The 109,545-nt window shown below is 70.8% G+C and carries 115 protein-coding genes, 1 tRNA gene and 1 pseudogene (2 of these 117 cut by a window edge); 59 read left to right on the top strand and 58 right to left on the bottom strand.

Translation table 11 applies throughout. From position 1 onward, the window contains the following. The 3 genes from nhaA to J2Y42_RS10030 all read left to right on the top strand — a co-directional run. On the top strand, window positions 1-1,494 hold the 3' portion of the coding sequence (nhaA, locus tag J2Y42_RS10020; protein WP_309857602.1) for a Na+/H+ antiporter NhaA. The gene continues 399 nt to the left of window position 1, outside the view; the window shows 1,494 of its 1,893 coding nt (coding positions 400-1,893); the start codon falls outside the window, past its left edge; it ends in the stop codon at window positions 1,492-1,494. A gap of 225 nt (window positions 1,495-1,719) precedes the next feature. Beyond that, entirely contained in the window at window positions 1,720-2,325 is a 606-nt protein-coding gene (locus tag J2Y42_RS10025; protein ID WP_309857603.1) for a YdeI/OmpD-associated family protein, read from the top strand. 73 nt (window positions 2,326-2,398) lie between these two features. After that, the gene (locus J2Y42_RS10030) at window positions 2,399-3,439 is read left to right on the top strand and encodes a cupin domain-containing protein (protein ID WP_309857604.1); all 1,041 of its coding nucleotides are present in this window, start codon (window positions 2,399-2,401) and stop codon (window positions 3,437-3,439) included. 27 nt (window positions 3,440-3,466) lie between these two features. On the opposite strand, the gene J2Y42_RS10035 is transcribed toward J2Y42_RS10030, so the two are convergent. From J2Y42_RS10035 to J2Y42_RS10050, 4 genes are all read right to left on the bottom strand, one after another. Further along, on the bottom strand, window positions 3,467-4,183 hold the full coding sequence (locus J2Y42_RS10035) for a hypothetical protein (RefSeq protein ID WP_309857605.1): 717 nt from the start codon (window positions 4,181-4,183) through the stop codon (window positions 3,467-3,469). 1 nt (window position 4,184) lies between these two features. Next, window positions 4,185-4,703, bottom strand: coding sequence for a hypothetical protein (locus J2Y42_RS10040; protein ID WP_309857606.1), 519 nt, complete (start codon window positions 4,701-4,703; stop codon window positions 4,185-4,187). A 127-nt stretch (window positions 4,704-4,830) separates the two neighbouring features. Then, the gene (locus J2Y42_RS10045; RefSeq protein WP_309857607.1) at window positions 4,831-6,345 is read right to left on the bottom strand and encodes an MFS transporter; all 1,515 of its coding nucleotides are present in this window, start codon (window positions 6,343-6,345) and stop codon (window positions 4,831-4,833) included. A 20-nt stretch (window positions 6,346-6,365) separates the two neighbouring features. Then, window positions 6,366-7,031 carry a TetR family transcriptional regulator gene (locus J2Y42_RS10050; RefSeq protein WP_309857608.1) on the bottom strand — a complete coding sequence of 222 codons (666 nt, stop codon included), beginning with the start codon at window positions 7,029-7,031 and terminating at the stop codon, window positions 6,366-6,368. Window positions 7,032-7,090: 59 nt separating this feature from the next. Here J2Y42_RS10050 and J2Y42_RS10055 point away from each other — a divergent pair, with 59 nt between their 5' ends. The 4 genes from J2Y42_RS10055 (at window position 7,091) to J2Y42_RS10070 (ending at window position 10,550) form a co-directional block, all read left to right on the top strand. Next, window positions 7,091-7,954, top strand: a complete 864-nt coding sequence (locus J2Y42_RS10055) for an SDR family NAD(P)-dependent oxidoreductase (protein ID WP_309857609.1) — start codon at window positions 7,091-7,093, stop codon at window positions 7,952-7,954. A 116-nt stretch (window positions 7,955-8,070) separates the two neighbouring features. Beyond that, on the top strand, window positions 8,071-9,414 hold the full coding sequence (locus tag J2Y42_RS10060; protein ID WP_309857610.1) for an MFS transporter: 1,344 nt from the start codon (window positions 8,071-8,073) through the stop codon (window positions 9,412-9,414). 87 nt (window positions 9,415-9,501) lie between these two features. Continuing rightward, window positions 9,502-9,705 carry a hypothetical protein gene (locus J2Y42_RS10065; RefSeq protein WP_018190249.1) on the top strand — a complete coding sequence of 68 codons (204 nt, stop codon included), beginning with the start codon at window positions 9,502-9,504 and terminating at the stop codon, window positions 9,703-9,705. Between the two features lie 83 nt (window positions 9,706-9,788). Beyond that, a complete protein-coding gene (locus tag J2Y42_RS10070; protein ID WP_309857613.1) occupies window positions 9,789-10,550 on the top strand; it encodes an EAL domain-containing protein in 762 nt (253 codons plus the stop codon). An 87-nt stretch (window positions 10,551-10,637) separates the two neighbouring features. Here J2Y42_RS10070 and J2Y42_RS10075 read toward each other — a convergent pair whose 3' ends face one another. Next, window positions 10,638-10,895, bottom strand: coding sequence for a hypothetical protein (locus J2Y42_RS10075; protein WP_018190251.1), 258 nt, complete (start codon window positions 10,893-10,895; stop codon window positions 10,638-10,640). 125 nt (window positions 10,896-11,020) lie between these two features. On the opposite strand from J2Y42_RS10075, the gene J2Y42_RS10080 reads away from it, so the two are divergent. Both J2Y42_RS10080 and J2Y42_RS10085 read left to right on the top strand, forming a co-directional pair. Further along, complete coding sequence (locus J2Y42_RS10080; RefSeq protein WP_089875077.1) at window positions 11,021-11,335, top strand: hypothetical protein; 315 nt, start codon at window positions 11,021-11,023, stop codon at window positions 11,333-11,335. Window positions 11,336-11,473: 138 nt separating this feature from the next. Next, window positions 11,474-11,737 (top strand): hypothetical protein, encoded by a 264-nt coding sequence (locus J2Y42_RS10085; RefSeq protein WP_309857618.1) that lies wholly within the window; start codon window positions 11,474-11,476, stop codon window positions 11,735-11,737. A gap of 104 nt (window positions 11,738-11,841) precedes the next feature. Here J2Y42_RS10085 and J2Y42_RS10090 read toward each other — a convergent pair whose 3' ends face one another. After that, the gene (locus tag J2Y42_RS10090) at window positions 11,842-14,403 is read right to left on the bottom strand and encodes a DUF4062 domain-containing protein (protein WP_309857620.1); all 2,562 of its coding nucleotides are present in this window, start codon (window positions 14,401-14,403) and stop codon (window positions 11,842-11,844) included. A gap of 126 nt (window positions 14,404-14,529) precedes the next feature. Here J2Y42_RS10090 and J2Y42_RS10095 point away from each other — a divergent pair, with 126 nt between their 5' ends. Beyond that, window positions 14,530-14,805 carry a hypothetical protein gene (locus J2Y42_RS10095; RefSeq protein WP_309857622.1) on the top strand — a complete coding sequence of 92 codons (276 nt, stop codon included), beginning with the start codon at window positions 14,530-14,532 and terminating at the stop codon, window positions 14,803-14,805. Window positions 14,806-14,858: 53 nt separating this feature from the next. On the opposite strand, the pseudogene J2Y42_RS10100 reads toward J2Y42_RS10095, so the two are convergent. The 8 genes and pseudogenes from J2Y42_RS10100 to J2Y42_RS10135 all read right to left on the bottom strand — a co-directional run. Beyond that, window positions 14,859-15,515: pseudogene (locus tag J2Y42_RS10100) on the bottom strand (NADPH-dependent F420 reductase); the annotation flags it as partial. Between the two features lie 58 nt (window positions 15,516-15,573). Further along, the gene (locus J2Y42_RS10105; protein WP_309857638.1) at window positions 15,574-16,716 is read right to left on the bottom strand and encodes an OmpA family protein; all 1,143 of its coding nucleotides are present in this window, start codon (window positions 16,714-16,716) and stop codon (window positions 15,574-15,576) included. A 137-nt stretch (window positions 16,717-16,853) separates the two neighbouring features. Next, complete coding sequence (locus tag J2Y42_RS10110) at window positions 16,854-17,759, bottom strand: hypothetical protein (protein ID WP_309857640.1); 906 nt, start codon at window positions 17,757-17,759, stop codon at window positions 16,854-16,856. 10 nt (window positions 17,760-17,769) lie between these two features. Beyond that, window positions 17,770-18,123, bottom strand: a complete 354-nt coding sequence (locus J2Y42_RS10115) for a hypothetical protein (RefSeq protein WP_309857642.1) — start codon at window positions 18,121-18,123, stop codon at window positions 17,770-17,772. Next, window positions 18,110-18,781: a hypothetical protein gene (locus J2Y42_RS10120; protein WP_309857653.1), complete on the bottom strand. Its 672-nt coding sequence runs from the start codon at window positions 18,779-18,781 to the stop codon at window positions 18,110-18,112. Before J2Y42_RS10120 ends, J2Y42_RS10115 begins: the two co-directional genes overlap by 14 nt. 84 nt (window positions 18,782-18,865) lie before the next feature. Continuing rightward, window positions 18,866-19,552 carry a glycosyltransferase gene (locus tag J2Y42_RS10125; RefSeq protein WP_309857656.1) on the bottom strand — a complete coding sequence of 229 codons (687 nt, stop codon included), beginning with the start codon at window positions 19,550-19,552 and terminating at the stop codon, window positions 18,866-18,868. Then, window positions 19,549-20,796 carry a PIG-L family deacetylase gene (locus tag J2Y42_RS10130; protein ID WP_309857659.1) on the bottom strand — a complete coding sequence of 416 codons (1,248 nt, stop codon included), beginning with the start codon at window positions 20,794-20,796 and terminating at the stop codon, window positions 19,549-19,551. Before J2Y42_RS10130 ends, J2Y42_RS10125 begins: the two co-directional genes overlap by 4 nt. A 20-nt stretch (window positions 20,797-20,816) precedes the next feature. Further along, entirely contained in the window at window positions 20,817-21,827 is a 1,011-nt protein-coding gene (locus J2Y42_RS10135; protein WP_309857663.1) for an acyl-CoA dehydrogenase family protein, read from the bottom strand. Between the two features lie 110 nt (window positions 21,828-21,937). Between J2Y42_RS10135 and J2Y42_RS10140 the strand changes: the two genes are divergently transcribed. Continuing rightward, a complete protein-coding gene (locus J2Y42_RS10140; protein ID WP_309857665.1) occupies window positions 21,938-22,753 on the top strand; it encodes an ATP-binding cassette domain-containing protein in 816 nt (271 codons plus the stop codon). After that, on the top strand, window positions 22,750-23,589 hold the full coding sequence (locus J2Y42_RS10145) for an alpha/beta fold hydrolase (RefSeq protein ID WP_309857668.1): 840 nt from the start codon (window positions 22,750-22,752) through the stop codon (window positions 23,587-23,589). Before J2Y42_RS10140 ends, J2Y42_RS10145 begins: the two co-directional genes overlap by 4 nt. Here the strand turns inward: J2Y42_RS10145 and J2Y42_RS10150 are convergent. Then, complete coding sequence (locus J2Y42_RS10150) at window positions 23,538-24,932, bottom strand: DUF2252 domain-containing protein (RefSeq protein ID WP_309857670.1); 1,395 nt, start codon at window positions 24,930-24,932, stop codon at window positions 23,538-23,540. The two genes, J2Y42_RS10145 and J2Y42_RS10150, sit on opposite strands and share 52 nt — an antisense overlap. A 100-nt stretch (window positions 24,933-25,032) precedes the next feature. On the opposite strand from J2Y42_RS10150, the gene J2Y42_RS10155 reads away from it, so the two are divergent. Together J2Y42_RS10155 and J2Y42_RS10160 are read left to right on the top strand one after the other, a co-directional pair. Continuing rightward, window positions 25,033-25,386 carry a hypothetical protein gene (locus tag J2Y42_RS10155; protein ID WP_309857673.1) on the top strand — a complete coding sequence of 118 codons (354 nt, stop codon included), beginning with the start codon at window positions 25,033-25,035 and terminating at the stop codon, window positions 25,384-25,386. A gap of 164 nt (window positions 25,387-25,550) precedes the next feature. Continuing rightward, complete coding sequence (locus J2Y42_RS10160; protein WP_309857675.1) at window positions 25,551-25,892, top strand: hypothetical protein; 342 nt, start codon at window positions 25,551-25,553, stop codon at window positions 25,890-25,892. Between the two features lie 2 nt (window positions 25,893-25,894). On the opposite strand, the gene J2Y42_RS10165 is transcribed toward J2Y42_RS10160, so the two are convergent. From J2Y42_RS10165 to J2Y42_RS10175, 3 genes are all read right to left on the bottom strand, one after another. Next, window positions 25,895-26,155, bottom strand: coding sequence for a hypothetical protein (locus J2Y42_RS10165; protein ID WP_309857680.1), 261 nt, complete (start codon window positions 26,153-26,155; stop codon window positions 25,895-25,897). A gap of 72 nt (window positions 26,156-26,227) precedes the next feature. Further along, entirely contained in the window at window positions 26,228-26,476 is a 249-nt protein-coding gene (locus J2Y42_RS10170) for a hypothetical protein (protein WP_309857681.1), read from the bottom strand. After that, the gene (locus J2Y42_RS10175; protein WP_309857683.1) at window positions 26,466-26,729 is read right to left on the bottom strand and encodes a hypothetical protein; all 264 of its coding nucleotides are present in this window, start codon (window positions 26,727-26,729) and stop codon (window positions 26,466-26,468) included. The genes J2Y42_RS10170 and J2Y42_RS10175 overlap by 11 nt, the downstream gene beginning before the upstream one ends. A 737-nt stretch (window positions 26,730-27,466) precedes the next feature. Between J2Y42_RS10175 and J2Y42_RS10180 the strand changes: the two genes are divergently transcribed. Beyond that, window positions 27,467-28,555 (top strand): ATP-binding protein, encoded by a 1,089-nt coding sequence (locus J2Y42_RS10180; protein WP_309857685.1) that lies wholly within the window; start codon window positions 27,467-27,469, stop codon window positions 28,553-28,555. 135 nt (window positions 28,556-28,690) lie between these two features. Here J2Y42_RS10180 and J2Y42_RS10185 read toward each other — a convergent pair whose 3' ends face one another. From J2Y42_RS10185 to J2Y42_RS10210, 6 genes are all read right to left on the bottom strand, one after another. Then, the gene (locus J2Y42_RS10185) at window positions 28,691-29,944 is read right to left on the bottom strand and encodes an AI-2E family transporter (protein WP_309857686.1); all 1,254 of its coding nucleotides are present in this window, start codon (window positions 29,942-29,944) and stop codon (window positions 28,691-28,693) included. A 154-nt stretch (window positions 29,945-30,098) separates the two neighbouring features. Then, window positions 30,099-30,590, bottom strand: a complete 492-nt coding sequence (locus J2Y42_RS10190; RefSeq protein WP_309857689.1) for an SHOCT domain-containing protein — start codon at window positions 30,588-30,590, stop codon at window positions 30,099-30,101. Between the two features lie 117 nt (window positions 30,591-30,707). Further along, the gene (locus J2Y42_RS10195; protein WP_309857692.1) at window positions 30,708-31,580 is read right to left on the bottom strand and encodes an NAD(P)H-hydrate dehydratase; all 873 of its coding nucleotides are present in this window, start codon (window positions 31,578-31,580) and stop codon (window positions 30,708-30,710) included. Next, window positions 31,573-32,280, bottom strand: coding sequence for a histidine phosphatase family protein (locus J2Y42_RS10200; protein WP_309857695.1), 708 nt, complete (start codon window positions 32,278-32,280; stop codon window positions 31,573-31,575). Before J2Y42_RS10200 ends, J2Y42_RS10195 begins: the two co-directional genes overlap by 8 nt. Beyond that, window positions 32,277-33,227 carry a hypothetical protein gene (locus J2Y42_RS10205; RefSeq protein ID WP_309857698.1) on the bottom strand — a complete coding sequence of 317 codons (951 nt, stop codon included), beginning with the start codon at window positions 33,225-33,227 and terminating at the stop codon, window positions 32,277-32,279. The genes J2Y42_RS10200 and J2Y42_RS10205 overlap by 4 nt, the downstream gene beginning before the upstream one ends. Window positions 33,228-33,236: 9 nt before the next feature. After that, window positions 33,237-34,094: a helix-turn-helix transcriptional regulator gene (locus J2Y42_RS10210; RefSeq protein ID WP_309857700.1), complete on the bottom strand. Its 858-nt coding sequence runs from the start codon at window positions 34,092-34,094 to the stop codon at window positions 33,237-33,239. A gap of 101 nt (window positions 34,095-34,195) precedes the next feature. Here J2Y42_RS10210 and J2Y42_RS10215 point away from each other — a divergent pair, with 101 nt between their 5' ends. Next, on the top strand, window positions 34,196-34,972 hold the full coding sequence (locus J2Y42_RS10215; RefSeq protein WP_309857703.1) for an SDR family NAD(P)-dependent oxidoreductase: 777 nt from the start codon (window positions 34,196-34,198) through the stop codon (window positions 34,970-34,972). A 31-nt stretch (window positions 34,973-35,003) separates the two neighbouring features. Here J2Y42_RS10215 and J2Y42_RS10220 read toward each other — a convergent pair whose 3' ends face one another. The 3 genes from J2Y42_RS10220 to J2Y42_RS10230 form a co-directional block, all read right to left on the bottom strand. Continuing rightward, window positions 35,004-36,089, bottom strand: a complete 1,086-nt coding sequence (locus tag J2Y42_RS10220) for a DNA glycosylase AlkZ-like family protein (protein ID WP_309857706.1) — start codon at window positions 36,087-36,089, stop codon at window positions 35,004-35,006. A 20-nt stretch (window positions 36,090-36,109) separates the two neighbouring features. Then, window positions 36,110-36,820 (bottom strand): alpha/beta fold hydrolase, encoded by a 711-nt coding sequence (locus J2Y42_RS10225; protein ID WP_309857709.1) that lies wholly within the window; start codon window positions 36,818-36,820, stop codon window positions 36,110-36,112. 70 nt (window positions 36,821-36,890) lie between these two features. Beyond that, on the bottom strand, window positions 36,891-37,355 hold the full coding sequence (locus J2Y42_RS10230; protein WP_309857711.1) for a DUF2000 domain-containing protein: 465 nt from the start codon (window positions 37,353-37,355) through the stop codon (window positions 36,891-36,893). Window positions 37,356-37,458: 103 nt separating this feature from the next. Here J2Y42_RS10230 and J2Y42_RS10235 point away from each other — a divergent pair, with 103 nt between their 5' ends. From J2Y42_RS10235 to J2Y42_RS10255, 5 genes are all read left to right on the top strand, one after another. Continuing rightward, a complete protein-coding gene (locus tag J2Y42_RS10235) occupies window positions 37,459-37,914 on the top strand; it encodes an Lrp/AsnC family transcriptional regulator (protein WP_309857714.1) in 456 nt (151 codons plus the stop codon). 56 nt (window positions 37,915-37,970) lie between these two features. Beyond that, entirely contained in the window at window positions 37,971-38,789 is an 819-nt protein-coding gene (locus tag J2Y42_RS10240; RefSeq protein ID WP_309857719.1) for an aldo/keto reductase, read from the top strand. A 110-nt stretch (window positions 38,790-38,899) separates the two neighbouring features. After that, complete coding sequence (locus J2Y42_RS10245; protein ID WP_309857722.1) at window positions 38,900-41,446, top strand: ATP-dependent Clp protease ATP-binding subunit; 2,547 nt, start codon at window positions 38,900-38,902, stop codon at window positions 41,444-41,446. Between the two features lie 146 nt (window positions 41,447-41,592). Then, a complete protein-coding gene (locus J2Y42_RS10250; protein WP_309857725.1) occupies window positions 41,593-42,306 on the top strand; it encodes a hypothetical protein in 714 nt (237 codons plus the stop codon). A gap of 167 nt (window positions 42,307-42,473) precedes the next feature. Beyond that, the gene (locus J2Y42_RS10255) at window positions 42,474-44,951 is read left to right on the top strand and encodes a transglycosylase domain-containing protein (RefSeq protein WP_309857727.1); all 2,478 of its coding nucleotides are present in this window, start codon (window positions 42,474-42,476) and stop codon (window positions 44,949-44,951) included. A gap of 20 nt (window positions 44,952-44,971) precedes the next feature. Here J2Y42_RS10255 and J2Y42_RS10260 read toward each other — a convergent pair whose 3' ends face one another. Next, complete coding sequence (locus J2Y42_RS10260) at window positions 44,972-45,877, bottom strand: 3-methyladenine DNA glycosylase (RefSeq protein ID WP_309857731.1); 906 nt, start codon at window positions 45,875-45,877, stop codon at window positions 44,972-44,974. Beyond that, entirely contained in the window at window positions 45,874-46,482 is a 609-nt protein-coding gene (locus tag J2Y42_RS10265) for an HD domain-containing protein (RefSeq protein WP_309857734.1), read from the bottom strand. Before J2Y42_RS10265 ends, J2Y42_RS10260 begins: the two co-directional genes overlap by 4 nt. A gap of 137 nt (window positions 46,483-46,619) precedes the next feature. Here J2Y42_RS10265 and J2Y42_RS10270 point away from each other — a divergent pair, with 137 nt between their 5' ends. Further along, entirely contained in the window at window positions 46,620-47,489 is an 870-nt protein-coding gene (locus J2Y42_RS10270; RefSeq protein WP_309857738.1) for a hypothetical protein, read from the top strand. A 199-nt stretch (window positions 47,490-47,688) separates the two neighbouring features. On the opposite strand, the gene J2Y42_RS10275 is transcribed toward J2Y42_RS10270, so the two are convergent. Further along, a complete protein-coding gene (locus J2Y42_RS10275; RefSeq protein WP_309857741.1) occupies window positions 47,689-48,720 on the bottom strand; it encodes a zinc-dependent alcohol dehydrogenase family protein in 1,032 nt (343 codons plus the stop codon). Further along, window positions 48,717-49,115 carry a (deoxy)nucleoside triphosphate pyrophosphohydrolase gene (locus J2Y42_RS10280; RefSeq protein ID WP_309857743.1) on the bottom strand — a complete coding sequence of 133 codons (399 nt, stop codon included), beginning with the start codon at window positions 49,113-49,115 and terminating at the stop codon, window positions 48,717-48,719. Before J2Y42_RS10280 ends, J2Y42_RS10275 begins: the two co-directional genes overlap by 4 nt. 53 nt (window positions 49,116-49,168) lie before the next feature. Between J2Y42_RS10280 and J2Y42_RS10285 the strand changes: the two genes are divergently transcribed. After that, entirely contained in the window at window positions 49,169-49,861 is a 693-nt protein-coding gene (locus J2Y42_RS10285; RefSeq protein WP_309857745.1) for a DUF1345 domain-containing protein, read from the top strand. Between the two features lie 2 nt (window positions 49,862-49,863). On the opposite strand, the gene J2Y42_RS10290 is transcribed toward J2Y42_RS10285, so the two are convergent. Further along, on the bottom strand, window positions 49,864-50,163 hold the full coding sequence (locus tag J2Y42_RS10290) for a DUF1905 domain-containing protein (RefSeq protein WP_018190290.1): 300 nt from the start codon (window positions 50,161-50,163) through the stop codon (window positions 49,864-49,866). 65 nt (window positions 50,164-50,228) lie between these two features. Here J2Y42_RS10290 and J2Y42_RS10295 point away from each other — a divergent pair, with 65 nt between their 5' ends. Together J2Y42_RS10295 and J2Y42_RS10300 are read left to right on the top strand one after the other, a co-directional pair. Next, entirely contained in the window at window positions 50,229-50,612 is a 384-nt protein-coding gene (locus J2Y42_RS10295) for a hypothetical protein (protein WP_309857748.1), read from the top strand. A gap of 66 nt (window positions 50,613-50,678) precedes the next feature. Continuing rightward, a complete protein-coding gene (locus J2Y42_RS10300; protein ID WP_309857751.1) occupies window positions 50,679-51,305 on the top strand; it encodes a hypothetical protein in 627 nt (208 codons plus the stop codon). On the opposite strand, the gene J2Y42_RS10305 is transcribed toward J2Y42_RS10300, so the two are convergent. The 3 genes from J2Y42_RS10305 to J2Y42_RS10315 all read right to left on the bottom strand — a co-directional run bounded on the left by J2Y42_RS10305 (window position 51,299) and on the right by J2Y42_RS10315 (window position 54,086). Beyond that, complete coding sequence (locus J2Y42_RS10305; protein WP_309857754.1) at window positions 51,299-52,756, bottom strand: lipase maturation factor family protein; 1,458 nt, start codon at window positions 52,754-52,756, stop codon at window positions 51,299-51,301. The genes J2Y42_RS10300 and J2Y42_RS10305 overlap by 7 nt on opposite strands. An 82-nt stretch (window positions 52,757-52,838) precedes the next feature. After that, the gene (locus J2Y42_RS10310) at window positions 52,839-53,381 is read right to left on the bottom strand and encodes a cysteine hydrolase family protein (protein WP_309857757.1); all 543 of its coding nucleotides are present in this window, start codon (window positions 53,379-53,381) and stop codon (window positions 52,839-52,841) included. A gap of 27 nt (window positions 53,382-53,408) precedes the next feature. Further along, window positions 53,409-54,086 carry an endonuclease/exonuclease/phosphatase family protein gene (locus tag J2Y42_RS10315; protein ID WP_309857760.1) on the bottom strand — a complete coding sequence of 226 codons (678 nt, stop codon included), beginning with the start codon at window positions 54,084-54,086 and terminating at the stop codon, window positions 53,409-53,411. 154 nt (window positions 54,087-54,240) lie between these two features. On the opposite strand from J2Y42_RS10315, the gene ligD reads away from it, so the two are divergent. After that, on the top strand, window positions 54,241-55,260 hold the full coding sequence (ligD, locus tag J2Y42_RS10320) for a non-homologous end-joining DNA ligase (RefSeq protein WP_309857763.1): 1,020 nt from the start codon (window positions 54,241-54,243) through the stop codon (window positions 55,258-55,260). 4 nt (window positions 55,261-55,264) lie between these two features. On the opposite strand, the gene J2Y42_RS10325 is transcribed toward ligD, so the two are convergent. Together J2Y42_RS10325 and J2Y42_RS10330 are read right to left on the bottom strand one after the other, a co-directional pair. Further along, window positions 55,265-55,912 (bottom strand): UdgX family uracil-DNA binding protein, encoded by a 648-nt coding sequence (locus J2Y42_RS10325; protein ID WP_309858109.1) that lies wholly within the window; start codon window positions 55,910-55,912, stop codon window positions 55,265-55,267. Window positions 55,913-55,976: 64 nt separating this feature from the next. Beyond that, the gene (locus tag J2Y42_RS10330) at window positions 55,977-57,041 is read right to left on the bottom strand and encodes an ATP-dependent DNA ligase (RefSeq protein ID WP_309857766.1); all 1,065 of its coding nucleotides are present in this window, start codon (window positions 57,039-57,041) and stop codon (window positions 55,977-55,979) included. A gap of 120 nt (window positions 57,042-57,161) precedes the next feature. On the opposite strand from J2Y42_RS10330, the gene J2Y42_RS10335 reads away from it, so the two are divergent. Then, on the top strand, window positions 57,162-57,608 hold the full coding sequence (locus J2Y42_RS10335; RefSeq protein ID WP_309857770.1) for an SIP domain-containing protein: 447 nt from the start codon (window positions 57,162-57,164) through the stop codon (window positions 57,606-57,608). A gap of 82 nt (window positions 57,609-57,690) precedes the next feature. On the opposite strand, the gene J2Y42_RS10340 is transcribed toward J2Y42_RS10335, so the two are convergent. From J2Y42_RS10340 to J2Y42_RS10370, 7 genes are all read right to left on the bottom strand, one after another. Continuing rightward, complete coding sequence (locus J2Y42_RS10340) at window positions 57,691-58,536, bottom strand: SDR family NAD(P)-dependent oxidoreductase (RefSeq protein ID WP_309857773.1); 846 nt, start codon at window positions 58,534-58,536, stop codon at window positions 57,691-57,693. Beyond that, the gene (locus J2Y42_RS10345) at window positions 58,533-58,913 is read right to left on the bottom strand and encodes a hypothetical protein (RefSeq protein ID WP_018190300.1); all 381 of its coding nucleotides are present in this window, start codon (window positions 58,911-58,913) and stop codon (window positions 58,533-58,535) included. Before J2Y42_RS10345 ends, J2Y42_RS10340 begins: the two co-directional genes overlap by 4 nt. Then, complete coding sequence (locus tag J2Y42_RS10350; protein WP_309857775.1) at window positions 58,910-60,361, bottom strand: NAD(P)/FAD-dependent oxidoreductase; 1,452 nt, start codon at window positions 60,359-60,361, stop codon at window positions 58,910-58,912. The genes J2Y42_RS10345 and J2Y42_RS10350 overlap by 4 nt, the downstream gene beginning before the upstream one ends. Before the next feature lie 99 nt (window positions 60,362-60,460). Next, the gene (locus J2Y42_RS10355) at window positions 60,461-61,246 is read right to left on the bottom strand and encodes a crotonase/enoyl-CoA hydratase family protein (protein ID WP_309857778.1); all 786 of its coding nucleotides are present in this window, start codon (window positions 61,244-61,246) and stop codon (window positions 60,461-60,463) included. Between the two features lie 10 nt (window positions 61,247-61,256). Next, entirely contained in the window at window positions 61,257-62,138 is an 882-nt protein-coding gene (locus tag J2Y42_RS10360; protein ID WP_309857781.1) for an arginase family protein, read from the bottom strand. Continuing rightward, window positions 62,135-62,884, bottom strand: coding sequence for a PspA/IM30 family protein (locus J2Y42_RS10365; protein WP_309857785.1), 750 nt, complete (start codon window positions 62,882-62,884; stop codon window positions 62,135-62,137). The genes J2Y42_RS10360 and J2Y42_RS10365 overlap by 4 nt, the downstream gene beginning before the upstream one ends. 56 nt (window positions 62,885-62,940) lie before the next feature. Further along, entirely contained in the window at window positions 62,941-65,034 is a 2,094-nt protein-coding gene (locus tag J2Y42_RS10370) for a TPM domain-containing protein (RefSeq protein ID WP_309857788.1), read from the bottom strand. A gap of 124 nt (window positions 65,035-65,158) precedes the next feature. Between J2Y42_RS10370 and J2Y42_RS10375 the strand changes: the two genes are divergently transcribed. Beyond that, the gene (locus J2Y42_RS10375; protein ID WP_309857791.1) at window positions 65,159-65,905 is read left to right on the top strand and encodes a gamma-glutamyl-gamma-aminobutyrate hydrolase family protein; all 747 of its coding nucleotides are present in this window, start codon (window positions 65,159-65,161) and stop codon (window positions 65,903-65,905) included. A gap of 7 nt (window positions 65,906-65,912) precedes the next feature. Here J2Y42_RS10375 and J2Y42_RS10380 read toward each other — a convergent pair whose 3' ends face one another. The 7 genes from J2Y42_RS10380 to J2Y42_RS10410 all read right to left on the bottom strand — a co-directional run bounded on the left by J2Y42_RS10380 (window position 65,913) and on the right by J2Y42_RS10410 (window position 73,346). Further along, entirely contained in the window at window positions 65,913-66,545 is a 633-nt protein-coding gene (locus tag J2Y42_RS10380) for a protein-L-isoaspartate(D-aspartate) O-methyltransferase (protein ID WP_309857794.1), read from the bottom strand. A 37-nt stretch (window positions 66,546-66,582) separates the two neighbouring features. Next, a complete protein-coding gene (locus tag J2Y42_RS10385; protein ID WP_309857797.1) occupies window positions 66,583-67,587 on the bottom strand; it encodes a BadF/BadG/BcrA/BcrD ATPase family protein in 1,005 nt (334 codons plus the stop codon). Continuing rightward, window positions 67,584-68,855: a 6-phospho-beta-glucosidase gene (locus J2Y42_RS10390; RefSeq protein ID WP_309857800.1), complete on the bottom strand. Its 1,272-nt coding sequence runs from the start codon at window positions 68,853-68,855 to the stop codon at window positions 67,584-67,586. Before J2Y42_RS10390 ends, J2Y42_RS10385 begins: the two co-directional genes overlap by 4 nt. A 3-nt stretch (window positions 68,856-68,858) precedes the next feature. After that, the gene (locus J2Y42_RS10395) at window positions 68,859-69,770 is read right to left on the bottom strand and encodes a carbohydrate ABC transporter permease (protein WP_309857803.1); all 912 of its coding nucleotides are present in this window, start codon (window positions 69,768-69,770) and stop codon (window positions 68,859-68,861) included. Next, window positions 69,767-70,765, bottom strand: coding sequence for a sugar ABC transporter permease (locus J2Y42_RS10400; RefSeq protein WP_309857806.1), 999 nt, complete (start codon window positions 70,763-70,765; stop codon window positions 69,767-69,769). The genes J2Y42_RS10395 and J2Y42_RS10400 overlap by 4 nt, the downstream gene beginning before the upstream one ends. A 10-nt stretch (window positions 70,766-70,775) precedes the next feature. Then, complete coding sequence (locus J2Y42_RS10405; protein WP_309857810.1) at window positions 70,776-72,107, bottom strand: ABC transporter substrate-binding protein; 1,332 nt, start codon at window positions 72,105-72,107, stop codon at window positions 70,776-70,778. Window positions 72,108-72,194: 87 nt separating this feature from the next. After that, on the bottom strand, window positions 72,195-73,346 hold the full coding sequence (locus J2Y42_RS10410; protein ID WP_309857813.1) for an ROK family transcriptional regulator: 1,152 nt from the start codon (window positions 73,344-73,346) through the stop codon (window positions 72,195-72,197). Window positions 73,347-73,506: 160 nt separating this feature from the next. Between J2Y42_RS10410 and J2Y42_RS10415 the strand changes: the two genes are divergently transcribed. Next, window positions 73,507-74,079, top strand: a complete 573-nt coding sequence (locus J2Y42_RS10415; protein WP_309857816.1) for a hypothetical protein — start codon at window positions 73,507-73,509, stop codon at window positions 74,077-74,079. Window positions 74,080-74,097: 18 nt separating this feature from the next. On the opposite strand, the gene J2Y42_RS10420 is transcribed toward J2Y42_RS10415, so the two are convergent. Then, window positions 74,098-75,093, bottom strand: coding sequence for an SDR family oxidoreductase (locus tag J2Y42_RS10420; protein ID WP_309857818.1), 996 nt, complete (start codon window positions 75,091-75,093; stop codon window positions 74,098-74,100). Between the two features lie 157 nt (window positions 75,094-75,250). Between J2Y42_RS10420 and J2Y42_RS10425 the strand changes: the two genes are divergently transcribed. The 7 genes from J2Y42_RS10425 (at window position 75,251) to J2Y42_RS10455 (ending at window position 80,794) form a co-directional block, all read left to right on the top strand. Continuing rightward, window positions 75,251-76,486: a mechanosensitive ion channel domain-containing protein gene (locus J2Y42_RS10425; RefSeq protein WP_309857821.1), complete on the top strand. Its 1,236-nt coding sequence runs from the start codon at window positions 75,251-75,253 to the stop codon at window positions 76,484-76,486. After that, the gene (locus tag J2Y42_RS10430; RefSeq protein WP_309857824.1) at window positions 76,483-76,911 is read left to right on the top strand and encodes a hypothetical protein; all 429 of its coding nucleotides are present in this window, start codon (window positions 76,483-76,485) and stop codon (window positions 76,909-76,911) included. The genes J2Y42_RS10425 and J2Y42_RS10430 overlap by 4 nt, the downstream gene beginning before the upstream one ends. Before the next feature lie 242 nt (window positions 76,912-77,153). Further along, complete coding sequence (locus J2Y42_RS10435; RefSeq protein ID WP_309857826.1) at window positions 77,154-78,038, top strand: type IV toxin-antitoxin system AbiEi family antitoxin domain-containing protein; 885 nt, start codon at window positions 77,154-77,156, stop codon at window positions 78,036-78,038. Between the two features lie 36 nt (window positions 78,039-78,074). Beyond that, entirely contained in the window at window positions 78,075-78,521 is a 447-nt protein-coding gene (gene msrB, locus J2Y42_RS10440; protein ID WP_309857829.1) for a peptide-methionine (R)-S-oxide reductase MsrB, read from the top strand. Between the two features lie 11 nt (window positions 78,522-78,532). Continuing rightward, entirely contained in the window at window positions 78,533-79,042 is a 510-nt protein-coding gene (msrA, locus tag J2Y42_RS10445) for a peptide-methionine (S)-S-oxide reductase MsrA (protein WP_309857833.1), read from the top strand. A gap of 82 nt (window positions 79,043-79,124) precedes the next feature. Beyond that, complete coding sequence (locus J2Y42_RS10450; RefSeq protein ID WP_309857834.1) at window positions 79,125-79,985, top strand: ABC transporter ATP-binding protein; 861 nt, start codon at window positions 79,125-79,127, stop codon at window positions 79,983-79,985. Further along, window positions 79,982-80,794 (top strand): ABC transporter permease, encoded by an 813-nt coding sequence (locus J2Y42_RS10455; RefSeq protein ID WP_309857835.1) that lies wholly within the window; start codon window positions 79,982-79,984, stop codon window positions 80,792-80,794. The genes J2Y42_RS10450 and J2Y42_RS10455 overlap by 4 nt, the downstream gene beginning before the upstream one ends. A 13-nt stretch (window positions 80,795-80,807) precedes the next feature. Here J2Y42_RS10455 and rlmC read toward each other — a convergent pair whose 3' ends face one another. Next, complete coding sequence (rlmC, locus tag J2Y42_RS10460; protein WP_309857836.1) at window positions 80,808-81,932, bottom strand: 23S rRNA (uracil(747)-C(5))-methyltransferase RlmC; 1,125 nt, start codon at window positions 81,930-81,932, stop codon at window positions 80,808-80,810. Window positions 81,933-82,044: 112 nt separating this feature from the next. On the opposite strand from rlmC, the gene J2Y42_RS10465 reads away from it, so the two are divergent. Genes J2Y42_RS10465 through J2Y42_RS10480 form a run of 4 tightly spaced genes read left to right on the top strand, consistent with a single transcriptional unit; the run spans window position 82,045 to window position 86,216 of the window. Further along, on the top strand, window positions 82,045-82,830 hold the full coding sequence (locus J2Y42_RS10465; RefSeq protein ID WP_309857838.1) for a DeoR/GlpR family DNA-binding transcription regulator: 786 nt from the start codon (window positions 82,045-82,047) through the stop codon (window positions 82,828-82,830). Beyond that, window positions 82,818-83,777, top strand: coding sequence for a hexose kinase (locus tag J2Y42_RS10470; protein WP_309857840.1), 960 nt, complete (start codon window positions 82,818-82,820; stop codon window positions 83,775-83,777). The genes J2Y42_RS10465 and J2Y42_RS10470 overlap by 13 nt, the downstream gene beginning before the upstream one ends. A 41-nt stretch (window positions 83,778-83,818) precedes the next feature. Then, the gene (locus tag J2Y42_RS10475) at window positions 83,819-85,915 is read left to right on the top strand and encodes a fructose-specific PTS transporter subunit EIIC (RefSeq protein ID WP_309857842.1); all 2,097 of its coding nucleotides are present in this window, start codon (window positions 83,819-83,821) and stop codon (window positions 85,913-85,915) included. Between the two features lie 31 nt (window positions 85,916-85,946). Then, window positions 85,947-86,216 (top strand): HPr family phosphocarrier protein, encoded by a 270-nt coding sequence (locus J2Y42_RS10480; protein WP_309857845.1) that lies wholly within the window; start codon window positions 85,947-85,949, stop codon window positions 86,214-86,216. Between the two features lie 27 nt (window positions 86,217-86,243). Here J2Y42_RS10480 and J2Y42_RS10485 read toward each other — a convergent pair. Beyond that, window positions 86,244-86,319: transfer RNA gene (locus J2Y42_RS10485), tRNA-Arg, on the bottom strand. Window positions 86,320-86,404: 85 nt separating this feature from the next. Further along, window positions 86,405-87,019, bottom strand: coding sequence for an iron ABC transporter ATP-binding protein (locus tag J2Y42_RS10490; RefSeq protein ID WP_309857847.1), 615 nt, complete (start codon window positions 87,017-87,019; stop codon window positions 86,405-86,407). Between the two features lie 141 nt (window positions 87,020-87,160). Here J2Y42_RS10490 and argS point away from each other — a divergent pair, with 141 nt between their 5' ends. From argS to prfA, 8 genes are all read left to right on the top strand, one after another. Then, complete coding sequence (argS, locus tag J2Y42_RS10495; RefSeq protein WP_309857849.1) at window positions 87,161-88,849, top strand: arginine--tRNA ligase; 1,689 nt, start codon at window positions 87,161-87,163, stop codon at window positions 88,847-88,849. Between the two features lie 18 nt (window positions 88,850-88,867). Then, window positions 88,868-89,665 carry a DUF2993 domain-containing protein gene (locus tag J2Y42_RS10500; protein ID WP_309857852.1) on the top strand — a complete coding sequence of 266 codons (798 nt, stop codon included), beginning with the start codon at window positions 88,868-88,870 and terminating at the stop codon, window positions 89,663-89,665. A 122-nt stretch (window positions 89,666-89,787) separates the two neighbouring features. Then, entirely contained in the window at window positions 89,788-91,245 is a 1,458-nt protein-coding gene (gene lysA, locus J2Y42_RS10505) for a diaminopimelate decarboxylase (protein WP_309857855.1), read from the top strand. Continuing rightward, window positions 91,242-92,612 carry a homoserine dehydrogenase gene (locus tag J2Y42_RS10510; protein WP_309857857.1) on the top strand — a complete coding sequence of 457 codons (1,371 nt, stop codon included), beginning with the start codon at window positions 91,242-91,244 and terminating at the stop codon, window positions 92,610-92,612. The genes lysA and J2Y42_RS10510 overlap by 4 nt, the downstream gene beginning before the upstream one ends. Then, on the top strand, window positions 92,612-93,736 hold the full coding sequence (gene thrC / locus J2Y42_RS10515; RefSeq protein ID WP_309857859.1) for a threonine synthase: 1,125 nt from the start codon (window positions 92,612-92,614) through the stop codon (window positions 93,734-93,736). Before J2Y42_RS10510 ends, thrC begins: the two co-directional genes overlap by 1 nt. Continuing rightward, on the top strand, window positions 93,733-94,701 hold the full coding sequence (thrB, locus tag J2Y42_RS10520) for a homoserine kinase (protein ID WP_309857862.1): 969 nt from the start codon (window positions 93,733-93,735) through the stop codon (window positions 94,699-94,701). The genes thrC and thrB overlap by 4 nt, the downstream gene beginning before the upstream one ends. A 251-nt stretch (window positions 94,702-94,952) precedes the next feature. Further along, the gene (rho, locus tag J2Y42_RS10525; RefSeq protein ID WP_309857865.1) at window positions 94,953-97,193 is read left to right on the top strand and encodes a transcription termination factor Rho; all 2,241 of its coding nucleotides are present in this window, start codon (window positions 94,953-94,955) and stop codon (window positions 97,191-97,193) included. Window positions 97,194-97,283: 90 nt separating this feature from the next. After that, window positions 97,284-98,360 carry a peptide chain release factor 1 gene (gene prfA / locus J2Y42_RS10530; RefSeq protein WP_309857867.1) on the top strand — a complete coding sequence of 359 codons (1,077 nt, stop codon included), beginning with the start codon at window positions 97,284-97,286 and terminating at the stop codon, window positions 98,358-98,360. 96 nt (window positions 98,361-98,456) lie between these two features. On the opposite strand, the gene prmC is transcribed toward prfA, so the two are convergent. Continuing rightward, the gene (prmC, locus tag J2Y42_RS10535; RefSeq protein ID WP_309857870.1) at window positions 98,457-99,365 is read right to left on the bottom strand and encodes a peptide chain release factor N(5)-glutamine methyltransferase; all 909 of its coding nucleotides are present in this window, start codon (window positions 99,363-99,365) and stop codon (window positions 98,457-98,459) included. A 102-nt stretch (window positions 99,366-99,467) separates the two neighbouring features. Between prmC and cysK the strand changes: the two genes are divergently transcribed. Further along, on the top strand, window positions 99,468-100,406 hold the full coding sequence (gene cysK / locus J2Y42_RS10540; protein WP_309857873.1) for a cysteine synthase A: 939 nt from the start codon (window positions 99,468-99,470) through the stop codon (window positions 100,404-100,406). 5 nt (window positions 100,407-100,411) lie between these two features. Next, entirely contained in the window at window positions 100,412-100,981 is a 570-nt protein-coding gene (gene epsC / locus J2Y42_RS10545; protein WP_309857876.1) for a serine O-acetyltransferase EpsC, read from the top strand. Between the two features lie 121 nt (window positions 100,982-101,102). On the opposite strand, the gene J2Y42_RS10550 is transcribed toward epsC, so the two are convergent. Continuing rightward, window positions 101,103-102,071 (bottom strand): TetR/AcrR family transcriptional regulator, encoded by a 969-nt coding sequence (locus tag J2Y42_RS10550; RefSeq protein ID WP_309857879.1) that lies wholly within the window; start codon window positions 102,069-102,071, stop codon window positions 101,103-101,105. 131 nt (window positions 102,072-102,202) lie between these two features. Here J2Y42_RS10550 and J2Y42_RS10555 point away from each other — a divergent pair, with 131 nt between their 5' ends. Then, window positions 102,203-103,120 (top strand): ATP-binding cassette domain-containing protein, encoded by a 918-nt coding sequence (locus J2Y42_RS10555; RefSeq protein WP_309857882.1) that lies wholly within the window; start codon window positions 102,203-102,205, stop codon window positions 103,118-103,120. Then, window positions 103,117-103,914 carry an ABC transporter permease gene (locus J2Y42_RS10560; protein WP_309857887.1) on the top strand — a complete coding sequence of 266 codons (798 nt, stop codon included), beginning with the start codon at window positions 103,117-103,119 and terminating at the stop codon, window positions 103,912-103,914. The genes J2Y42_RS10555 and J2Y42_RS10560 overlap by 4 nt, the downstream gene beginning before the upstream one ends. Before the next feature lie 114 nt (window positions 103,915-104,028). On the opposite strand, the gene J2Y42_RS10565 is transcribed toward J2Y42_RS10560, so the two are convergent. Continuing rightward, window positions 104,029-104,655: an HAD family phosphatase gene (locus J2Y42_RS10565; RefSeq protein WP_309857889.1), complete on the bottom strand. Its 627-nt coding sequence runs from the start codon at window positions 104,653-104,655 to the stop codon at window positions 104,029-104,031. 59 nt (window positions 104,656-104,714) lie between these two features. Between J2Y42_RS10565 and J2Y42_RS10570 the strand changes: the two genes are divergently transcribed. From J2Y42_RS10570 to J2Y42_RS10600, 7 genes are all read left to right on the top strand, one after another. Next, the gene (locus J2Y42_RS10570; protein WP_018190344.1) at window positions 104,715-105,425 is read left to right on the top strand and encodes an L-threonylcarbamoyladenylate synthase; all 711 of its coding nucleotides are present in this window, start codon (window positions 104,715-104,717) and stop codon (window positions 105,423-105,425) included. After that, window positions 105,422-106,681, top strand: a complete 1,260-nt coding sequence (locus J2Y42_RS10575) for an MraY family glycosyltransferase (protein WP_309857892.1) — start codon at window positions 105,422-105,424, stop codon at window positions 106,679-106,681. The genes J2Y42_RS10570 and J2Y42_RS10575 overlap by 4 nt, the downstream gene beginning before the upstream one ends. Then, the gene (locus J2Y42_RS10580; protein ID WP_309857896.1) at window positions 106,678-107,172 is read left to right on the top strand and encodes a hypothetical protein; all 495 of its coding nucleotides are present in this window, start codon (window positions 106,678-106,680) and stop codon (window positions 107,170-107,172) included. Before J2Y42_RS10575 ends, J2Y42_RS10580 begins: the two co-directional genes overlap by 4 nt. Before the next feature lie 179 nt (window positions 107,173-107,351). Continuing rightward, window positions 107,352-108,149, top strand: coding sequence for a F0F1 ATP synthase subunit A (atpB, locus tag J2Y42_RS10585; RefSeq protein WP_309857899.1), 798 nt, complete (start codon window positions 107,352-107,354; stop codon window positions 108,147-108,149). Window positions 108,150-108,200: 51 nt separating this feature from the next. Then, complete coding sequence (gene atpE / locus J2Y42_RS10590) at window positions 108,201-108,422, top strand: ATP synthase F0 subunit C (RefSeq protein ID WP_018190348.1); 222 nt, start codon at window positions 108,201-108,203, stop codon at window positions 108,420-108,422. A 28-nt stretch (window positions 108,423-108,450) separates the two neighbouring features. Further along, the gene (locus tag J2Y42_RS10595; RefSeq protein ID WP_309857909.1) at window positions 108,451-109,023 is read left to right on the top strand and encodes a F0F1 ATP synthase subunit B; all 573 of its coding nucleotides are present in this window, start codon (window positions 108,451-108,453) and stop codon (window positions 109,021-109,023) included. After that, window positions 109,023-109,545: the 5' portion of a F0F1 ATP synthase subunit delta gene (locus J2Y42_RS10600; protein ID WP_309857912.1), read on the top strand. 269 nt of this gene lie beyond the right edge of the window; 523 of the gene's 792 nt are visible here — the first part of the coding sequence; its start codon is at window positions 109,023-109,025; the stop codon falls past the right edge of the window. Before J2Y42_RS10595 ends, J2Y42_RS10600 begins: the two co-directional genes overlap by 1 nt.

Below are 109,545 nucleotides of genomic sequence, written 5' to 3' on the forward strand. Positions count from 1 at the left end.
GTCATCTTCGTGCTGTTCACGCTCGGGACGGGCATGGAGCACGCGTGGGGGGTCGTCATCTCCACCGACACCGCGTTCCTGGTCGGTGCCCTCGCCCTCATCGGCCCGCGCGCATCAGGCCGCCTTCGGGTGTTCCTGTTGGCGCTCGCCGTCGTGGATGACATCGGCGCCCTGAGCATCATCGCCCTGGTGTACACCGAGAACTTCAACCCGTATCCGCTGATCATCGCTGCGATCGGGCTGGTCGGGGTCTACTTCACCCGGTATCTGCGCGGGGGCCGCGGGCCGGTCTACGCGACGCTCGCCATCATCGTCTGGCTCGCGTTCCTCGCGTCGGGCGTTCACCCGACGCTGGCGGGCGTGGCGATCGCCCTCCTCGTTCCGGTCTATCGGCCCAACCGGCGCGATGTGGAGCACGCCCTCGATCTCGCCCGGACGTTCCGGCAGTCGCCGAACACGGAATACGCGCGGGCCGCCGCGAACAGCCTGCGCGAGTCCATCTCCATCAACGAGCGGCTGCAGTCGGCCTGGGGTCCGTACGTGGCGTACGTGGTGCTTCCGCTGTTCGCGCTGGCCAACGCCGGCGTGCGACTGGACGGCGACATCCTCGCCGGTGCGCTCGTCTCGCCCATCGCGTGGGGCGTGCTCGCGGGCCTCGTCGTCGGCAAGTTCGTCGGCGTCTTCGGTTCGGCCGCTGTGCTGCGGCTGCTCAAGATCGGGGACTTCGGTCCCGGCCTCACCCTCGACCGTCTGGCCGGGGGAGCGGCACTGTGCGGTATCGGCTTCACGATCTCGCTGTTCATCGTCGACCTGGGCGTTCCGGATGAGGCGGCCCAGAACGCCGCGCGCGTCGGCGTGCTCGCGGCGACGATCGTGGCGTTCGTCGTGGCGACCATCGTCTTCCGGATCTCCGACGCCCGGCGGCCGAAGGACGAGGCGGGCCTGACCCTCGTGCGCCCCGTCGACCCGGCCCGCGACCACATCTTCGGCTCGCTGGATGCGCCCTACGAGATCGTCGAGTACGGCGACTTCCAGTGCGGCTTCTGCCTGAAGGCGACGGGTTCGGTATTCGAGGTGCAGCGCGAGCTCGGCGACCGGCTCCGCTACGTGTGGCGCCACGCGCCGCTGACGCGCTACCACCCGAACGCGCTCGCCGCGGCCGAGGCGTCGGAGGCGGCGTCGCGCCAGGGCAAGTTCTTCGAGTTCGAGCGCGCACTCTTCGCCGACCAGGAGCACCAGCTGCCCTCCGACATCCTGCGCCGTGCCGAGGAGCTCGGCCTCGACCTCGACCGCTTCGAGGCCGACCTGAGCTCGCCCGAGGTCGCCGCGCGGGTGCGCGACGACATGCTGGACGCGGAGGCGATGGACATCAACGCGGTCCCCACCTTCTTCATCAACGGCCGCCGTCACGTCGGACCGTACGACGCCCAGTCGCTGATCCGGGCGATGCAGGCGACGGAGGACACGGGCACCGCGGCGACCACGCAGCCGTAGCGCGCGCCGCCTCACTCCGCGCGCCCCCTGCAGTCGGAGTTCCGCGAGCCACGGTCGGAGATTCCCCGCCAAGCGGCCCGAATCTCCATCCCGGCCGCGGTCCGTCGGAGATCTGAGCCAATTTCTCCGACGCTGGAGGGACGACGAGTGGATGCGCGCAGCCGCTCACGCTCCCCAGCGGCCACAGCGCCGCGCAACGTCGGCGGCCTCCCCTACGATCGGGGCATGGCCGACGACCCGCACCGAACAGCACCCGAGCCCCTGGTCGTCGCCGACCAGGCCGCATGGCGCGCCTGGCTCGACGAGAACGAGACGACCTCCGACGGTGTCTGGCTGGTGCTCGCGAAGAAGGGCGTCACCGATCCGACCTCCCTCGGCTATCAGGAGGCCCTGATCGAGGCGCTCTGCAGCGGCTGGATCGACGGCCAGCGCCGTGGACGCGACGAGACGACGTTCGTGCAGCGGTACACGCCGCGACGCAAGGCCTCGCTGTGGTCGGAGCGCAACATCGGCATCGTCGAGACCTTGATCGCCGAGGGGCGGATGCGGCCCGCCGGGCAGGCCGAGATCGATCGGGCGAAGGCGGACGGCCGCTGGGATCGCGCCTACGCGGGCGCCGGGCGGATCGAGATGCACGAGGATCTGGTGGCCGCGCTCGAGGCGTCACCGGCTGCCACGGCGACGTTCGAGCGACTCAACGCGCAGAACCGCTACGCCGTGCTCTGGCGCGTGGTCACCGCGCCGAACGCCACCACCCGCGGCAACCGGCTGGCCAAACTGATCGGGATGCTGGAGCGCGGCGAGACGCCATACCCGCAGGAGGCGCGCTGACACAAGCGTTGTCCTGGCGGGCCGGCCGCCCCTAGCGTGACGGTGACATAACACCATCGACAGGGAGACCCGAATGCCCACGACCTCGCCGCACGTCGCTTCGCTCGCCGATGCCCCCGACACCTACGAGAACGACTTCGGCAGCATCTCGCAGCTCACCGCCGACGACTTCCCGATCCTGAAGCGCATGTCGCTGAAGCGCATCGTGCTGGAACCGGGCGGGGTCCGCGAGCCGCAGTGGAACGTCAACGCGAACCAGATCGCCTACGTGGTGCGGGGGACCGTGCTGGTGTCGATGCTGGCCAACGCCGACGAGTTCGCGTCGTTCGTCGTGAAGCCGGGGCAGATGTACCACGTCGCCTCCGGCGCGATCTACCACATCGAGAACGTGGGGGACGAGACCGCGGAGATCATCGCCTCCCTCCGCACGTCGCGTCCGGCGCACTTCTCTCTGCAGAGCAGCTTCAATGCGATGACGGATGCGGTGCTCGGCAACACCTACGACCTGCCGTCGTCGGCGTTCGCCGCCTTCGACCGGCACGACGCCCAGCAGATCGTGCGTCGCGAGGGCCCGGCCCGCATCCCGGACACCGCCGGGCTCCCGAACGCCCACCTGTTCGATGTCGCGGGGCAGAACCCGCCGCTCTCGTACGACTACGGCAGCGCCCGGCTCGCGCGCAAGCAGTTCTGGGCGGCGCTCGACGACCTCTCGATGTACTCGCTCGAGATCGCGAACACGGGGATGCGCGAGCCGCACTGGCATCCCGTCACGGCCGAGCTCGGGTACGTGCAGAGCGGGCACGCGCGGATGACGGTGCTCGACCCGGACGGCTCGCTCGACACATACGAGCTGGAGCCCGGGAACGCCTACTTCATCCCGCGCGCCTACCCGCACCACATCGAGGCGTTGGGCGACGAGGGCATCCACTTCCTGATCTTCTTCGACCAGCCCACGCCCGGAGACATCGGGTACCGCGCCACGGCATCCGCCTTCTCGCGGGAGGTGCTGTCGTCGGCGTTCGGGGTGCCGGAGGCGCAGCTCCCGCAGTTCCCGTTCACACCGGTCGATCCGCTGATCGTCGGGCGGACCAACCCGATCGACCCGCTGGAGTAGGCGCGGCCGGTCGGCCGATCGAGCGGGTCAGCCGCCCGAGCGGGTCAGTCCGCGCAGTTCCCCGGTCGACGATCCGAAGTCGATGTGGATGTGCGTGCAGTAGTCGGCGAAGCGCGAGATGTTGCGCAGCGGCGGCATCCAGTACGCCCCGCAGCCGTCGGCCCCTGAGGCCTGACCGGCGCGCGATCCGGCCGGCAGGAACGAGTCGAGGAACGGGAGCAGGATGTTCGTCGGCCCGTCGTTGCCGCGCGTCCTGGCGGAGCCGATGTAGGTGATGTCCATCGCGTTGGGGGCGCCCGGCGGCGTGCAGTGGCGGGAGGTCGGGTTGCTCGCGCAGGTGGCGACGCCGTCGTTGGCGCAGTGCCGGTTGAGGTCGCTGACCTGCACCGAGCCGTAGTTGCGGATGATGATCACCAGCGTCTGCAGCGTCCGCTTGTCGATGTTGCACTGCGGCGTCTGACCGATGGTGCCGTTGGCGATCGGCTGCAGCTCGTTCGGGATGATGGCGCGCTCGGCCCATTCGATGATCAGGGTGCCCTGGCTGTAGTCCTCGAGCAGCTTCTGGGCAGCGGCCTGCGCCGTGGCGGGCACATCGACGCAGGTCTCTACGCAGGTGCTCTCCGCCGGCTGCGCCAGCGCGGCCCGTGCGGACGGCGCGGGCGCGGCGGCCGAGAAGCCGGCGACCACGAGTACCGCGATGAGGGCGAATGCGGCGCGGAGGGACGTTCGACGGAGGCGGCGCATGTCAGTCCTGACTCACGGTGACGCCGGCGAGGGTGAAGCAGTCGCGCGCGACGGCGGAGGAGTCCTCCACCGTCTTCTGCGGGCCCGCACCGGTCTCCGGGTTGATGGGGTTGGCATTGATGAACGCGAGGTTCGCGGCCAGGGGCTTCCAGATGCCGTCCTTCTCGGCGGCAGCGGCGGCGAGAGGCGTCGCGGCGGCCACCCGGCTCGCGGCGAAGCCGTCGGCGACCTGCTGGCACGCCTGCACGGCCAGCGCCTTCGCCCCGGCGGTGTCGGCCGGAGCACCGGTGGGCGCCGGAGCGTCCGGCGCCTCCGTGGTCCCTGGGCCCGTGGTCGGCGCGCGAGTCTGCGTCGCGGGGAGCGTCGGCGTCGGCGTGGGGCTCGCGGTCAGCGTCGGGGTGGGGAACGGCGTCTGCGTTCCGGCGTCGGCGCCGGACTTCGGCGCGCATCCGGCCAGCGCCAGCGCGAGCACGGCCGCCGCCACGGTGAGCGCGCGCACGCGCCCGAGCTGCGAGACCATCGGAACCACCCCATCCCCGAACGGGCGTAAATACGTGCATAGGCTACGGGGTCGGTCGCGCCGATCGGGGGAGTGACGCGCGCTCTCCCGGGAACGGCTGCCGGACGAAGGCCCACGCGGACGCCGATCAGACGCCCGTCTTCCCCGCCTTCTTGCGGGCACGGAGGTCGACCAGCCCGACGACGAGGGCGACCGCGAGCAGCGCGAGCGTGACGAGGTACCCGTCCCTCACCGCCTGGTGGTACTGATCGACCGGATGGTTACCGCCGCCCGGGACGGTCGTGAAGAAGACGGCCGTCACGAGCGCGACGCCGACGGCCGTTCCGACCCGCTGGCCCAGCTGCGCGATCGACCCGGCCGCGCTGCCCTCCTCCGGCGGCACTTCCGAGAGGGTCAACGTCTGGTTGGGGGAGATGACGAACCCGCCGCCGATGCCGCCGACCAGAGTGGATGCGGCCATCAGCCATTCCGCAGCCGCCGGCGGGGCCAGGGTCGCCGAGGCGAGCAGTGCGCCGATGCCGACGATCACGATGACGAGCCCGACGACGACGAGGGCGCAGCCGAAGCGCTGGACGAGGCGGCCGCCGATGAACGCCGACACGGCGGCGCCGAGCGCGAAGGGAACGCTCACCAGCCCCGCCGCGAGCGGTTGGGCGTGCAGTCCCTCCTGGAGGAACAGCGTCGTGACGAGGAAGCTGGCCGGCAGACCGGCGAAGTACACCGCGGCGATGAGGATGCCGTTGCGGTAGGAGGCCAGCCGGAAGAGGGCGAGGTGGACGATCGGTGAGAGCCCGCGCTTCGCGTAACGGCGCTCCCACAGGAGGAACGCCGACCCGAAGGCCGCGAACGCGATGAGCCACAGCCAGCGGAGGGGGTCGTCCGTTGAGGATCCGGTGGTGAGCAGGAACGGCAGCATCAGGCCGAGGATGGCCCCCGCCAGGAGGACCAGCCCCACCGGGTCCAGCTGTGTTCCTCCCGTCGGCCGCTCCTGCGTACGCGGCAGGAACCGCAGTGCGAAGAAGAGCGCGACGGCGCCGCACGGCACGTTGAACCAGAACAGCAGCCGCCAGCCCTCCTCCGCGCCGCCGATCGCGATCAGCGAGCCGGCGAGGCTCGGGCCGATCGCCGTGGCGATGCCGACCATCGCACCGAAGACGCCGAACGCGCGCCCGCGCTCCGGTCCGCGGTACAGCTGCTGGATCATCCCGAGCACCTGCGGCATCTGGACGCCCGCTGCGGCGCCCTGGACGAACCGCGCAATGGTCAGCCAGACGATGTTCGGGGCGAGCGCGCACAGGGCGCTCGCGAGGCTGAAGCCGACCAGGCCGATGACGAACATCGCCCGGCGCGACCGGGTGTCGCCGAGGCGACCGGAGGGCACGAGGGTGAGACCGAAGGCGAGGGCGTAGCCCGCCACGATCAGCTGCAGTTGCGTCGAGTCGGCGTGCAGCGAGCGCTGGATGGAGGGCAGTGCGACGTTCACCCCGGAGAGATCGAGGATGGTCAGCGCGCCGACCGCGATGCAGACCGCGAAGGCGGGCCCGCGTCCGGTGCGGGTTCCCTGAGCGGTGTCCTCCCCAGAGGAGCCCGGGGAAGCGTCGGAGCCCGGGGAGGCGTCGGAGCCCTGCGAAACGTCGGTCACGCCGACACCGTACGCCTGGTTCAGCCGGCCAGAGCGCCGGTCAGGTAGGCGCGCAGGATGCGGCGCAGCCGCGGCTCCAGGTCGATCAGCGCGTGCCCGAGCCGCGGGTCGGTGCGGTAGAGCTCGGCGATCTCCGGCGGCGGGGTGGAGATCTGCCAGAAGGTGCCGGCGAGGGAGGTCGCGGCGGCGACCAGATCGCGTGCGGCCGTGTCCGTGAGGGCCGGGAGCGCATCCCGGACCGCGTCGCTGATCGCCGCGAGACTCTCGCCGCTCGTGAGCTTGTAGCTGCGCACGGCCTCGACGGAGACGTTGCGCTCGAGGTTGAGCGGCGCCTGCGCGAGCAGGTCGCAGAACGCTCCGCGAGCGGCCAGGGTGGAGGCGAAGGCGGCGGCGACGCCCTCGGCGGTGGAAGCACGGCGGACGCGCTCGCAGAGCACGGGCGTCCACTCCCTCCACGCCTCGGCGGTGAGCCGGAGGAAGATCTCCTCGCGCGTCTCGAAGTACCGCAGCATGGCCGACTTGTGCATTCCGACCGCGTCGGCGATGTCGGTCAGGGTGACGGTGCGGATGCCCCGATCGCGGCCGAGGGCGCGGGCGGCGTCGAGGATCGCCTGCTCGCGAGCGGCCTTCGCCTCGGGGGAGCGGGCTCGTCGCTGCCCGCTCTCTCGCGTCTCCTGCTGGGTCATGTCGCCAGTTTAGCGCAACCGAGTTGCATTATTTAAAGAAACGGTGTTTCATTAACTCCATGGAACAGACATGGTTCATCACAGGCTCCTCCCGCGGCTTCGGCCGCTCCCTCGTCGTCGCCGCGCTCCGCGCCGGTGACCGCGTCGCCGCCACCGCCCGTCGCCCGGAGCAGTTGGTCGACCTCGTCGCCGAGTACGGCGACCGCATCCTGCCGCTCCAGCTCGATGTGACCGACCCCGCCCGCGCCGCCGAGGCGCTCCGCGAGGCGCACGACCGCTTCGGCCGGCTCGACGTGATCGTCAACAACGCCGGCTATGCGAACGTGTCGCCGATCGAGACCACGGACGACGCCGACTTCCGCACGCAGTTCGAGACCAACTTCTGGGGCGTGTACAACATCAGCAAGGCGGCCATCCCGCTGCTGCGGGCCCAGGGCGGCGGGCTCGTCATCCAGTTCTCGTCGGTCGGCGGGCGCGTCGGCGGGTCGCCCGGCATCGCGTCCTACCAGGCCGCGAAGTTCGCGATCGACGGCTTCAGCCGCGTGCTGCGGACGGAGACGGCTCCGTTCGGCGTGAAGGTCCTCGTCGTCGAGCCGAGCGGCTTCCGCACCGACTGGGCGGGATCGTCGATGGAGGTGCGCGAGATCCCCGAGGGATACGAGAGCACCGTCGGCGCGATGAACCGGCGGGTGCGTCAGTCCGACGAGGGCCCCGCCGGCGACCCGGATCGCGCGGCCGAGATCCTCGTCCGCCTCGCCAAGAGCGACGACATCCCGCAGAACCTCCCGCTCGGGGTGAACGCCACCGAGATGAGCGTCGCGCAGGACCGCCGCCTCCTGGCTTCTGATCTCGCCTGGGCTCCCGTCTCGCGCTCCGCCGATGCCGCCGAGCCCTACCCCGTCCCCTTCCCACCCGCCGCCTGACCTCCCCGCCCCTCACCCGCCACCGTCGAGTCCGCAAACTTTGCACATCCCCGCGCCGCGTCGCGTGCAATTTGTGCGTACTCGACGGTGGGCGGAGGGGCCGGTAGGGTTCGCGTATGACGACGGCGTCACCAGAGCGGGGCATGCGCACGTTCGCGCAGGTGCTCGTCAACACGGCCGTGGCCAACGTCACGACGAGCTACCTCTGGTTCGCCCTGACCTTCTGGGTCTACCTCGAGACCCGGTCGGTGCTCGCGACGGGCATCGTGGGCGGCGCCTACATGCTCCTGGTGGCCGTGTTCTCGATCCTCTTCGGCACCATCGTCGATCGGCATCGCAAGCAGCATGTGATGATGCTCGCCTCTCTGCTGACGCTCGCCGCGTTCTCCATCGCCGGGGTGCTCTACCTGATCTTCCCGGAGGAGGCACTGCTCGACCTGGGCGGCCCGATGTTCTGGATCTTCGCGGGGATCATCCTCTTCGGCGCCGTCGTCGAGAACCTGCGCAACATCGCCCTGTCCACCACGGTCACCCTGCTCGTCCCGGTCGAGCGGCACGCCAACGCCAACGGGCTCGTCGGCACTGTTCAAGGCCTCGCGTTCATCGTCACCAGCGTCTTCAGCGGTCTCTCCATCGGACTGCTCGGGATGGGGTGGACGCTGGTCATCGCGATCGTCCTGACCGGCCTCGCCGCCTTCCACCTGCTCCTGCTGCGCATCCCCGAGGAGCTCCCGGAGCGCGACGCCTCCGCGTCGGCCGTCGACCTGCGGGGGAGCATCGCGGCCATCCGCCAGGCGCCCGGGCTCTTCGCCCTCATCATCTTCTCGACGTTCAACAACCTGATCGGCGGCGTCTACCTCGCCCTGATGGACCCGTACGGCCTGGAGCTCTTCGCGGTGGAGCTGTGGGGCATCGTCCTCGGCGTCGCCTCCACGGGTTTCATCATCGGCGGGCTCGTGGTCGCGAAGTTCGGGCTCGGCAGGAACCCCATCCGCACCATGCTGATCCTGGTCGCCATCATGGGGCTGCTCGGCGCGACCTTCACGCTCCGCGAGTGGTGGCTGCTGTACGCGGCGGGCATCTGGGCGTACATGGCGCTCATCCCGGCCGTGGAGGCGTCCGAGCAGACCGTCATCCAGAAGATCGTGCCGTTCGCCCGGCAGGGTCGCGTCTTCGGTTTCGCGCAGGCGCTGGAGTCGGCCGCCGCCCCGATCACCGCATTCTTGATCGCTCCTGTCGCACAGTTCCTGATCATCCCGTACATGGCGTCCGAGGCCGGCTCCGCCACCTGGGGCTGGCTCCTCGGCGACGGCAGTGCGCGCGGGATCGCCCTGGTGTTCCTGATCTCGGGTCTCATCATGGTCGGACTCGCGCTCGGAGCCTTCCTCACCCGTTCCTACCGTCTCCTCTCCGACGAGTACCGGGGGAGCGCCACGGATGCGGTGATGACGATTCGGTGAACAGGCCGAGTCGGGTCTGCCCCGCACGCTGTGGACTGGCTATGCTTCGGATCGTTCGGGGGAAGGCCATCCGGAGGGGGAAAGGCCATGTACGGTCTGTCATCGGCGGGAGCATTCGCCGCGGCGGTCGCTGTCGCAGCGATCGTCCTGCTGCTCGCGCCCGTGGGCGAGGCGGTGTCGCCGGTCGTCCAGGCGGTGGATCTGGTGGTCGCCGGGGTCGCGGGGGCGGCCGCAGCGACGTTCTTGAGCATCGCGGGAGGTCAACGGCACCGCCGGCGACGAGCCCGCTAGCGCCACACCCCCGTTCTTCGCAAGGGGTCCCTTAAAAGTTGACAAGCTAGCTTGGCGTGGGAATCATCACGAGGGTGACGTTGGTGGACGGGACCCTCGAGGACTTCGCCCGCGATTTCGAGATCGCGCTGGCGCAGCGCCAGGTCACTGCTGCCTACCAGCCCCAGATCGAGGTCTCCGACGGCTCGGTCGTCGGGGTGGAGGCGCTCGCCCGCTGGACCCATCCGGAGCGCGGCGAGGTCGCGCCCGACGTCTTCGTCGACGTCGCGCAGAAGACCGGCCTGCTCCCGCTGCTGACGGCACGAATCATCTCCGACGTGACCTCCCAGTACATCCCCGGCTGCACCATCGACGTGGCGGTCAACGTCTCGGCGACCCAGCTGGAGGATCCCTCGCTCTACGACATGTTCGAGGGCGCCTTCGCAACCGGCCGGTGCGACCCGGAGACGCTGATCGTCGAGGTGACCGAGAGCTACAGCATCGAGCACCCGGAACGGGTGGCGGCTCCGCTGGAGGCGCTCGCCGCGGCGGGCGTCACGATCTCGGTGGACGACTTCGGGACGGGGCATTCGTCGTTCGCTCGGGTGGAGTCCCTTCATGCCCGGGAGCTCAAGCTCGATCGGAGCCTGGTCCAGGCCGACGACCGCGTGCACGAGGTCGCCCAGATCATCAGCGAGGCGCACCGCCGGGGCATCCGGGTCGTCGGCGAGGGGGTCGAGAGCCGCGGGCAGCTCGACCGGCTGGCCGCGGCGGGCTGCGACAGGGCCCAGGGATATTGGATCGCGCGCCCTCAGCCGGCGCCTGCGCTGCTGTCGTGGTACCGGATGCGCACGCGCGAGTCCTGACAACCGGACGTCGCGCAACGTCCTGATGCAGAACACGCCCGGCCTGTGGTCAGGCCGGGCGCGTCCGGGTCGTCAGGTGAGGGCTGCTCAGAGCGCGTCGAACGAGTCGATGTCGACGCGCGACTCCTCCTGGCGGGGAGCGGGCGGGTCGACCTCGATCTGCGCCCAGGTGACCGGCATGCCCGGGGAGAACAGCACATCCACGCCGGGGCCGCCCCGCAGCGGCGGGATCGTGACATAGCCGCCGCCGGCGCGAACGGCCTCCAGGATCTTCCCGCGCAGGTCGTCCACCGGATCGGGGAGGAAGTAGTCCTTTCCATCGACCGTGAGGCGGTGAACGATCATGCGGTGATCCTTTCCGTGGGGATGATGTAGAAGACTATCGCGCGGTCACGATACACCTGTATTCCGGGCGGGTAAGCTCGCAGCAGCGCCGAAAGGCGCCACGAACGACCAGAGGAAAGGTATCCGTGGGCACACTCCGCTACGACGGCGAAAGCTACGAACTCGACGATCGCCTGCTCTTCCACATGCAGATCGCGATCAGCACCAAGCTCCGCCGCGGGGAGAACTTCTTCCTCACCTGGCCGGTGCCGGCCGAGCTCGGCAGCGGGCGTCACACCGTCTGGGTCGACAACGGCGTCCCCCTGCACATCTTCTTCTCCGGCTCCAAGGTGCCGACCCTCAACAAGGACTGGATCGAGGCCATGATCCAGACCGCCAGCCGGGCCTCCGGAATGATCGTCATGGAGGAGTCCGAGATCCGCCCGAACCCGCGGGGTTGATGCTGGCCCAGCGCTTATAGCGGAAGCGTTTGGCGAAAACAAGGCCCCCCGATTTTCTTGCTTCCCCGAGCGGGTAGTTCGATCATCTAACTAGATCTTCGAATCGCACCACGACGGAAGAGAAGTAAGGAAAGAACCATGGCCGAGTCCCTCGCAGAAATCGTCGACCTGCCCACCGAGTACGTCTCGTGGCACTCGCCGGCGGCCGCCCTCTGGGTCGCCTCGACGCCGACCGCGTACGTGGGCATGGTGGACCGCAACCACGACGGTTTCATCGCCACCGACTGCACCGGCCGTGAGCTGGGCGTGTACGGGACGCTGGAGTCCGCACGCGTCGCCGTCTACGGCGCCTGGGTCGCCCCGGCTCCGGCCGAGGCCGAGGAGCGGGCGCTCATCGCCTGACCTCCCTGAACCATCCCGGCCGGCGTTTCGGGTGCGCCAACCGGGATCCGACGGAGCCCCGGCACCTCTTCAGGTGCCGGGGCTCCCATCGTTAACGGGCGCGCTCAGTTCAGGCTCGGCTCCGCGAGCGCCTCGGCCACGGCCTGTTCGACGCTGAGCTCGCGACCCTCGGACACCGCGGCCGCCAGCCGCCCGGCCGGCGCCACGGAGGCGAGGCGGTCCAGGTACCGCTGGTGGAAGGTGAACGTCGGCCCGTTGTGGGTTCCCGACCGCTCCCGCAGGGCGTGCGCGGCGCCCGCAAGCCGCCCGGCGCGATCGACGTCGCCGGCGAGGGCCGCCACGGCCGCCAAGCCCTCCAGCCCGTACGCGATGCCCTCGATGTGCCCGAGGGATGTGGAGAGGGTCACGCTCAGCGAGAAGTCCTTCCTGGCGTCCTCGGGAGAGCCGAGCAGGAGATGCGCCCAGCCGAGGTGGTAGGAGGCGATCCGCCCTCCTACGGCGTCGCCGGCTCGCTGCGTGAGGGCGAGGGACTCGTCGAACCGCTCGAAAGCGGTATGCAGCTCCTGGCGCAGCAGGGCGACCCGGCCGAGCAGCACGAGGGCCATGGCCTCGCCCCACACATCGCCGGTCTCGCGGAACAGCTGGAGGCTCCGCTCCATGACCTCCGACGCGCGGTCGGTGTCCGGCTTCTCGCCGGCGAGGAGCGCGAGAGCGAGCGAGATCTGCGCCATCGCCTCGCCCGAGCGGTCGGCGCAGCGGCCGAACAGGTCGGCGCTTTCCGCGAGGTCGGCGGCGACGCGTCCGTCCGGGTCCTTCCAGAACCGGATGGTCCGCGTGAAGTAGAGCGCCACCGCGCGGGTGCGGTCGTGGAGGGCGTCGCCGGACTCGAGCGGTTCGTCCATCCACGTCCGCACCTCGCCGAGCAGCCCGATCACCCAGAAGTAGAGGAACAGGTTGAAGGCTAGCTCCGCGGCGCGATCCCAGTCGCGGGCGTCCAGCAGGTAGCGCTCGGCGGCGCGCAGGTTGTCGCGCTCGTCGCCGAGCCGCTGCATCCACTCGCGCTGCCCTCCGCCCTTGAGCGGCAGCCGGGCCCGGGCGCCGAGGTCGATGAAGTACCGGGCGTGGGCGTCGCGGGCGCTCTCGAGCTCTCCGTCGCCGTGCAACTGCTCCCTGGCGTACTCGCGGACGATCGCCTGCATGGTGAAGCGCGGCCGGTCGTCGCTGTCGTGCTGGGCGACGAGGCTGGAGTCGACGAGCACGGCGAGGTCGGACAGCACGTCGGCCGCATCGTCGCCGTCCGCGCCCACGAACTCCGCCGCTTCCAGGGTGAAGCCGCCCTCGAACACTCCCAGCCGGGCGAGCAGACGGCGCTGCTCCGGCGCCAGCAGCTGCGTGCTCCACTCGATGGTGCGGCGGATGGTCTGCTGGCGCTCCGGGAGGTCGCGCGAGCCGCCGACGAGCACCGAGAGGCGCCGGTCGAGGCGGTCCAGCAGTTCGGCGGGGGAGAGCACGCGGATGCGGGCGGCCGCGAGCTCGATCGCGAGCGGAACGCCGTCGAGCGACGTGCAGACGCGGGCGACGGCGTCGGCGTTCTCCGCGGTGATCTCGAAGTCGGGCTTCACGGCGTGCGCCCGCTCGACGAAGAGGTTGACGGAGGAGTCCTCGGCGAGCGGCCCGACGTCGTAGCTCTGCTCGGCGCTCACCCGCAGCAGCGTCCTGCTGGTCACCAGCAGGGCGACCCCGGGCGCGGCCGCGAGCAGGCCGGTCAGCAGGGGCGCCGCATCCAGAACCTGCTCGAAGTTGTCGAGAACGAGCAGAATGCTGCGGTCGCGCAACGCCGTCGCGAGATTGTCGAGGATGGGCGCGTCTCCGGTGTCGCGCACGCCGAGGGCCTGCGCGATGCGGTTCGGAACCCGCTGCGGGTCGTGCACGGCCGAGAGGTCGACGAACACCGCGCCGTCGTCGAAGTGCTGGGCCGCGGCGCGCGCCGCCGCGATGGCGAGCCGGCTCTTGCCGATGCCGCCGGGGCCGACCAGCGTCACCAGACGGGTGCCGCGCGCGAGCCGGTCGCCGATCGCCGCGATATCCGTGTCGCGTCCGACCAGCCCGGTGAGCGGGACCGGCAGGCGCACCGGCTCCACGACGCGGTCGGCGTCGCTCGCCACATCCGCGGTGATGAGGGCGCGGCTCTGGTCGAAGCGCTCGGCGAGCAGCGTGGCGAGGTCGTTCTCGATCAGCTGCGCCAGCTCCTTCGGCGTCTCGAAGTACTTGTACGCGGCGCGATCGTCGTCGCGGATGCGCGCCAGCAGTGTGGCGAGACGCGGCTCGCGGTGGTCGGCCGGGCTCTTGACGTAGAGCAGACGCGGCAGCTCGGCCGGGCAGAGGTTGTACTCGTCCTCGAGTCCGGATACCTCCTCGTCCGGGGCGACCCAGCCGTAGCGCTCCCAGTACAGCCCGAGGAAGACGTCGCTCTGCTCCAGGTAGGCGCGGTAGAGCTCGCGCGGGGGATGCGGACGAGCGCCCAGCTCGAACATGACGGGGGCGAGATGCAACCGCTCGATGGCGGTCCGCGCTGCCCGGCGCTCAGCGGCGAGCTCCTGCAGCGTGGAGGAGACGAAGATCCGGAGCCGCTGGTCCGGCGTCCGGATTACATGAGGGTGGCTCATGTCACGTCATTGTGTTGCCTCCGTCGAGAAATGTACAGAGGGCGTGCCGTGCGCCTCTCGTAGCACTCCGAATCGGTCGTGCGCAAGGCGGTACAGAGGATTCGCGATCGGAGGTTAGCTAGGGAGGTGAAGGAAATCGCGTGGTACGTACTGGGCTTCGCGCTGGCGGTCTGCGCCATCGCGGTAGGGCTGCTCGTGGCGCCCGACGCCGCCGATGCCACCGAGGGCACCGGCGGTCTGCTGCAGCATCTGACTCCCACCGAATGGGCGGATCTGGTGGTCGCCCTGGTGTTCGCCGCGATCGCGTTCGTCAGCGGCAGCTACCTGTCGTCGCGTGCGGCCGCCGCGGCCGACGACGTCGATCTGACCGTGGAGCTCGTCACCGCGCAGCGCGCGGGCTAAGGGGTCGGGGCTGACGGGCCGGGGCGCGAGGGAATGACGCGCCCCGGCTCTTGTCACATGTCGCGGTAGCGCTTCGCGGCGGCCAGCGCCTCACGGAGGCCCGCGACGTCGTAGCGGCGCACGTAGGCCGGGGTGTCGCGCTGGGCACGCCATCCCTCGGACAGCTCGCCGATGTCGACGGCGTCGAATCCGAACTCGTCGATCAACGCGGCGACGCGCTCCCGTGCGGCCGGGTCGTCGCCGGCGACGATGAGGGCCCGGCGGTCCGGGCTGCCGGCCGGCAGGCTCTGGCTGGTGAGCTCGGCAGCGCCGATGTGGTTGAAGGCCTTCACGACGTGCGAGGTCGGCAGCACCTTCTGCAGGCGCTCCGCGACCGTGGTGGACTCGTCGTCCAGCTCTGCGATGTGCCCGTCGCGCTGCGGGTAGTAGTTGTTCGTGTCGATGACGATCTTGCCGGCCAGCTCGTCGACCGGGAGGGTCGCCTCGGCGGCGAGTGGTGTCGTGACCACGACGATGTCGCCTGCGGCGGCCGCCTCGGCCGGGGTGGCGGCTCTGGCGTGCTCGCCGAGCTCGTCCACGAGCCCGCTCAGCGTCTCCGGGCCGCGCGAGTTGCTGAGCACGACGTCGTGGCCGCGGGCCACCGCGAGGCGTGCGAGCTGGGAGCCGATGTGTCCTGAACCGATGAATCCGATTGTCGTCATACGGGCGGCAACCGGAGCGGACTCTGGATGATTCCCGCGGGCCGCATACCGGGCAGCGGCATCCCGGTCAGCCGCAGAGTCCGACGCCGGCCGATGTGAGGATGACGGTGCGGTTCTGCTCCGCGACGGCGTCCGAGTAGGCGCCCGAGGCGTCGGTCTCCTTCTTCCAGCCGCACCACTCGAAGCCGACCCCCGCGGTCTGAAGCAGGGTGGCGGGCACGCCGAGACCCACCAGCGCCGACTTGACCGCATCCGCCCGCTTCAGGGAGAGCGCGGTGTCGGCGGTGTTGTCGGTCGCCTGGTCCTTGGATGCGGTGCCCGTGATGGTCACCGGCTTGCCGTTCTGCTCGATCGCGGGCACGAGGGTGGCGAGCACGTTCTGGGCCGCGGCCGGATCGGAGAAGGTCGCCGTGTCCTTCGTGAAGAGCAGTTCGCTGTTGCGGATGACCACGGGCTTCGACCAGTCCGTCTTCGTGGCGACCGGCTCGATGGTCACCGGACTGACGGCAGGGAGCCCGGCGGCCGCATTCCCGGAGGCCGGCTCGGGGAGAAGCGAGAGCGTCCCTCCGGCGGCCGTGATCACGGCGGACCAGATCGCCTCCAGGTTGCTGCGCGCCGGAACAGTCAGCGGCTGCTGCGCGCCCGCGGTGTCGCCCATCCCGGACCAGTACACGGTGACGCCCTTCAGGTCCGTCGGAAGCAGCTTCCGGGAGGTCAGATCGGAGACCACCTGCGCCGGATCGGCGTAGAGCAGGCCGGTTCCGGCGAAGTTCAGCGGGTCGGTGGTCTGCAGCCCGCTGCCGACGACGATGACGCCCATCGGGTCGCCGCCGAGGTTGCGTGACGCCTGGTCGATGGCGCCCAGGTAGTCGACCTCCGGGGCCGACGCCTTGAGACCGTCGATGTACGAGGTGATCTGCGTGAGCTTGGTGCGCTGGTCGTTCTGGCAGACGATCGCATCCTGAGCCGACGACCCGAGCGCTGTCGTGCCCATGACCTGCGGCGTGCCGGATGGCACGACGACGGTCACGCTGCCGTTCGTCTTGCCGGCCGCCTGCAGCTGAGCCGACGCCGACGCCGGGAGGGTCACGGCCGGTGCGTTCGCCGTGCTCCCGGCGACGACGCCGAGGTTGCGCTTGTGCGACTGGTCGCACGCCTCGCCGGATGCCGTCGCCGGAGCGCACGCCGCGAGTCCCGCGACGACCGCCACGACGACCCCTGCAACCGCTCCCGCCCGAACGCCGCGCTTCCCCCACCGTCGAGTCCGCGAAGACTGACCGTCTTCGTGGCGCGTCGCGTGCAATTCGTGCGTACTCGACGGGGGGAGGTGGGGCATGCGGGAGCCTTTCACGCGGTCGGGGAGGTCGGGGCGGTCGGAGAGGTGGGCGACGCGGAGGCGCCGGGCGGGAGGGGCGGGGCGAGGTCGGGGGATTCGACGCTGCGGCGGGCGCGCAGCTCGCGGATGATCTGGCTGGTGCTCTCCGGGTCGCGCTCGCGCTGTGCCAGGCGGGTCGCGAGCTGGGCGCGCACCACATCCATCCGGGAGTGGAACGTGACGCGGGCGCCCGTGTACCGGACGGCGTCGTGCGCGTCGAGCTGCATCGCCAGGCGGGTGCGCTCCTCGGCGGCGACCGCCTCGCCGTGCAGCCGATCGCGGAGCAGCCGCAGCCGGGCGGCCTGTGCGTGCGCCTTCTCGGCGGCGGTGAGGAGCGGCTTCGTCGTCAGCCACGCCACGACGAAGCTGAGCGCGCCGGAGGTGGCCAGCACGCCCAGCATGAGGAACGCCATGATCGTGTCCGGCGCGGTCCACGAGAACCCGGCCGGCGCGGCCGTCTCGGCTCCGCCGACGAGGCCGGTCAGCCCGCCCGCGCTCTGCGCGTCGATGCCCGCCTTGATCCGGGCGATCGTGATGGCGGCGAGGATGGCGGCCCAGACCAGTCCGAGCACGACCGAGGTGATGATCCACCTCCGCGACATGACGCCCGCCTGGACGCGACGGAGCAGGATGGCCACGACGTGCGGCAGGGTGACGACCGCGAGCGAGATGCCGAGCGTGATGACGTACATCTGCAGCCCGATCGACCCGTACTGGCTGTCGTTGCGGAGGAGGAGCGTCAGCGCCTGCGCGAGCAGGATGTAGTCCACCGCGATCATGGCGACGAGCAGCACGTAGACCATGACGTGGGCGAAGGGCGAGATGTGGCCGACGTGGGGACGCAGGCGCGGAGGGCGGGTGACGATGTCGCGTGCCATGGGCGGCCTCTCAGGCGTAGGAGTGGAAGTCGGGATCGTGGCCGGCGAGCTTGGCGTCGAGCCGCGCGACGTCCTGGTCGGCGCGGCGGATGTCGTCCTCGGCGCGCTCGAGCGCTCGGCGGATGAGCTCCTGCCGAGCTTGCGCCTCGGCGACGCGGGCGGAGGCGATGGCGACGTTGCGGGTGCGCTGCCGCTCCAGCTCGGCGACCCCCGCACGCTCGAAGGCGGCGAGCTCGTGCTCGAAGACCTCCAGGGTCTCGACGTCGACGGCGTGGCGCATGCGCCGCAGCCGCCGGAGCAGCCGCCGGCGGAGGCCGCCGGTGGCGGGGACGCGGTAGTCGGTCAGTCGGTCACGCCGAGGCATCGGTCCTCCTGTGGTGGTCGTCGTGGCCGGCGGTGACGCCGGCGGTCTCCTCGCCCGCTGTGCGTGCTGCGGCGATGGGGTGCAGGGCGTCAACGGCGGTACCGCGTGAGGTGAGCCAGTCGGAGCGGTGCAGGGCGGGCGGATGCGCGGATACGCGTCCCGATGTCGCCTGACGGAGGGCGCCCCAGTACACGGCGGCCTTCTCGTCGGAGCGGTCGAACATCCGTGCCGCCCGCAATTGCGCGGCGGTGAACCGCGCGTTGATCAGCGCGCTGAGCTCGTCGCTGCGCCGGTGCGCCCGGCGGATGCGCCGCTCCAGCCGCCGCAGCTCCTCGAACGCGGTGCCCTGTCCTTCGGCGATGCGGAGCCGGTCGCCCTCGGGAAGCCGGTCGATCCGTTCCTCGTACGTGTCGAGGTCGGAGCGGAGGGCGGAGGTGAGGACGCGGTGCTCGGTGAGCTCGCGACGCATGCTGCGGAAGAAGCGCTGCTCCTCGCGGCGGGCGAACGCGTCGGCCCTGGTCTGCAGGGTGGCGACGGTCGGCGACGTGCGGTCGCCCGCATCCACCTCGCTGTCGTGGACGGTGGCCGCGTCGCGGCGCGCCAGCCGGACCAGGCGGCGTCGGGCGAACGGCCCGAGTCTCAGCGGCTGCGTCGTCATAACGGGCGAGCGTAGGGAGTCGGCCTGTGCGTCCCCTAGGTGTACGTCGAAGGAAGCCCGAACGTGATCCAACTGTGACCGCGCCTAGCGGTCGGCCGCCAGCGCCTCCAGGTAGCCCGCGTACCCCGCCGGTGCGCGCCCGCGCAGCCGGGCCGAGGTGACGACCGGCTCGTGCTCGGACGACAGCATCACGATGCCCGATTCCCGCAGGCGCGCGGCCAGGCGGACGTCCTCCGCGGTGGCGAGCGGCGGGAAGCCGCCGGCCCGGCGGTAGGCGGATGCGCGCATCCCCAGGTTCGCCCCGTGCACGTGGCCGAGGGTCGCGCCCGGGGGATGCCGGTCCTCCCAGACGCGGCGGCGCTCGGCGTCGAGGTCGTCGAGCACCGGGACGACGGCGCCCGTGTACGCGTCGGCATGCCTGGCGGCGCGCAGGTGCTCGGCGAGCCACCCGCGCGGAACCGTGCCGTCCGCGTCGGTGAAGGCAAGCCACACGCTCTCCGGGTCCTGCCCGCTGCCGGCGAGCGCGGTCTCGACGCCATGCGCGCGGCTGCGGCCGACGTTCCCGAACTCCACGGTGACCGTGCGAACAGCAGGATGCCGGCCGGCGATCGCCGCCGAGCCGTCCGTGCACGCGTCGAGGACCAGGACGATGTCCGTCGGCACGCCCACGATCGCCGCGGCATCCTCGACCGACCTCAGGCAGGCGTCCAGCGTGGGGGCCTCGTCGCGGGCCGGGATCACGACGACCGCTCGACGGATCGCCGGCCTCATCGCAGGACCTCCAGCACGAACTCCTCGTCGCGATGCACGACCACGGGCCGCAGGCCGGACCGTTCCCGGAATCGGGCATGCGCCGCCTCTCCCGACTGGGCGAAGTCGTCGGAGTCGCCCGTCCAGTGGCAGAGCAGCACCTCGCCGCCCTGCGCCAGGGAGCCGACGATGCGGTCGATGACTGCATCCCACTCGTCTTCGGCGAGGTAGTACGCCAGCTCGGAGACGATCACGAGGTCGGTGCCGTGGTCCGCGGCGGCCGGCCACTCCTGCGGGACGCGCATGCGCTCGACCACGACGTTCGGCCGGTCGCGCAGCCGCTCGGCCGCGGCCTCCACAGCCGACGCGGAGCCGTCCACCGCGATCAGCTCGTCACACCGATCGGCGAGCACGGAGGTCGTCTCCCCGATCGAGCAGCCGAGTTCGACGGCCCGGCCGTACCGCTCGCGGGGGAGGGATGCGGCGAGCACCGCCCGCCGCCGCCGCTCGTACCAGCGGGTGCGGACACGCCACGGGTCGTCGCGTTCGTGGTGCATCCGCTCGAAGTGCTGATCCGCCGGCTCGGGCGGCTCGATGACGACCTCGCGGCCGTCGGCGGCCCGCTCGACGAAGCCCGGTTCCAGCACGCCGTCCGGGTTGTGCGAGGTCCGCAGCTGCGAGGCGAATGCGGCGAGGGCGGTGCGCTTGCTGCTCCGCTCGCCGGCGTCGAGGACCACCTCGCGCACCCGCCGCCAGGGGACATCGGCCGGTGTGCCCCACTGCCAGAGCCAGACCGGGTACAGCAGGACGCGCCGTCCGCGTTCGCGGGCGGCCGCGACGACCTCCCGGCCGAGGGTCCGGTGGTCGCCGTGCCGGTCGCCGGTCCAGGGAGCGAGCACCAGACGGTTTCCCGCGTCCGAGGGAGTGTCGAGGATCTCCGCGATCGCGGTGCGGAGGTCGTCCGCGTGGTGTTTCAGGGCTCCGTCGGGCAGGCCCAGCGCGAGGGGCGCGGCTGCGGGAGCCGTCGGGAGTCCGAGGGTCGCGAGTGCGGCATCCAACTCGTCCATCCGCCCCGGATCGCACGCGGCCGCGACCACGACGCGGACCGGGATGCCGTCAACGGCGGCTCGGGCCAGTAGGCCGCCGACGCCGAGCGTCTCGTCGTCCGGGTGTGCGGAGAAGACGATCAGTTCATCCGGTCGGTCGTCGAAGGCGGGGACGTCCGACCACTCGTCGAGCGCCTCCCACGCGTCGGGGGCGGTCACGGCGGTACGCGGGTCGAAGCTCACCACCAGACGGACCGCGCATCCAGTCCGGCGAGGCGCTTGGCAAGCGACTCGTCGTCGCGTCCGCGGTGGTACTGCGACACGTAGAGTTCCAGGTCCGCGGCCCGGCGCGCGTGGCCCTCGTCGAAGGCCAGGGCGGCCGGTCCGAGCAGGTCGCGCACCGCGGCCAGGGTCAGCACGACGGCGTCGGCGACCGCTCCGCGCACGGTGTGGGCGAGCGCTGCAGCGTCATCGCCGGCCACGCCGTCGTCGATCAGGCCCGCCGCGTGCTCCAGCTGAAGGCGAGCGGATTCGAGAGCACGGTACAGCTCTCCGACCCGGGCGGCGAGGAGCGGATTCCCGGGCGCCGCGGCGCGCTGCGTCAGGGCGCGGAACAGCGGGAGGCAGCCGCCCCACCAGCACGCGGCGACGCCGATGCCGCCCCAGCGGAATCCGGGCCGCTCGAGATACCAGCCGGCCTCGCCCACCGGTTCGGCGGCGGCGCCCTGGAAGCGGAGCGGACCGCTCTCCACCTCGGCGAGCCCGCGTGCGACCCAGGCGGCCGGTTCGGCCGTGACGGCGTCCTGGCGCAGGTCGACGGCGAACATCCTGCGATCCTCGCCGACACTCGCAGTGACGAGTCCATGAGTGAGGCGACCGCCGAGCGAGCACCACGGCTTGACGCCGTCGAGCGTCCATCCGTCGGCATCCCGCACGGCTTCGAGAGCAGTGCCAGGAGCCTCTGCCGCGAACACGCCCCACGTCGTCCCTTCCGCGGGGTGCGGAAGCCCGGCCTCGGCGAGGATCGCGAGCGCATCGAGGTGCGGTTCGAGCACCCGTGCGGCCGTCAGGTCGATCGCGGCGATCCGCGAGAGCGCGCCGAATCGCTCCGCCGTCCGCCCACCGCCGGGCAGCGGAACCGCCTCCGGCTGAATGCGCGAGAGCGCGTCGAGCAGCGGGCCGACCCGGCCAGGCGATTCCGTCGCGACCTCCTCGTATCCGGCGAGGGCGGTCGGTGCGGAGGTCGTCATGATGACACCGTCGCACGATGCGGGCGCCCGGACGAGTCCCTTGACGGCGACCGGGTGGATGCGCAATCGCCGCGCCGCTGTGGATCGGGGGAAGTGGATAGGGTGAATCGGTGACCCCGACCGCCGCAGACAGCGTCCTCGAACTCCGCGATGTCACGTTCCGCCGCGACGGCACGCAGATCCTCGACGGGATCGACCTGACGGTCCTGGCGGGGGAGCACTGGGCGCTGCTCGGGCCGAACGGCGCGGGCAAGTCGACGGTCCTCGGGTTCTGCGGCGCGCTCACCTTCCCGACCTCCGGGACCGTGGATGTGCTGGGCCGCCGACTGGGACGCGTCGAGCTGCAGGAGCTGCGGCGGCACATCGGGCACGTGAACCCGCGGCACCCCGTGCGGTCTCCGCTCACCGTGACCGAGGTCGTACTCACCGGGATCACCGGCACACTCGAACCGCCCATGCGGTGGACGCCGACCGACGAGGAGGTCCGCCGTGCGCGCGACCTCATCCACTCGGTCGGTCTCGACGAGCGCCGGGAGGCGCGTTGGCCCACGCTGTCGCAGGGGGAGCGCGGCCGCTCGCTGATCGCGCGGGCGCTGATCTCGGATCCGCGGCTGCTGCTGCTCGACGAGCCGACGACCGGTCTCGACGTGGCGGCGCGGGAGCAGTTGCTGGAGACCATCGACGGGCTCGCGCACACGGCGCCCGAGCTCGCCAGCGTCCTGGTCACCCATCACCTGGAGGAGCTGCCGGAGACGACGACGCATGCTCTGCTGATCACGCACGGGCGCATCGTGGCGCGCGGCGGCATCGACGAGGCGGTCACGACGGAGACCGTCACGCGCGCCTTCGAGCACCGCATCCGGGTCGAGAAGGCCGACGGCCGGTGGAGCGCGCGGGCCGTGCGAGAGCGCGCGATCCCCGCATGACGACGTTCGCGACCGCCGACGACGGGACGCCGATCGCCTTCGAGGAGCGCGGCGTCGGCGTACCGGTGCTGCTGATCGCCGGGCAGGCGACGGGGATGCACGGCTGGGGCCCGTTCGCCGATGCGCTGGCGCGGGACTTCCGAATCATCGTGTTCGACCATCGCGGGATCGGGGCCAGCGGTGAGGGGGACGCCTCGCGTTACTCGACGCGCGAGTTCGCCTCCGACGCGGTCGCGGTGCTCGACGCCGCCGGTGTCGCCGCCGCCCACGTCGTCGGCCACTCGATGGGCGGCCGCGTCGCGCAGTGGCTGGCCGCCGAGGACCACGCGCGCGTGCGGCGGCTCGTCCTCATCGCCACCACCGCAGGCGATCGCACGGCACAGCGCCGTGACCCGGCCGCGGTCGCCGACCTGCTGAGCGGCGACCGCGACCGCATGCTGCCGCTGTTCTTCGACGATGCGTGGGCGGCCGAGCATCCCGACGACGTCGACCGCTTCTTCTCGCGCGTCGCCGGCCGACCGGCCCTCCGTGGGCACTTCGCAGCCAGCCGCGACCACGACGGCACGGACGCGCTGGCACGCATCCGCGCCGAGACGCTGGTGATCCACGGCACCCGGGATGCGCTCACCCCGCTGGAGCACGCGCGCCTGCTCGCGGGCGGCATCCCGAACGCGACGCTGCTCGAACTCGACGCCCGCCACGGCCTCCACCTGGACACCCCGGCGGTCGAGGATGCGGTGCGGGCGTTCCTCGCCCGTGGCGCCGCGGGACTCCGCCCCGGCCGTCAGCTGACCGCGAACCCTCCCGCCCGGGCGACCTCCACGAACTCCCGGTAGTCGGCCTCCGCCTGGTCGGCGTATCGCTCCGCCCACGTCGTCGCGGCGTGGGCGAACGCCGGTCCGGAGCCGAGGTAGCCGGAGACGAACGCCGATTTGGGGGAGCGCGCGTGCGCCCGGGCGAGCACGACGGCGCACACACGCGCGTAGTCCGAGAACTGCGCCGCGTTCATCGAGGGGATGTCGAACGACGCGTTGCGGTTGCGGAACTGGCGCAGGTAGAAGGCGAAGCCTTCGACCCGGATGAAGCCGAGGAACGGGTCGGACACCGCCTGCAGGATGCGCTGGCACGCGACGACGCGGTAGCCCTGGTCGTCCGGCAGCAGGGAGAGGTCGAGGTAGCCGGGCAGCGGCGCGACCCCGCCGAACCTCTCGACGACCGATGCGCTCGCCTCCTTGAGCTGCAGGATCACCGGCTCGCCGATCGGCCCGCGCAGCGCGATCACGAAGCATCGTGTGCCGACGCTGCCGACCCCGACGACACGGCGGGCGACGTCGTCGACGCGCAGCTGCGAGGCGAGGAGAGCCGTGTTGGGCGGGAGCGTGCGGCGGTAGCGGTCGTACGCATCCTGGGCCAGCGCCTGGATCTCGGGCTCGGCCCGGCGCAGGATCGGCGGTCGGTCGACGAAGCGCAGCACGCCGTCCTCGTCCGCGCGGAGCGTGCGGCGCGCGGCATGCTCGGTGGTCCGCTTCTTCGACTCCTTGGTTACCTGTCGGATCAGCTGCTCCATGTCCGCGCTGAGCCTGCCGCGGCCGGAGGAGACGGACGTCGGCGTGAAGTACCGCGCGGTCAGCGGCTCGGTCAGCGCCTCCTGGAGCCAGCGGCGGTACGCCTCCCCGGCCGACCGCGTCGTGTCCCGCACGAATTCGGGCGACATCCCGAGCGACCGCCCGGCGAGGACGACGCTGGTGAGCATCCGCTTGACGTCCCACTCCCACGGGCCGACCGTCGACTCGTCGAAGTCGTTGATGTCGAACACCATCGCGTTCTCGGGTGAACGGTACATGCCGAAGTTGGCGATGTGGGCGTCGCCGCAGACCACGACCTCCGCACCCGTCGTGGGCGCCGCGGCCAGATCGGCGGCCTGGATCGCCGCCGTGCCGCGGTAGAAGGCGAACGCGTCGGCGCTCATCCGCTCCACCCGCAGGTCGACGAGATTCTGCAGGCGGTCCTCGTGCTGGGAGCGGAGGATTCCCATGGGGTCGCGCCCGGGCGGGGGCGCATAGTCCGCGTGGGCGGAGCGCGGCAGCGTGGCCCGGGCCGCACGCCCGGCCGCGGCCAGCTCCTCGGGAGTGAGCGGGGTCTCCGCGCGCTCACCCGCTTCTGCGACATCCAGAGTCATGCCGCACCTCCTTCGGGAGCGACGTGCCCGCCCTCGCCGTCGGCTCTTCCGGCGAGCACGCGCTCATCATAGGTCGCCGTCTGCCGCTACGGTAAGCAGGATGCGGGAACAGATCGAGCAGGAGTGGATCGAGCACCGCCGCGAGGACGGCGAGCGCGTTGGCTGGCTGCGCCCGGACGGCGACGGCTTCGTGCCGATCGACCTCCTCGGACGCGAGCTCTCCGGCCCGACCGACTGGCTCACCGGTGAGGAGATGCTGGAGTCGGCGGGCATCGGCTACCTCGCCGACCGCTACCAGCTGCGCCTGGACGACGGCCGGTGGATGCGCGTCCGCCTCACCGAGGTCTCCACCGACCGGATCGTGGTCAAGAAGGACGACTTCGGCGCCATCGACGCGCCCCAGCTCGTGTACACGCTGCCGTTCCCCATCCCGGAGAACCTCCGCCCGGAGTGAGCCTCTCGCGGAGGATCCGGCCGCGGCGTATGTTCGGCCGGTGAGCATTGCTCGGAAACGCCCGTGGTGGGTCATCAATGCTGGCCGGTCGAGGTGGGCCGGCTATGCCTTCTACCGCCGGCACCCGGAGGCGGAGCAGATAACGCCAGGCAACGGTGGCGCCGGTGGATGACCGCAGTGCCGGACGCCATGCGTTCCATGCCGACGCTGCGACGAACGTGGAGGAGACGCCGCAACTCACGGAGGGGCGTCGGAAGGTTCGCAACGGCTGGCTGATCCTGGCGGTCGCGGCGGCCGCGCTGCTCTGGGGACTACTCGCCGACGTTCTCAACCTCGCACCATTGCACTCGGCATTGCATCCGCTTGTCACCGTCGCCATCGTCTCCGGCGGGGTGTTCACCGTCCACGGCATCCGCACGATTCGCAACGGCCGCGCCGCGCTCCGCACTGAGATCAAACGGCAGGCGGAAGCGCCCGGAACCGGTCGGGCGGTCGGCGACTCATGAGGCTAGGACCACGTTGATTTGGTCTCGTCGTTGTCGGCGTCGTCCTGGCCGTTGCCTGCCGGACCCTCTCGTTGCTGGTCACGCCACCATCGTCGAAATAAGACCGTGAGGTGGATCGACGACCCGAGCAGAAGGACGGCGAACGCGGTCGAGATGATTGCCGGCGCCCACCGCTGTGAGTCGATCGAGGATAGCCAGAGCAGCACCGCCCCCGCCCCAGTGGATGCTGGGAACGTCCAGGACACCACGAGCAAGACGGTCATGGTGCGCCTTACTTTGCGGCGGTCGTAGGTCGTCGCGGGTTTGTTCACGCCAACCACCACGGTCGTTTCCGGTCAACCATCGTCGCGCTCACCGGTCGACGACGGTTCAGGGTGGCGGAGCACCCACGCGAGGGATACCCATCCGAGAACGCTGAGGAGGGAGAAGCCCGCAGCGAGCACCCACCGCCACCCGAGGCCATGGGCCATGGCCTCGTAAATGTCGAACGCGGCGAAGGAGGTGTAGAAGATGGCGAAGAACCAGGATCCCCCGCGGTTGGTGGTGAGGACGAACCACGGCTTTTCGAGCCGGTCACCAGCCATGGTGCCCTCCTTCCGGGGTCTGCCGGTTGAGGTAGGCCACAATCGCCCACTCCCAGATCGCGAGGAGCAGGAACACGATCGACACGACGCCAGACCACCAGCCCGAGCCCGTCAACCACACGACCCCGTTGAGGAGGGCTAGGAGCGTGTAGGCGATGGCCAGGGTCATCGTCCAGCCGCGGTTGCCGCCGGTGGCTCTGGCCCACCACGGGTACTTCGACACGTCACCGGCCATCGTCGGTCCTTCCGTCATTCACGTCGCCACGGTGAGGCCACAGCCCGCTTCCCGCCGAGATGGTGCGCCCGATGGGTAGCCAACGCCGAAACTGAGTAAACGTCAATGAATTCCGATTGGAGACGCGACTCGCGAAGCCGCACCGGTCATGAGTCGGGCGCTACTCGCCGTGGCTCCGGCAGAATGTCACGGGCGTCGCCGCCCTTTCAGCCCGAAGAAGAGCACGAGACCGATGCCCGCCGCGAAGAGGAACGCGCCTACAAAGCGCCAGGGAAGCCCCCCTCCGAAAATCAACAGCGCGGACCCGACCAGCCACAGCACTATCCCGAGGATCATCAGAACTGGGCCCGTTTTCATTCGCGGCCGCCCCTGTCGCGTTCGTGTCTCGTTCGCCGGTAGGCGCGGAAGTAGGTGAAGCTCTGGAATCCGATCAGCGCCCCGAGTAAGACGTTGATCCATCCGCTCGGGCTGCCGAGCAGGAGCAACACGATGCCGGCAGTCACTCCGACCGCGGCCGCAACCGCGAACGTCCATGCGAAGTTCCGCCAGAACTCTGGGCGGCGCGATCTCGGGTCGGTCACGCGAAGGACAATACGCGCCCGCGGCGGTCATGCGTCGCTCGGCTTGGTAGGCAGGCCCCATCGCTGAAGATCACGTCACCTTCTCGACATCCTGGTCTGTCCGCGACGGGTGGCCCCGCGCTAGCATCGGCGCCACGCGGACCGGACACGGCCGCAGAACGGGGGATGAGCCGGATGATCCCGCTCACTGTCGGCACCACGGTGGATACACCGGAACGACCCGCCGTCATCGACGGCTCGCGCTTCAACAGGCACACGTTCTGGTGCGGCCAGAGCGGGTCGGGCAAGACCTACGCGCTGGGCGTCGTGCTGGAGCAGCTGCTGCTGCACACCGAGCTGCCTGTCGCCGTGCTCGACCCGAACGCCGACTTCGTGGAGCTCGCGCACACGCGCGAAGGATCCGATGGCGCCGCGGCCGAGCGGTGGGAGGGCTTCGACATCCGCGTGCTGCACTCCAGCACTCCGCGGGAGCCTCAGGTGCGCATCCGCTTCATCGACCTCAGCGTTCGCTCGAAGGGAGCCGTCGGCCGGCTCGACCCGATCGCCGACGCCGAGGAGTTCAACGCGCTGCTGCACCTGGAGGCGCGGCCGGAGCACTTCGAGCGCGGGACGTTCCTCAGCTCGCTGCTCGAGGCGGACGACCCCGCCCACCGACGGCTCGGGCTGCGCATCGACAATCTGCAGATCCTCGACTGGCCGCTGTGGGCGATGGGCGGTGGATCCGCAGCCTCGGTCGTCGACGAGCGGCCGCGTGCCACCGTGCTCGATCTAGGCGGCTTCTCGCACCCCGGGGAGCCGCAGGCGGCCGCGCTCGGCATCCTCGAACAGCTGTGGGAGCGTCGGATGGAGCGGCGGCCGCTCCTCATCGTCATCGACGAGGCGCACAACTTCTGCCCGCCGGTCGCTCGCACCGCGGTGGAGGCGCAGCTCACCGAGCAGCTCATCCAGATCGCGGCGGAGGGCCGCAAGTTCGGGCTGTGGCTCTTCCTGTCGACGCAGCGGCCGACCAAGATCCACCCGAACGTGCTCTCGCAGTGCGACAACCTCGGCCTGATGCGGATGAACTCGCCGCGCGACCTCGCGGAGCTGGCCGAGGTCTTCGGCTTCGTGCCGCACCACCTGCTGGAGCAGTCGCCGACCTTCCGCAAGGGCGAGGCGCTCTTCGCGGGCGCGTTCACCGAGGAGCCCCAGCTGGTCCGCATCGGCCGCCGGCTGACGATCGAGGGCGGGAGCGACCTGTCAGTGGAGAGCAGCGGGGTCTGACCCGGGTCGGAGATCCAGCCGCCCTGGTCGGAGAATCGCGCCTTCTCGTACCGGATCTCCATGCCGACCGCGGCCCGTCGGAGATTCGGAGCCACTTCACCTACGGAGCAGCGGAGACCGCCCTCCGCGACCGCCCTACGCCGCAGGCGGAGGGGTCTGCGCGTGCTGCTGCTTGCGCTCCGTCTTGCGCTCGACGGCTTGTTCCTTCATGAGCTCGCGCGTGTGCGTGAGGTCGCCGATGATCGGCCGCCACAGGCGGGACCTGGGGTCGGAGTCGACGAGCACCGCGCGGACGAGCAGCGTCAGCGGGATCGCCAGGATGGCGCCGATCGGGCCGAGGACGACGGCCCAGAACAGCACGGAGAAGAAGGTCAGAGTCTGGCTGAGCGCGACGGCGTTGCCGACCACCTTCGGCTGCACGATCGACTGCACGACGGCGTTGATGATGCCGTAGATCACGATGATCGCAACGACGGTGCCCCACCCGCCGGTCAGGAACCCGAAGACGAGCGGCGGCACGATCGCGATGAAGTAGCCGACGTTCGGGATGAAGCTGCAGAGGAACGACAGGATCGCCCACAGCAGCGCGGCGGGGACGCCGAGTGCCCACAGGGCCACCCCGTTGATGACGCCCTGCACGATGCCGAGCAGCGTGGTGACCACCATGTACCGGCGCACCGAGTGCGCGAAGCCGCCGAACGCGTAGACCAGGTTCGGCCGCGTCGGCTGCAGCTGCCGGAGCAGGGTCGGCGTGTATGCGGCGTCCGCGGGCATGAGGATGAGCATCGTCAACACGATCACCAGGAACGCGATCAGCCCGAACGCATTGCCGAGGAGGCCGCCGAAGAACGACAGGAAGGTGCCGGGGTCGAAACCGGCCTTGATCTGCTGCACCTGCTGCTGCCCGACGCCGATGCTCTGCAGCCACGCCGTGAAGTCGGCCCCGAGTTGCTGGAGTTGCGATTTGTACTGCGGCAGCATCCCGATGAACTGCGCGGTCGCGATCCAGAGCACGGCGATGAACCCGGCGAGGAGGGCGAACACGGTCAGGCCGACCGCTCCCGTTGCCAGACCCTGCGGGGTGCCGTGGCGCTCCAGCCAGACCCGGACCGGCTGGGCGCAGATCGTCAGGACGAGCGCGAGCAGAGTCGGGGCGAGGATGCCGCCGATCGCGGCCATCCCGAACGAGATCACCATACCGGCGGCCAGTCCGAGCAGGATGCGCACGCCGCGCCCCACGCCGCCCGCCGGTCCGAGTTCGGTGTCCGGGTCGACGGGCTCCGCCGGTGTGACGGGGTGTTTCCGCCCGCGAGAGAAAGGCCAGCGACGGCCGGTCCGGTGATCGGGCTCCGCCGGTGCCGGTGCCGGGATGGAGGCATCCTGGGTCATGAGCCGCTCCCTTTCTACGTGAAGAGCCGCGAAGCGGCCCGCGTGTGCGCCGGCTCGTCCGCCGGGAGGGCGCGGCCGGACCGGGCGCGACGCCGCAGCCGTCTGGCGACTGCTGCGCCGCGCCCGTTCGTCACGACGAACGCCCGACCGGGGTTCAGACCGTCGGTGCTGCCGGTGGCGGTGTCGCCGGTCCGGCCGGTGCGGCGGGTGCCGCGGGTGCCGCTGCGGAGGCGGCCGGGGCCGCCCCGCCCGTCGTTCCACGGCCTGCGAGTGCGTGCGCCTTCAGGTGCGCGAACTCATCGGGGGTGATCGCGCCGCTGTCGAGCAGCGCTTTCGCCTTGGCGATCTCGTCCGCCGGGCTCGATCCGGCGACCTGCCGGATGTAGTCGTCCGTGGCCGCCTGGTACTGCCTGGCTTCCTTCTGGTTGCGCTCCGCCATGCCGGGGCCGCGCGCGATCAGGTACACCAACGCCGTCAGGAAGGGCACGAAGATCAGGAAGATGATCCACAGCGCCTTCCACCACCCGTTCAGCTTGTGATCACGGAACAGGTCGCTGATGATCGCGAACAGTGCGAACAGATAGGCCACGAAGGCGAAGCTCCAGAAGAAGAGCCAGATGACGCTCCAGAAGTTGCTCCAGTCCATGTTCGGTTTCCCCTCTCCACTCCAGCTCGGCGAGCCTGGATGTGGGCTGAGAGTAACGCCGCGGATGTTGGCGCGGCTAGACATATTCCGGGTCTGCTGCCGAACTGCCGCCGGACGTCAGGAGAGGGCGTCGAGCTCCGCGGTGAGGCGGTCGACGATCTCCGACGCGAGGTAGCCGAGCCGACCGACGCTCGCTGCCAGGGAGTCGCCCGCCACGGCGTGCAGGTAGGTGCCCCAGGCGGCGGCCTGCAGGGGGTCTGCTCCGCGCGCGGCGAGCCCGGCGATCGCGCCGGCCAGCGCATCCCCGCTGCCGGAGGTGCCGAGTCCGGGGTCCCCGTCGCCGACGGTCAGCAACCGGCCGTCGGGGGAGGCGACCCGCCCGAAGCAGCTGACCGTTGCGCGGTAGCGGCGGGCGACCTCGACGCTGTCGGCATCGAGGTCGTCGGTGTCGCGGCCGAGCAGCCGCGACGCCTCCTCGGTGTTCGGGGTGAGGATGCGCGGGACGCCCCCCACCAGCCGCGGGTGCCCCGCGAGGGCCCCGAGAGCGTAGGCGTCGAGGACGAGGACCGTGTCTCGGCCGACGGCGCGCGCGACGCGGGGGAGCATCCGGGCGGTCTCCGCGGCATCGTCGAGACCCGGCCCCAGGAGCACCGCGTCGGCGGACGCCAGATCATCGGACGCCGCACGGACACCCGCTCCGCGCACACTCCCGGACGAGGTCTCGGGCAGCGGAACGACGCCGCACTCCGGCAGGGCCACGGCGATCGGCGCGGCGACGGACGCGCCGACCGCGAGGGTCAGCCTCCCGGCCCCGACCCGCAGGGCCGCACGCCCGGCGAGCAGCGCGGCACCGGGGGAGCGCACGGCGCCGCCGACCACGAGCACCTGCCCGCGCGACCGCTTGGATCCGGACGGCTCGGGCAGCGGCCACGCACGCAGCAGCTCCGGGGTCACCCGCTCCGGTTCGGGCGTCGCCGTGCGATCACGCATCGGTGCGCGCCTCGCCGGGGTGCTGGGTCGCCGGGAGCCCGGCCACCGACAGGTGGGCGTCGTCGGCGAAGGCCCGCAGCGTCCACTCGTCGCCCTCGCCGGTGAGCTCGGTGACCGAGGCGTTGGCGACGGGATGCGTCAGCAGGTGCTCGGCGAGCTGCCCCTCGGTCATGCGCAGCAGGACGTACAGGAAGAGGCTGACGACCGCGTCGTGGGCGAAGACCACGACGGTGCCGCTCGGGGGGAGGTCGCGCAGGAACGAGCGGATGCGCAGCGCCACATCCGTCCACGCCTCGCCGCCCGGCGGGCGGTAGTAGAACTTGCCCGCCCAGCGCCGGCGCTCGGCCTCCAGCGGAAGCCGCCGTTCCACGCCGAGTGCGGTGAGGCGGTCGAGGATGCCGAGCTCGCGATCCCGCAGGCGCTCGTCGAGCCGCAACGACACCTCCTCGCCGAGAGCGAACCGGGCGGTCTGGATGGCGCGGCGGTACGGCGAGCTGAAGAGGGCGGCATCCGACGGGAGGGCGTCGCGCAGCCGGGCGCCGAGGGCGGCGGCCTGCAGCTCGCCCAGCGGCGAGAGGGTGATGTCGGGGTCGCGGGCCTCGACGGAGATCACCTCGGCTCCGGCCGCCTCCGCAGCGGCCGCGGCGACGTTCGCCGTGCTCTCGCCGTGCCGGATGAGGAGCAGGGTGCGAGCGGTCATGTCCTGGACTGTACGCCCGCCCAGTCGAGCACGCGCAAGGCCCGGAGCGTGTTCCAGCGGCTGGGCTGACCGATCTCCTCCAGCGGGATGGCGGGGCGGCCCGGGAGCAGACGGTCGAGCGGCCAGCGGCCGTCCGGTCCGCGCCGCGACAGCACGACCTCGACCGCCTCGGCGATGCGCTCGGCGATCCAGCCGTCCGCTCGGAGGCCGGAGGCGCGCAGGTGGTCGAGTCCGCGCAGCACGTCGTAATGCCAGTAATAGGGGAAGGAGAAGCGGAGCCACTGCTCGTCGACCAGCTCGCCGGTGGACCGGCGACGCATCATCCCGCGCACCAGCAGGTAGTCCTGACCGCGCTTCAGGGGATCGTCCAGGTCGGTGCGGCCGGTCGCATCGCGATAGGCGGCGAGCCCCTCGACGACGCAGATCGTGCTGTGGAACGAGCCGGGCGCATCCTTCGTCTCGGCGTAGCAGTTCCACCCGCCGTCGGTCTGCTGGCCGTCGAGCAGCTTCGCGACGAGGACGTCCGCGGGCCGGCCGAGCGCGGCCGCAGCCGTGAGCACCCGGCCGTTGATGCACGGTTCGACCTCGCCGTCGAAGAACGGGCTGTCGTCCCACTCCTCGCCCCAGTCCACGTTGGCCGCGACGCGGTCGATGGCTTCGCGCGTCCGCTCGCCTTCGGCGCCGAACAGCCCGAGAAGGAGCACGATGCTGTCGGTCGCGTCGCGGTCCTCCGGCTTCCACACCGTGCCGCCCCACGTCCCGCGGTCGTCCTGGCGGCGCAAGAGTTCGGCACCCCAACCGTCGCGCTCGACGCGGGAGCGCTCCTCGGCCACCTCGTCGGCCGGCGCTCCGAGCAGATCCTGCAGCGTCTGCCAGCGGATGGCCGGGTCGCCCTCCAGCAGCCAGCGGATGACCGCGTCGTCCCGGCTCCATCGCCCTTCGCTCACGCGGCCAGGCTACTCCCGCGGTGCGGCGGCGGCGAACGACTGGGTGCCCAGCACGCTGAGCAGCGCCAGCTTCTCGGCGGCCTCCGTGCGCGGCGCGGCCGTCAGCACGAGCAGGCACTGCGACTGGTCCTCGGTGAACAACGCCTGGCAGTCGAGCTCGATCGCGCCGAGTTCGGGATGGAGGAGGGTCTTGTGGTCCTCGAAGCGACGGGCGACCTCGTGACGCTCCCACAGCTCCGCGAACTCGGGGCTCTCGGCCAGCAGCGCGCGGACCAGCTCGCCGGCCCGGGAGCGCGGACCGAGTGCCCCGTACGCATCCCTCAGCGAGGCGACCTGTGCGCGGCTCTGTCGGGCGCGGTCCTCCTCCGGATACTGTGCGCGGGCGTTCTCCGGATCGGTGAACCAGCGGTAGTACTCGCTGCGGGCGAGGCCGGTGTAACCGGAGCGGTCGCCGAGCAGCGCGACCGCCATGCGGTTCTGGACGAGCGTCTCGCCGAGGTTCGAGAGCACCAGAGCGGGGGTGTCTTCGAGCCGGTCGAGCACCCGCTGCAGCGCGGGGGAGACGTGGCCGCCGCCGGAGAACCGGTCGGGGGTGTTGTGCCCGGCGACCCGATACAGGTAGTCGCGCTCGTCGTCGGTGAGGCGGAGCGCCCGAGCCAGTGACGACAGCATCTGCTCGCTCGGCTGCGGCCCCCGGCGCTGCTCCAGACGGGTGTAGTAGTCGGTGGACATGGCGGCGAGCAGCGCGACCTCCTCGCGCCGGAGCCCGGGGGCGCGACGGCGGAGCCCGGCGGGGAGTCCGACATCCTCCGGGCGCAGCGTCTCGCGGTGGCGGCGCAGGAAGTCGGCGAGTGCGGCACGGTCCATCCCTCCATGATGACGCCGGTCGCTGCCGCGGACCAGGGATCGCCGATCCCTGGATGACCGCTCCACTTCCTGACGTTATGCGGCGCTCGCAGAGTGGAGGCATGAACATCACAGGGAACACCGTCTTCATCCCCGGCGCCACCAGCGGCATCGGGCTCGCCCTCGCCGTGGCTCTGCACGAGCGCGGCAACTCCGTCATCGTCGGCGGCCGCCGTACCGAGCTTCTCGAGCGGATCGCCGCGGAGCACCCGGGCATCGACACGGTCCGGATCGACACCGCGGACGCCGAGAGCATCCGTGCCGCATCCGCCGAAGTGCTGGCCGCACATCCCGAGCTGAACGTGCTCATCGCGATGGCCGGGATCATGCGCGTCGAGGACTGGCACACGCCTGCCGGCTTCCTCGGGTCGGCCGAGTCGATCGTCACCACCAACGTCCTCGGCCCGATCCGGCTGATCGCCGCCTTCGTCGAGCACCTGCAGACCCGCCCGGACGCGACCATCGTCACCGTGTCGTCCGGTCTGGCGTTCGCGCCGCTCGCGGCGACGCCCAGCTACAACGCCAGCAAGGCGGCCGTCCACATGCTCAGCGAGAGCATCCGGCTGCAGCTGGCCGACACGACCGTGAAGATCGTGGAACTCGAGCCGCCGTCGGTGCGCACGGGCCTTCTGCCGGGGCAGGAGGAGAGCGAGTTCGCCATGCCGCTCGACGAGTTCGTCGGCGAGGTCATCACGCTCATCGAGACGCAGCCCGACGCGAAGGAGCTCCAGGTGGAGCGGGTGAAGTTCCTGCGCTACGGCGAGGCGCGCGGCGATTACGACCGCGTGGTCGAGGTGCTCAACGCCTCCGACCCGCACGGCAAGGACGCGGCGGCCTGACCCGGCGGCCTGACCCGGCGCTGCAGGGCGATCAGTCGCGGGTGACCGTGAGCCCCAGCCACGCGGCCAGGTCGTCGATCGCGGCATCGACGGCGTCCCGCGTGCTGGGGCTGAACGGCTCGTCCTCGTGCATGGCTGCGACGAGCAACACCCCGGCCTTCCGGTCGGCCGCGGCGTCGAGCTTGCCCACCAGGCGATCCTCGTGGAGGATCGGCAGCGCGAAATAGCCCCAGCGGCGCTTGGTTGCCGGCTTGTACATCTCCAGCAGGTATTCGAACCCGAACAGCTCCTGCGACCGCACCCGATCGTGGATGAGCCGATCGAAGGGCGACAGCAGGGCTGTGCGGCCGGCGAACGGCTGCCCGACAGCGGCCGGATCGACCCGCCACTCGCGGTCGCTGCCCTCGACGCGCACCGGGACGCCGGCCTCTCCGACGAGCTGCGGACGTGCGATGCCGAGCGCGCGCAGGCGGCGCTCGTCGCGCAGCCGGGTCGCCTCCGGCTCCGGGATGACCTCGATGCCGGTCGGGTACACCCGCTCGGCGAGGTCCCACGTGCGCTGGCGACCGATCCGCCCGGCGACGGCGACCTCGCCCAGGCCCTGCAGCAGTTCGAGCATGTGGGTGACGTTCTTCTCGTGCGTCCATCCGCTCGACTGCCAGGGCACCTCGGCCGTGTCCGGGATGTCCTTCGAGAGCAGGGGACCCGCGTCGCGCAGCCGGTCGAGCACGTCGCGCCGGAACCCCGGGTTCGCTTCGAGCCACGCCCGCCAGCCGCTGTGGATGGGACCGGCCGCCATCCGCGCCAGATTCAGCCCGAGGTCGGATACCGGGCGGACCATGGCGAACGGAGGCTGGACCGGGTCGTCCTGCGCCTTCAGCTCGTACAGCGTCCGATCGTGCTCGACCGCCTGTGCGAGCTGCTCCGGACGATACGACGCCCCGAGGCGCGTGAAGGCGATCAGGTCGGCACTCGGCGCGATGGCGGCGGTCGGGTCGAGCTGCAGGAAGGTCAGGTGCTCAACCAGCGGGACGAGGCCGACCGGGCGTCGCGCATCGAGCCGTTGCGCGCGCACGGCGATGCGCCGCGCCTCGTCGCGATCCAGTACCTCGGTCATCGCTTCGGCGATCGCCGGGCTCAGCGGTCGGCGAGCTCTGCGAGCAGCGCGCCCAGTTCGGAGGGCCGGGTGAACATCGGCCAGTGGCCGGTCGGCAGCTCCACCACGTCCCAGTGCTCGAGGCGCCCGACCTCGGCCACGGCCGGCTCACCGCCGTCGATCCACGAGCGCAGGTCGGCGGGAGTGAACTCGCACGCGACGATGGTGGCCGGCACCGCGCGCCGACGAGAGTCGTCCGCGAGCTCGATCGGTCCCGCGACGACGTCGGCGGGTTCCGGCACCGCGATCCGGCGGAACTCGTCGCGCTGCTCGTCGGTCAGGTCGATGAGGTCGGCATCCTCGAAGTCCTCCCAGTCGGGGAGCTCGACCTGGCCGTCGGCCGCGGGCAGGTCGGGCGCGACGGATCCGCCGGGACCGAGCGGCCAGGAGTCGACGTACACCGTGCGCACGACGCGGTCCGGACGCTCGGCGGTCGCCGCGTAAGCGAGAGGACCGCCACCGGAATGCCCGACGAGCACCACATCCCGCTCGTCGCCGCCCAGGTCGTCGATGGCCCGCACGATCGCATCCACGTGGTCGCGCACGCGGATGCGGCTGCGGTCGGCGTCGCGCGACTCGAGGCCGGGGAGCGTGAGCGGATGCGCCGTATGGCCCGCGCTCTCGATGGCCGGGATCACCTCCCGCCACGCGTCGGCGCCGAGCCAGAAACCGGGGACGAGAACCATCTGCATGGGCCGACGCTACCGCGGTGCACCGACATCGGGGCAGGGGCGGCGTCGCGGGTGGAGCGCGACCGCGCACTCAGAGCAGGGCGAGGCGGCCCACGATCTTGTCGATCCGGTTCCGCGGCCCCACCACGCTCACCGCGTAATAGGGGAGCGCGTCGGACGGTGTCTCCGCGACCGTCTCGAGGTACTCGTCGTAAACCCGGGTCAGCTGGGCCGCAGCGGGCATGTCGGCGACGAAGACGCCCTCCGATGCGGCCGCCTTCGCCCGGATCGCCGCCAGCTGCTCACCGCTCGCACGCAGCACCGAGCACCCTGCCCAGGGGAGGCCGGGATGCGTGCTGGCGTCGGCATCCACCGCGTCCGGTCCGAGCAGCCCGGTGACGCCCGCGGCCGTCGCCGCCGCCGTGCAGATCGCCGCGTTGGCCGCGATGCCCGTCGGAAGGGATTCGTCGACGACGACCACCCACTTCAGCCGCGCTGCGCGCGTGGGCGCCGCCGTGTCCACTTCGTCGGGCAGGAAGCCGACCTGATCCGCCATTCGTGTTCCTCTCGTTCGGTGGTTCGGGCTTCAAACTACAGAATCCGAGGCAACGGTGCTGCTAATCCGAATTTAGTTCGGCAAGTGCCTTATCCTGGGCATCGTGGACGAACTTGATTGGGCGATCCTGCGCGAACTGCAGTCGGATGCACGCAAGAGCAATCGCGACGTCGCCGCGGCCGTCGGCGTCTCGCCGAGCACCGCGCTGGAACGGACGCGGGTGCTCCGGCGGAAGGGCGTCATCCGCGGGGCGGTGCTCGACGTCGACCTCGCCTCCATCGGCCGGCCGGTGCAGGCGCTCATCGCTGTGCGCATCCGTCCGCCGTCCCGCCCGGTCATCGAGGGGTTCCGCGACTGGGTGGCCTCCTTGCCGGAGACCCTCGGCGTCTTCGTCACGAGCGGCAACGAGGACTTCATCGTGCACGTCGCCGTCGCCGACAACGAGAGCCTGTACGCCTTCGTGATCGACCGGCTGACACAGCGGCGGGAGATCGCCGACGTGCGCACCAGCGTCGTCTACGAGCACCTGCGCAACGGAAGCCCGGAGCCGGTGGACTGATTCCGCGCGCGGGCTACGATGTGCGGCACCGCATCCTTCCGAGAGAGGAACAACGCATGCCCGCACTCACCGACACCTTCACGCTGTCGAACGGCGTCACCATCCCGAAGATCGGGTTCGGCACCTGGCAGATCCCGGACGGCTCCGAGACCTACGACTCGGTCCGCACCGCTCTCGACGCGGGCTACCGGCACATCGACACGGCGCGCGCCTACGGCAACGAGGCCAGCGTCGGCCGCGCGGTCCGCGACAGCGGCATCCCCCGCGAGGAGATCTTCATCACCACCAAGTGCCCCGCCGAGGTGAAGGACGCGGAGGGCGCCCGGCACGCCTTCGACCGGTCGACGGCGCTGCTCGACCTCGGGCCGATCGACCTCTACCTCATCCACGCGCCGTGGCCGTGGAACGCCATCGGCAGCGACCACCGGGCCGGGAACATCGAGGTGTGGAAGGTCTTCGAGGAGCTCTACGAGCAGGGCCGCACCCGCTCGATCGGCGTCAGCAACTTCGAGGTCGCCGACCTCGAGTCGCTGATCGACGCCACGGATGTCGTGCCGCACGCCAATCAGATCCGCTGGTTCGTCGGGAACACCCAGCCCGAGACGACCGCGTACAGCAAGGAGCACGACATCCTCGTCGAGGGGTACTCGCCGCTCGCAACCGGGCGCCTGCTCGACAACGGCGACATCAAGGAGATCGCCGACAAGTACGGCAAGTCGGTCGCCCAGGTGAGCATCCGCTACCTCCTGCAGAAGGACATCCTGCCGCTGCCGAAGTCGACGACGCCCGAGCGCATCCGCGAGAACGCCGACGTCGACTTCGAGCTGTCGGCAGAGGACGTGGCCGCGCTCGACGCCCTCGATTCGGGTGAGTGACGCGTCGAGGTGCCTGCGGGCATGACCGAATCGGGCACACGGGAATAAGGCCGCCCCTCCTGCGTTGGACTTGAGTGCACAAGGCTCAACTTTCAGAAACAGGAGAACACGTGCCTGAGAACTTCACTCCCGACGGTGACGGCGCCAACTCGTTCGACGAGTTCCTCGCCCGGTACCTCGCGGGTGAGCGTGCGCGTAACGCACGCTCCATCGACATCAGCCGCTTCCTCAGCCGACGCACCCAGGAGATCCTGGCGGAGGCCGGACGGTTCGCGCTGCAGCACGGCCACAGCGAGCTCGACGCGCTGCACGTGCTGCGCGTGATGGCCGAGCAGGAGCCGGCCGCCGACGCCATGCGCCGCATCGGCGTCGACCCCTCCCGGGTGGCCGAGGCCGCCGAGTCGCGCCTGCCCGCCCCGGGCGACGTGATCCACGCTGACGGCGCATCTATCACCGGGCCGCTCCAGCGCGCCCTCTTCCACGCGTACCAAGTGGCTCAGGCCTCCGGCTCGACCTACATCGACCCCGAGCACGTCTTCTTCGCGCTCGTGATCGGGCGGGATGCCCCGGCCGGCCGCGTGCTGCAGGCCGCCGGCGTGACGCCGGAGGCCCTCACCGAGGCGATGCGTCAGAGCACCACGGTGGGCGCCGGCCAGCCCGGCGACCCGGACGCCGCGCAGGGCGACTCGCAGACCCCGATGCTCGACCAGTTCGGCACCGACCTGACCGCGCTCGCCCGCGACGGCAAGCTCGACCCGGTGATCGGACGCCTCGACGAGATCGAGCAGACCGTCGAGATCCTCTCCCGCCGCACCAAGAACAACCCGGTGCTGGTCGGTGAGGCCGGCGTCGGCAAGACCGCGATCGTCGAGGGCCTCGCCCGTGCGATCGTCTCCGGCGACGTGCCCGAGCAGCTGCAGGACAAGAAGGTCGTCTCGCTCGACCTGGCTGGAATGGTCGCAGGGACCCGGTACCGCGGCGACTTCGAAGAGCGGCTCACCAAGCTCATGGACGAGATCAGCGACGGCAAGGACGAGCTGATCGTGTTCATCGACGAGCTGCACACCGTGGTCGGCGCCGGAGGGTCCGGCGAGTCCGGCGGGATGGACGCGGGCAACATCCTGAAGCCCCGCCTGGCCCGCGGCGACCTGCACCTGGTCGGCGCGACGACACTCAAGGAGTACCGCCGCATCGAGAAGGACCCGGCGCTCGAGCGCCGCTTCCAGCCGGTGACCGTCGGCGAGCCGTCGGTGGAGGACGCGGTCCTCATCCTCGACGGCCTCCGCGGCGCGTACGAGGAGCACCACGGCGTGACCTACACGGCCGACGCGGTCCGCGCCGCCGTGGAGCTCTCCGACCGGTACATCTCCGACCGCTTCCTGCCCGACAAAGCCATCGACCTGATCGACCAGGCCGGCGCGCGTCTGCGCCTGTCGCTCGGTAAGCGCGTCGACACGTCCGCCCTCATGGAGCGCCTGGCCACGCTGGAGTCCGAGAAGAACTCCGCCGTCGCGGCCGAGCACTACGAGGAGGCGTCGCGTCTGCGTGACGAGATCGAGGCCGTTCAGCGTTCGCTGGACGAGCTCGGTTCCGCCCCGCGGGTCGAGGCCGTCGTGGGCGAGCCCGAGATCGCGGCCATCGTGTCGCGTTCGACCGGCATCCCGGTGTCGCGCATCGGCGAGGCCGACCGCGAGCGCCTCGCGCGCCTCGAGTCGGAGCTGCACCAGCGCGTGATCGGTCAGGATGACGCGGTCGTCGCGGTCGCGAAGGCCGTCCGCCGCAACCGCACCGGCCTCGGTGACGAGCGTCGCCCGGTCGGCAGCTTCCTCTTCCTCGGCCCGACGGGTGTGGGGAAGACCGAGCTGGCCAAGTCGCTCGCATCGTCGCTGTTCGGCGACGAGAAGGCGATGCTGCGCTTCGACATGAGCGAGTTCGGCGAGCGCCACACGGTCGCCCGTCTGGTCGGCGCCCCTCCCGGGTACGTCGGCTACGACGAGGCCGGTCAGCTGACCGAGCGCGTGCGCCGCAACCCGTACTCGGTTGTGCTGTTCGACGAGATCGAGAAGGCGCACCCGGACGTGTTCAACCTGCTGCTGCAGGTGCTCGACGACGGCCGCCTCACCGACGGCCAGGGCCGGACGGTCGACTTCCGCAACACGGTCGTCATCATGACCTCCAACCTGGGCTCGGAGTTCCTGGCGTCGCGGAGCGGCGCGCTCGGCTTCGTTCCGGCCGGTTCGGACGGGTTCTCCTCGGAGAAGGACATCCGCGACCGGGTCATGGGCAAGCTGCGCGAGGCCATGCGCCCCGAGTTCCTGAACCGCATCGACGAGATCGTGCTGTTCCGGAAGCTGGATGCCGAGCAGCTCCGCGACATCGTCCGCCTGCTGCTGACCGCGACGGCCTCCCGCCTGTCCGCCCGCGACATCGCCTTCGAGGCGACGGATGCGGCGGTCGCCTGGATCGCCGACGCCGGATACGAGCCGGAGTACGGCGCCCGCCCGCTCCGCCGTGTCATCCAGCGCGAGGTCGACGACCGCATCGCCGAGCTCATGGTCAGCGGCGATCTCTCCGAGGGCGGCCGCGTGATCGTGGACGCCGAGGCCGGCGACCTGCGGGTCGCCGCGGCTCCCGCGGCCCTCCCGGTGGCGGCGTAACCCGGCCCGCACCTCCCACCGAAGCGCCGGTCCTGTTCGCAGGGCCGGCGCTTCGTGCGCTGCGCAGCAGCCACTCTTCGAGCATGTAAAATCCTAAATAGTCCCACATCAAGATTACATGACAGGATTTCTGAAACATGCCCGCTATGTACAACAGCACTCGCAGAGCCCGTTCGCGCTCGGCGCTGCTCCTCGCAGGCTTCATCGCCGTAGCCACCCTCACCGGTTGCGTCGCCGACAGCCCGGCGCCCTCAGCGAAGCCGAAGCACTCGACCTCTAGCACCTCGTCTGCCCGGCCGACCACGAAAGCACCGACATCCGATGCCGATGATTACAAGGCGGCTGATTGGGCGACCCCGATCAAGACGGGCACGATCATCGGTACCGCGTCCTCGGACGCACTGAAGATCGACATCCATCAGGTAGCCATCGCTAGCGCCACCAACGATGGGATCCAAGTGGACCGCGAGACGAAGGAGCGCCTGCTCAAGGTCGGAGACGAACTCGTTGCTCTCAACTTCGTGGCGACGAACGTGAGCTCGTCACCGATTCGATTGGTCTCGCTGCTGCCGACCGTGCATTCGGATGCGTATCCGTATTTCGGCGGAGTGCCGACAGGCAGGGAGATGGATTGGATGCGGCAGATCGGCGTCGATAAGTTGGGCCACAAGCTCGATCCCGCCTCGCCGAAGACCTGGGTGCTCAAGCCCGGAGAGTCCTTTGCCGCAGGAGACAGCTACAAGCTGTACGACGCTCCCTATGAGGTCACGCTGAAGGTCTACCCCGCGAACGAGGATGGCTCGCTTCAACTGGAGTCCGCCCTGATGGACACCAAGGTGCCGGTGACGCTTAAGCGCTGAGGCGTCCCGACCAGTTGACGCAACACGCCGTCGCGGCGGGGGGCGCGACGGCGTGTTGCGTCACCTAGGGGCCGGGCGCTTCGCCATGTGCGCATCCTGAACGTCTCCAAAGGGACGCACACCCGAACCCCTGGACTCATCCAGGGTCGCCTGGTTTGTTGGAAGGCGTGCCCGCATCCGATCGACCCCGCAGTCCCCGCCTGGCCGCCATCGACGAGCGGCTGGAGCCCGTCAAGCGTTTCGAGCTGAAGCCCGCGCGCACCCGCGCCGGGCTCATCGCGCAGTTCCTCGGCCTCGCGCTCGTCGCCGCGGTGCTCAGCTCGCTGTTCCTGCTGCCCGGTTTCCTGGGAGTCGGCGTGACGGCCGCGGCCGGGGTCAGCGACTTCAACGCGCTGCCGGCGAACCTCCACATCCAGCAGTTCGCCCAGAACTCGACGGTGTACGCGAAGCAGGGCGGGCAGGATGTTCCGATCGCCACCTTCTACGCCCAGAACCGGCAGGACGTCACCTGGGACCAGATCGCCCAGACGGTGAAGGATGCGACCGTCTCGGCCGAGGACCCGCGCTTCTACACCGAGGGCGCCGTCGACATCTGGGGCACCCTCCGCGGAGCCGTCTCCACGGTCGCGGGCGGTGACGTGCAGGGCGGGTCGTCGATCACGCAGCAGTACGTGAAGAACGTCGAAGTGGAGAAGTGCGAGGCGCTCACCAGCCAGAAGAAGGTGCAGGCCTGCTACGCCGATGCCGCCGGCGTCACTTTGCAGCGCAAGGTGCAGGAGATGCGCTACGCGGTCGAGGTGGAGAAGACCTACAGCAAGAAGGACATCCTCACCGGCTACCTCAACGTCGTCGGCTTCGGCGGCCAGGTGTACGGCGTGCAGGCCGCCGCCCAGTACTACTTCAACACCACCGCCGCGAAGCTGGATCTGACCCAGGCGGCCACGCTCGCGGCCATCCTGAACAACCCGGCGAACCTCCGCATCGACCAGCCGGACAACAAGGAGAACGGCGCCGCGAACGGCTACAAGCTCACCAAGGAGCGGCGCGACTACGTGCTCGACCGCATGTACATCACGCACACGATCACCAAGCAGCAGCGCGACGCGGCGAAGGCCACGCCCATCCAGCCGACCATCACACCGACGACCCAGGGATGCGCGGCCGCGCAGCAGTACAACGCCGCGTTCTTCTGCGACTACGTGCGCGACGTGATCCTCAACGACCCGGCGTACGGTGCGACCGCCGACGACCGCTGGCAGACCCTCAACCGCGGCGGGCTCAAGATCTACACCACCCTCAACCTCGACCTGCAGCAGGTGGCGCAGGCCTCGCTCAGCAAGTACATCCCCGGCTCCCGCCCGGGCATCGACCTGGGTGCGAGCAACGTGGCGCTGGAGCTGGGCACCGGCCGCATCGTGACCATGGTGCAGAACCGCAGCTTCAACAACACCGACACGCCCATCGACGGAACGACCGCCGTGAACTACAACACCGACGAGGATTACGGCGGATCGCAGGGCTTCCAGACCGGGTCGACGTTCAAGGCCTTCGACCTCGCTGCGTGGCTGGAGGCCGGGCACAGCCTCTACGAGACGGTGAACGCCTCGCAGCACGTGTTCCCGACCTCCGACTTCACCAACACCTGCGCGAACATCGACGGGCCGGACTGGCCGGTGACCAACGACGAGGGATCGGCCAGCCGGCTCTCGGTGATGGCCGCGACCGCCGAATCGGTCAACACCGCCTTCGCCGAGATGGGCACGAAGGTCGACCTGTGCTCGATCGTGAACGCGGCGAAGGGGCTCGGCGTGCATCCCGCCTCGAAGAGCAACCCGTGGGTGCAGACGCCGTCGATGATCCTCGGGACGAACTACATCTCGCCGCTGACGATGGCCACCGCGTACGCGGGCATCGCCAACATCGGCGTGGTCTGCACGCCCGTGGCGATCGACCGCGTGGTGAACGCCGACGGCAGCGACCACAAGGTCAGCAAGACCACCTGTACGCAGGGCCTCAAGCCGGAGATCGCGGCGGGCGTGACCTACGCGCTGGAGGGCGTCATCAAGGGCGGAGGGACGGCGGCGAGCGCCAACCCGTACGACGACATCCCGATCATGGCCAAGACGGGCACCGCCGACGACTCGCTCGAGAACTGGCTCATCACATCCACCACCAAGGTCGCGACGGCCACGTGGGTCGGGAACGTCTCGGGCTCGACGCCCCTCCGCTCCCTGTACTTCAACGGCGTCGGTGGCGGGAACGTGAAGTTCTCGATCGCCAAGCCCATCCTCAAGGCCCTGAACGCGGCGTACGGCGGCGGCGACTTCACCGAGCCGACGGACGCCGTGCTGTACGGCGACCAGATCACGATGCCGGATGTGACGGGCAAGGCGCCGGACGTCGCGCAGAAGCTGCTCGAGGGGCTGGGTCTGGACGTGACCGTCGACTCCGCGCCCGTGCCCAGCGACCAGCCGGCCGGGACCGTCGCGGCGAGCGATCCCGCCGCTGGTGCGTCGCTCGAAGACGGCGATTCGGTGACCCTCACGATCAGCAACGGGCAGGGCGGAGCCGCGACGGACACCCCGACGCCAGGAGGCGGCAGCACGCCGACGCCCACCTCGCCCGGGAAGAAGAAGGGCGGCTGAGCCGGCGGCCCGCGGCGGCGTCAGGCGCGCAGGCTCTCCTCGCCGAGCCACGCGGTGAGGATGCGGCCTCGCAGCGCATTCGAGCGCTCGGCGAACGCGCGCTGCCGGCGCACGTATTCGGCCTTCCCCTCCGCCGTCTCGATGGCGACCGGCTCGGCGCCCCACGGCCGCATGTCGTACGGCGAGGCCTGCATGTCGAGAAGCCGGATGTCGCGGGCCAGCTCGAACGCATCGAGCAGTAGCTCCCCGGGCACCAGCGGGCCGAGCTTCATCGCCCACTTGTAGACGTCCATCCCGGCATGCAGGCATCCCGGCTGTTCCAGCTCCGGCTGCGTCTCGCGGGTCGGGGCGAACCGGTTGAGCGGCACCGCGTCCGGGGTGAAGAAGCGGAACGCGTCGATGTGGGTGCACCGCAGCTCGTGCGACTCGACCACCGCATCCGTCGCATCCTGACCGAGACGCAGCGGCACGGGATGCCGGTGCTCGTCCTGCCGGTAGACCATCGCCCACTCGTGCAGACCGAAGCAGCCGAACCGTCCCGGCCGCGCGGCCGTTGAACGGAGGATGCGTTCGACGCCGCGCAGCAGTGACGCCTTCTCCTGCTCTAGGACGGCACGGTCGACGACGAGTGAGCCAGGCACCGACCCGGCTGTGTACCAGCGCCAGGCGGCACGCGGATCCTGGTCCGCTCCCTCCAGCTCGACACCCGGGCCCGGATGCCAGCGGCGCAACTGCGCCGGCGCATACGAGTAGTAGGTGAACAGGAAGTCCCACACCGGGTGCTTCTCGCCGCGGGCCGCTCGTTCGCGGTGCGCGGCGGTCAGCGCGTCGGCGCGCTCGATGTGCGCCTGTTCGCGCGACCGCCACTCCGACTCCGCCAGCCGGGTGGGCGGCAGCGTCGGGCGCTCGGCGAGGGAGAGGGTCACCCTTCGAGGATACGTTCCAGCGGGTTGTCGCGGAGCTTCCGCTGCACCCCGCCGTCGACGAGCCGACGGGCCGACGTGTCCGGCTTGCGCTCGGCCTGGTCGGCGACGCACGAGCCGAACTCGGCGGCCAGCTCCAGCCGCGGGTACGCGGTCACCACCTCGCGGAGGAACTCCTTCGGAAGCTCCCCGTCGCGCGCCCCGGAGATGTCGAGGGCGGTCGCGATCTCGAGCAGGTGCCCCTCGACATCCATCGCCGGGTCGACCTCCGGCCAGTTGTGCCGCACGATGACCTCGTGGGCGCGCACACGGCGGTCGGCCGGCCATCCCGCGCCCGCGGTGAGGGCGATGGCGACGTGACCGGCCGCATCCTCGTAGGCGAGCGTGTTGTTGTCGAACTCGGGCGCGATGCCGAGGTCGTGGAGCAGTGCCGAGACGTAGAGCAGTTCGTGATCGGGTTCGAACCCGCGCACGGTGGCGAACGACTCCGCCCACAGCCACGACCGCTGCACGTGATTGAGCAGCGAGGGCGTGTGGTACGCGGTCGCGATCTCGAGGGCGGCGCGGGACGCGGCGGTGTCGGGGCGGGGGAAGTCGTCGATGCGCATGTGCTCATCCTGCCGGATGGGAGGGGGATGCGGGCCAGCCGCGTCACGATCGCCCACTTCGGTCGTCGGTACGTGTGTACAGAACTTTTCATGTATGCAGGCGAGTCGCGGAGAGCGGTAGAGCCATGGAACACGAAATGACGACACGGGGACCGCGCATGCGGACGTTGTCCCTCTGGTTGGCGATCGGCGTCCTCGTCGCCGCCGCCGTGCTCGGGTCGATCTTCATCATCCTCGGCGATCAGGCCGAGATCGCCGGTCGTGCCTGGCTGACACTGCTGCTCGCTGCCGCGTTCGCCGGGGCCGTCGTGCTCGACGCAGGGATGGCCCACGGCCCCAACCGCTGGTATCTGCCCGTGTCCACCGGCATCAACGCGGTCCTCGTGCTCGTCGGTCTCTTGAAGACCTGGGGCGGTTTCTACCAGCCGGAGGACACCGGGAGCGGGGTGGTCTGGTCTGTGCAGCTCTCCCTGTTCGTCTGGATCGTGGTCCTGCTGCGCGCAGCCCTGATCGTCACCCAGACGTACGGTCGGCGGTTCGTCGCCCACGCCACGTCGCAGGCCACGAAGGTGTTCGCCGCGATGGCACTCGTCTTCATCTGGGTCATGGCGGTGCTCCTGGCGTTGCCGCCCGCGCTTCCCGAGGCGCAGTGGCCCGATGTGTGGTGGCGGATCGCGGGTGCCGCGACACTGGTCACGGCCGTGCTGTTCCTGATCCCCGTCATCGTGTTCGCATTCGAGCCGAAGAAGCCGGCGCCGGCGCCGTCGGTCTTCGTGCGCGGGCAGGACATCGGTGCGGCGAGCGCGTACCTGGCATCCGTCGCAACGGCTCAGGGGGGGCCGCCCGCGGCCAGGAGTGGGCGCCGCCTGTCGGCAGCGATCCTGCCGCTGAGGCCGTGCACGCCGACGCGTCGGACGCTCAGGGTGCCACCGCGCCGTCTGCCTGACCGCACAGACGGAGGGGATGCCGCATCCTTCGACCTCCCCGCACCTCCGTTTCCCGCCTGACCGGGCGGAGTGAAGCCGGATCGCCTCCGTTCCCGTCGCGCGGCGGACCGGTTCCGGAGGCGGGAACGGCGGGGACGGCGGCAACGGGTGGTGGGGAACGGAGGAGATCCCGCGGGACACGCCGGGCGGCCGCCGGAAAAGGAGGACGCAGGCGGCGAGGGAAAGCACGGTCCCTCCGTTTCGTGCGGACCGCCGGCGCTCAGCCCGCGGGGTGCAGCACCGCGATGCCCGTCGGCGGCGCGGTGTCCGCCGTCTCGAGCAGGCGCGCGGCCTCGGCGAAGCCGACGGCGCCGCCGACCAGCTGCTGCGGGGTCAGACGGCCCGCGGCCACCAGGTCGAGCATCTTTGGGTAGGCGGCTGCGGCCATGCCGTGGCTGCCGAGGATCTCGAGCTCCCATCCGATGACCCGGTCCAGCGGGAGCTCGGGCACGGCGGCGGCCAGCAGCCCGACCTGCACATGACGGCCGAGGCGGCGCAGCGAGCGGACGGCGGTCGTCGCGGTGTCGGGGGAGCCGACCGCGTCGATCGTGGCGTGCGCCCCTCCGCCGGTGAGGTCGCGCACGCTCTCGGCGGTGTCCGCGTCGGCGACGACCGTGTGCTCCGCACCGAGACGCGCGGCCAGGCCGAGTGCGGCGGGGGAGCGGTCAACGGCGACCACCCGTGCGCCGAGCGACGAGGCGACCATCACCGCGCTCAGGCCGACGCCGCCCGCGCCGTAGACCGCGAGCCATTCGCCCGGCTGGATGCGCGCTCGCGCCGTCACCGCCCGGTACGCCGTGGCGAAGCGGCAGCCCAGGCTCGCGGCGGCGTCGGCGGAGAGGCCGTCCGGCACGCGCACCAGGTTGGTGTCCGCCGCGCGCACGGCGACGAGCTCGGCATGCGATCCCCAGTGAGTGAAGCCGGGCTGCGTCTGCTGCGGGCACACCTGCGCCTGCCCGTCGCGGCACCACTCGCACTCGCCGCAGCCGTTGACGAAGGGAGCGGTGACCCGGTCGCCCGGCCGCCAGCGCGAGACTCCCGCGCCGACCGCCTCGACCACACCCGCGAACTCGTGACCGGGAACGTGGGGGAGGGCGACGGAGTCGTCGTGGCCCGCCCATGCGTGCCAGTCGCTGCGGCAGAGACCGGACGCTTCGACCCGGATGACGGCACCGCCATCGGGCACGGCCGGGTCGGCCAGCTCCGCGACCTCCACCGGTCCGCCGAAACGCTCGTAGTACAGGGCCCTCACGTGACCTCCCGGGTCAATACGGTGACGGCGGCGAGGTCCGCCTCCGCCCAGTCCAGCTCGCCGAGACGCTCGACGTGCATCCAGCGCAGCTCGTCGTGGTCGGTGCTCGCGACCGGTGCGTCCCCGTCGAGCCGGCAGTCGAAGCAGGCGAGGTCGATCGCGCGGCCGCCTGCGCGCGCAGTCACCGTGCGGTCGAGCAGCGCACCGACGTGGATGCGCACCCCGAGCTCCTCCGCGATCTCGCGTGCGAGCGCGGCCTCCTGCGACTCTCCGCTCTCGACCTTGCCGCCCGGGAACTCCCAGCGTCCTGCAGCATCCTTCCCGGGCGCCCGACGGCAGGCCAGAACGCGGTCACCGTCGCGAACGACGGCCGCGACGACGACGAGGGGCTGCACCACTCCATCCTGCCCTGCGCAGCGATGGAGGATGGCACCGCTAGCATCCAGGTATGTCGCAGAGCGCGCCCGTGCGGCGGCCGTGGGTCGTCCTCGGCCTGGCCGCGAGCCTCCTGGCCCAGCTGGCCATGATCGTGGTGGGCGTCTGGCTCGTCGTGCTCGCCGAAGACGACGCCACCACGCTCGAGCTCCTCGCGATCTGGTGCGGGATCGGGACGATCTACCTCATCGTCGTGCTCATCGTGCTCGGACGTGTCGCGCGACGCCCAGCCCCTCCCGGCGGTCGCCCGGCCCGCTGGGAGACCGGACGCCTCGCCCGGACCGTGTCGATGACGGCGACGATCCTCTCGAGCCTCATCGGCCTGGCGGCCGCGATCCAGGTGCTCGCCCTCCACAACGATCCGCAGATCGGGTCGGTCACCGACTTCGTCGGCGTCTGGTCGATGCTGCTCGCCTGGGGGTTTCTGCACTGGGGCTTCTCGCAGATCTACTACCAGCGCTACTTCGCCGCCGCCGAGCCGATGCTGCGGTTCCCGCACCCGGACGGCACCCCGGCGCCGGTGCCGCGGTTCGTCGACTTCGTCTACTTCGCCTTCACCCTCGGCACCACGTTCGCGGCATCCGACGTGGAGGTTCTCAGCACCCGGATGCGCTGGACCATCGTCTGGCACTCGGTGCTGAGCTATTTCTTCAACGGTCTGATCATCGTTCTCGCGCTGAACACGATCATGTCGGGCACGCGGTAGCGCTAGAGCAGCGTCTCGACGCCGATCCGCACCCGGTCGCCGAGCTCGACGCCCTCGGCCCGCCGCACGGCGCTCTTGATCGGCACGACGTACGTGCCGTCCGCCTGCGGGAAGATCGACGTCGACCAGCGCGAGCCGCCCAGCGTCACCGACACCTTGACGGAGTCGAACCCGGCGGGTGGATGCGGCTGCAGCCGGATCTCCTCCGACACCTCCTCGGGCAGCTGCGCGAAGACCCACAGCTCCCGGCGGGAGGCCCAGCGGAACAGCTCCGCCTCGAACTCGTAGCGATAACCGGCCATATCCGCCAAGCTACCGGTGAAGCGCCCGGGCGAGAAGCGCACCGCGGCGGAGCGGAGGAGTCGGCATGGCGGCACGTCCCGGATCGGTCACGTTCGTGGCCGTCCTCACCTACATCATCGGCATCCTGAACGTGATCGGCGGGGTGATCCTGCTGATCGCGCGCGACCAGGTGGCCGGCCAGAACGGGGCGATCGGCGGCATCACGGCGGCGGCCATCATCTCGATCCTGCTCGGGGTGATCGTCATCATCGTGGCGCGCGGCCTGCTGCGCGGCAGCCCCGGCGCGAGGGTGGTCGTGACGGTCGTGATGATCATCGACATCCTCAACGGCATCCTGCTGCTGTTCACGAACCAGGTGGGGAGCGGGATCGGCCAGATCCTGTGGTCGCTGCTGGTCATCATCCTGCTCTACACCCGGCGGGCGAACGGGTTCTTCACAGGCCGCTGAATCCCGGGAGCCGATCGGCCAGAATGGGAGGACGGCGTCGTACGGGCGCCGGGTTCGAGGAGTCCCATGCGCTGGCCGAAGTGGTTCCGCAGGCGTGTCGAGAAGACGACACGCACGCGTCCGTTCGACGAGCACGCCCTGCCCGAGCCGCCGGCGCCCAGCCTCGAGCAGTCCGTGGAGGAAGGCATGCTGCTCGCGGAATACGCCACGCGCATGGCGGTCAAGAACCACATCGTCGTCGACACGATCCAGTACGGCAACTCGTACGACCCGGCGATGCACGCCATGGAGGCGGCGGCGATGCTGCGCGAGCTCGCGTCTGAGCAGGGCGTCGCGGCGGGGCGCATCGAGGAGGAGCTGGAGGCGGCCGAGAAGCTGAGCGGCGATGCCGAGCACCCGCACGACTACCGCCGGGTGGATGCCGACAACCTGCGGCTGCGACGGGACGCGGCCATCCAGCTCGCGGCGGCGCTACGGGCGAAGGCCGACTCGGAGGAGGAGCTGCTCGCCCTCGTCGAGCGCGGCCGGCAGGACGCCTGGGACGAGGTCGGGCGCGCCATCGAGGCGGGACTCGACGCGTTCTCCGGCGCGGAGGCGCTGAAGGCCGACTACGAGCGCGAGAAGCCGGCGCGGCTCAAGCTGCTCATCTGGCGGGATCTCGCCAAGCTGGAGGAGGAGCGCACCGGCTACTGACCGCTGCGCAAGCTCACCGGCGGTACCAGGTCGCCGACCTCCGACCGCACCCAGACGTCGCCCGTCTCCCGCTTCTCGGCGTGCGTGCTGAAGCGGTACAGGAACATCCGGGCGCGGATCGCCCGCGGCGGCACCCCGCCGAACGGGTCGTGCCGGAGGAGTTTCAGGGTCGGCCGGTCCGCCTCGAGCAGGCGCAGCAGAAGCACCTCGAACCAGGGCGAGTCGCGCGAGCCGAGCGCCAGGAACCACATCAGCCAGTCGAGCCGCAGGTGGTACGGCGCGAACTGGCGCGGGATGCGGTGCACATCGCCGGGCTTGCCCTTGAAGGCGTACTCCAGCCAGAGCGCATCCGGGTCACCCGGGTCGTCGGTCGTTCCCTCGACGACGACCTCGTAGCGCTCCTTCGTGACGCTGCCGAACGCTCCGTACGCGTTCACCAGGTGCCAACGGTTGAAGCTCGCGTTCATCAGCTGCCGGCGCGAGAACAGGTTCTTCAGCGGCGGCCAGCTCAGGACCACCAGGAAGACGGTCGCCGCCACCGCCACCACCGCGTACCAGAGAGGGACGTCGGAGGCGCCGAGCCCGCCGACCTCAGCTCCACCGAACAGCCACGAGAACACCGGGTCGCTGATCCCGGCGAACGCGAGCACGATCGTGATCCAGTTCAGCCACGCGAAGTTGCCGGTGAGCACCAGCCACAGCTGCGTGAGGATCATGACGCCCGCGGCGACGCTCGCGACCGGCTGCGGGAAGAACAGGAACCACGGCACGATCAGCTGCGCGAAGTGGTTGCCCAGCACCTCCACCCGGTGGAACCACTTCGGCAGCAGGTGCGCGGAGCGGCTGAGCGGGTTCGGCATGGGCTGCGTCTCGTGGTGGTAGTACAGCGCGGTGAGGTCGCGCCATGAGCGGTCGCCGCGCATCTTGATCATCCCGGCGCCGAACTCCAGCCGGAACACCAGCCAGCGGACGAAGAAGACGATGGTGATCGGGGGAGCGGTGTCCCACGCGCCGAGGAAGGCGACGATGAACCCCGCCTCGCAGAGCAGGCTCTCCCAGCCGAAGCCGTAGAAGGTCTGCCCGATGTTCACGATCGAGAGGTAGAGGAACCACACGATCAGGAAGACGGGGACGAAGACGTAGGTGGGCGCGAGCTGCACCACGCCGGCGACGATCAGCGCCGAGAGCACCGCCCCCGTCCAGGCGACCGTGCGCAGCAGCCGGTCCGAGTAGCGCCAACGGAACAGCGTCGGCTGCTTCCGGGCGTAGGGATGCCGCAGGAAACGCCGGGCGGGCAGCAGACCGTTGTCGCCGAGCAGGGCCGGGAACTGGTTCACCGCCGACACGAACGCCACCAGGTACAGCGCGGCGACGCCGCGCTCCAGGATCTCGCGCGCGATCGTGTAGTCGTCGCCGGCCAGCCAGTCGGTCAGCCACGCGGGGAACTCCATCGACACCACCCCAGTCGTCGAACGCCCTCACCGTACGCCCGGGGCGGCGGGACGACGAGTCCCGCCGACGTCAGAGTCGGGGTCAGAGCGGCACGGACGCGGCCTCGGCCACCCCGAACAGCTGGCCCGGGTAGCGGAGGCCGTCGAAGTACCGGTTCGTGTGCGCCACGATCTGCTCACCGGTGAGCTCCACGCCGTCCCACTCGCTGTCGGTGGTCGTATGGGCGTCGGAGACGAGCACCACGTCGTAGCCGCGCACGGCCGCGCTCTGCGCCGTCGTGCGCACGCAGTAGTCGCTCTGCGCTCCCGTCACGACGAGGCGGCCGACGTCGAGACGCTCCAGGATCTCGTCGAGGTCGGTGTCGGCGAAGGAGTCGCGATAGTGCTTCAGGATGCGGGGCTCGCCGTCGACGGGGACGAGACCGTCGGCGAGCTGCCAAGGCTCGCTGCCCTCCTCCATCCCGTCCTCCTCGTGCTGCACCCAGATCACCGGGGTGCCGGCCGCGCGGGCGCGGTCGACGAGCTGCCGGACGCGGGAGAGCACGCCGTCGGCGTCGAAGCAGCCGGGCAGGACGCCGTTCTGGAGGTCGATGACGAGCAGGGCGGAGGGCACGGTGTCGGTCACGCCACCATCCTGCCAGCGGTCGCCCGGTCAGGCCGCGAGCTCGGCGTCCAGCCGGATGGGCCGGTGGTCCGACGCGCCGGCGGGAAGCACATCCACCCGCTCGATCTCGAAGCCGGTCGACGTTACGAAGTCGAAGTAGCCCGAGAAGAACTTGTAGCGCAGGTAGGTCGGCTGCGTCGTGCGCTTCAGCGTGTAGCCGGAGGTCGTGAGGTGCCGCTCGAGGCCCCGGATGAACCAGGGATAGTTGAAGTCGCCGACCATGACGGCGGCGGTGCCGGGGGCGAGGGACCGCATCCCATCGTGGGCGGCGGCGATCTGCTTGCGCCGCAGCGAGTTCAGCGCGGTCAGAGGTGCGGCGTGGAACGATCCCACCAGGATCTCCTCGCCGTTGTCGCGGTCGCGCAGGTGCACGGCCAGCAGGCGCTCGTTGGCCGGCGCCAGCACGCGGTCGTGCAGTGACTTCTGGACGGCGAAGACCTGGCTGTGCAGGATCTCGTAGCGATCGTCGCGCACATAGACCGCGAGGCCCAGCCGGTTGGCCCGGGTGGTGTCCGCGAGCACCAGGTGGTGCAGGCGCTCGGGAAGGGCGTCGCTGTCGCATTCCTGCAGGCACAGGACGTCGACGTCGTACGCCTCTGCGATGCCCGTCAGCTCCCCGCTCGCGGCGTGCTTGCGGAGGTTGTAGCTCACGATCCTCAGGGTCATGCACCTCTTCTCGAAGGACCTCGTTCGCGGACGGCACGGATGCGCGCCCGCTCTGCCATTCTGTCCCACTTGTGAGACCGCTCAAGCGACGACGTGTGATCCCACAAGGAATTCACATCACGGACACCGGCGGTTCGGGCGGTACGGTGGTCGCATGGCAGGCGGCGCTGTAGTCCTCACGGTCCCGGGTCCCGATGGCGACCGGGAGGTGCGGATCTCGAGCCCCGAGCGGGTGATCTTCCCCGAGGCCGGCATCACCAAGCTCGATCTCGCGAACTACCTCGTGGAGGTCGGCGACGCGTTCGTCCGCGCCAACGGCGACCGCCCGGTGTCGCTGCAGCGGTTCCCGGAGGGGATCGACGGGGAGCAGTTCTTCTCCAAGAACCCGCCGCGCGGGGTCCCGGACTACGTGCGCTCCGTGACGGTCACGTACCCGAGCGCGCGGTCGCATCCACAGCTCGTGATCGACGAACCGGCCGCCGCCGTCTGGGCCGCGCAGATGAACACGGTGGTGTTCCACCCGTGGCCGTCCCGCGCGGAGGACTCGGACAACCCGGACCAGTTCCGCATCGACCTCGACCCGCAGCCCGGGACGGGGTTCGCCGACGCCGTGCCCGCCGCCATCGAGCTGCGGAAGGTGCTGCAGGAGGCCGGGCTCACGGCGTTCATCAAGACCTCCGGCAACCGGGGACTCCACGTGTTCGCGCCGATCGTGGCGCAGCGCGAGTTCCTCGACGTCCGGCACGCCGTGATCGCCGCCGCGCGAGAGCTCGAGCGACGGATGCCGGACCGCGTGACCACGGCGTGGTGGAAGGAGGAGCGCGGAGAGCGCATCTTCGTCGACTTCAACCAGGCCAACCGCGACCGCACGATGGCCGGCGCGTACAGCCCGCGCGCGCTGCCGCACGCCTCCGTCTCGGCCCCGATCACGTGGGAGGAGCTGGAGCACGTCGACCCGCGCGACTTCACCGTGCTGACCATGCCCGAGCGCCTGCGCACGGTCGGCGACCCGTGGGAGCACTTCGGTGCGGACCCCGGCACGATCGACGTGCTGCTCGGGTGGTGGGAGCGCGACCTGTCGGACGGCCTCGGCGAACTGCCGTTCCCTCCCGACTACCCCAAGATGCCGGGGGAGCCGCCGCGCGTGCAGCCGAGCCGCGCGAAGAAGGCCTAGCTGCTCAGTCCGCCGCGAGGTCGGCGGCCGCCTTCGCCGCCCTCTCCAGGTCGCCGACGAACGCGTCGAACGCGGCATCCCATCCCGGATCATCGCGCAGTCGCAGCAGGGCGGACGGGTGCGTCGTGACGAGAACAGGCCGGCCCTCCGCGGACTCCTGGACGCGTCCCCGCTCCTCCTGGATGCGCGCCGGGCGCCCGAGGACGCTGCGCGCGGCCGTCGCGCCCAGGCAGACGACGAGCCGGGGGCGGACCGCCGCGAACTCCGCCTCCAGCCACGGGTGGCAGGCGACGATGTTGCCGACGGCGGGCTTCTCGTGGATGCGCCGCTTGCCCTGCCGGTGGAAACGGAAGTGCTTCACCGCGTTGGTGACGTACACGTCGCCGCGGTCGATGCCCGCAGCCTCCAGCGCCTGGTCGAGCAGGCGCCCGGCCGGGCCGACGAACGGCTCGCCCTCGAGATCCTCCCGGTCGCCGGGCTGTTCGCCGACGAGCGCGAGCGGGGCGCCGGCGCGGCCCGCGGAAAAGACGACCTGCGTCGCGTCGCGGTACAGCTCGCAGCCACGGCAGTCCGGTGCGGCGGCCCGGAGGCTCCGCAGGTCGCGTTTCTCGGGGAGGAACTCGTCGGCTCCCGGTCTCTCGACATCCGCCATGCGGATCACGGAACCACCGCCGGGCGCGTCTGGCAACGCCCTGGCGGCGCTGTCGGGCGCCGGATCAGGTCAGCACGTCGCCCAGGTCGTACGCGATCGGCCGGTCCAGCTGCTCGAAGGTGCACGACCGTGCCTCGCGGTCCGGCCGCCAGCGCTCGAACTGCGCCGTGTGCCGGAAGCGCATCCCCTCCATCTGGTCGTACCGCACCTCGAGAACGCGCTCGGGGCGCAGCCGCACGAACGACACGTCCTTGCTGCCCGAGAAGCGGCTCCGGTCGGTCTCGCCGGTGACGGCCGCCCCACTCTCGTCGCGCTCCACCAGCGGCTCCAGCTCGTCGATCAGGGACAGCCGCTTCGCGTCGGTGAACGCCGAGACGCCGCCCACGTTGCGCAGCTGCCCGTCGTCGTCGAACAGCCCGACGAGCAGGGAGCCGACGCCGCGGCCGCTGGTGTGGATGCGGTACCCCAGCGCCACGACATCGGCTGTCCGGTGGTGCTTGATCTTGAGCATCGTGCGCTTGTTCGGGGCATAGGGACCGGCCAGCGGCTTCGCGACGACGCCATCCAGCCCGGCGCCCTCGAACTCGACCAGCCAGCGGCGAGCGAGGTCGACATCCGTCGTGGTGCGGGTCAGCTGAATCGGAGCGGGCAGGTCGCCGGCGAATTCCTCGAGCGCGGCCCGACGGTCGGCGAACGGCCGGTCGACGTACGACTCATCGCCGATGGCGAGCAGATCGAACGCGACGAACGTGGCCGGTGTCTGCTCCGACAGCAGCTTCACGCGGCTCGCGGCCGGATGGATGCGCTGCGACAGCGCCTCCCAGTCGAGCCGCTGCTTGCCGGGCTCGCCGGTCGGCACCACGATCTCGCCGTCGAGCACGCACGGGCCGGGAAGGATGCTGCGGAACGCCTCCACGAGCTCGGGGAAGTACCGCGTCAGCATCTTCGAGCCCCGGCTGCCGATCTCCACCGACTCCACCGCGCCGTCGCCCTCGGCGTAGACGATGGCCCGGAAGCCGTCCCACTTCGGCTCGTAGCTGAGGCCGCCGGCCACGCTGTCGGGCTCGGGAACGGCGGGAACCGCCTTCGCGAGCATCGGGGCGATCGGGGACGAGGCGGAGGGTCGCATGCTCCGATCATGCCGCGAACCACCGACCTCGGGAAGGGATGCGGCCATGCTCTCGGCACGCTGAGGATGCGCTCACAGCCGTTGGTGCTTAGGTAAGGCTCGCCTATACTCGGACGCGAGATGTACCGTCCCGATCACGCCACCCACACCGCCTCGACCGCGCACCACGACGACCGCGTGCAGTTCCTGGTCGTCGGGGATGAGACCTCGCTCCCCGAGCTGGAGGCCGAGCTCGCGCTCCTCCCGCTGTGCGCGCGCGGCCGCGTGTTCGTCGAGGTCGGGGAGCCGTCGGAGATCACCCCGCTGGCGACGCCGATGCGCATGACGGTCACCTGGCTGGTCCGCTCGCACCGCAGCGGCCGACCGGGCACGGGCGAGTCGTGCGCCCGCGGCGAGGCCGGCGCCCGCGCCGTGCGCGCCTGGTGCGACGAGATGCTGTGCGACGGGCCGGGCGAAACGCGTGCGATCGTGACCGGCGGGTTCGCGCTCGCGACCGAGGTGCGCGACCACCTCATCCACTCGGTCGGCATGTCCGCCGACGCCGTCGCGGCGCCGTCCTTCCACTGACGTTCCGCCACCCGCCGTTCGTGGGTCGCAACACGCCGTTATGGCGCGGCCATAACGGCGTGTTGCGACCCACGGAAGCGGATCAGGCGGGGACGTCCAGCCCGACCAGCGCCTCGCTCGCGGCCCACAGGTCGCGTCCCAGCTGGCCGTTGCGGGCCTGCGGATTGACGCGGCCGTTCGCGGTCAGGCGGTCGAAGTACGTGCCGGTCGGGGCGCCGACCCGCGCCGGCCCGGCGAGGAACAGCAGGGGAGCGGCACCGGCAGCGACCGAGATGCCGAAGCTGCTGCGCGTCACCAGGTGGCCGAAGCGGATCAGCGGCGACGAGTTGCCGAAATTGGTGGCGATGGTTCCGGGATGGAACGAGTAGGCGCCCACGCCCGTCCCGGTCAGGCGCTCGGCCAGCTCGGCGGCGAACAGGATGGTCGCGAGCTTCGCTGTGCCGTACGCGCGCCAGCCGCCCTGCCAGGGGCGCCGCTCCCAGTCCAGATCGTCCACGCGAAGGTTGCCGAACCGATTGGCGAGACTCGCGGTGGAGACGACACGGACATCACGCCCGGACGCCGCGGTCTCGATGAGCCGCGGGCGCAGCAGCGCGGTGAGCAGGAAGGGGGCGAGGTGGTTGGCCTGGATGGTGCGCTCGTGCCCGTCCACCGTCAGCTCGCGCTCGTGATACAGCCCGCCGGCGTTGTTCGCGAGCACGTCGATCGTCTCGTACCGGTCGAGCAGAGCGGCCGCGAGGGCGCGGACGTCGTCGAGGCGCTCGAAGTCGGCGAGGAACGGCGTCGCTCCGATGCGCTCCGCGACCCCGCGGGTGCGCTCCGGGTTGCGGCCGACGACCGCGACCTCGTCGCCGCCCGCCTTCAGTTGCTCGGCCGCCACGGCTCCGATGCCGGAGCTCGCCCCCGTGATCACGATGGTGCGCGTCATCGGTACCCGCCTTTCTCGAGGCCAGCCTCGATCTCGAATCGGTTGCGGAGGGGATCGCGGCCGGCCACGAAGTAGAGCAGCGGGAACAGCATCCCGTACCGCTGCCACTGCCGTTTGTGGATCGCCTCGTGCTCCAGCACGTCGTCGCTCACGTTGTGGTCGGTGAGGTAGACGCCGCCGACGCACGACCCTCCGCGGCCGAAGGTCGCCTTCGGCATGCCGCGGAACACGGTGAGGCCGGCCCTGCGCTCGATCCGCCCGGTGCTCCAGAGGAACCCCCAGGTCAGGCCGACCGCGGTCGCATAGAGGTATCCAGCGCGGCTCACCGGCGAATCCAGCAGGATGCGCCCGAGCGGCGTGCGGTCGAAGCCGCTCACTTCTCGGGTCGTCCGTAGGTCTCGAGCAGCCGCAGCCACACCTCGCTCACCGTCGGGTACGACGGGACGGCGTGCCACAGACGGTCCAGCGGCACCTCGCCCACGACGGCGACGGTGGCCGAGTGCAGGAGCTCGCCGACATCCTGACCGACGAAGGTCACGCCCAGGATGACGTTGCGGTCCTCGTCGACGACCATGCGGGCCTTGCCCTCGTATCCGTCGGCGACGACGTGAGCGCCGGCCACACTGCCGATGTCGTAGTCGACGACCCGGATGCGGTAGCCCGCCTTCTCCGCGCGCGCCGCCGTCAGTCCGACCGAGGCGACCTCCGGATCGGTGAAGGTCACCTGGGGGACCGCCTCGTGGTCGGCCGTCGCGACGAAGGCGCCCCACGGCTCCAGCGACACGTCGTGTCCCTTGGCGCGGGCGGCGATGGCGTCGCCGGCGGCGCGGGCCTGGTACTTGCCCTGGTGCGTGAGCAGCGCGCGGTGGTTGACGTCGCCCACGCCGTACAGCCAGCCGCCGTCGACGGGCCGGCCGTCGGCTCCGAGCACGCGCATGCTGTCGTCGACGTCGAGCCAGGCGCCGTCCTCCAGGCCGAACGCGTCGAGCCCGATGCCGAAGGTGCGGGGGAGGCGGCCGGTGGCGACGAGGAATTCGTCGGTCTCGAGCACCGTGCCGTCGTCGAGGCGCAGACGGAAGCCCTCGTCGTCGGTCCGCTCCACGTGCTCGACGCCGGAGTCGAGGTGCAGCGTGGCGCCGAGCTTCTTCAGTGACTCGGCGACCATCTCGCCGGCGAAGGGCTCGTCGCCGCCCAGCAAGCCGCTGCGTGCGATCAGGTGCACCTCGGTGCCGAAGCCGGCGTAGGCCGTCGCCATCTCGGTGGCGACGACGCCGCCGCCCAGGATCGCGAGGGAGACCGGCACGCGCTGGGCGCTGGTCGCCTCACGGCTCGACCACGGCTCACTCTCGCGCAGCCCGGGGATGTCGGGCATGAGCGCCGCGGATCCGGTGGAGACGGCGACCGCGTGCTTCGCGCGGAGCACCGTGACCGTGCCGTCCTCCGCCGTGACGGTGACCTCGCGCGGTGCGGTGATGACACCCCAGCCGCGCACCAGGTCGATCCCGGCGCCGTTCAGCCACTCGACCTGGCCGTCGTCGTTCCAGTTGCTCGTCATGTCGTCGCGTCGCTTCAGCACCGCTGCCACGTCGAGCGGGCCGGTGACCGCCTCGCGCGTTCCCCCGACCTTCTGGGCCGCGCGCAGCAGCACCCCGCTCCGCAGCAGCGTCTTCGAGGGCATGCAGGCCCAGTAGGAGCACTCTCCTCCGACGAGCTCGGACTCCACGATCACCGTCCGCAGTCCGCCCTGGACGGCACGGTCGGCGACGTTCTCGCCCACGGCTCCCGCACCCATCACGATGACGTCGTAGTCCTTGATCTCGCTCATGTCTTCTCCCTGCCGCCGTGCCGGCCGCTGTCGATGGTGTGTCGGATGTGGTGAGTCGTGTCGTCTGCGGGGTTCGTCACGCGCCCGCGGATCGGATGCCTAGCGGCCGACGAAGCGAGCCTCCGTGCGGGTGAGGAACGCCTCCATGCCGATCCGGGCGTCCTCGCTGCCGACGAGCCGCACGAGGGCGGGCTGCAGCTCGGCCTCCGCGGCGGCATCGCCGTCCCGCACCGCCCGCTTGGCATTGGCCAGCGCGGCCTGGACCGCCAGGGGAGCCTGGGCGGCGATCCGCTCGGCCAGCTGCAGAGCACGGTCGAACTGCTCGCCGTCCTCGACGACCTCCTGCACGAGGCCGATGCGGTGCGCCTCGGCAGCGTCGAAGAGGTCGCCGGTGAGGATGTACCGCATCGCGTTGCCCCATCCCACCGCCCGGGGGAAGCGGAGGGTGGCGCCGCCGAACGGCAGGATGCCGCGGGTGACCTCGATCTGCCCGAACCGCGTCCCACGGGCGGCCACGGCGATGTCCGAGGCGAGGATGAGTTCGATCCCGAGCGTGAGGCAGGTGCCCTGCACGGCGATGACGACCGGCTTGGTCAGCTGCTGACCGGAGACCTGCCACGGGTCGATGCCGTCGTCGTCGACGAAGGAGAGCCCGTCCTGTCCGATGCGCGGCCCCAGGTCGGCCAGATCGAGGCCGGCCGTGAAGTGCTCGCCGACGGCATGGACGAGACCGACCCGCAGTTCGGGATCGCGCTCCAGCTCTCCGTAGGCCAGTGCCAGCTGGCTCAGCAGCTCGAAGTCCGCCGCGTTCCTCTTCTCCGGACGGTTCAGGCCGATCAGCAGCACGTGCCCGCGCCGCTCGGTCAGGATCTTGGGCTCGCTCATGACTCCCAAGCTACCGCGCCCCCTCGGCGCCGACCGCGGCCTGCGACGCGGTCGGGCCGGTCAGCGATCCGAGGATGCGGAGGATGACGGGCAGATCGTGCGCGGCGGCGTCCGGGTTCTCGGGAGCGAACTCCATGAGGCCGGCGCCCGCGAGCTCGAACCGCCGGCGGAGCGCCCGGATCGCCTCGGTGAGCCGCTCCGGGAGCACGCCGAACGGCTCCGGATAGCCGATCCCGTCGATGGTGGACGGGTCGAGCACGTCGAGGTCGATGTGGATGTACACCGCCGTCGCCCCGGTGGCCGCCACGGCGTTCACGATCGCTTCCGGGTCGTCCAGCTCGCCCGGAGCGACGACGCGGATGCCCCCCTGTTCCACGAAAGCGGACTCGCCGTCGTCGAGTGCCCGGACCCCGGCGAGGACCAGCTGCGCAGGGGCGAGCACCGACGGCCCCGTCGACGCGAGGCCGTCCGGCCCGTCGCCGAGGAGCGCGCGCAGGACCATCCCGTGGAAGGCGCCGGACGGCGAGGAGTCGACGTCGTTGAGGTCGCCGTGGGCGTCGAACCAGACGACAGCGACAGACCCGGCGGGATGCGCGGCAAGCGCGTGCTGGATGGGCGCCAGCTCCGCCCCGCAGTCGCCGCCGACCGTGACGACCGGCGCCTCGAGCAGCGCGAGCTCGGCCTCCGTCGCCTCGCGGACGGCCGCGAGGGACGAGAACCGGTTGACCCCGCTGCCGAGCGACTCGCCCGCGGCGGCGGGCACCGGCACCTGGTGCGTCCGGGCGCCGGGAAGGTCGCCGCGGATGGCGTCGGCGCCGTCGATCAGGCGCATGGCCCGCGACGACCCCGACCCCTGCCACTGCGGGACGACGAGGAAGGACGCGCCGCTCACCCCTGGTCGCCCGAGGTCACGGCCCCCTGCGACCCTCCGCCGGACTTGAGCGCGGCGAGCCGTGCCTCCACCTCGGTCATCTCGCCGATGTCGTCCAGCTGCTCGAACTGGGAGTCGAGGCTGGATGCGGCGAGCTCCTGCGCGCCCCGCACCTTCGCCTCCTCCCGGCGGATCTTCTCTTCGAAGCGGGCGACCTCGCTGGTCGGGTCCATGATGTCGACGCTCTTCACCGCATCCATCACCTGGGCCTGCGCCTGGGCGCTCTTGGCGCGGGCGATCAGCTCGGAGCGCTTGCTCTTCAGCTGCTCCAGCTTCTCCTTCATGGCGTTCAGACCGGTCTTCAACTTCTCGACCACCTCGGTCTGCGCGGCGATCTGCGGCTCGGCCGCCTTCGCCTCGTTCTCCGACGAGATCTGCCGCTGCAGCGCGACCTTGGCGAGGTTGTCGAACTTGTCGGCGTTCGCGGTGTCGCCTGAGGAGCGGTACTGGTCGGCCTGGCGGCTGGCGGCGAGCGCCTTGTCGCCCCACTCGGCTGCGGCCTCCACGTCTTCGCGGTGGTCGTCTTCGAGCAGCCGCAGGTTGCCGATGGTCTCGGCGATCGCGCTCTCGGCGTCGGCGATGCTGTTCGTGAAGTCGCGGACCATCTGGTCCAGCATCTTCTCCGGGTCCTCCGCCTGATCGAGGAGGGCGTTGATGTTCGCTCGCAACAGTTGCGAGATCCGTCCGAAGATGGATTGCTTCGCCATGTGCTCTTCCTTTCGCTCCCGCCCCCGTTGGGCGATTGTGAGATGTGTCCGGCGGTTCAGAACCGTCCGCCGCCACGCCGGCTGCGGGTGCCCCCGCCGCCGAAGCTTCCTGCGCTGAAACCGCCGCCGCCGCTGCGGGTACGGCTGCCGCCTCCGCCGAAACCGCCACCGCCCCAGCTTCCGCCGCCGCCCCAGTTCCCGCCTCCGCCGCCGCCCATCCCGCCTCGCAGCACGGAGTCGATGAGGATGCCGCCGAGGATGGCGCCCATCGTGCCGCTCCCGCCGCCGCGTCCCGACGTGCCGCCGCCGAAGATGTCGCCGAGGCCGCCGCCTGATCCGCCCATCCCGCCGAGGTCCGGCTGGAATCCGCCGACGTCCTGCTGGGCGAGCTGCGTCGCCTGGTCTGCGAGGTCCGCGGCCCGCTGGGCCTGGGCGAGGGCCGCCACGGCATCCGTCGCGGCCGTCTGCTCGGCCTGGACCACGAGCCGTGCGGCCTCCGCCAACCGGGTGCGCGCCTCGGCGCCGACGGCTCCGCGTCGTGCGGTGATGAAGTCCTCGCACGCCGACACGCGTGCCTTCGCGGTCGTCAGAGTCTGCTGGAGCGCGGACTGGGCGCGCTGCGCCTGCGCACGGGCGTCGCGCACGCCCTGAAGCACCCCGTCGATGGATCGGTTGGCGGCGTCGAGCCGCTGGGCGAGTTCGAGCGGGTTGACGCGCCCGGCGGAGAGGGCCGCCTGCACGTCGTTCACCGTCTGCTCGGTGCCGGCGACCGCCGCGGCGATGGCGCCGCCCGGGTCGCTGGAGGCGGCGAGCGCCCGCGCCTCCGCAAGGTCGCTCCGCAGCTCGGCGAGCGTGCCGTCGAGCGATTGCTGCGCCGCGGCCAGGTCGGAGCCGAGCCGGTCGACCGCGTCGAGCAGCAGACCGGCCTGGTCCGCGGACTCCTCGGCGGCGCGAACGCCCACGGCTGCGGCGCCCGCGTCGCCGGCGGCCGCCTTCTGCGCGGCGCCCGCCAGCGCGGTGTCGGTGAAGTCGAGACGCTGCGTCGCCTGGTCGATGTTGTCGTGGACGGTGCCGAGCGAGGCGTCGGTGTACCGCTGCGCCAGTCCGTCGAGCGTGCTGCGCGTCGCCGCGAGACGCTGCCGGAGGGCCGCGGCCTGGGTGGCGATCTCGGCACTCGCCTCGGGGATGCGCTTCTCGATCGCCCGCAGTTCGTCGAAGGCGTCGGCCTGCGCATCCAGTGCCTGGTTGGCGGTGGCGCAGAGCTGGACGATCCGGATGTTCCACTCGCGGCGTTGCTCGTCGGTGTCGGGCTCCGCGTCGTCGAGTCGCTGCTTGAGCGTGAACGCCTCGCGCAGCTGCCCCTTCGCCGTGTCGAGGGCGGACTGGAACGGCACCACCGCATCCGCTCCGTACTGGGCGGTCGCGAAGCCGAGCTCCTCCTCGCTCGTGCGGATGGCGTCGTCGGTCTGCACCAGGGCGGATCCGGCCCGCCGTTCGAGATCGGCCAGGGAGATGGTCTCCAGCTCGCTCTGCGGAGTCGTCGGACCGGCGGCGGCCTTCTTCTTGCGGGAGCCGCGCGAGCGGACGAGCAGGAACACGACGAGGCCGACGATCAGCACGCCGATGAGGAATACCCAGAAGAACACGGCGCCCCCACCTCCGCCGCCGACGGCGTCGCCGAGCCCGTTCGCCGCGGCGACGGCCGCCCCGGCCCAGTCGCCGTCGTGCAGCTTCGGTTCGATGTCGTTGCGCTCGATGGAGTCGAGCTGGTCGGCGCTCACCGGTCCGTTGTCGTCGCCCGACAGGTAGTAGGTGCGGCCCTCGGTGGAGACCGCGAGCAGGTAGTCGCGCTGCCCGAGTCCGTTGCGCGCCGCCGTCTCGTTGGCCCAGTCGGCGGCCTCGGTCGGGTCGGTGAACCGGTCGACGTAGACGACGTAGAGGTCGATGCGGTGGTCGTCGTAGAGCTTCTTCGCGGCCGCCGTGATCGTCGACTCGTCCGATCCGCTGAGCACCTGCGCCTGATCGACGACGTGGCTGGGACCGAGGTCGACCGGGTCCTGGGCGGAGGCCGGCGAGGCCGTGAGCAGCGTCGGGCCCGCTATGAGTCCGAGCGCCAGCAGGGCTCCGGTCAGCAGACGTCGCAAGCGCATCCACCCACTCTCTCGGGTCCGGCTGATACGCAGCCGAGTCTATTGGTGCTCTCCGACAGTGTCACTGTTTCCGCCTGTTACGGCCACCCGTGCGCTCGGCCGGAGGTGCTGGTGGGATGGGATCATGTCCGAGCAGCCGACCATCGCCGTCGTCGAAGCCACGCGCTTCCGCGGCCATGATCCGGCCTATCACGACTACGTCCAGCTGCTCGTCGGCAACGTCATCGCCGAGGCGGAGGCGCAGGGCTGGCGGGTCGACCGGCTCGCGGCGGACCGCGGCGCCGACGCACTGCTCGCCGAGACCGAGCCTGCCGACGCCATCGTCATCGTCGGCGGCGAGGACATCCATCCCGACTTCTACGGCGGCCGGACGGGCTACCCCAACGAGTCCCGGCACCTGCCGGCGGCCGATGCCGCGCAGATCGCGCTGGTGCACGCCGCCCTAGTGCGCGGAACGCCGCTCCTCGGCATCTGCCGCGGACTCCAGATCGTGAACGTCGCCCTGGGCGGCACGCTCGTGCAGGACCTCGGCGAGGAGTGCGCGCACGTGAACCGCGGCGTCCCCATCCCGCAGGTGCTCACCACGCACACCGTGCAGGTCGAGCCGGGCAGCCGCGCGGCGGCCCTCCTCGGGGCCGGGGCGCTCGAGGTGCGCAGCGCCCACCATCAGGCGGTGGATGCGCTCGGCGCCGACCTCGTCGTCACCGCCCGGTCGCACGACGGTCACGTCGAGGCCATCGAGCACGCCGACGCCGCGCTCCTCGCGGTGCAGTGGCATCCCGAGGACATCGCCGCCCGGGCCGGGCAGCTGGCGGCATTGCTCGGAGCGCTGCGGGTCGCTGTCCCGGCCCGCGAGGTCGTCGCGGCCTGACCGGCGCTCAGCCGCGCGACGGGCGCACGGGCCAGCCCTGCTCGCCCAGCAGGGGCACGAACGCCACACCACCGAGATTCGTCTCGTGCAACGACCCGTCGTCGCCGCGCGTGAAGGCGGCCAGGTGCTGCGCGCCTCCCGGCCGTCCCACGGGCATGACCACGCGTCCGCCCGGCGCGAGCTGCCCCGACCAGGCGTCCGGCACGGCCGGACCGGTCGCCGCGGCGAGGATCACGTCGTACGGGGCGCCGGACGGCCAGCCCAGCGTGCCGTCGCCGGTCACCACTTCCACCCGGTAGCCGAGTGCGTCCAGGGCCGCCGCAGCTCCCACCGCCAGTCCCGGATGCCGCTCGATGCTGACCACGCGATGCGCGAGGAGCGAGGCGACGGCTGCCGCGTATCCCGAGCCGGTGCCGACATCGAGCACGACGTCCTCCGGGCCGATCCGCGCCGCCTGCAGCATCAGCGCGACGATGTACGGCTGCGAGATGGTCTGGCCGTCGCCGATGGGCATCGGATGGTCCTCGTACGCGTACGGCGCGGCCGACGGCTCCACGAACAGGTGCCGGGGCACACGTCGCATCGCATCGAGGACGCGCTGGTCCTCGATCCCGCGCGGGACGAGCTGCTGCTCGACCATCCGCGCCCGCTCGACGTCGTGATCGTGGTCCGTGCGGCTATTGAACCACCGCGGCGGGTCGCTCCTCCAGAGTGCGTCGGGCAGCGTCCAGCGCGGCCGGGTCTGCTCCGGCCGACTCCAGCGCCAGGAGCGCGGCGCCGAGGATGGGCGCGGCGGTCACGAGTTCCATCCGCGCTGCGGGCGCCCGCTCGGCGAGCAGCCGTTCGATCGTGCCGAGCAGCCGCTCGTCGCGCCCGCCGATCACGCCGCCGCCGAGGACGACGGGGACCGGCCGGTCGAGCAGGTCGAGCCGGCGCAGCGTCGTCGCGGCGAACGTGACGATCTCCTCCGCCTGCTCGTCGATCAGTGCTGCCGCGACGGCGTCTCCGGCGCGCGCGCTCGCGAACACGGCGGGTGCGAGCAGCGCGAGGTCGCGGCTCTGCAGGCGGCCGAAATGCAGCGCTTCGATGACCGCCTGGACGCTGTCCAGCCCGAACGCCGCGGGGACCGCCTGGGCGAGCTCCGTCGCCGGACCGCGCCCGTCGACCGCGCGCGCCGCATGCCAGAGCGCACGCTCGCCGAGGTGCCAGCCGCCGCCCCAGTCGCCCGAGATGGTTCCGAGCGACGGGTAGCGGACGACGGCTCCGTCGGCGCGGACGCCGACGCAGTTGATCCCGGTGCCGCAGACCACGGCGACCGCATCGGGCTCGTCGGTGCCCGCCCGGAGCAGCGCGAACAGGTCGTTGTCGACCGTCGCCGCCGCCCACGGCGTGCCCGCGATGCTCGCCCGGAAGTCGTCGATCTCGGTGGGCAGGTCGAGCCCCGAGAGGTACAGGTTGGCGGCGGCGATCGGACGCGGTCCGGTCTGCTCCAGCAGGCGACCGATCAGGGCGGAGACGAGGTCGGCCGAGCCGCGCATCCCGATCAGATGCGGGCTGGAGGTGGTGCCCCTGGCCTCGGCGACGACCGTGCCGTCGAGTTCCAGCGCCACCGCGTCCGTCTTCGATCCGCCGCCGTCGACGGCGATCACGAGCGGCGCGGTGGGCGCGTTGTCGTCGGTCACTTGGCCCACTCCAGGTGGTCGCGGTTGTGAGCGATCAGCAGGTCGGTCAGCCGCTCGGCCCGATCGTACTGACCGACGAGGGGATGCGCGAGCATGGCCCGCAACACGCGGTCGCGTCCGCCGTGCACCGCGGCGTCGAGCGCGAGCCGCTCATACCCTGCGACGTGGGTGATCAGCCCGGCGTGGTCGGCGGGCAGCGCGGCGATGGGGAGCGCGGTGACGCCCCGCGCATCCACCGTCGCCGACACCTCGATCACGTGGTCGTCGGGGAGGAACGGCAGCGCTCCGTCGTTCCGCAGGTTCACGACCTGCACGTCGCCGCGGTCGCCGGTGAGCGAGGCGATCAGGTCGACTGCCGCCTCGGAGTAGAAGGCGCCGCCGCGCTGCGAGAGCTGCTCGGGCTTGGTGTCGACCGCCGGGTCGCCGTACAGCTCCAGCAGTTCGCGCTCGACCCGCTGCACCGCCTCGGCGCGGGTGGGGGAGTCGAGCTGCTCGCGGAGCACCTCGTCGTGGGCGTAGTAGTAGCGCAGGTAGTAGCTGGGCACGTCGCCGAGCAGCCGGATCAGGGACGCGGGGAGTTCGACCTCCTCGGCGAGCTGCTCCAGCCGGGTCCCGAGCAGCTCGTGCAGGGCGTCGCGCGTGCCAGAGTCGTCGGTGACGAGGACGGAGCGCTCCCAGGTCAGGTGGTTCAGCCCGACGTGGCCGAGCTGCACCTGCGCCGGGGCGACGCCGAGCATCCCCGCGACCCGGCGCTGGAAGCCGATGGCGACGTTGCAGAGGCCGACCGCGCGGTGGCCCTCCTGCAGCAGCGCGCGCGTCACGATGCCGACGGGGTTGGTGAAGTCGACGATCCAGGCGCCCGGCTTGGCATGCGTGCGGACCGCGTCGGCCACGCGCAGCACGACCGGCACCGTCCGCAGGGCCTTCGCGAAGCCGCCGGGCCCGGTCGTCTCCTGACCGATGCAGCCGCACTCGTGCGGCCAGGTCTCGTCGCCGTGACGCGCCGCCTGGCCGCCGACCCGCAACTGGATCAGGACGACGTCCGCGTCCGAGACGCCCGCGACCAGGTCCGAGGTGGGCACGACGCGGCCCGGGTGGCCGGCCGCGCGGAACATCCGCTGGCTCATCCCGCCGACCAGGCGCAGGCGCTCCGGATCGGGGTCGACCAGCCAGAGCTCCTCGATCGGGAGCAGGTCGCGCAGTCGCGCGAACCCGTCGATGAGCTCGGGGGTGTAGGTGGAGCCGCCTCCGACGACCGTCAGTTTCACGTGTTATCCCTTCACGCCGGTGAGTGTGATGCCCTCCACGAAGACGCGTTGGGCGAAGAAGAAGATGAGGACGACCGGGACGGTGACGAGCATCGTCATGGCCATGGTGAGCCCCCAGTCGGTGCCGTGGACGCCGCGGAACGACGCCAGGCCGTAGGCGACCGGCCACGCGGCCGGGTTCTCGGAGGTGTAGAGGAGCGGCCCGTAGTAGTCGTTCCAGGAGGCGAAGAAGAGGAAGATCGCGGTGGCCGCGATCCCCGGCTTCGCCATCGGGAGCACCACCCGCCAGAGCACTCCGAACTCGCCGTTGCCGTCGATCCGCGCCGCGTCGGCGTACTCGTTCGGGATGGTGAGGAAGAACTGCCGGAGCAGGAAGATCGAGAACGCATCGCCGAGCAGGTTCGGCAGGATGAGCGGCCACAGCGTTCCGGTGAGTCCCAGTTGCGACCACATCACGTAGATCGGGATGGCGGTCACCTGCGGCGGCAGCAGCATGGCGATGATGATCACGGTGAACAGCACGCCGGAGCCGCGAAAGCGGATCTTGGCGAGCGCGTACGCGGCCGGAATGCTCGAGAGCAGCATGAAGGCCGTCGCGAGCACCGCGTACATCGCGGAGTTGGCGAACCACTGCGCCAGCGGCACCGTGGTGAACACCTTCACGTAGTTGTCCCAGTGGAACGGCTGCGGCCAGAGCGATGCGGTCAGGGTCTGCTCGGTCGACATCAGCGAGGTGAGGAACACGAAGATCACCGGCGCGATGAACAGCACCGCGAGCACGACGAGCACTGCGTGCTCGGCGATCCAGGAGAGGATGCGCCGGGCGCGGGCGGACCGCGGGGTCGGGATGCGGCGGGGCGGCAGGGCGGGACGTTCCGTCGTCCCCGTGCCGGGGGTGAGGGTTGCCGAGGTCATTGCGCGCCTTCCGGGGTGAACGCTTTGAAGCGGCGGAGCAGCAGGACGAGGATGACCGCGGCCACCACGAACAGCAGCACCGCGAGGGCGGAGGCGTAGCCGAGCTGATAGGTGCCGAAGCCGCGCACGTACAGCCACTGCGTGTACGTGAGGAGCGAGCCGTCCGGGTAGCCGAGGTTGGAGCTGATGCCCTGCCCGACCACGGCCTTGCCCGACGCCACCGAGGAGGCCACGGCCGCCTCGGTGAAGTACTGGATGGCCGCGATGACGCCGGTCACGACGGCGAAGAGCAGCACGGGGGCGATCGACGGCATGGTCACGTAGCGCACCTTCTGCAGGCCGTTGGCGCCGTCGAGCGACGCCGCCTCGTACTGCTCGCGGGGCACATCCAGCAGGGCGGCGAGGAAGATGATCATCACGTCGCCCATGACCCAGATGCCGAGCAGCACGAGGGAGGGCTTCGACCAGGCCGGGTCGTTGAACCACAGCGGTCCCTGGATGCCGAAGAAGCCGAGGATGTGGTTCACCGGTCCGGTCCCCGGGTTGAACAGGAAGACGAACGCGACGACGCTCGCGACCGGCGGCACGAGGGCGGGCAGGTAGAACACCGTCCGCCAGAAGCCGGATGCGCGGCGCGCTCGGGCGAGGAGCCCGGCGACGATGAGCGCGAACGCCGTCTTCACCGGCACCCAGATCACGACGAACCACAGCGTGTTGAGCGTCGCCAGCCAGACGTTCGGATCCTGCGTGAACAGGTACTGGTAGTTGCGCAGGCCGATCCACTGCGGCGGCGATACCAGGTCGAACCGCGTGAACGAGTAGTAGACGGAGGCGATCAGCGGGTAGACGAAGAAGATCAGCAGCCCGAGGAGGGCCGGCGCCAGCAGCGCCAGCGTCACCAGGGAGCGCTTGCGGCGGGCCGGAGAGCGGCGGGCGGGGGAGCGGCGCGTGGGGCGGGCGGTGGCCCGCCCCACGCGTTCTGCGGTCGCGGTCATGGCGTCCGGCTCACGGTCCGGTGCTCAGCGCGAGCGCGTCGTTGATCTGCTTGTCGACCGACTTCAGTCCGGCTTCGAGGTCGCCGCCCTGGCTCTGGTACTTGTTCCACCAGTCCTGGAGCGACTGCTGGTAGCCGGGGCCGAGCGGGCTCGGCGGCGTCGTCTGGACGTTCTTGTTCGACGCGATGTCGAGGAACGTCTTGTACTGCTCCGAGACCTCCAGCGTGGGCGAGGCGAGCGCGTCCTTCGTCGTCGGCACGTTCTTGAGGCCGTTCGCGAGCTTCACGATGGCGTCGGTGTCCGTGGTCAGGTAGCGCAGCAGCGCCCAGGCGAGCTCGGGCTGCTTCGAGCCCTTCGAGATGCCGATGATGTTGCCCGTGATGTAGCCGCCGCCGTACAGCTGCGTCTGGTCATCGGCGGTCGGGAAGGGCGCGGTGCCGTAGTGGAGGCCCTTCGCCTGGTCGTCGATGAACGCCGTGCGGTACTCGCCGTCGAGGTTCATGGCGACCTGCCCGGTCTGGAACGCGTTGTCGGCGGAGAACTCCTGGCCGAGCCCGGAGGTGAAGGCGTTGAGCTTGTCCCAGCCGATCGTGTCGACGAACTTCTTCTGCCAGGCGATCAGCTCCTTCCATCCTTCGCTGGAGCCGACGGCGCTCGTGCCGTCGGACTTCAGCCACTTCGCGTCGGCGGCGGGGCCGACGTGGGCGGCCGAGTTCTCGTACCAGCCCATGGTCGGGTTGAAGCCGAGGGTCTTGATGGAGCCGTCCGGGTTGAAGGTCGTCAGCTTCGCGGCCATCGACTCCAGCTCGCTGAGCGTCTTCGGCGGCGCGGTGTACCCGGCGGCCTTCAGCAGGTCGGTGTTGTAGTAGAGGCCGTAGACGTCGGCGAGCATCGGCATCGCACAGCGGGTGCCTTTGAACTCGGTGTACGACTTCACGGTGTCGGAGAACTGGCTCATGTCGACGCCGTCGCGCTCGATGACCTTATTGAGGCTGCGGAAGGCGCCGTTGGAGCAGAAGTTCCCGACGATGTCGGTGGAGTACGAGAGGCCGACGTCGACCTTGCTGCCGGTGGCGATGGCCTTCTGGAGCTTCTCGTCGTCCTGGCCGGAGTGGACGTCGACCGTGATTTTCGGGTACTTCTTCTCGAAGTCGTCGACGACGGACTGGATGACCTTCGCCTCGCGGTCGGAGAAGAAGTGCCAGAACGACACGGTGCCGCTGAGGTCCTTCGGGGTGCTGGCGGCGAAGTCGGTGCCGCCTCCGCCGCCGGAGCAGCCGGAGAGGGCGAGCGCGGCGGCGGCGGTGACCGCTGCCGCGGCGATGAGATGGCGGTGTTTCACGGGTGGCTCCCTCACTGTCGGTGGGTGCAGATGTGGTGGTGCGGGATGGGGTGGTGCGGGTGGATGCGGTGGTGCGGTCGCGGGTCGCTACGGTGCGATCCGCGACACTTCGGCGAAGAGCGCGTCGCGCACCTCGCCGATGAGGTGCTCCCTGGCTCCGCGGAGCACCGGGTGGGCGTCGACGCCGGTCGCGACGACGCTGCGTTCGCCCCAGGCGGGGCGGAGTTCGGAGGTGACGAGTTCGGCGAGCCGGTCGCCGCCCGCCGAGCCGGTGGGGCCTCCCAGCACGACCAGCTCGGGGTCGAGGAGGGCGAGGACGGGGACGACGCCGACGGCGACCCGGCGGGCCAGCTCCCCGAGGAACGCCTCGCGTGCGTCCGGGTCGCCGGCGAAGGCGCCGTCGCTGGAGACCCCGTGGCGGGCCGCGAGCCGGGCGACGGCCGGGCCTCCGATGAGGTCCTGCAGGTCGCCGGCCTCGGGGTCGAGCTCGGCGGCGGAGCGGGGGATGGGCAGGTAGCCGATCTCGCCGGCACCTCCGGAGGCTCCGCGGTGGACGCTGCCGCCCTGGTCGACCGACAGGCCGAGGCCGTCGCCCATCCAGAGCAGCGCGAAGCCGCCCGTGTCGCGCCCGGCGCCGTCGGTGCGCTCGGCGAGCGCGGCCAGGTTCACGTCGTTGTCGATGCGCACCTCGATGCCGAGGGCGTCGCGCAGCCGCCGGCCGATGCCCCGCTTGGGCCAGCCGGGGAGCGTCTCGATGTAGGTCAGCTCGTCGGTGCGCGGGTCGAGCGCGCCCTGCACGCCGATGCAGACGGAGCGGACCTGCTGCGGGTCGGCCGCCGCCGCGGCGCACGCTGCGTCGATGGCCGCGCGCACATCCTCTTCAGGGGAACGCCCGGCGAGCGGCGTGACGGCGATGGGCTGCTCGGTGCCGGAGGCGTCGACGACCGTCGAGTGCAGGGCCTCCGCGTCGATGTCGACGGCCACGGCGAGCATCCGGTCGGTCCGCACCGCGTAGCTGGCCGCGTTCGGTCCGCGGCCGCCCGAGACCTCGCCGACGACGTGGATGAGGCCCGCCGTCTCGAGCCGGGCGACCATCTGCGCGGCGGTCGGCTTGGAGAGCCCGGAGAGCTCGCCGATGCGGTTGCGGGTGAGGACTCCGTGCTGCAGCAGCAACGACAGGGCGGTGCGGTCGTTGGTCTCGCGCAGCCACCCGGGGGTGCCCCGAACCGGTCCGGTCATCCTCATCCCTTCGTTGGAACGATGCTCTCGCGTGAATGTATCAGGAAAGTTTCTTTATAGTAAAGCTCCTGTTTCCGCGAATGCCGTCTACCGGTCCTCTCAGGAAGTGAACCGTCCACCCCTCGGGCAGCGTGCCATGGGTGGAAGGGAGCATCCGCTCATGAGAAACACGACATCACCCACACGCTTCGCGGCACTGGCGGCGGGAGCCGCCGCCGTGCTCCTCGCGCTCGCCGCCTGCTCGGCCACGGGAGGCGGGGGATACTCGGCGCCGGGCTCCGGCACATCCGGCTCCTCCAGCCCGTCCGCGTCCACATCGTCAGGCGCCTCCGACGCCGGCGCGGCCGCCCTGAAGACCGGCTCGACCACGCTCGGCACCGTGGTCGTCGACGGGAAGGGCCTCACCGCCTACGTCTTCGACAAGGACACCGCCGGTTCCGGGATGAGCGTCTGCTCCGGGCAGTGCGCCACCCAGTGGCCGGCGATCGAGGCCGGAAGCGACCATCCGACCGTGCAGGGCGTCACCGGCACGGTCGGCACGATCACCGGCGTCGACGGCAAGAAGCAGGTCACCCTCGAAGGGCACCCGCTCTACACCTACGCCGGCGACTCCGCGGCCGGCGACGTCACCGGCCAGGGCTTCGGCGGGATCTGGTGGGTCGTCGCACCGGACGGCACGAAGGTCACCTCGTCGTCGTCCACGCCGACCTCCGGCAGCGGCTACACCAAGTGACGCAGCGCGCCCGCGTGCTCAGCCGAGCGCGCGGGCGTGCTCCACGAGTCGGTCGAACGCCGCATCCAGGTCGGGGTCGACCCGCTGCCGCTCCTGGTCGGCGAGGTACCACTCCACGATCTCCCCGGCGCCGCGGGCGAACGGCACCCGGGCGCTGAACCCGGGCACCATCGCCTTGACCTTGCTGTTGTCGAAGTGCATCGAGTGCGCCTTGTCGCCGAGGAGGCCGGGGCCGACCTCGGGGATCACCGCGGCGATCGACTCGCTCGACACGTGGACGAGCTCCGCCTCGACCCCCAGCGCCTCCGCCAGGTAGCAGTAGATCTGATCCCACGTCGGGGCCTCGTCGCCCGTGATGTGGAAGGCGTCGCCGACGGCCTCGGGGCGGCCGAGCAGTCCGACGAACGCCACCGCGAAGTCGGTGTTGTGCGTGATCGTCCAGCGGCTCGTGCCGTCGCCGTGCACGACGACGGGGGCGCCGCGCCGCATCCGCTCGAGGTCGGTCCAGCTCCCGGTCGTCGGGATCATCGTGCGGTCGTAGGTGTGCGACGGCCGCACGATCGTGACCGGGAATCCGCGGTCGCGGTACGCCTCCATCAGCGCATCCTCACAGGCGATCTTGTCGCGCGAATACTGCCAGAACGGGTTGCGCAGCGCGGTGGACTCGGTCACCGGGACGCGCGACGGCGGCTTCTGGTAGGCGGAGGCGGAACTGATGAAGACGTACTGCCCGACCCGGCCCTCGAACAGGCCGAAGTCGGTGGTGATGTGCTCGGGCGTGAAGGCGAGGAACTCGGCGGCGACGTCGAAGCTGCGTTCGCCGAGCGCACGGTGCACGCTCTCCGGGTCGCGGATGTCGGCGTGCAGCACCTCGACGCCATCGGGGAGGGGACGGGTCGAGCTGTTCCCGCGGTTCACCACCGTGACCTCGTGGCCCTGCTCGAGGGCCTCCGCCACGCACGCCGAGCTGATGACGCCCGTCCCACCGATGAAGAGTGTCCGTGTCGCTGCCATTCCCGCTCCTTTACGCGTCCTGCGTCGCCGATCGGCGGACGTCCGTCCGAATGGCCAGGCTAGTCCGCTGGCCCCGCGCTCGCGAGGGCGGGTCGACCCTCCGGCCGTGCGCGCGTACACTCCTTCGCGAATTCGACCCCGAGGAGTCCTCCCACCCGTGTTCCCCCTCCACAGCTGGCCCGGCCTGGCCGTCGCCTGCGTTCTGGCCGTCGTCGTCGCGGTCGCCGTCACGGCCATCCTCGCGGTGGTGCTGCGCCTGATCGGGCGGCGGAGGCAGTGGCCGGAGCTGCTGATCCGCCACGTCCGCGCGCCGTTCCGGCTGTTCCTTGTCGTGATCGTGCTGTGGATCGCGGTGACCGTCAGCATGCCGCCGGAGGTCACGGCGGCCTGGCGGGCCGGCATCCATCACACGTTCCTCATCCTGACCATCGCCACCGGCGTCTGGTTCGTCGCCGCGTTCGTCGTCTTCGTGGAGGATCTCGGTCTCGCGCGCTACCGGCTCGACGTGCCCGACAACCGCTACGCGCGGCGCGTCCGGACACAGGTGCTCATCCTGCGACGGCTCACCATCGTGGCGGCGGTCGTCATCGGCCTGGGCGCCGTGCTGCTGACGTTCCCCGCGCTGCAGGCGGCGGGCGCGAGCCTGCTGGCCTCCGCCGGTGTCATCGGAATCATCGCCGGTGTCGCCGCCCAGTCGAGCCTCGCGAACCTGTTCGCCGGCATCCAGCTCGCCTTCTCCGACGCCATCCGCATCGACGACGTCGTCGTGGTCGAGCAGCAGTGGGGAACCATCGAGGAGATCACGCTCACCTACGTGGTCGTCCACGTCTGGGACGACCGCCGGCTCGTGCTCCCCTCCACCTACTTCACGACCAAGCCGTTCGAGAACTGGACGCGGCAGCACAGCGAGCTTCTCGGCTCGATCGAGTTCGACCTCGACTGGCGGGTGTCCACCGGGGGCATGCGCGCGGAGCTCAACCGCATCCTCGCCACCACCGACCTGTGGGATCACCGCACAGGGGTCCTGCAGGTGACCGACGCGGTCGGTGGCTGGGTGCGGGTGCGCGTACTCGTCACCGCGAAGGACGCCCCGACGCTGTTCGACCTGCGCTGCCTGGTGCGCGAGCGGCTCATCGACTGGATGCAGCGGTACTCGCCGACCTCGCTGCCGCGGCAGCGGGTGGAGATCGCGGAGGCGCCGGAGCCGCGCGACCGGCCGTCGCGCGCCCGCAGCGAGGAGGAGGGCCGCCTGTTCAGCGGCACCCCCGAGAACGAGCAGCGCGCGCAGCAGTTCACCGACGCCATCCCCATCGTCCGTGAGGACGACGGCGACAGAGAGCCGACCGCCGTCCCCGCCGAGGGGCCGGCCCCGAGAAACGAGGAGAACCGATGACCGACGGACCGGACGAACAGCACACGCGGCCCGAGGGACTGGACGACGCGACGGTGGATGCGCTCGGCAGCCTCAGCGAGGCGCTGGAGGTGGTCGAGCACGCGCGCGGACTGCTGTACGGCTTCCACCGGCTCACCGGCAAGGCCGACTTCACGCTCGGCGAGGCCGTGGACAAGCTGCGCGACGCCGGTCACGCCGACCTCGCCGACCGTATCGAGCACGAGCTGGTGGGCCGGAACGTCATCGAGGGCCGGTGGACGTTCCAGATCGTCGAGGACTTCGACGACGGCTACTACGCCCTCTTCCGCGACCTGGAGCGCGAGGCGCGCGACCGGCTCGCCGGCGGGCGCCGCCACCTCTACGAGGCGGAGCTGAAGGAGCAGCGGCGCACCCACGGGGAGCCGGGCCACGAGGCCCGTCCGTAGGCGGCCTCGTCCCCGTCCGCGTTCCTTCCGGTCCCGCTCCCGTCCCGTCCCCGTCCCGCAGGAGATCCGCCCGCCTCCGTCGGAGATCCCAGCGTTTCCGCCCCGAATCTCCATCCCCACCGCGGCCGGTCGGAGATTCGGGGCACTTTCTCCTACGTTGCACCCTCCGTGCTGTGGCCCGGGTTCTCCACAGATCCGGTCCCGTCGGTCCCCGCCTGCGTCTCCGCTGCGAGGCTGCTTGCATGATCGACGAACGAACACTCGAGCGGCTCGGCGGCATCGCGACCGTGCACCAGTTGCGGGCGGCCGGCGCCTCGGCCGAAGAGCTCACGACGGCCGTGCGCGGCGGAACACTGCGCCGGATGCGGAGGGGCGTCTACGCCCTGCCTGCGGCACAGCCCGACGCGCTGGCTGCGGTGGTGGCACGCGGGCGGCTGTCGTGCGTGTCGGCTGCGCGGAGTTATGGGCTGTGGGCGGGATACGACCCGCGTCTCCACCTGCAGTTCTCTCCTCATGCCCGTGCGGGGCCGGAACAGCAGGAGCGGCGCGGCCAGGTTCGGCACTGGCTGCCCACGGAGCGAGGCGACCAGCTCTGGCGGGTGACCGTCGCCGACTGCCTGCGCTCCGTGGCGCGCTGTGCGGATGAGGAGACCGCGGTGGCGGTGTTCGACACCGCGATCACCGCGGGCCTGGTGAATCCCGTCACCCTCCGGCGCATCCTCGAAAGCCAGCCGAGCCGGGCCCGGGCCCGGGCGGTGCTGGCGCGTCCGGGGTCGGAATCCGGGGTGGAGTCGATCGTCCGGCAGCGGCTGCAGGCGCTCGGTCATCTGGTCGAGCAGCAGGTTCATGTTCCCGGAGTCGGCCGGGTGGACATGCGGGTGGACGGCGTTCTCTACCTGGAGATCGACGGATTCGCGTTCCACGCGGGCCGCGACGCCTTCGAGCGCGATCGGGCACGGGATGCGCACCTCGCGACGGCGGGCAGCGCCCGTTTGCGGGTCTCCGCTGCCCAGGTGCGGGACGCCTGGCCGAGCGTTCTCCGGTCCATCGAGGCGGTCGTCGCGCACTCGGCGAACTCACAGGATCAGCGGGACCAACCGGGAGTGCTCGCGTGTTCCATCTACTGACGGCGTCGCAGCCAGCGCGCCGCACGAGGAGGAAACGTGACACAGGACTACCGCAAGGACCCGGAGGCCCTCGCCCAGCTGACGCCGCGCCAGTACGCGGTCACGCAGGAGGCCGCCACCGAGCCCGCCTTCCGCAACGAGTTCTGGAACAACCACGAGGAGGGGCTGTACGTCGACATCGTGTCGGGGGAGCCGCTGTTCGCGTCCGTGAACAAGTACGACAGCCGCTCGGGATGGCCGAGCTTCACCGTTCCGGTCGAGCCCGGCAACATCGTGGAGAAGGTGGACCGCACGTACGGGATGGTGCGCACCGAGGTCCGCTCGGCCCACGGTGACAGCCACCTGGGTCACCTGTTCGACGACGGGCCCGCCGAGGCAGGCGGCCTGCGCTACTGCATCAACTCCGCCGCCCTCCGGTTCGTCCCGCTCTCCGAGCTCGACGCGGCCGGCTACGGCGACTACACGAAGCTTTTCGAGAAGTAAGGACACAGAAAATGACTGAGAAGGCCATCCTCGCCGGCGGATGTTTCTGGGGCATGCAGGACCTCATCCGCAAGCTCCCCGGCGTGACCAGCACCCGCGTCGGCTACACCGGAGGCGACGTCCCCAACGCCACCTACCGCAACCACGGAGCCCATGCCGAGGCGATCGAGATCGAGTACGACCCCGAGCGGACCACGTACCGCGACCTGCTCGAGTTCTTCTTCCAGATCCACGACCCGTCGACCAAGAACCGTCAGGGCAACGACGTCGGCACCAGCTACCGTTCCGCGATCTTCTACGAGAACGACGAGCAGCGCCGAATCGCCGAGGACACCATCGCCGACGTGGACGCGTCAGGGCTGTGGCCCGGCAAGGTCGTCACCGAGGTGACCGCCGCCGGTCCGTTCTGGGAGGCCGAGCCGGAGCACCAGGACTACCTGGAGCGCATCCCGTGGGGCTACACCTGCCACTTCGTGCGTCCGGGCTGGAAGCTGCCCAAGCGCGAGACCGCGGCGAGCTGAGCGCTCCGAACGAGCTGAGCGATTCGAGCGATATCGCCGGCCGGTGGGCGCACGTCCACCGGCCGGTTGCCATACTGAGGCGGTGAGCAGCGACAGCGCGGTGGCGGTCCGGGGGCTTCGAAAGTCCTACGGATCGTTCGACGCCGTGCGAGGGATCGATTTCGATATCCACGCGGGCGAGACCTTCGCCCTGCTCGGCCCGAACGGCGCGGGCAAGAGCACCACGATCGAGATCCTCGAGGGATACCGCGACCGGTCTGCGGGAGAGGTGGCCGTCCTCGGCGTCGACCCGGCCAAGGGCGGCACGAAATGGAAGGCGCGGCTCGGGATCGTCCTGCAGAGCGGCGCGGAGGCGTCGAACGTCACCGTCCGCGAGCAGCTCACCCACTTCGCGCGGTTCTACCCGAGACCGCGTGACGTCCACGAGGTGATGGAGGCGGTCGGGCTCTCCGACAAGGCCAAAGCACGCGTCCGCAGCCTCTCCGGAGGTCAGCGGAGGCGGCTCGACGTCGCGCTCGGTGTCATCGGCCGCCCGGAGCTGCTGTTCCTCGACGAGCCCACCACGGGGTTCGACCCGGAGGCTCGGCACCAGTTCTGGGAGCTGATCCGCTCGCTCAAACGCGAGGGGACCACCATCCTGCTCACCACGCACTACCTCGACGAGGCCGCGCAACTGAGCGACCGCGCGGCCGTGATCGCCGACGGCCGGCTCGTCGACCTGGGCGCCATCCACCAGCTCGGGGGAACGGCGGCGCGCGTCCCGATCGTGCGCTGGCGGGATGCAGACGGCACTCAGCGCTCCGAGCGCACCGACACACCCGCGGCCGTCGTCGCACGGCTGACCGCGGCGGCCGGAGGCGAGCCCTCCGACCTCGAGGTCATCCGGCCGAGCCTGGAAGACGTCTACCTCGACCTCGTCCAGCGCGCGGGGGCGGAGTCGTGAGCGCCCTCGGGCTCGGGGTCGAGCGGGCCAGGTACGAGACGATCGTCTACTTCCGCCAGCCGGACACGATCTTCTTCACCTTCCTGTTCCCCGTCGTCATGCTCGGCATCTTCTCCGTGGCGTTCCAGGGGGTGGGGAACGTCGGAGCGGCTCCAGACGGCACCGGCGGCATCAGCCAGGCCGCGTACTACCTGCCCGCCATGATCGCGGCGGGCATCCTGCTCTCCGGCGTCCAGAACCTCGCCGTCGACATCGCCGGGGAGAAGAGCGACGGCACCCTCAAACGCCTCGGCGGCACCCCGCTGCCGGTGCTCTCCTACTTCATCGGCAAGATGGGGCAGGTGCTCGCCACGAGCGTGCTGCAGATCGGCCTGCTGCTCGTCGTCGCCCGGTTCGCGTTCGACGTCGCCCTCCCGACCGAAGCCGAGCTCTGGGTGCGGTTCGCGTGGATCTACCTGCTCAGCATCGTGACATCCGCCGTGCTCGGGATCGCGTTGTCCTCCATTCCGCGCACCGGGCGGAGCGCCACCGCCGTCATCATCCCGATCGTCCTGATCCTGCAGTTCATCTCCGGCGTCTACATCCCGTTCAACGTCCTCCCCGACTGGCTGCAGAACGTCGCCAGCGTCTTCCCGCTGAAGTGGATCGCCGAGGGGATGCGCAGCGTCTTCCTGCCGTCGAACTTCGAGGCGCAGGAACCGGGAGGGAGCTGGCAGCTCGCCGGGATCGCGATCGTGCTCTCGGTGTGGCTCGTCGTCGGTCTGCTGGCGAGTCGGGTCACGTTCCGCTGGATCCGCAAGGACACCTGAGCGGACGCGTCGCTCAGCGGCGCTCGAGCAGCACCGCCACCTCCATGTGCCCGGTCTGCGGGAACATGTCGAGCACCCGGCCGGCCCGGACGCGGTACGAGGGCATCCGCGCCAGGTCGTGCGCGAGGCTCTTCGGGTTGCAGCTGGAGTACACGACGCTGCCGACTCCGGATCCCTCGAGCCACCCGGCGAGTTCCGTGCCGATCCCGCGACGCGGCGGATTCACGATCACGAGCTCGGGAGCCGCCGCCGCGGACACGGCGAACGCCGTCGCGTCGCCGGCACGGAATGCCACCTGCGGCAGTCCGGCAGCGGCGGCGGTCGCCCGGGCACTGCGTACGGCCTCCCGGCTGGTCTCGACGCCGACCACCCGGCGTCCGGGCGCTGCGACGTGCAGGGCGAACCCGCCGACGCCGCAGTAGAGGTCCCACACCGACGCCGGGCCGATCTCGTCGACCCAGGCCGCGACCTGCCCGTAGAGGGCGGTGGCGACGTCCGTGTTGGTTTGGAAGAAGCTCTGCGGCCGGAGGCGCAGCGACACGGGTCCGAGACGCATCGTGAGGGTGGACTCCCGGGTGAGCACGACCTCCGTGTCGCCCTCCACCACCGCCTTGTGCTCCGGCTGCACGTTCACCGTGACGACGCGTGCGTTCGGCAGGTCGCCCAGCAGCCGGTCGAGGCCGGCGCGGACGCGCGCGACCGTCTGCTCCGAGCGGGCGACGAAGCGCACCATGAGCTCGTGGTCCGGCGACTCGGTGACGAGCACGTACTTCAGCTCGCCCTGGCGCTCGGGCACGCGGTACGGCTCCAGGCGCTGCCGCGTGATGAACCGCGCGAGCACGGGTAACGCGGCGCGGATGCCGGGGGAGCAGATGCCGCATTCACGCAGGTCTACGCCGCGGCCGGCTTCGTCGAGGATGCCGATGGTCGGCTGCTCCACGGTGCCGCCGATCACCATCTTGGCCTTGTTGCGGTACCCCGCTTCGGCGCTCGCGACGGGAGCGAGCCAGGTGGCGTCGCCGTACGGGGCGAGCAGCTCGCGGGCCAGGCGGTCCTTGCCGTCGAGCTGCTCCGCGTACGGGACGCCCATCAGCGTGCACGAGCGGCACACGCCGGCGTCGAAGTAGGAGCAGTCCATCGGAGTGTCGATTCTACGGGCCGTGCGGCGACTGCAACAGAAAACCACATCCGTATGTTGTTTTCTCTGTGAACGTGTTGTAACGTGTGGGAAACCAACGGAGGGACACCGCGTGTACGCAATGGAGCGCCAGGGGCTGATCGAGCGGATGCTGCTCGACGACGGCCGTGTCGCCGTCGTCGATCTCGCCCAGCGATTCGGCGTCACGACCGAGACCGTGCGCCGCGACCTGGACGCCCTCGAGCAGTCCGGAGCACTCCGCCGGGTGCATGGCGGCGCGGTCGCGATCGACCGCATCAGCACATCCGAGGTCCCGGTCTCCGAACGCTCGGTGCTGCGGGCGGACACCAAGCAGCGCATCGCCGCCCGGGCTCTCGACATGCTCGGCGACGGCTTCCGCGGTTCCCTCTACCTCGACGCGGGCACGACGACGGCCGCCGTCGCCGACCTCCTGCCCGACCGCTTGGCAGGCACACGCGGGGAGGCCGAGGTCGTCACGCACTCGCTGGCTGTCGCTCCCGCCCTGGCCGGTGCCGAGCGGGTGTCGCTGACCGTGATCGGCGGGCGCATCCGCGGGGTCACCGCCGCCGCGGTCGGCGCCGGAACCGTTCGCTCCATCCACTCGCTGCGGCCGGACATCGTCTTCGTGGGCGCCAACGGCGTCTCGGCCGGCTTCGGCTTGAGCACCCCGGACCCGGACGAGGCCGCCGTGAAGGAGGCCATCGTCCGCGCTGCGCGCCGGGTCGTCGTCGTCGCCGACTCCAGCAAGTTCCAGCAGGAGTCGCTCGTCTCCTTCGCGCCGCTCGACGCCATCGACCTGCTCGTGACGGATGCGGCGCCGGAGGGCGCCCTGGCCGAGGCGCTGGCCGAGGCGGATGTCGAGGTGTGGTCCGCGTGATCGTCACGTTCACCGCCAACCCGTCCCTCGACCGCTCGGTCACACTCGGCGCCCCGCTGCTGCCGGGGGAGGTCCAGAGCGCGATCGGGGCGCGGGAGGATGCGGGCGGCAAGGGCATCAATGTCGCCCGGGTGATCGCCGCGGCCGCCGTCCCGGCTCTCGCTGTCCTGCCGCTCGCCGCGGACGACCCGTTCGGCGTCGCTCTGCACTCCGCCGGTGTGCGCACGCGTCCCGTCCCCATCCACGGCCACGCCCGCGCGAACCTCACCATCACGGACCCGGCCGGCATCACGACCAAGCTCAACCTCCCGGGCACGGTGCTCGAACCCGCGGAGAGCGCGGCTCTCGTCGCGGCCGTCGTCGATGCGTGCGCGGACGCGCGCTGGCTCGTCCTGGCCGGATCGCTCCCGCCCGGAGCGGGGGACGATTTCTACGTGACCGTCATCCGGGCGGTCCGCGACCGCTGGCGGGACGACGCACCGAAGATCGCGGTCGACACGTCGGGCGACGCCCTGCGCGCCGCCGTCTTCGACGGGCATCCGGACCTGATCAAGCCGAACGAGCAGGAGCTCGCCGAGCTGACGGGCACGGCCCGGCCGGATCCGGACGGGCTGGTCGACACGGTCCTCGCCGCAGCCGGCCCCCTTGTCCCGGAGACGGTGAGTGCGGCGCTGATCACGCTCGGCGCGGAGGGGTCCGTCCTCGTCACCGCCGACGGCGCGTTCGTCGCCGAGGCTCCCCGCATCCGGGTGCGGAGCACGGTCGGCGCGGGCGACAGCGCCCTCGCGGGCTACCTGCTGGCCGACCTCGCCGACGCCGCCCCCGCGGACCGGCTCGTCAATGCGGTCCGTTACGGCTCGGCCGCCGCATCCCTGCCGGGCACCCAGGCCCCGCGCCCCCTCGACCTGCCGCCGGGCGACATCCGCGTCGCCGCGCTGCATCCCTGAACCCCACCCACCTGTCACCCCGAACCACCCTGGAGGACACCGTGTCATCGAAGACCATCATCCCCGCACTCGTCGAGCTCGACGTCGGTCACGCGGACAAGAGCGAGGTGATCCGCGAGCTCGCCGCGCACGTCGTCGCGCAGGGGCGGGCGACGGACGCCGACGCCCTGTTCGAGGACGCATGGGCGCGCGAGCAGAAGGACGAGACCGGGCTGCCGGGCGGCATCGCCATCCCGCACGCGAAAAGCGCGGCCGTGACCGTGCCGTCCCTGGCGTTCGCCCGGCTGAAGCCCGGCGTCGACTTCGGCGCCTCCGACGGCCCGGCCGACCTCGTCTTCCTCATCGCCGCCCCCGCCGACGCGGCAGAGACCCACCTCGCGGTGCTCTCGAAGCTCGCCCGCAGCCTCATGCTGGACGAGTTCACGGCTGGTCTCCGCGCCGCGAAGACGCCGCAGGATGTCGTCGCGCTCGTCGATGAGGCGATCGGCGAGAGCGAGGCGGCGGACACCGGTGCCACGCCTGCCGCCGCCGCGCCGCAGCCCGCCCACCCGGATGCCGCCGTCGCCGACGGCCTCCTCATCGACGGCCGACCGGCCCGGATCGTCGCCGTCACCTCCTGCGCGACCGGCATCGCCCACACGTTCATGGCCGCCGACGCGCTCACCGCGGCGGGCAAGAAGTCCGGTGTCGACCTGGTCGTCGAACCACAGGGTTCGAGCGGCTACCAGGCGCTCCCGCAGAGCGTGATCGACGCCGCCGACGCGGTCATCTTCGCCAACGACGTGGATGTGCGCGAAGAGGCCCGCTTCGCCGGCAAGCCAGTCGTCCGCTCGGGGGTCAAGCGCGGCATCGAGCAGCCCGCGGCCCTCGTCACGGAGGCGGTCGCCGTCGCGAAGGACCCGAACGGCGCCCGCGTCCAGGCCGGTGCGACCACGACGTCCGGCGCATCGTCCGCGCCGTCCCAGAACGTGTCGTGGGGCCGCAACCTCCAGCGCATCCTGCTCACGGGCGTCAGCTACATGATCCCGTTCGTCGCAGGCGGCGGGCTGTTGGTCGCGATCAGCTTCCTGCCCTTCCTCGGCGGGTACGGCATCGCGCTGGCGCACGGCGACTCCGGCGTGAACAACGCCGTGTACACGCTGCAGCACTTCGCGATCTGGAACCTCCCGCCGGAGGGCCTCGGCTACTACCTCGGCGCGATCGCGTTCGAGATCGGCAGCGTGAGCCTCGGCTTCCTGGTTCCGGCCCTGGCGGGATACATCGCCTTCGCCATCGCCGACCGGCCGGGCATCGCTCCTGGCTTCATCGCCGGCGCGATCGCCGTCTTCATGAACGCCGGGTTCCTCGGCGGCCTGGTCGGCGGCCTGCTCGCCGGGTTCGCGGCCTGGCTCATCGGGCGTCCCACCGTCCCGCGCTGGCTCCGCGGCCTCATGCCGGTGGTGATCATCCCGCTCGGGGCGTCCATCATCGCGTCCGGACTGATGCTCCTCATCCTCGGTGCTCCGATCGCCTGGCTGATGACCCAGCTGAACGGGTTCCTCAACGGCCTGACCGGCGGCGCGGCGATCGTGCTCGGCATCATCCTCGGACTGATGATGTGCTTCGACCTCGGCGGCCCGGTCAACAAGGTCGCCTACGCGTTCGCCGTCGCCGGCCTGGCGCAGCAGACGGACGCCAGCTTCCAGGTCATGGCGGCCGTCATGATCGCCGGAATGGTGCCGCCGCTGGGCATGGCCCTGGCCTCCACCGTCCTCTACCGGCGCGGCTTCACCGAGGTCGAGCGCGAGAACGGCGCGGCCGCCTGGCTGCTCGGCGCCTCGTTCATCTCCGAGGGCGCTATCCCGTTCGCTGCGGCCGATCCGCTCCGCGTCATCCCCGCCAACCTCGTCGGGGGAGCGGTCGCCGGTGGCCTCGCGATGGCCTTCGCCGTCGAGTCGCGCGCCCCGCACGGCGGTGTGTTCGTCTTCTTCGCCATCGACCCGCTGTGGGGCTTCCTGCTGGCTCTCGCCGCCGGGACGGTCACCACCGCCCTGATCGTCACGGGCCTGAAGCGCTTCACCGCTCCCGGCCGCAGGGTCGCGTCGACCCCGGCCGAGGCCGGCGCCGAGCAGCCGGTCCGCGAGACCGTGGCCGCATGACCATCCCGCACTCGAAGCAAGGACCCATCCCATGATCGAACGTCACGCCACCATCGCCAGCTCCTCGGGACTCCATGCCCGACCCGCCAAGCTGTTCGTCCAGTCGGTGCAGGAGAAGGCCATCCCGGTCACGATCGCCGTCGGCGACGGACCAGAGCTGGATGCGCGCAGCATCCTCTCGCTCATGGGCCTCGCCGCGAGCAAGGGGACGGTCGTCACCCTGCGCTCGGACGCACCGGGCGCTGAGGGAGCCCTCGACGAGCTCGTGGAACTGCTCGAGACCGACTTGGACGCCGTCTAGGAGCGGGCTCGATGCCGAAGGAGTGGATGGTGCCCCCAGTAGGATTTGAACCTACGGCCTTCTGCTCCGGAGGCAGACGCTCTATCCCCTGAGCTATGGGGGCCAGGGTGTTCTCCAGGCTAGCATCCCGTCGGCCACCACCGTGAAATCGGCGGGGCCGGCGGGTGCTCGCGAGGACGGCTGCCGGCTCAGGAGGCGGGGATGTTCCCCAGCACGCTCTCCATCAGCGGCGCCGCGTCGCCCGGCTCGAAGAACGCGCCCGACTCGGACACGATCCAGTACGGGCCGCGGAAGATCTGCACCTGCCCGCTGCTGCCAGCCTTGAAGTAGCCCTCGACCTCGGGCGGAACGCCGTAGGTCGGAACCGGCTTCGCGTCGGTGATCGCCGCGTTCTTCAGGCTCTCGAGCGCATCCGACGGCGGCTTCGCGACGGCGATCTGCACGACGTCGCCGGAGGTCTGGTTCTTCCAGGCGCACGAGACGCCCTGCCAGTCGACGATCTTCTTCTCGAGGGTGCCGTCCTTGGCCGCGTAGTCCGGATCCGGTCCGTAATTCGGGTTGAACGCGTAGAGCTGGTCCGCGGTGAGCACCTGGTCGCAGGTGATGCCGACGGGCGTCGGGGGAGCGGTCGGCGTCACCACCGGCACGGGAGTCGCCGTCGGCGTCTTGGTGGCCGACGCGGAGGCGGTCGGCGTCTTCGACGGCGTGGGCGTCGGCGTGCAGCCGGCGAGCGCGGCGGATGCGAGGAGTCCTGCCGCGACGGTTGCGGTCAGAAGGGCGAAACGGCGGGTGGATGAGGGCATTCGGCTCTTCGTCTCTCTGTTCGGCACGCCGTGCGGGAGCGCGCGTCGCGATGACCCTATCAATTCGCGCGCCGCGAACCCGACGGCCCGCCGTGGCCCGCCGACGCCGGGCCCCACGGCCGCCCGGTAGAATCGATCCTCATGACTCCCGCTGACCTCTCCGCCGCCCTCCTCGACATCGTGACGACGGTGGTCGAGCAGCGACGAGCGGCCGGCGCGGACATCCCCGAGCTCGCTCTCACGGTCGACGACGTGCCTCTAGAGCGCCCGAAGAACCGCGACCACGGCGACTGGGCGTCGAACGTGGCGATGCGCCTCGCGAAGAAGGTCGGCGCGAACCCGCGCGAGCTCGCCGAGCAGATCGCCGCGGCCGCCGCCGGCATCGACGGCGTCGCGTCCGCCGAGGTCGCCGGACCCGGTTTCATCAACTTCCGCCTGGAGGCCGCGGCCGCCGGGCAGCTGGCGAAGACCATCGTCGAGGCCGGCGACGCGTACGGTCGCGGCGACGTGTACGACGGCCTGACCGTGAACCTGGAGTTCGTCTCGGCCAACCCGACCGGCCCCGTCCACATGGGCGGCGCGCGCTGGGCGGCCGTCGGCGACAGCCTGGCCCGCATCCTGCAGGCCGAGGGCGCCGACGTGACCCGCGAGTACTACTTCAACGACCACGGATCGCAGATCGACCGGTTCGCGCGCAGCCTGCTCGCCGCGTACCTCGGTGAGCCCACGCCGGAGGACGGCTACGGCGGCGGTTACATCGGCGAGATCGCCGAGCGTGTCGTGCAGGGATTCGACGGCGACCTCGCCGCCCTTCCGCGCGAGCAGCAGCAGGAGGTGTTCCGCTCGGCGGGCACCCAGCTGATGTTCCAGGAGATCAAGGACCGCCTGCACTCGTTCGGCGTCGACTTCGACGTCTACTTCCACGAAGACTCCCTGCACGAGTCCGGCGCGGTCGACCGTGCCATCGCGCGACTGCGCGAGCAGGGCCACATCTTCGAGGCCGACGGCGCCATCTGGCTGCGCACCACGACGTTCGGCGACGACCGCGATCGCGTCATCATCCGCTCCAACGGCGAGCCCGCCTACATCTCCGGCGACCTCGGCTACTACCTCGACAAGCGCGAGCGCGGCTTCGAGCAGAACATCATCATGCTGGGCGCCGACCACCACGGCTACATCGGCCGCATGATGGCGATGGTCGAGGCGTTCGGCGACAAGCCGAACGAGAACCTGCAGATCCTCATCGGCCAGATGGTCAACCTGGTGAAGGACGGCGAACCCGTCCGCATGTCCAAGCGCGCGGGCACCATCGTGACGCTCGACGACCTGGTGGATGCGGTGGGCGTCGACGCCGCGCGCTACGCCCTGGTGCGCTCCTCGACCGACTCGCAGCTCGACATCGACCTCGACCTGCTGACCAAGCGCAGCAACGAGAACCCCGTCTACTACGTGCAGTACGCCCACGCGCGCACCCGCTCGGTGGCGGCGAACGCCGAGAAGGCCGGAGTCGACCGCAGCGTCTTCGCGCCGGAGCTGCTCACGCACGAGACCGAGTCGGCGCTGCTGGGCGGTCTGCAGGAGTTCCCGCGCGTGGTCGCCCAGGCGGCCGAGCTGCGCGAGCCGCACCGCGTCGCCCGCTACATCGAAGAGCTCGCCGGCCTCTACCACGCCTGGTACGCCGTCCGCGACGGCTCGACGCGCGTGCTCCCGCACGGCGAGGAGCCGGTGACCGACCTGCACCGCACCCGCCTCTGGTTGAACGACGCGACCGGCCAGGTGATCCGCAACGGCCTCGGCCTGCTCGGGGTCTCCGCGCCGGACCGCATGTAGCGAACGGATGACGACCGGATGAGCGACAACACCACCCAGGTGATTCCCGAGCCCCAGGCCGCAGCACCGCGCCGCCGGCGGCCACGGTGGCTCCGCCTCCTGCTCGCCATCGGCATCCCCGTCGTCGTGATCGTCGTGCTGCTCGTGGTGGTCGACACGGCCGCGCGCGCGTACGCCGAGCAGCGGGTGTCCGACGAGATCGAGAAGAACCTGCCGGCCGACATCCGCGGAGAGGTGACGACCCACATCGGCGGCTTCTCCGTGCTGCAGCAGTACCTGTCCGGCTCGTTCCAGCGGGTCGAGCTGGATGCGCCGAAGCTCGTCGTGCAGGGGGCCCCGCTGAGCGCGACCGTCGTCGCCACCGGCGTCCCTGCCGACTTCTCGAAGCCGATCGCCGACGCCACCGGCACCCTGCGCATCAGCCAGGAGTCGCTCAACACGCTCGTCAAGATCCCGGGCGCGACCGGCGACATCTCCCTCGGCGACGGCACGATCGGCTACGACGGGAAGATCGACCTGCTCGGCCTCCCCGTCGGCTACACCGTGACGGCGACGCCCGAGGCGGCCGGCAAGCAGGTGCTGCTGAAGCCGGACAAGGCCAACCTGACGACCGGGGCCGGCGACGTCAACCTCAGCCGCCTGCTGCAGGCCCTCACCTCGCAGGGCCCGTTCCCGGTGTGCGCGGCGCAGTACCTCCCCGACGGCGTCGAGGTGTCCGACATCCAGGTGACCCCTGGCCACGCCACCGTCGAGCTGACCGCGAGCGACTTCGTCCTCGACCAGAAGTTCATGGCCAGCAAGGGGAGCTGTTCGTAACACGCACCGAGCGTGTCGTGCGGCCTGGATAGACTTCTGCTGTCATCTCCACCGGCTTCAGGGGCCAATCCGGGTCCGCTCGCCTAGGAGACCCCCACTCGTCGCCACCCGTGAGGTTCCCTATGGCTGATTCTGTCGCTGCGTCCAACCCGCTCGCCCCGCCGTGGCTGCATGTGCCCGCGGATGCGAACGCGCTCGCCCCGGGCCTGTGGTCCCGCACGGTCGATCGCGGCTCAGGAGAGCTGATCGTCGGCGGTGTCGCCGCGAGCGAGCTCGCCGCCCGCTTCGGCACGCCGCTGTATGTGATCGACGAGGACGACGCTCGGGCGCGCGCCGTCGAGGTGCGCGAGGCGTTCGACCGCGCGTTCGCCGAGATCGGCACCGCCGCGAAGGTCTACTACGCCGGCAAGGCGTTCCTCAGCATCGAGGTGGCGCGGTGGATGTCGGAGGCCGGCCTCAACATCGACGTCTGCAGCGGGGGCGAGCTGGCCGTCGCGCTGGCCGCCGGGGTCGACCCCGAGCGGATCGGCTTCCACGGCAACAACAAGTCGCTCGTCGAGATCGACCAGGCGGTCGAGGCCGGCATCGGCGCCATCATCATCGACAGTGTGCAGGAGATCGGCCGCGTCGCCGCCGCGGCCGAGCGCCACGGCGTGCGGCAGAGCGTCCGTCTGCGGGTGAACAGCGGCGTGCACGCGCACACCCACGCCTTCCTCGCGACCGCCCACGAGGACCAGAAGTTCGGGATCGCCCTTGAGCACGCGGCAGAGGCCGTCGCGCTGATCCGGTCGCACGCCTCGCTCGCGTTCCGCGGCCTGCACTGCCACATCGGCTCGCAGATCTTCGGTGCCGACGGTTTCGCCGAGTCGGCCGCCCGGCTGCTCACGCTGCACAAGCGGCTCCTCGCGGGCGGCGACGTGCCCGAGCTGAACCTCGGCGGCGGTTTCGGAATCGCCTACACCTCCGCCGACGACCCCGCGCCGATCGGCGAGCTCGCCCGGCGCATCGCGGAGACGGTGGCGGCGGGATGCGAGGAGCTCGACATCCCGACGCCGGTCGTCGCGTTCGAGCCGGGCCGGTCGATCATCGGGACCGCCGGCCTCACGCTCTACACCGTCGGCACGACGAAGGATGTGCCGGTCGCGTTCCAGGACGACGGCGAGACCGCGGTCCGCCGGTACGTCAGCGTCGACGGCGGGATGAGCGACAACGCCCGCCCTGCGCTCTACGGCGCGGACTACTCGGCCAGGATCGCGAACCGCGTCTCGCCGGCCGCTCCCGCCCTCGTGCGCGTCGCCGGCAAGCACTGCGAGAGCGGCGACATCGTCGTCGACGCGGAGTACCTGCCCGGCGACGTCGGGCCCAACGACCTGCTGGCCGTGCCCGCCACGGGCGCCTACTGCTGGCCGCTGTCCAGCAACTACAACCACCTCGGGCGGCCGCCGGTCGTCGCGGTGCGCGACGGGGAGGCGCGGGTGATCGTCCGCGGCGAGACCATCGAGGACCTCCTCGCGCGCGACACCGGCTACGCGGCGCCCGCATCCACCGTTTCCGCGTCGAAGGAGCGCAGCCAGGCATGATCGAGTACCGCAACCTCCGTGTCGCCCTGCTCGGGGCCGGCTCCGTCGGATCGCAGGTGGCCCGCCTCCTGCTCGAACAGGGCGACGAGTTCGCCTCCCGCATCGGCGCGCGCCTCGAGCTCGTCGGCATCGCCGTCCGAGACGTGGATGCGCCGCGCGACGCCGACCTGCCGCGCGAGCTGTTCACCACCGACGCCTCCTCGCTCATCCTGGGCGCGGACATCGTCGTGGAGCTGATGGGCGGCATCGAGCCGGCCCGCGGCTACGTGCTGGAGGCGCTGAACTCCGGCGCCGACGTCATCACGGCCAACAAGGCGCTGCTGGCGACGCACGGCCCCGAACTGTTCGACGCCGCCGAGCAGGTCGGTGCGCAGCTCTACTACGAGGCGGCCGTCGCCGGCGCCATCCCGATCATCCGGCCGCTGCGCGACAGCCTCGCGGGCGACCGCATCAACCGCATCCTCGGCATCGTCAACGGCACCACGAACTTCGTGCTCGACCGGATGGACGTGAACGGCGAGACGCTGCAGGACGCCCTGGCGACGGCCACCGACCGCGGGTACGCCGAGGCCGACCCGACCGCCGACATCGGCGGGTACGACGCGGCGCAGAAGGCGGCCATCCTGGCGAGTCTGGCGTTCCACACCGTCGTTCCCCTGGAGCGCGTCTACCGCGAGGGCATCACGAGCGTCACCAAGGCGCAGGTGGACGCGGCCCGCGAAGCCGGCGCGGTCATCAAGCTGCTGGCGATCTGCGAGCGCCTGACCGACCCGGAGACCGGGGAGGAGGGCGTCTCGGCCCGCGTCTATCCCGCGCTCATCAGTCGCGACCATCCGCTCGCGGCCGTGCACGGCGCGCACAACGCCGTGTTCGTGCAGTCGGCCGCGGCCGGTGACCTCATGTTCTACGGCGCGGGCGCCGGCGGCGTCGAGACCGCATCCGCCGTGCTCGGCGACGTGGTGTCCGCCGCCCGCCGGCACGTGGTGGGCGGACCGGGCGTCGCCGAATCGACGCACTCCGACCTCCCGGTGCTCGACATCGGCCGCGTCGTCACCCGCTACCAGATCACCCTCGACGTCGAGGACCAGCCCGGCGTCCTCGCCGCGGTCGCGCGCATCCTGAGCGACGGCGGCGTCAGCGTCGAGACCGTGCAGCAGTCCGTTCCGAGCATCACCGGACCCGTCGTGATCGCCGGAGCGGCACCCGCCGCGGCCGGCCCGATTCACGGCGGCGGGACGGCCACCGCTACCCTGGTGATCGGCACCCACGAAGCCGAGGAGGCCGCACTCGCGGCCACCGTCGAGGCTCTCGCGGCGAGCGACGTCGTGATCGCCATCTCTTCCGTTCTCCGAGTCGAAGGATCGTAATGCCCCAGCCGAAGGCCTACAGTCGTCAGTGGCGCGGCGTCCTCCGCGAGTACGCGGACCGCCTGAACATCTCCGACGCCACTCCGATCGTCACGCTGGGCGAGGGCGGCACGCCGCTCATCCCGGCCCCCGCGCTGTCCGCGCGGACGGGCGCCGACGTGTACGTGAAGTTCGAGGGCATGAACCCGACCGGTTCCTTCAAGGACCGCGGCATGACCATGGCGATCTCCAAGGCCGTCGAGCATGGTGCGAAGGCGGTCATCTGCGCCTCCACCGGCAACACCTCGGCGTCGGCCGCGGCGTACGCGACGCACGCGGGCATCCAGTCGGTCGTGCTCGTGCCCGAAGGCAAGATCGCGATGGGCAAGCTCAGTCAGGCCATCGCGCACAACGCGCAACTGCTGCAGGTGCAGGGCAACTTCGACGACTGCCTCGACATCGCGCGCGAGCTGGCCACCAACTACCCGGTGCACCTGGTCAACTCCGTGAACCCGGACCGCATCGAGGGGCAAAAGACCGCCGCCTTCGAGGTCGTCGAGGCCCTGGGCGACGCGCCGGACTTCCACCTGGTCCCGGTCGGCAACGCCGGCAACTACACCGCGTACCACCGCGGCTACACCGAGGAGCTGCAGCGTGGCGAGTCCACCAAGCTGCCCCGGATGTTCGGTTTCCAGGCCTCGGGGAGCGCGCCAATCGTCCTCGGCCACGCCGTAAAGGACCCCGACACGATCGCCACCGCGATCCGCATCGGCAACCCGGCGTCGTGGGAGCTCGCACTGAACGCCCGCGACGACAGCGACGGCTGGTTCGGAGCGATCAGCGACGCCAAGATCCTCGAGGCGCACCGCATCCTCTCGGCCGAGGTCGGCATCTTCGTCGAGCCGGCGTCCGCGATCAGCGTCGCCGGGCTCCTGGAGCGCTCGGAGGCCGGTGTGATCCCCGCCGGCGCGACCGTCGTCCTCACCGTCACCGGCCACGGCCTGAAGGACCCGCAGTGGGCCCTCCGCACGGCCGACGGCTCCGACGTCCAGCCCACCGTCGTCCCGGTCGACACGACCGCCATCGCCGACGTGCTCGGCCTGTCGCCCGCCGGGCAGACCTCCGCCGCAGAGGCGACCGCGTGACCACGCCCGACCTCCGCGGCCGGACCGTCGCGGTCAAGGTCCCGGCGACGAGCGCCAACCTCGGACCGGGGTTCGACACGCTCGGCCTCGCGCTCGCGCTGTACGACGAGCTCGAGGTCTCCGTCCGCGACGAGCCCGGTGCGACCGTCGAGGTCACCGGCGTCGGCGAAGGAGAAGTGGCGACCGACGAGAGCAACCTCGTCGTCCGCGCGATCGCGCACACCTTCGAGGCCGTCGGCATCCCGCTTCCCGGCCTGAACCTGCGGGCGCGCAACAGCATCCCGCACGGGCGGGGGATGGGCTCCTCCGGTGCCGCCATCGTCTCCGGCATCATGGCCGCGAAGGGGCTGCTGGAGGGCGTCGTCGACCTCGATGCCCAGACGCTGCTGGCGCTCGCGAACGACATGGAGGGGCACCCCGACAACGTGGCGCCCGCCCTGTTCGGCGGCCTGACGATCGCGTGGGTGACCCCGGAGGGTCCGCGCTTCAAGAAGCTCATCGTGCACCGCGGTGTCTCGCCGCTCGTGCTCGTGCCCGAGACGGTCATGTCCACCGCGCTCGCCCGCAGCCTCCAGCCGCAGTCGGTGCCCCACGAGGACGCCGTCTTCAACGTCTCCCGCTCCGCACTGCTGGTCGCGGCTCTCATCCAGAGTCCCGAGCTGCTGCACGCGGCCACCGAGGACAAGCTCCACCAGAGCTACCGCGCCTCGGCGATGCCCGAGACAGACCGGCTGATCACGCTGCTGCGCGAGAACGGCTTCGCCGCCGTCGTGTCGGGCGCGGGCCCGTCCATCCTCGTGCTGGGGAGCGACCCGAGCCAGCGTCTGGCCGCCGCGCGCCTCGTCGAGCAGTCGGCCGAGACCCGCTGGCAGCCGCTCATGCTCGCCGTCGACTTCAAGGGCGCGACGGTCAGCCGTGTCGCCGCCGACGCGGCGACGACACGGACGGACACGCCAGCGGCCTAGCGTCGGACGGCCCCGCCGCGAGGTGGTAAACTGCAGTCGCACCCGTGAAGAACCCGCGTCACGAGCGAATTCCGCTTCCGGGTGATCTCCTAGCAATCATGCCGTCACTCCTGCCTGCCTTCCCGGCTCTCCCTTTCCGGAGAACCCGGGCGGCGACGTAGCGCGGATCCGAACGCAGCACGTTCCCGGCAGTTCATGTGACGAAGCTTCAGACGGCGCGTAAGGCGCGCCGGGGGAAAGGATCCTCTTCCGTGACTGATGTCGAACTCCACGCCGGGGGCGTGGACACCAGCGACCTGACCGGCCTCAAGGTGGCAGAGCTGCAGGCTCTCGCCGCCGGCCTCGGCCTCCAGGGCGCAACCCGGCTCCGCAAGGGCGAGCTGGTCGAGGCGATCGCCGCCGCGCGCGCGGCCTCCGCTCCGGCCGACGCCCTCGAGCTTCCCGAGACCGAGGAGCCGGCCGCCGAGCCGGCCGCCGCCTCCCAGGTGCTCACCGAGCCGCTCATCGCTGAGCCGCTCATCGCCGAGCCCGCAGGGGCCGAGCGCGTCGAGCCCACCGTCGGCGACCCCGTGCTCCCGCAGGCGGACGCCTCCGCCGAGCAGACCGGCGGACGCCGCCGCGGCTCGCGCCGCGTGACCAGCCCGGACGGCACGGGCATCGCCGGTGCCGCCGGCGGTTCCGGCGTCGCCGCCGGATCGCACGTCAACTCCGGCGCCACCGGTGTCGAGTCGCTGATCCCTGATGTGGATGCGCTCCTCGACTCGGCTCTCGCCTCCCGCGAGCAGGCGCGCGGCCAGAACGGCCAGGGTGCGCAGGACGAGCAGGGCAACGGGCAGAACCAGGGCGGCGGACGCCGTCGCCGCGGTCGTGGCCAGGGCGGCCAGAACGGCGACCAGGGCGCCGACCAGAACCGCGACGGCCAGCAGCGCGACGGCCAGCAGCGTGACGCGCAGCAGCGCGACGCGCAGCAGCCGCAGGCGGAGCAGGGCCAGCAGGCCGACGCGCAGCAGGCCGACCAGCAGGGCGAGCAGGGCGACAACGCCGGCGAGCAGCAGGGCCAGGGCCGCAACCGCCGCAACCGCAACCGCAACAAGAACAACGGCCAGCAGAACGAGCAGGGCCAGGCGCAGGGCCAGAACCAGCCGAAGGACCTGCAGCAGGGCGGCCAGCAGGGCGACGGCCAGCAGAACCGCGGCCAGAACGCCCAGCAGCAGCTCGAGGGCGACCGCGGCCGCTACCGCGACCGCAACCGCAAGCGCCGCGGCGGCGCCCCGGGTGACGAGTTCGAGCCCGAGCTGTCCGACGACGACGTCCTCATCCCCGTCGCCGGCATCCTCGACGTGCTCGACAACTACGCGTTCGTGCGGACGACCGGGTACCTCCCGGGCGCCAGCGACGTGTACGTCTCGCTCGGCCAGGTCAAGAAGTACAACCTCCGCAAGGGCGACGCCGTCGTCGGCGCCATCCGCCAGCCGCGCGAGGGCGAGAACAACAGCCGCCAGAAGTACAACGCGCTGGTCAAGGTCGACTCGATCAACGGGCAGACCCCGGACGAGGCGGCCACCCGTGTGGAGTTCGGCAAGCTGACCCCGCTGTACCCGCAGGAGCGCCTGCGCCTGGAGACCGAGCCCAGCAAGGTCACCCAGCGGATCATCGACCTGGTCGCCCCGATCGGAAAGGGCCAGCGCGGTCTGATCGTCGCGCCGCCCAAGGCTGGCAAGACCATCGTGATGCAGCAGATCGCCAACGCGATCACCGCCAACAACCCTGAGGTCCACCTCATGGTCGTGCTGGTGGACGAGCGTCCCGAAGAGGTCACCGACATGCAGCGCACGGTGAAGGGCGAGGTCATCGCCTCCACCTTCGACCGCCCCGCGGAGGACCACACCACGGTCGCCGAGCTCGCCATCGAGCGTGCGAAGCGCCTCGTCGAGCTCGGCCACGACGTCGTCGTGCTGCTCGACTCGATCACCCGCCTCGGCCGCGCGTACAACCTGACCGCGCCGGCCTCCGGCCGCATCCTCTCCGGTGGTGTCGACGCCTCGGCGCTGTATCCGCCGAAGCGGTTCTTCGGCGCCGCGCGCAACATCGAGCACGGCGGCTCGCTCACCATCCTCGCCTCGGCGCTGGTGGAGACCGGGTCCAAGATGGACGAGGTCATCTTCGAGGAGTTCAAGGGCACCGGAAACATGGAGCTCCGCCTGTCGCGCCAGCTGGCCGACAAGCGCATCTTCCCGGCCGTCGACGTGAACGCCTCCGGCACCCGCCGCGAGGAGATGCTCATGGGCCAGGACGAGGTCAAGATTACCTGGAAGCTGCGCCGCGCCCTCGCCGGGCTCGACCAGCAGCAGGCCCTCGAGATCGTCCTCGGCCGCCTCAAGGAGACCTCGAGCAACGTCGAGTTCCTGATGCAGGTGCAGAAGTCGATGCCGGCGCCGACCAACGGCCACGGCAACGCGCACTCGCACGGCCACGAGAACGACCACCGCTAGCTGCGATCAGCGCCCGCCCGCCGTGCCACCGTGCACGGCGGGCGGGCGCTTCGTCGTTCCCCGGCCGCATCCCTCGCAGAAAGAAGACCCATGTTCGAATCGGTGAACAGCCTCATCGCCGAGCACGACGACCTCCAGCAGCAGCTCTCGGACCCGGAGCTGCACAGCGACCCGGTCCGCTCGAAGCGCGTCAACCGGCGCTACGCCGAGCTCAGCCGCATCGTGGCTGCATACAACGAGTGGAAGCAGCTCTCCGACGACCTCGACGCCGCCCGGGAGCTGGCGACGGAGGACGCGGCCTTCGCCGAGGAGGTCCCCGGTCTCGAGCAGAGCGTGGCCGAGTCGGCCGAGAAGCTGCGCCGGCTGCTCATCCCGCGCGACCCCAACGACAGCCGCGACGTGATCATGGAGATCAAGATGGGGGAGGGCGGCGCCGAGTCCGCTCTCTTCGCCGGCGACCTGCTGCGCATGTACCTGCACTACGCCGACTCCAAGCGGTGGAAGGCCGAGATCATCGAGCAGACCTCCAGCGACCTCGGCGGCATCAAGGATGTCCAGGTCGCGTTCAAGGGCAGTTCGAGCGATCCCGCCGAGGGCGTCTGGGCGCACCTGAAGTACGAGGGCGGTGTGCACCGCGTCCAGCGCGTGCCGGCGACCGAGTCGCAGGGCCGCATCCACACGTCCGCCGCGGGCGTGCTGGTGTTCCCGGAGGTGGACGAGCCGGAGGAGGTCGAGATCAACCCGAACGACCTCAAGATCGACGTGTTCCGGTCGTCCGGCCCCGGCGGTCAGTCGGTCAACACGACGGACTCGGCCGTGCGGATCACGCACGTGCCGACCGGCATCGTCGTCTCCATGCAGAACGAGAAGAGCCAGCTGCAGAACCGCGAGGCAGCCATGCGCGTGCTGCGGGCCCGGCTGCTCGCTCGTCAGCAGGAGGAGGCGGACGCCGAGGCCGCGGAGTTCCGCAAGGGCCAGATCCGCACGATGGACCGCTCGGAGCGCATCCGCACCTACAACTTCCCGGAGAACCGGATCGCGGACCACCGCACCGGCTACAAGGCCTACAACCTCGACGCCGTCATGAACGGAGCCCTCGACCCCGTCATCGAGTCGAACATCCAGGCCGACGAAGAATCGCGCCTGGCCGACCTAGCCACCGACTAACCCCCCGATCCCCGGTCCCAAGCCAACAGATCCTGAGTTTTTCGGCCCGACGCGCGGTCGGAGGCCGGAAAAACTCAGGAGCTGTTGGCTTGGCGATCAGCGGAGGGCGGTGGTCGCGCGGTCCCGGGTCGTGAGGTCGCGGTGCGTCGCGGCGGCGCGCCAGCCGTCGGCCGTGAGCAGGTCGCGGATCGCCGCGCCCTGCAGCTCGCCGTGCTCGAGCACGAGGGTGCCGCCCGAGTGGAGCAGACGCTGGGCGACCCGGGAGATCGTGCGCACCACGTCCAGCCCGTCCGGACCGCCGTAGAGCGCGGCGTGCGGATCGTGCAGCCGGACCTCGGGATCGCGTGGGATGGCGTCGTCCGGCACGTAGGGCGGGTTCGAGATGACGACGTCCACCGTCCCGTCGAGCTGCGGGAGCGCGTCGGCGAGATCGATGAACACCGGCGTCAGGTTCGTGGCACCGAACTCGTCGATGTTCCGGCGCGCCCAGATGAACGCTTCCGGCGAGTTCTCGACCGCGTACACGCGTGCGTGCGGCACCTCCGTCGCGAGGGCCAGCGCGATCGCACCGCTCCCGGTGCCGAGGTCGACCGCGACGGGCTCCGGCGAGGGGACGGCGCGGAGCGCGTCGATCGCGAACTGCGCCACCTGCTCCGTCTCGGGCCGCGGCACGAAGACACCCGGCCCGACGTTCAGCTCGAGCGAGCGGAACGGGGCGCGGCCCGTGATGTGCTGCAGCGGCTCGCGGGCCGCCCGGCGTTCGACGAGGGATCGCAGGGTCTCGGCGTCGGCGGAGGATAGCTCCGCATCCATCACGACGAGCGCCTGGACTCGGCCGCGGCCGACTCCGAGAAGGTGCCCGATGAGGAGTTCGGCGTCGACCTCCGGGTCGGGGACGCCCGCGCGCGCCAGCGCCGCCACGGCATCCTCCCGCGCGGATCGGACGGAGACGGCGCCGGAGGACGCGGCGGAGGAGGCGCCGGGAGCGGGGGTGGTGGGGGTCATCGCCAGAAGAGCCTAGCGGCTGCGGCACGCCGTCTAGAGTGGAGACGCGATCACGCATCCCCCTGTCGTCATCCACCGTACGAGAGCACGAGGAACAGGCCCATGTCAGGTCACATCTACGAGAACGTCACCGAGGCCGTCGGCCGCACGCCGCTCGTCCGCCTCAACCGTCTGACCGAGGGCGTCGACGCGACGATTCTCGGCAAGCTCGAGTTCTACAACCCGGCCGGCAGCGTCAAGGACCGCATCGGCGTCGCGATCGTCGATGCCGCAGAGAAAGCCGGAGCCCTGACGCCCGGCGGCACGATCGTCGAGGCCACCAGCGGCAACACCGGCATCGCGCTCGCCATGGTCGGTGCGGCGCGAGGCTACAAGGTCATCCTCGCGATGCCCGAGACCATGAGCAAGGAGCGCCGGGTGCTGCTGCGCGCGTTCGGCGCCGAGATCGTGCTCACCCCGGGCCCCGACGGGATGCGCGGAGCGGTCGAGACGGCGCAGGACATCGTCGCGAAGACGGACAACGCCATCTGGGCTCGGCAGTTCGCCAACGAGGCCAACCCGGCCATCCACCGTGCGACCACGGCGGAGGAGATCTGGGAGGACACCGCCGGCGAGGTCGACATCTTCGTCGCGGGCGTCGGCACCGGCGGCACGATCACGGGCGTCGGTCAGGTGCTCAAGGAGCGCAAGCCCGGCGTGAAGGTGGTCGCCGTCGAGCCGCTCGACTCGCCCATCCTGAACGGCGGGAAGCCCGGACCGCACAAGATCCAGGGGATGGGCGCGAACTTCGTGCCCGAGATCCTCGACACCACGGTGTACGACGAGGTCGTCGACGTCTCGTTCGACGACGCACTGGACATCGCGAAGCGGCTCGCCAGCGAGGAGGGCATCCTCGCCGGCATCTCGTCGGGAGCCATCATCTGGGCGGCGCTGCAGCTCGCCAAGCGTCCCGAGAACGCGGGCAAGACCATCGTCGCGATCGTGTGCGACACCGGCGAGCGGTACATCTCCACGCCGCTCTGGGCCGACCTGCTGGACTGAACGGGGTGCCGATCTTCCGAGCGCGCGAGGACATCCGCAACGCGCGCAGGCACGACCCTGCGGCCCGTAACGGGTTCGAGGTCGCCACGGCGTACTCCGGCTTGCACGCGGTGTGGTCGTACCGCGTCGCCCACCGGTTGTGGCGGTCCGGCCTCCGGACGCCGGCGCGGCTGCTGTCGCAGTTCACCCGTTTCCTGACCGGGATCGAGATCCACCCGGGCGCGCGCATCGGCCGCCGCTTCTTCATCGACCACGGGATGGGCGTCGTCATCGGCGAGACGACATGGATCGGCGACGACGTCATGCTCTATCACGGCGTCACGCTGGGCGGCCGGGGGAGCGGGCACGGCAAACGGCATCCCACGGTGGAGGACGGCGTGATCGTCGGCGCCGGTGCGAAGGTGCTCGGCGCGATCACGATCGGTGCGCGCTCGGTGATCGGGGCGAACGCCGTCGTCACGCGGGATGCGCCGGCCGACTCGCTGCTCGTCGGCGTGCCCGCGCATCCCCGTCCCCGCTCGGGCCACGAGCAGATCGCGGGCGACGACTGGATCGACCCCGCCATCTACATCTAACCCGTTCCGCCCACCGTCGAGTCCACGAATTTTGCACACTCGCGCCGCGCGTCGTGTGCAAAGTTTGCGGACTCGACGGCGGGGACGGGAGACGCGAGACGGGAGGACGCGAGATGCGGGGTCAGCGGGCGGCGCGCTCGCGGGCGCGCGCGATTGCCTCGCGCTCGTGCTTGCGGGCCTCGCGCAGCCGCGACTCGGCCTCGCGGCGCGCCTTCGCCGCCTCGCGAACCGCCTTGTCGCGCGGGATCGGCTCCGGTCGCTCCTCGTAGGGGGTCACCGGCTCGCCGCTCCGCCGCGCGGCGACGTAAGTCTCGATGCCGTCGAGGATGCGCTCCAGGCCAAACGCGAAGTCGTCCTGGTCGTCCGCGCCGTCCGAGTCCGCGTAAGCACCGGATGACACGAGCGGCGCCAGGTCCGGGAAACGTTCGGGCGTGACCAGCTCGGCGAGCGCGGCGGTGAACGCCTCCCCGCGGGCGGGTGGCGCGTCCGCGGAGCGCGAGCGGCTCACATCCCGCTCCACGATGGCGACCGCTCGCGCGTACGACGACAGCAGCAGCGCCGTCGACATCTTCTCGGCGTCCGTGAGGGGCAGGCCGCGCATCTCACGGAGCCCCCAGTCGAGCACGGCCAGATTGTTGGGCATCAGCGGGATGCCGCTGATCGGGATGTCGGGGAACCACGGGTGCGCCTGGATCACCTCGATGCTCGCCATGGCCCACCGCCGCAGACCGGCACGCCAGTCGTGATCCGAGCCGTCCGTGCGCGAGCCTTCCTGGCTGACAGTGTCGCCGCGCCGCGCCAGCTCGTCGTCCGGCGGGATCGGGATGGCGCAGACCGCATCCTGCATCAGAGCGAGCACGTCGTCTTTGCTGGTGACGTAGCGGTAGAGCGACATCGTCGTGAAGCCGAGGTCGCCCGCGATGCGGCTCATGGAGACGGCACCGAGGCCGTCGGCGTCCGCGATCTCGATGGCCGTGTCGATGATGCGCTCGATACTCAGCTCACGCTTGGGTCCGCGCTGGGGATGCTCCGCGACGCCCCAACTGAGCGCGACGGCACGGGGGAGGACGTCCTCGACGTCGTCGGCCATGGTCCCGCCCTTCTGCTGCCGCGCGCCGGATCTTCGCGATCCGGTGTTGACACTCATCCTAGGACTGTGTATCACTTAAACAGTTGTTTATGGCATAAACAGTTTAGGCAGCATACAGAAGGGAAAGTCCGATGAACGGAACAGCGATCGAGGTGATCGGCCTCCGTAAGTCCTTCGGGGAGCAGACGGTCCTCGACGGCATCGACCTGCGCGTGCGGTCGGGAAGCGTCTTCGCGCTGCTCGGGCCGAACGGTGCGGGCAAGACGACGCTGATCACTATCCTGTCGACCTTGGTCCGGCCCGGCGCCGGAAGCGTCACGGTCGCCGGCCATGACGTGGCCGCCGAGCCCGAGGAAGTACGGCGCGCCATCAGCGTGACCGGCCAGTCCGCGGCGGTCGACGGCGTGCTCACCGGGGAGGAGAACCTGCGGATGATGGCACGCCTCTCCGGCTTCACCGCCTCCGAGTCGCGCCGCAGGGCCAGCGAGCTGATCGACGCGTTCGATCTGGCCTCGGCGGCACGCAAGCGCGTCAAGACCTACTCCGGCGGGATGCGACGGCGCCTCGACCTGGCGCTCAGCCTGGTCGCGACGCCGCCGGTCATCTTCCTGGACGAGCCGACGACCGGCCTCGACACCCGCAGCCGGCAGGCGCTGTGGGACATCATCCAAGACCTGGCACGCCGCGGAACCACCATCCTGCTCACCACGCAGTACCTCGAGGAGGCCGACCAGCTGGCCGACCGGATCGCGGTCCTCGACCACGGCACGATCGTCGCGGAGGGCACCGCTACCGAGCTGAAGGCGCGCGTCGGCGGCGAGGTCGTCGAGCTCCGCGACGCTCACGGCGAGATCGTGCGCGAGGTGCCGACCGACGGAAGCGTCGAGGCCCTCCGCGACGCGATCGACACGCTCGACGCCCTCCGCGTCCCCGGAGCCTCCATCGGCATCCGCAAGCCGTCGCTCGACGACGCCTTCCTCGCCCTGACCGGGCAGTCCGCCCAGAACGTCCCCCAAAAAACCTCGACCGAGAAGGAGGTCGTCCGATGACCGCTCTCACCGTCCCCGTCCGCCCGGCGCGGCGGGTCTCGCGCCTCACCAGCACCCTCGTCTTCGTGGGCCGCAGCGTCCGTCACTCGCTCCGTGACGTGGACGCGCTCACCATGGCCATCGCACTTCCGGTGATCCTCATGCTGCTGTTCACATTCGTGTTCGGCGGCGCCATCGACCGCTCAGGGGACTACGTCCAGTACGTCGTGCCCGGCATCATCCTGCTGTGCGCCGGTTTCGGGGCGTCCAGCACGGCGGTGGATGTGGCCAACGACATGAGCGACGGCATCGTCGACCGCTTCCGGACGATGCCGCTGCGGTCCCGCGGCGTCGTGACGGGCCACGTGGTGGCGAGCCTTCTGCGCAACCTGGTGGCGACCGGCGTCGTCATCGGCGTCGCCCTGCTGCTGGGCTTCCGCCCGACCGCCGATGTCGCCCAGTGGATCGGCGCGCTGGCGATCGTCGCCCTGTTCATCCTCGCGATCACCTGGCTGTTCGCCGCCATCGGCCTCGCGGCGAAGAGCCCGACCGCGGCGAGCGGGTACGGCTTCGCCGTGCTGTTCCTGCCGTACCTGTCGAGCGCGTTCGTGCCGACGGACACGATGCCGGACTGGCTGCGGTGGGTGGCGGAGAACCAGCCGATCACCCCGATCATCGAGACGATCCGCGCCCTGCTCTTCGGCCGCGACCCCGGCTCGGACCTGTGGTGGGCGCTCGGCTGGTGCGCTCTCATCGTCGCCGCGGCCTACGTCTGGGCCGCCTGGCTCTTCCGCCGCTCCGCCGGCCGCCGCTGACCCCGCTCCCACCGTTCCAAGCCAACAGCTCCTGAGTTTTTCCGCCCGACACGCCGTGCGCGGGGCGAAAAACTCAGGAGCTGTTGGCTTGGGGAGGCGAAGAGGGGGAGCGGGTCAGCGGGCGGCGAAGGCGTGGAGGGCGTCGAGCATGCCGTCGGTGTCGAAGGTGCCGTCCTCGCGTTTGGCGAAGTGGTAGGCGTGCATGCCGCACTCGCGGGCGCCCTCCACGTTGGCGATCGAGTCGTCGAAGAGGATGGCGTCCTCCGGCCGCACCCCGAACCGCCCGAGCGCCCTGGTGTAGATCCGTCGCTCGGGCTTCCGTGCGCCCAGCACAGCTGAGACCAGGTCGTTGTCCTGCAGCACGTCGACGATCTCGGGGGTCAGCACCGGCAGCGAGTCCTTGAACGGGATGGGGTTGTTCGAGAGCAGCGACACCGTTCCCAGCGTCGCGGCCTCGTGCAACGCCGCGATGGCGCCGGGGATGGGCGTCATGGCCGCTTTCCGCGCCTCCTGCCACTGCGCGAGCGTCAGCCGGGCGCCGGTGACGTCGGCGAACGCCTCGAGGTACTCCTCACTGGTGGAGTACTCGCCGATCTCGGCGGCGCGCTCGTGTCCGCCGGCCCACCAGCTGGATGCGAGCCGGTACTGGCTCACACCTCCCAGCTCAGCGAGCTTCGGCAGCCGCTTGTGGAAGTCGTAGTCGTAGAGCGTCTTGTCGCAGTCGAAGAAGTAGACGTCCATCCCCTCCAGTATCGTCCTCCCAGTCTGGGCATCCGCGCCCCGGCTATCATTGAGCCGTCATGGCCTCCATCTACGACTGCTCCGTCGACTCCGAGCTGCTCACCGGTATGCGCCTCGCACGGGCCGCGATCGGTCGCGGCGAACTCGTCGTCATTCCCACCGACACCGTGTACGGGGTGGCCGCCGACGCCTTCAGCCCCGCCGCCGTACAGCGATTGCTCGACGCGAAGGGGCGCGGCCGCCAGTCGCCGCCCCCGGTGCTGGTCCCCGGCATCCCGACGCTCGCCGCCCTGGCCGAGCGGGTGCCGGACGAGGTGGATGCGCTGGTGAAGGCCTTCTGGCCCGGCGGCCTCACGATCGTCCTGCCCGCATCGCCGTCGCTGGTCTGGGATCTCGGCGAGACGAAGGGCACGGTCGCCCTCCGCATGCCGAAGGACACGATCGCCCTCGAGCTGCTGTCCGAGACCGGTCCGCTCGCGGTGTCGTCCGCGAACCTGACCGGCCGCCCGGCCGCCCGCACCGCCGCCGAGGCCGAGGCCATGCTGGGCGACTCCATCTCCGTCTACCTCGACGGGGGAGAGGCCGGCTCCGACTACGAGCGCGTCGAGGGCAAGGACTCCTCGTCGACGATCGTGGACGCGACCGCGCTGGCCGCAGGCGTGGGCGGACTGCGCATCCTGCGTCACGGCGTCATCTCCGTCGATCAGCTGCGCGAGGTCGTCGGCGACGCCCTGGACGAGCCGGCGGCCGCCGCGGACGCCGCCCCGTGACCCTTCTCCTCGCCCTCGCTCTGATCTCGGCCGTCATCACGTTCGGGATGTCGTTCGTCGTCTACAAGCTGGCGATGCGGTACCGCCTGTACCCGAAGATCCGGGCGCGCGACGTGCACACCCGGCCGACACCCCGCCTCGGCGGCGTCGCGATGTTCCTCGGCATCCTGGTCGCCTTCGGCGTCTCGTGGCTGCTGTCGAGCCAGTTCGGCGTGCTGACGCTGATCTTCTCCGACCAGGGGCCGATCCTCGCGATCCTGGGGGCCTCCCTGCTCATCGTCGTGATCGGCGTCGCCGACGACATCTGGGATCTCGACTGGATGACGAAACTGGCCGGGCAGTTCGTGGCCGCCGGCCTCGTCGCCTGGCTGGGCGTGCAGATCTACTCGCTGCCGATCGGCGGCCTCACCGTCGGCTCGCCGGTCATGTCGATCATCATCACGCTGTTCGCCATCGTGCTGGTGATGAACGCGATCAACTTCATCGACGGCCTGGACGGGCTGGTCGCCGGCGTCGCGCTGATCGCGAACGGCACGTTCCTCGTCTACACCTACCTCCTCCAGCGCGAGATCAGCCCGCAGAACTACTTCAGCCTCGCCGGGGTGATCGCCGCGATCCTGGTCGGCGCCTGCGCCGGGTTCCTGCCGCTCAACTGGCACCCCGCGAAGATGTTCATGGGGGATGCGGGCGCGCTGTTGATCGGCCTGCTCATGGCGACCTCGGCGATCTCGGTGACGGGGACGATCAACCCGCAGGACCTGCAGACGCTCGGCCGATCGTCGCTCGTCCCGGCGTTCATCCCGATCATCCTGCCGTTCGCGGTGCTCATCATCCCGCTGCTCGACTTCGGGCTCGCGGTCATCCGCCGCCTGCGCGCGGGCAAGTCGCCGTTCAGCGCCGACCGCAAGCACCTGCACCACCGCCTGCTCGACATGGGTCACACCCACCTCCACGCGGTGCTCATCTTCTACGCGTGGACCGCCGTGCTGTCGATCGGCTGCCTGCTGTTCTTCTTCGACCCGTATTGGATGGCGATCGTCTTCGTCGCGATCGGGCTCGTCGTCTGCACCGCGTTCACGCTCGCTCCGCTGAGCCGCAGGAAGGCGAACGAGGCCGTCGCCGAGCTCGCACCGGCCGGCAGCCGCGAGGCCGCGGAGACGGCGCGCTTCGACCAGCTGGATGCGGCGAGCGAGCGCACGCCGGCGACGCCCGCATCCCCGACATCCCCGACCGCTCTGACCGAGGAGACCCGATGACCGACCAGCAGGACGGAGCCACCGCCCCGCGGCCGGCTCAGCCGCCCGCCCAGCCGACCTCGACGCCCGTCCTGCGGGACGTGCTGAAGTACGGCCTGATCCTGGCCGCGGTGATCGCCGTCGTCGGGATGCTGCTCGGCGGCCTGTTCGCCGGGTGGGTCGGCGTCACCAGCGCACTGATCGGCACCGCCATGGCCGCGGTGTTCCTCTCGATCACGGCGCTCAGCATCCTGATCGCCAACCGTTTCATCGGCACCGACCTCTTCGTGGGCCTGTTCTTCGGCATCGTTCTAGGCGGCTGGATCGTCAAGTTCGTGCTGTTCCTGGTGCTGGCGATCCTGCTGCGCGACCAGCCCTGGATCAACCCCGTCGTGCTCTTCCTCAGCCTCATCGCCGGGGTGATCGGATCGCTCGTGGTGGACATGATCGTGGTCTTCCGCTCCCGCGTCCCCTACGTCAGCGACGTGACGCTGCCGGGGGAGAAGCGCTGACCTGTATCCAATTCGTTATGGGCTGAAAACTCTTGTAGAGTTATGAGCGATCCCCCACCCCGTTCGCGCCCGAGAAACTCTGAGGTCGCGAGAAGTGCAGGGTGTCCCACCGTTCGTCGTCGCGAGAGCTGTTTCAGCTCGACGCCCCGAAACAGGAGATAGCGCTGTTAGCTAACGCTGTGAACCTGCTGGTCCAGGCCGCAAGCTCCGATGATGGAAGCTTCCAGGGTCCCTCGATCAACGAGTTCTTCCCCCCGACCCTGTTCACGATCGGTGACCTCGAGTTCAACCGCATCTTCGTGGTCCGCGCTCTCGCGACCATCGCGCTGATCCTCATCTTCTGGATCGGCACCCGCCGGATGCGCCTCATCCCCGGCCGCTTCCAGTCGGTCGTCGAGATGGGTCTCGACTTCGTGCGCGTCAACATCGCGGAAGACCTGCTCGGCAAGAAGGACGGCCGCCGGTTCCTTCCGCTGCTGACCACCATCTTCTTCATGGTGCTGTTCTTCAACATCACCGGCATCATCCCGTTCCTCAACATCGCCGGCACCTCGGTCATCGCCGTGCCGCTGCTGCTCGCGATCGTCGCGTACATCGCCTTCATCTACGCGGGCGTCAAGAAGAGCCCGAAGAACTTCTTCAAGAACGCGCTCTTCCCGCCCGGCGTTCCGTGGTTCCTCTACATCATCGTGACGCCGATCGAGTTCGTCTCGACCTTCATCCTGCGTCCGATCACCCTGACGCTGCGACTCCTGATGAACATGGTCGTCGGGCACCTGCTGCTCGTCCTGTTCTTCCTCGCCACGGAGTTCTTCTTCTTCACGGCGGGCGGCTGGTGGTCGCTGTTCGGCGTCGGCACCTTCGCCTTCGGCTTCGCATTCACCGTCTTCGAGATCCTGGTCGCAGTCCTGCAGGCCTACGTCTTCGCACTGCTCACCGCTGTCTACATCCAGCTGGCAGTCGCCGAGGAACACTAAGAACGATCCGCGCACCCGCACGGATCGCCATCACGGAAGGAAACACACAACGTGGACATCGCTGCAATCAACGGCAACATCGCCACCGTCGGTTACGGCCTCGCGGCCATCGGCCCGGCCATCGGCGTGGGCATCGTCGTCGGCAAGACCATCGAGGGCGTCGCTCGCCAGCCTGAGCTGGCCGGCCGCCTCCAGGTCCTGATGTACATCGGTATCGCATTCACCGAGGCGCTCGCGTTCATCGGTATCGCTACCTACTTCATCTTCCAGTAATCCTCTTTTCCCTCAGTAAGGAGGAACCATGCTCAAGAGTGTGGTGATCGCAGCCTCAGAGGGGTCGCACAACCCGCTGATCCCGGAGTGGCCGGACATCATCGGCGCGCTTCTCTGCTTCCTGATCATCCTGTTCTTCTTCTGGAAGCTCGTGCTTCCGCGCATGAAGAAGCTGCTGGATGAGCGCGCAGAGGCGATCGAGGGCAACATCGAGAAGGCCGACGAGGCGCAGCGCAAGGCCGAGGCCCTGCTGGAGGAGTACACCGCCCAGCTCGCCGAGGCGCGTGCGGAGGCGGGCAAGATCCGCGAGACCGCCCGTGCCGACGGCCAGAACATCGTGGCGGAGGCCCGCGAGGCCGCCGCTACGGAGGCCGCGCGTGTGACCGCCCAGGCGCAGGCGCAGCTCGAGGCGGAGCGCCAGACGGCGCTCGTCCAGCTGCGCAGCGAGGTGGGCTCGCTGGCGATCGACCTCGCGTCGACCGTCGTTCGCGAGGCCCTCGATGAGGACAAGCGCGCACAGGCGATCGTGGACCGCTTCCTGGCGGACCTCGAGGCCGACGAGAAGGCTCAGGCCGACCAGAAGGCAGGATCGGGCAACTGATGGGAAGCGCCACCAGAGAAGCATTGGCCAACTCCGTCTCGGCTCTCGCCGACCTGGGGTCCAAGGCCGATCTGGCGACGGCTGAGGACCTGTTCAGCGCAGGGCGAGTCGTCGCCGACTCGGCCCAGCTCCGCGCGGTCCTCGGCGACCCGACGGTCTCGGCGGAGGGCAAGACGGTGCTCGTGAAGCGCGTCTTCGCCTCGCTGTCGGCTCCGGCCGTCGAGCTGCTCACCGTGGTCGCCGCTCAGCGCTGGTCGTCGCACGACGACCTGCTGGGTGCGATCGAGGAGCTCGGCATCCGCGCGATCGCCGGCTCCGCGCCCCGGGACGTCGACATCGTGGCCGAGCTGCTGACTTTCGGAGGCGCCGTGACCTCCGACGCGAGCCTCGAGCTCGCGCTGCGCAGCAAGCTCGCCTCGGCCGACTCCAAGGTCGCGCTCGTCGAGCGTCTGCTCGGCGGAAAGGCGTCGAAGGAGACCATCGCCATCGTGCGCCAGCTCGTCGCCCAGCCCCGCGGCCGCA

It is taken from the genome of Leifsonia sp. 1010 (genome assembly GCF_031455295.1).
Classification (GTDB): domain Bacteria; phylum Actinomycetota; class Actinomycetes; order Actinomycetales; family Microbacteriaceae; genus Leifsonia.

What these genes read in the sequence shown, in the direction of transcription:
- J2Y42_RS10490 (WP_309857847.1), bottom strand. Translation starts at nt 87,019, where the DNA reads ATGCCCTCATCCACCCGCCGTTTCGCCCTTCTGACCGCAACCGTCGCG.
- cysK (WP_309857873.1), top strand. Translation starts at nt 99,468, where the DNA reads ATGTCAGGTCACATCTACGAGAACGTCACCGAGGCCGTCGGCCGCACG.
- J2Y42_RS10420 (WP_309857818.1), bottom strand. Translation starts at nt 75,093, where the DNA reads ATGGCAGCGACACGGACACTCTTCATCGGTGGGACGGGCGTCATCAGC.
- J2Y42_RS10215 (WP_309857703.1), top strand. Translation starts at nt 34,196, where the DNA reads ATGAACATCACAGGGAACACCGTCTTCATCCCCGGCGCCACCAGCGGC.
- J2Y42_RS10135 (WP_309857663.1), bottom strand. Translation starts at nt 21,827, where the DNA reads ATGACGACCTCCGCACCGACCGCCCTCGCCGGATACGAGGAGGTCGCG.
- J2Y42_RS10185 (WP_309857686.1), bottom strand. Translation starts at nt 29,944, where the DNA reads ATGACCCAGGATGCCTCCATCCCGGCACCGGCACCGGCGGAGCCCGAT.
- J2Y42_RS10175 (WP_309857683.1), bottom strand. Translation starts at nt 26,729, where the DNA reads ATGACGGAAGGACCGACGATGGCCGGTGACGTGTCGAAGTACCCGTGG.
- J2Y42_RS10240 (WP_309857719.1), top strand. Translation starts at nt 37,971, where the DNA reads ATGCCCGCACTCACCGACACCTTCACGCTGTCGAACGGCGTCACCATC.
- J2Y42_RS10050 (WP_309857608.1), bottom strand. Translation starts at nt 7,031, where the DNA reads ATGACCCAGCAGGAGACGCGAGAGAGCGGGCAGCGACGAGCCCGCTCC.
- J2Y42_RS10340 (WP_309857773.1), bottom strand. Translation starts at nt 58,536, where the DNA reads ATGACGCGCACCATCGTGATCACGGGGGCGAGCTCCGGCATCGGAGCC.
- J2Y42_RS10550 (WP_309857879.1), bottom strand. Translation starts at nt 102,071, where the DNA reads ATGGCCGACGACGTCGAGGACGTCCTCCCCCGTGCCGTCGCGCTCAGT.
- J2Y42_RS10125 (WP_309857656.1), bottom strand. Translation starts at nt 19,552, where the DNA reads ATGAGGCCGGCGATCCGTCGAGCGGTCGTCGTGATCCCGGCCCGCGAC.
- thrC (WP_309857859.1), top strand. Translation starts at nt 92,612, where the DNA reads ATGCCCCAGCCGAAGGCCTACAGTCGTCAGTGGCGCGGCGTCCTCCGC.
- J2Y42_RS10330 (WP_309857766.1), bottom strand. Translation starts at nt 57,041, where the DNA reads ATGCGACCCTCCGCCTCGTCCCCGATCGCCCCGATGCTCGCGAAGGCG.
- J2Y42_RS10145 (WP_309857668.1), top strand. Translation starts at nt 22,750, where the DNA reads ATGACGACGTTCGCGACCGCCGACGACGGGACGCCGATCGCCTTCGAG.
- J2Y42_RS10305 (WP_309857754.1), bottom strand. Translation starts at nt 52,756, where the DNA reads ATGGAGTTCCCCGCGTGGCTGACCGACTGGCTGGCCGGCGACGACTAC.
- J2Y42_RS10300 (WP_309857751.1), top strand. Translation starts at nt 50,679, where the DNA reads ATGCGCTGGCCGAAGTGGTTCCGCAGGCGTGTCGAGAAGACGACACGC.
- J2Y42_RS10375 (WP_309857791.1), top strand. Translation starts at nt 65,159, where the DNA reads ATGTCCGAGCAGCCGACCATCGCCGTCGTCGAAGCCACGCGCTTCCGC.
- J2Y42_RS10180 (WP_309857685.1), top strand. Translation starts at nt 27,467, where the DNA reads ATGATCCCGCTCACTGTCGGCACCACGGTGGATACACCGGAACGACCC.
- J2Y42_RS10200 (WP_309857695.1), bottom strand. Translation starts at nt 32,280, where the DNA reads ATGACCGCTCGCACCCTGCTCCTCATCCGGCACGGCGAGAGCACGGCG.
- ligD (WP_309857763.1), top strand. Translation starts at nt 54,241, where the DNA reads ATGGCAGGCGGCGCTGTAGTCCTCACGGTCCCGGGTCCCGATGGCGAC.
- J2Y42_RS10035 (WP_309857605.1), bottom strand. Translation starts at nt 4,183, where the DNA reads ATGCGCCGCCTCCGTCGAACGTCCCTCCGCGCCGCATTCGCCCTCATC.
- J2Y42_RS10090 (WP_309857620.1), bottom strand. Translation starts at nt 14,403, where the DNA reads ATGAGCCACCCTCATGTAATCCGGACGCCGGACCAGCGGCTCCGGATC.
- J2Y42_RS10265 (WP_309857734.1), bottom strand. Translation starts at nt 46,482, where the DNA reads ATGCGCATCGACGACTTCCCCCGCCCCGACACCGCCGCGTCCCGCGCC.
- prfA (WP_309857867.1), top strand. Translation starts at nt 97,284, where the DNA reads ATGTTCGAATCGGTGAACAGCCTCATCGCCGAGCACGACGACCTCCAG.
- J2Y42_RS10030 (WP_309857604.1), top strand. Translation starts at nt 2,399, where the DNA reads ATGCCCACGACCTCGCCGCACGTCGCTTCGCTCGCCGATGCCCCCGAC.
- J2Y42_RS10430 (WP_309857824.1), top strand. Translation starts at nt 76,483, where the DNA reads ATGACCGACGGACCGGACGAACAGCACACGCGGCCCGAGGGACTGGAC.
- J2Y42_RS10480 (WP_309857845.1), top strand. Translation starts at nt 85,947, where the DNA reads ATGATCGAACGTCACGCCACCATCGCCAGCTCCTCGGGACTCCATGCC.
- J2Y42_RS10580 (WP_309857896.1), top strand. Translation starts at nt 106,678, where the DNA reads ATGACCGACCAGCAGGACGGAGCCACCGCCCCGCGGCCGGCTCAGCCG.
- J2Y42_RS10435 (WP_309857826.1), top strand. Translation starts at nt 77,154, where the DNA reads ATGATCGACGAACGAACACTCGAGCGGCTCGGCGGCATCGCGACCGTG.
- J2Y42_RS10220 (WP_309857706.1), bottom strand. Translation starts at nt 36,089, where the DNA reads ATGACCGAGGTACTGGATCGCGACGAGGCGCGGCGCATCGCCGTGCGC.
- J2Y42_RS10560 (WP_309857887.1), top strand. Translation starts at nt 103,117, where the DNA reads ATGACCGCTCTCACCGTCCCCGTCCGCCCGGCGCGGCGGGTCTCGCGC.
- J2Y42_RS10210 (WP_309857700.1), bottom strand. Translation starts at nt 34,094, where the DNA reads ATGGACCGTGCCGCACTCGCCGACTTCCTGCGCCGCCACCGCGAGACG.
- J2Y42_RS10555 (WP_309857882.1), top strand. Translation starts at nt 102,203, where the DNA reads ATGAACGGAACAGCGATCGAGGTGATCGGCCTCCGTAAGTCCTTCGGG.
- J2Y42_RS10500 (WP_309857852.1), top strand. Translation starts at nt 88,868, where the DNA reads ATGAGCGACAACACCACCCAGGTGATTCCCGAGCCCCAGGCCGCAGCA.
- J2Y42_RS10170 (WP_309857681.1), bottom strand. Translation starts at nt 26,476, where the DNA reads ATGGCTGGTGACCGGCTCGAAAAGCCGTGGTTCGTCCTCACCACCAAC.
- J2Y42_RS10110 (WP_309857640.1), bottom strand. Translation starts at nt 17,759, where the DNA reads ATGGCACGCGACATCGTCACCCGCCCTCCGCGCCTGCGTCCCCACGTC.
- J2Y42_RS10085 (WP_309857618.1), top strand. Translation starts at nt 11,474, where the DNA reads ATGGCCGAGTCCCTCGCAGAAATCGTCGACCTGCCCACCGAGTACGTC.
- J2Y42_RS10025 (WP_309857603.1), top strand. Translation starts at nt 1,720, where the DNA reads ATGGCCGACGACCCGCACCGAACAGCACCCGAGCCCCTGGTCGTCGCC.
- J2Y42_RS10055 (WP_309857609.1), top strand. Translation starts at nt 7,091, where the DNA reads ATGGAACAGACATGGTTCATCACAGGCTCCTCCCGCGGCTTCGGCCGC.
- prmC (WP_309857870.1), bottom strand. Translation starts at nt 99,365, where the DNA reads ATGACCCCCACCACCCCCGCTCCCGGCGCCTCCTCCGCCGCGTCCTCC.
- J2Y42_RS10290 (WP_018190290.1), bottom strand. Translation starts at nt 50,163, where the DNA reads ATGGCCGGTTATCGCTACGAGTTCGAGGCGGAGCTGTTCCGCTGGGCC.
- J2Y42_RS10040 (WP_309857606.1), bottom strand. Translation starts at nt 4,703, where the DNA reads ATGGTCTCGCAGCTCGGGCGCGTGCGCGCGCTCACCGTGGCGGCGGCC.
- J2Y42_RS10510 (WP_309857857.1), top strand. Translation starts at nt 91,242, where the DNA reads ATGATCGAGTACCGCAACCTCCGTGTCGCCCTGCTCGGGGCCGGCTCC.
- J2Y42_RS10415 (WP_309857816.1), top strand. Translation starts at nt 73,507, where the DNA reads ATGAGAAACACGACATCACCCACACGCTTCGCGGCACTGGCGGCGGGA.
- J2Y42_RS10395 (WP_309857803.1), bottom strand. Translation starts at nt 69,770, where the DNA reads ATGACCTCGGCAACCCTCACCCCCGGCACGGGGACGACGGAACGTCCC.
- J2Y42_RS10270 (WP_309857738.1), top strand. Translation starts at nt 46,620, where the DNA reads ATGACGACACGGGGACCGCGCATGCGGACGTTGTCCCTCTGGTTGGCG.
- J2Y42_RS10370 (WP_309857788.1), bottom strand. Translation starts at nt 65,034, where the DNA reads ATGCGCTTGCGACGTCTGCTGACCGGAGCCCTGCTGGCGCTCGGACTC.
- J2Y42_RS10060 (WP_309857610.1), top strand. Translation starts at nt 8,071, where the DNA reads ATGACGACGGCGTCACCAGAGCGGGGCATGCGCACGTTCGCGCAGGTG.
- J2Y42_RS10115 (WP_309857642.1), bottom strand. Translation starts at nt 18,123, where the DNA reads ATGCCTCGGCGTGACCGACTGACCGACTACCGCGTCCCCGCCACCGGC.
- J2Y42_RS10565 (WP_309857889.1), bottom strand. Translation starts at nt 104,655, where the DNA reads ATGGACGTCTACTTCTTCGACTGCGACAAGACGCTCTACGACTACGAC.
- argS (WP_309857849.1), top strand. Translation starts at nt 87,161, where the DNA reads ATGACTCCCGCTGACCTCTCCGCCGCCCTCCTCGACATCGTGACGACG.
- J2Y42_RS10285 (WP_309857745.1), top strand. Translation starts at nt 49,169, where the DNA reads ATGTCGCAGAGCGCGCCCGTGCGGCGGCCGTGGGTCGTCCTCGGCCTG.
- J2Y42_RS10295 (WP_309857748.1), top strand. Translation starts at nt 50,229, where the DNA reads ATGGCGGCACGTCCCGGATCGGTCACGTTCGTGGCCGTCCTCACCTAC.
- J2Y42_RS10065 (WP_018190249.1), top strand. Translation starts at nt 9,502, where the DNA reads ATGTACGGTCTGTCATCGGCGGGAGCATTCGCCGCGGCGGTCGCTGTC.
- J2Y42_RS10150 (WP_309857670.1), bottom strand. Translation starts at nt 24,932, where the DNA reads ATGACTCTGGATGTCGCAGAAGCGGGTGAGCGCGCGGAGACCCCGCTC.
- msrA (WP_309857833.1), top strand. Translation starts at nt 78,533, where the DNA reads ATGACTGAGAAGGCCATCCTCGCCGGCGGATGTTTCTGGGGCATGCAG.
- J2Y42_RS10570 (WP_018190344.1), top strand. Translation starts at nt 104,715, where the DNA reads ATGGCCTCCATCTACGACTGCTCCGTCGACTCCGAGCTGCTCACCGGT.
- J2Y42_RS10190 (WP_309857689.1), bottom strand. Translation starts at nt 30,590, where the DNA reads ATGGACTGGAGCAACTTCTGGAGCGTCATCTGGCTCTTCTTCTGGAGC.
- J2Y42_RS10195 (WP_309857692.1), bottom strand. Translation starts at nt 31,580, where the DNA reads ATGCGTGATCGCACGGCGACGCCCGAACCGGAGCGGGTGACCCCGGAG.
- J2Y42_RS10155 (WP_309857673.1), top strand. Translation starts at nt 25,033, where the DNA reads ATGCGGGAACAGATCGAGCAGGAGTGGATCGAGCACCGCCGCGAGGAC.
- J2Y42_RS10595 (WP_309857909.1), top strand. Translation starts at nt 108,451, where the DNA reads ATGCTCAAGAGTGTGGTGATCGCAGCCTCAGAGGGGTCGCACAACCCG.
- J2Y42_RS10225 (WP_309857709.1), bottom strand. Translation starts at nt 36,820, where the DNA reads ATGCAGATGGTTCTCGTCCCCGGTTTCTGGCTCGGCGCCGACGCGTGG.
- J2Y42_RS10325 (WP_309858109.1), bottom strand. Translation starts at nt 55,912, where the DNA reads ATGGCGGATGTCGAGAGACCGGGAGCCGACGAGTTCCTCCCCGAGAAA.
- J2Y42_RS10365 (WP_309857785.1), bottom strand. Translation starts at nt 62,884, where the DNA reads ATGGCGAAGCAATCCATCTTCGGACGGATCTCGCAACTGTTGCGAGCG.
- J2Y42_RS10315 (WP_309857760.1), bottom strand. Translation starts at nt 54,086, where the DNA reads ATGACCCTGAGGATCGTGAGCTACAACCTCCGCAAGCACGCCGCGAGC.
- J2Y42_RS10410 (WP_309857813.1), bottom strand. Translation starts at nt 73,346, where the DNA reads ATGACCGGACCGGTTCGGGGCACCCCCGGGTGGCTGCGCGAGACCAAC.
- J2Y42_RS10335 (WP_309857770.1), top strand. Translation starts at nt 57,162, where the DNA reads ATGTACCGTCCCGATCACGCCACCCACACCGCCTCGACCGCGCACCAC.
- J2Y42_RS10355 (WP_309857778.1), bottom strand. Translation starts at nt 61,246, where the DNA reads ATGAGCGAGCCCAAGATCCTGACCGAGCGGCGCGGGCACGTGCTGCTG.
- J2Y42_RS10380 (WP_309857794.1), bottom strand. Translation starts at nt 66,545, where the DNA reads ATGGTCGAGCAGCAGCTCGTCCCGCGCGGGATCGAGGACCAGCGCGTC.
- lysA (WP_309857855.1), top strand. Translation starts at nt 89,788, where the DNA reads ATGGCTGATTCTGTCGCTGCGTCCAACCCGCTCGCCCCGCCGTGGCTG.
- J2Y42_RS10350 (WP_309857775.1), bottom strand. Translation starts at nt 60,361, where the DNA reads ATGAGCGAGATCAAGGACTACGACGTCATCGTGATGGGTGCGGGAGCC.
- J2Y42_RS10230 (WP_309857711.1), bottom strand. Translation starts at nt 37,355, where the DNA reads ATGGCGGATCAGGTCGGCTTCCTGCCCGACGAAGTGGACACGGCGGCG.
- J2Y42_RS10120 (WP_309857653.1), bottom strand. Translation starts at nt 18,781, where the DNA reads ATGACGACGCAGCCGCTGAGACTCGGGCCGTTCGCCCGACGCCGCCTG.
- J2Y42_RS10165 (WP_309857680.1), bottom strand. Translation starts at nt 26,155, where the DNA reads ATGACCGTCTTGCTCGTGGTGTCCTGGACGTTCCCAGCATCCACTGGG.
- J2Y42_RS10400 (WP_309857806.1), bottom strand. Translation starts at nt 70,765, where the DNA reads ATGACCGCGACCGCAGAACGCGTGGGGCGGGCCACCGCCCGCCCCACG.
- rlmC (WP_309857836.1), bottom strand. Translation starts at nt 81,932, where the DNA reads ATGGACTGCTCCTACTTCGACGCCGGCGTGTGCCGCTCGTGCACGCTG.
- J2Y42_RS10250 (WP_309857725.1), top strand. Translation starts at nt 41,593, where the DNA reads ATGTACAACAGCACTCGCAGAGCCCGTTCGCGCTCGGCGCTGCTCCTC.
- J2Y42_RS10075 (WP_018190251.1), bottom strand. Translation starts at nt 10,895, where the DNA reads ATGATCGTTCACCGCCTCACGGTCGATGGAAAGGACTACTTCCTCCCC.